Source organism: Pseudarthrobacter sp. C1 (assembly GCF_034720455.1).
GTDB lineage: Bacteria > Actinomycetota > Actinomycetes > Actinomycetales > Micrococcaceae > Arthrobacter.
In genome coordinates, this window is record NZ_JAYESK010000006.1 from 1 (window position 1) to 114,696 (window position 114,696).

The following is a 114,696-nucleotide window of genomic DNA, read 5'->3' on the forward strand; positions in this document are numbered from 1 at the left end:
GCGAGCGCAGCTCGCGCCGCGGCACCGAGGTGACGTCCACGCCGTCGAGCGTTATCCGCCCGGCATCCAGCTCGTAGAACCGCATCATCAGGTTCACCAGCGTGGTCTTGCCCGCCCCGGTGGGGCCCACAATCGCCACCGTCTGCCCCGGCTCCGCCACCAAAGACAGCCCGGAAATCAGCGGCTTGTCCGGCGAATACGAGAACGACACATCCTCGAATACCAGTCGCCCCCGCCCGAACGCCGGCCCGGTGGAAGGGGCCGGCTCCTCAGACTCCTCGTCCTCATCCAACAACGAGAACACCCGCTCCGCCGAGGCAACCCCCGACTGCAGCACGTTCGCCATGGACCCCAGCTGCGCCAGCGGCATGGTGAACTGCCGCGAGTACTGGATGAACGCCTGCACATCGCCCAGCTGCATCGCCCCGGACGCCACCTGCAGCCCGCCCACCACCGCGATCCCCACGTACACCAGGTTCCCGATGAACGTCATGGCCGGCATGATCAGCCCGGAAATGAACTGCGCCCCGAAGCTCGCCTCATACAGCTCCGCGTTCTTCTGCCGGAACCGCTCCTCCACCTCGCGCTGCCGGCCGAACACCTTCACCAGCGCATGCCCGGTGTACGTCTCCTCGATCTGCCCATTTAACTCACCTGTGTTCTTCCACTGGGCCACAAACAGCTTCTGCGAGCGCTTGGCAATCAGCGCCGTGATCCCCAGCGTCAGCGGAATGGTCACCAGCGCGATCAGCGCCAGCGTGGGCGAAAGGATCACCATCATCACCAGCACGCCCAGCACCGTCAGCACGGACGTGACCGCCTGGCTGATGGTCTGCTGCAGGCTCTGGGAGATGTTGTCCACGTCGTTGGTCACCCGGCTGAGCAGCTCGCCGCGCTGGATCGAGTCGAAATACCGCAGCGGCAGCCGGTGGATCTTCGCCTCGATCTCCCCGCGCAGCCCGAACACCGTCCGCTGCACCACCCCGTTCAGCACATACGCCTGCACCCACATAAACGCCGAGGACAGCACATACAGCACCAGCGCCCACGTCAGCACGTTCCCCAGCGCGGCAAAGTCAATCCCCTGCCCCGGCACCAGGTCCATGGCGCTGAGCATGTCCGCGCGCTGCCCCTCCCCGGACGCCCGCAGCTGCGCGATCAGCTGCTCCTTGCTCACCCCGGCCGGCAGCTCCCGGGACACCACCCCGGCAAAAATCAGGTTGGTGCCCTCCCCCAGCAGCCGCGGCCCGGTCACCGAGAGCGCCACCCCGGCCACCGCCGTCACGAACACCAGCAGCAGCCACGCCCGCTCCGGCTGGAGCTTGCCGAGCAGCCGTTTGGCCGACGGCCAGAAGTTCATCGCCTTCTCCGCCGGGACGTTCATCCCCGCGAACGGCCCGCCGCGCCCCGGCCCGCCCATCGGACGGGGAATGCGTACGACGGCGGCGCCGCCGGTCGCAGAGGCGGGTGCGGCTTTGGTGCCGGGTGCGGGAGAGGGCTGCCGGCTCATACCGTCTCCTCCGCCGCGAGCTGGGAGGAGACGATCTCGCGGTACGTCTCGGACGTCTCCAGCAGCTCACTGTGCGTTCCGCGCCCCACGATCCTGCCGCCGTCGAGCACTAGGATTTGGTCCGCGTCCACGATGCTGGAGACGCGCTGGGCGATAATCACCAGCGTGGCGCCGGCGGTGCTGCGCTTGAGGGCCTGGCGGAGGCGGGCGTCGGTGCCGGTGTCCAGCGAGGAGAACGAGTCGTCGAAGATGTACAGCTCGGGCCGCTTGACCAGGGCCCGGGCGATGGCCAGCCGCTGCCGCTGTCCGCCGGAGACGTTGGTGCCGCCCTGGCTGATGGGCGCGTCCAGGCCGCCCTCCATCCGCTCCACGAAGTCCTTGGCCTGGGCAATTTCCAGGGCGGTCCAGAGCTCGTCCTCGGTGGCGTCCGGCTTGCCGTAGAGCAGGTTGCTGCGCACGGTGCCGCTGAACAGGTAGGGCCGCTGCGGGACCAGGCCGATGTGCCCCCACAGCAGGTCCGGGTGCAGCTCGCGCACGTCCACGCCGTCCATCTTCACCGCCCCGCTGGTGGCGTCGAACAGCCGGGGCATGAGGTTCACCAGGGTGGTCTTGCCGGACCCGGTGCTGCCGATGATCGCCGTCGTCTGCCCTGCCCTGGCGGTGAAGCTGATGCCGGAGAGGACGGGCTGGTCGGCACCCGGGTAGGCGAATCCGACGTCGCGCATTTCCAGCTCGCCGCGGCGCACCTCGCTGCTCAGCGGGCGGGCAGGCGGGCGGACGCTGGACTCGGTGCGCAGCACCTCGCCGATCCGGTCCGCGGAGACGGCGGCGCGCGGGATCATCACGGCCATGAACGTGGCCATCATGACGGACATCAGGATCTGGATCAGGTAGCTCAGGAACGCGATGAGCGTGCCCACCTGCATGGAGCCGTCCTGGATGCGGAACGAGCCGAACCAGATCACGGCCACGCTGGAGACGTTCAGCACCAGCATTACCACCGGGAACGCGAGGGCCATGAGCCGGCCCGCGCGGAGGGCGGTGTCCGTGACGTCGTCGTTGGCCTGGGCGAAGCGCGCGGTCTCGATGTCCTCGCGGACGAACGCGCGGACCACGCGGATGCCGGTGAGCTGCTCGCGGAGGACGCGGTTCACGGTGTCGATCCGCTTCTGCATCTTGCGGAACAGCGGCACCATCCGGGCGGTAAGCAGGCCGACGGCGATGAGCAGCACCGGGACGGCGACGGCGATCAGCCAGGACAGCTGCACGTCCTGCCGCACGGCCATAATCACGCCGCCGATGCTGAGCATGGGCGCGGTGACCAGCATGGTGGCGGACATGAGGACCAGCTGCTGGACCTGCTGGACGTCGTTAGTGGATCTGGTGATGAGGCTGGGTGCGCCGAACTTGGTGACTTCCTGCTCGGAGAACTCCCCCACCCGTTTGAAGATCGCGCCCCGAAGGTCCCGGCCGACGCCCATGGCTGCCTTCGCCGCGAAGTACACGGCGATGACGGCGCAGACGATCTGCAGCAGGGTGATCGCCAGCATCACGCCGCCCAGGCTGAGAATGTAGCCGATGTTCGCTTTGGCCACGCCCTCGTCGATGATGTCCGCGTTCAGCGTAGGCAGGTACAGGGACGCGATGGACTGCGCCAGCTGGAAAACCACGACGGCGGCGAGCAGCGGCCGGTGCGGCCGCAGGTATTCAACAAGCAGCTTCCAGAGCATGGGCGGCTCCTGACACAGTGTCCACAAGAGGTGGTGCGAAGGTCAGTTTACGTCCGGAGGCTGGGAACAGGCCGTGCCGATGCAGGAGAATCCGGGCTGGTTCTCGGAGGGCGTATTTTGCTGATCCTGCAGGGAACATCAGGGCTTGCGTCTTGCCTCCCAGAATGCGCGTATTGCAAACCATCGTTATACGTTCTGTACATGACTGACCTCACTGATCTTGATCGCAGGCTGCTGTCTGCCCTCCGCGAGGACGGCCGGGAATCTGTGGCCAGCCTGTCGCGCAGGCTTGGAGTGGCGAGGGCTACCGTGAATAGCCGCCTTGAGCGCCTGCTCGCCTCTGGAACCATCGTGGGCTTTACGGCACGGGTCCGTGACGAAGTAGATCCACTGACAATTCGCGCCATCACGCTCATCGCGGTCGAGGGCAGGTCTGCCAACAACGTCATACGGGAGTTACGCGGTTTTCCGGAAATCCGCGCCTTGCACACCACCAACGGCGGCTGGGACCTCGTAGCGGAACTGGCCACCGAAAACCTCAGCGGCTTCGACGATGTCCTTGGCAGGATCCGTGCGGTCAATGGCGTGCTCAACAGTGAAACAAGCCTGCTGCTCAGTTCAGTGCTCAGGTAGGGGCCCCGAGCGGAGCGTTGAGTGCATGATCTTGCACAATGCCAGAAATGACCTGGCAAAATGCATAGGCATTTGACGAAAGGTACGCGCTTTGCTCATTGTGGCCGCTTATCGGCGCCGAATACCGTGAGGACACTAATGGTTCACACGGAAGAAGGAGCGCAATGACGCGTTTTGTGGATGTTCACAACATGGTTCGCTGGGTGGCCCGCACGGGAACGCAAACCATCATCTCGGAAATGATGGACTACCTTGAGGACGACTTCCGCCGCTGGGAATCCTTCGATAAGACTCCCCGGGTTGCCAGCCACACCCCGTTTGGCGTCATTGAACTCATGCCAACGAGCGACCACGAGACCTACGGTTTCAAATACGTCAATGGTCACCCCTCGAACCCCGCCCGCGGCTTCCAGACAGTAACCGCATTCGGAGTGCTGGCAGATGTCCACAACGGATACCCCACGTTCCTGACGGAGATGACGCTGCTGACAGCCCTGCGGACTGCAGCCACTTCCGGCATGGTTGGCAGAAGGCTTGCCCGCCCCGGCTCCTCTGTGATGGCCATGATCGGCACGGGCAGCCAGTCGGAGTTCCAGGCTTTGGCGTTCAAGGCAGCCCTCGGGATCACCACCCTCCGGGTCTGGGATACTGACCAGGCCGCCATGGCGAAGCTGCTGCGCAATGCGGCACCGCTGGGTTTCGATGTCCACATTGCGTCCTCTGCGGCCGACGCCGTCCAGGGTGCGGACGTCATCACCACGTGTACCGCGGACAAGGCCAACGCCACTGTCCTCAGCGCAGACATGATCTGCCCCGGCGTCCACATCAACGCCATCGGCGGGGACTGCCCGGGAAAGACCGAACTTGACGCCGCCATCCTGGAACTCGGCGAGGTGTTCGTGGAGTACACCCCGCAGACCCGGATAGAAGGCGAGATCCAGCAGATGCCGGCAGACTTTGCCGTGACCGAGTTCTGGCAGGTCCTGGCCGGAGGGGCTGCCGGGCGGTCAACGCCTGAGCAGGTCACCATCTTCGACTCTGTCGGCTTCGCCATCGAGGACTTCTCCGCCCTCCGCTATGTGCGGGATGCGGTCCAGGGATCCGACTTCTTCGAAGAGATCGACCTGGTCGCAAACCCGGAGGATCCCAAAGACCTCTTCGGCCTGGTGGGCGCGCTCTCCCCGGTCGGCTAGCCCGGCTAGTTCAGCTCGAGCACGTGCAAGCTTAGCCACAGCACCAGCGTGTCCTCAGGCTGGTCCAAATCCACGCCGAAGAGGTCCCGCAGGCGCTTGAGGCGGTACCGGAGCGTGTTCTGGTGCAGGGACAAGGCTGCCGCTGTCCTTGCGGAATCGCGTGAGCAGTCAAGGTAGGTTCTCAGCGTCAGGGCATATCCGGTGCCAAAATCGGCGTCGTACTCTTGGATTCTCCGGGCGGCAGCGGACAGAAGGTGCGGTGCCGCCCGGAACGCCGCGGCCAACTCCAGGAGCGTGAGGCGGCTGCGGACCTCCCCTGCGCTGGCGTACGTGCCCGGGAAACCGTCCGAGGCGAGCATCAGCAGGACAAGATCGGCGTCATGCCGTGAACGGCTGATGTCCGAGACGGCGTCGACGGCGGGACCCGCCGCCGCCCGCAGCTCAACTCCCAGCGATGCCCGGGAACGCTCATTGAGCCTTCGGGCAAGGGCTTCGATTGACCCCAGGGACGACGCAGCCGCCGCCGGGAATATTGCATAAATGGTAGAGCCCGCCTGCACGCATTGAGCGCCTTGGCCGTGGGCCTCGCACTGTGTGGTCACCAAGTCCGCAATCCTCACCAACGTAGTCTCGGCTGCCTGCCCGGGTTCAGCCTGAAAAGCGACGACCGCAAAAGGACCCGAATTCCGCAGCCCCAGCTGTTCGGCAACCAGGATGGCGTCGTCGCCTCCTTCGAGGAGCCGGCGCAGCAGCTCCGCGCGTTGCTGGCGTGCGAGATCATGGCTGCTGCGGGCGCGGAGCATGTGGAGCGCAGCAATGTCCGCGGCGCGTTCCAGGGCCTGTTCGGCTTCGCCATCCAGATCGCCATGGACATCAACAACCCAGATTGATCCCAGGGGCTCCTTGCCCGCCCGGACTGCTATCGCCATCCTGTCCATGGCGGGCCGGACGCCCTCGATCCGGACTGCCCCGGAGGACCGGAACACCGCCGCGTACTGGCCCGCGTTTTCGGGCAGGTAGGGCACCTGCCGGCCAAGGATTCCCCTGCGCCGGTCCTCATCGATCGGCTGGTCCTCAAGCGTGGAGTACGCCAACACCTGTTCCTGCAGGTTCTCGATGGTGGTAGCCCCTCCGACCATCGCCGCAATGGCGTTTGCCAACGCGAAAAGGTCCCCCACCCCCAGCGGTGAGATGGTGCTACCGGCATCTGCCGAGGCGTTGAGGGCAGAGTCCAGGAGTGCATTGAGATGCCGCCACCTCACGTCGTCGTCCACCACCAGGAGGGCGATGCCGGCTTCGTCCGCCACCGCTGCGAGGTGTCCGATGTCCTGGTGGAGCTTCTTGACCACCACTGCGGCAAAGCCGGCTTCCGCCGCATCCCGGACCACGCCTGCAGTGCCCGGGTCCGCGGGGTGCAGCCCGATCCCGAGCAAAATGCCCCCACGCAACCCTTCAAGCGGCACGAAGGGGTCATAGAGCGACGGACTCATCAGGGACAACCTGGGCGGCACCGCTCCTGAACCGAGCACCAGTCCGGTGTCCTCGAGCATCTTCAGCAGGTGGGGCAGGTGGATGCTGTCATTGTGATGAGTGGCCTCGGTCATAGGGCTAAAGCTTCACACCTATGGTGCTGGAACACAAGAAGAATCGATAACCTTCGTTGCCTGCACTGAAGCCGCCGCGTGCTGGCACAGCAGATAGTTGACGCATGTCACTTACTCTTGATGCCGGTCCGGCCGCACTTCAAGCCGCAGAATCAGCAACCGCAGCAGCGTCCAGGGCCGGTGTCCTGGTGGTGGACGAACACGACCGCGACCGCCTCCGGGACGTGGAAGCACTGCTCATTGCCATCTGGGGCATGTCACCGCACGGCGCACCTATCCCCTTCGACCTCCTGCGCAGCATTGCGCATGCCGGCTGCAATGTGTCCGCCGCTTACGACCACGCCGGGCAACTGTGCGGAGCGGCGGTGGGGATCGTCTCCCCCGGAGGGCGTTCCACCTACTCGCTGATTGCCGGCGTGCTTCCCGGCAGCGGCGACAAGGGCGTTGGCTTCGCCCTCAAACAACACCAGCGGGCTTGGTCACTGGCCCGGGGCATCGACACCATGACCTGGACCTTTGACCCGCTGGTCAGCCGCAATGCCCGCTTCAACCTGACCAAGCTGGGAGCGTACGCATCAGAGTATGCCTGCAACTTCTATGGCCAGATGGAGGACGAGATCAACGCCAACGACGAAAGCGACCGCCTCGTGGCGGTATGGCCGCTGGCCTCCCAGCGGAGCATGGATGCCGGGCGCGGAATCCATGCGGAGATCGAACTTCCACCTGACCACTCGTCTGCCGTCCTCGAATACGGCCCCGACTCGCTGCCTGTCCTCCTGGAATCGGGCGGAACGCTGTGGTGCCGCGCGCCGCGGGACATCGTGGCACTCCGCGGCTCGAACCCCGACGCCGCTGCCCGGTGGCGTGTACTCGTGCGGGAGATCTTCGAACCCGCTTTCGCTTCGGGGCGTCAAGCATCCGGCGTCACGCGAGACGGCTGGTACAAACTGACCGCGCCCGACCAGGCCTAGACCCACCCCCAAGAGGAGAACCCATGCGCATCACATCCCGTGCAGTAACGGCCCGGACGGCCGTCCTTGCCGCCGGCCTCGCGCTGGCGACAGGCCTGGCAGCCTGCTCGGCAGAGACAACACCTGCCAGCAATGCGAACGCCTTTTCGGGAGGCGCCGTGGACGCCGCAGCCGCCGCCGCTCTTCCCGAACGCTTCAAGAGCGCAGGCGTCATCAACGTCGCCTCCGACATTCCCTATCCACCCATGGAGATGTTCGACGAAAACCAGCAGCTCACGGGCCTGGACTACGATCTCGCCCAGGCCCTCGGAGCCAAGCTCGGGGTGCGGCTGGAGCTCCGGACCCAGGCGTTCGACAGCATCATTCCCTCCCTGCAATCGGGCAAGAACGACATCATCATGTCGGGGATGAACGACACCCCGGAGCGCCAGGAAACGCTGGATTTCGTGGACTACTTCCACGCAGGATTCTCGATCCTGGTCCCCGAAGGGAACCCCGGAAACATCACCACCGTCCTGGACCTGTGCGACAAAGACGTCGCCGTGCAGAAGGCCACCGTCCAGGCCGAAATCCTCCGCACCTATGATCAGCAGTGCCTGGACAAAGGGTCCCGGCCTATCAGGATCTCCGAACTCCCGCTGGAGACGGACGTCCAAACAGCCGTCCGGTCCGGAAAGGCCGCAGCCGACGTCGTTGATTCGGCGGTGGCAGCCTATGCCGCCACGACCGCCGGCGGCGGGAAGATCTTCGACCTCGTAAAAGACCCTGCCAACCCGGCCGGATACAACCCCGTCTACACCGGTATAGGTGTTCTCAAGAAGGACGCTGAGCTTTCGAAGGCGCTGCTGGCCGCCCTCCAGTCGGTCATCGCAGACGGCACCTACGATCGGATCCTGGCCAAATACAGCCTCTCCGACTACACGGTCAAGGAGACCGGGCTGAACCTGGGCGGTACCAAGCCATGAACACCGCCGTCACCACCCCTCGCCAGAAACCTGCCGGCCCCGGAACCGTGCCTGCCCATGGAAGCAGCCAGGACGACGTCGTAGCCGTTCCCCTCCGGCACCCCTGGCGCTGGGTGGGAGCTGCCCTCCTTGCCCTGGGCGCTGCCGCGCTGGCGGCATCACTGTGGACCAACCCGAACATCGACCACGGCACCATTGGCACCTATGTGTTCCATCCCCGGATCCTCGGGGGCGTGGGTCTGACGATTGTCCTCACCGTTGTATCCATGGTGGTGTCCACGGTTTTTGGCGTATTCCTCGCCGTGATGCGGCTGTCCACGAATCCAGTCATGAACGCCTTCGCCTGGTTCTACGTCTGGGTCTTCCGGGGCACTCCCCTGCTGATCCAAGTGGTCTTTTGGGGCTACCTGGGACTGCTGTATTCACAGATCTCGCTGGGCATTCCCTTCACGGACTTCACTGTCTTCTCCGTGGACACCAACACCCTGGTCCCGGCCTTCACTGCCGGACTCCTCGCCATGACCCTGAACCAGGCTGCCTATTCAGCGGAAATCATTCGCGGCGGGATGCTGTCCGTCGACACCGGCCAGCACGAAGCTGCATCCTCCCTGGGAATGTCCCCGGCCTTCACCCTGTTCCGTGTGGTCCTGCCCCAGGCCATGCGGGTCATCATCCCGCCAATGGGCAATGAGACGATCTCGATGCTCAAAAACACGTCTTTGCTCTCCGTTATCGCGGTGCTGGAGCTCTACACCGTGGCCACGCAGATCTCTTCCCAGAACCTGCGCCAGGTGGAACTCCTCATCGTTGTCAGTTGTTGGTACCTCTTCCTCACCTCGGCGCTGTCCGTTCCCCAGTACTACCTGGAACGCCACTACGGCAGGGGCAACGCCCGCCAGCAGGCTCCCACTCCCCTGGCCAGGATCAGGGCAGTGCTAGGTAAACAGCGGTCCCCCGGTACGGCAACGTCCCCCGGTTCGGCCCCGAAAGCATCGAAAGGACAACCGTCATGACCGAGGCACTGGCCTCCCCCAGGCGTACCGGCCACCGGCCGGCCGCACAGCCGCTCCTCGTGGCCAGCAACGTACGGAAGCACTATGGCGGCGTCGAGGTGCTGAAAGGCATCTCCCTGACGGTCAACACCGGCGAGGTCATGTGCCTCCTGGGTCCGTCCGGCTCAGGTAAATCCACCTTCCTCCGCTGCATCAACCACCTCGAACGGATCGACGGCGGCCGGATCTCCGTTGCGGGCGACCTGATTGGCTACGCGCAACGCCAGGACAAAATTTTCGAGATGAGACCCCGCGAGGTTGCCAAACAGCGCCGGGGCATCGGAATGGTCTTCCAGCGCTTCAACCTCTTTCCACACATGACCGCACTGGAGAACATCTGGGCCGCCCCGGTCGGCGTCAAAAGGGTGCCCAAGGCGGAGGCCGTCAAGCGCGGGATGGAACTGCTGGACAGGGTGGGACTGGCCCACCTGTCCAAGGCCTATCCGTCCCAGCTTTCAGGCGGGCAGCAGCAGCGGGTCGCCATCGCCCGCGCACTTGCCATGGATCCCCAGCTGCTCCTGTTCGATGAGCCAACCAGCGCCCTTGACCCGGAACTGGTGGGCGATGTCCTGGACGTCATGCGGACCCTGGCAGCGGACGGCATGACCATGATCGTTGTCACGCACGAGATCGGCTTCGCACGCGGCGCGGGCGACAGCGTGGTGTTCATGGACGGCGGCGTGGTGGTGGAGTCCGGCGCCCCCGAAGACGTGCTGGACAACCCGCAAAACCCAAGGACCATTTCCTTCCTCGAGAGCGTGATGTAGTCCCGCTTCCCACCGTCAGGACGGCACGCTTCCGTCCTTCCTCTTTGAACAGTGAGCCTGAATTGAAGATATCCCGCGCCACCATCACCCTGATCGATGTCCCCTTGCTGGAACCGTTCGTGGTGTCCTACGACAGCTACTCGTCAATGCCCAGCGTCATCCTCACCCTCGAAACAGACGACGGCCTGATCGGCTACGGCGAGAGTGTCCCGGACGGGCACATCACCGGGGAAACGCCCACGGGAACCGTCGAAGCGCTGCGAACGGAGTTGATTCCCGCAGTCCTGGGGCTGGATCCCCGCGATATCACAGCCGTCCACCAGCAGCTCAACAGGGCGCTCAAGGGCTGCGGAGCCGCAAAGGCCGCCGTCGACATTGCCTGTTGGGACCTGGCCGGCAAAGCAGCCAACCGCCCCATTTACAGCCTGCTCGGCGGGCGGCGCCCGGAGCAGCCCACGATCGCGAGGGTCATGAGCATCCTTGCCCCGGAGACCCTGGCCGAACAGGCAGTCCAGGCCCGGAGCCAGGGCTACCGCCACCTCAAGATGAAGCTCGGCGGCGGTGATGGCCTGGACATCGAACGCGTCCGGGCTGTCCGCGCAGCAATCGGCACGGACCTCGCGATCCGGGTGGACGCCAACCAGGGGTGGGCCGATCCCGCAACGGCACGAGAGATGATTGCTGCCTTGGAACCCTACGGAATCGACTGGGTGGAACAACCGCTCCACGCCGACGATATCGACGGTTTCAAGCTGCTGCGCCAGGCCACCGGCGCCCGCCTGATGGCCGACGAATCAGTGGTGGACGCCGCCGACCTGGGCCGATTCGTCAGGGACCGTTCAGTGGACATGGTCAACCTCAAGCTCATGAAGAGCGGCGGAATCACGCCCTGCCACCGGCTGGCCACCCAAGCCGAACTCGGCGGCCTCAAGGTCCAGATCGGTTCCATGCTGGAAACCAGCATCGCCTCGGCCGCCGGCTTCCATCTGGCCCTGTCCCATCCAAACATTGTCTCCACCGAACTCTCGGGACCCGTCAAGTTCGCCCGGGAACCCGGAAACCTTCAGTACGTCCTGCCCGAAGTCCAGATCGGCGAGGGCCCGGGGCTGGGGGTGGACGTGGACCTCGATGTCCTGGCCGACCTAACGGTCAGCGAGTGCGGGGTCACTGCGTGATCAATGAGGCAGCGCGCCGCCGTCTGCACGACATCTGGAACCACCTGCACGATCACCCGGAACCGAGCATGGAGGAGTTCGCCACCTCCGCGTACCTTGCCGGCCTGCTCGCGGAAGCGGGCCTCGAACCACGGAAATATTCCGACTTTCCCGGTTTCACCGTGGATGCCGGGGAGGGAGTTCCCAGGATAGGGCTCAGGGCAGATATGGATGCCTTGGTGCAGGAGGTGGACGGGAAACGGATTGCTGTGCATTCGTGCGGCCATGATGCCAACATGGCGATAGTCGCTTCCGTCATGCTCGAACTTGCGGAGCAGCCGGAGCCGCTCAACGGAGCCGTCCGTGCCATCTTCCAACCCGCGGAGGAGGCGGGCAACGGGGCGGAACTGGTGGCGTCACTTGGTGTCGCGGACGGGCTTGAGTATCTCTTTGGCGTGCACCTGCGCCCGCAGCAGGAACTCCCCGCTCCCTGCCTGGCGCCCGCCATCTCCCACGGGGCCTGCCTCTTCGCCAGCGGCACCATCACAGGTGAGGACCACCATGGGGCACGGCCCCACCTCGGAGCGAACGCCGTCGAACTTGCGCTTGAAATCTCGGCAGGGCTGCAGCGCATCAAGGTCGATCCGCAGATCCCGAGTTCCGCGAAAATGACAATGCTGCACGCCGGCGGAAGAAACCTCAACGTCATCCCCGGCAGCGGATGCTTCGGGGTGGACCTGCGCGCCCAAACCAACGAAGCCATGGCCACGCTGCGGACGGGGCTGGTGGAGGTGTGCCGATCGGTGGCGGCGAACAGCGGGGCGGAGATCCGCCTCGACTTCCGGGATGAGGTGCCTGCTGCAGTGATAGGGCACAAGGCCGAGGCCGTCCTGGCTTCGTCGGTCACGGCGACATTGGGCAGGGAGTACCTGCGTCCCAGGATCGTCACGTCAGGCTCGGACGACTTCCACTTCTACACCCGGCAGAACCCTGCGCTTCAGGCGGCCATGCTGGCCGTCGGGGCAAACGTCCAACCCGGACTCCACCACCCGGACATGACGTTCGACGGCGGTGCGATGGAACGCGCCGTGGATGTCCTTCTGGCGTCCTGCCGGCAGTCGCTGGCCCGGAGCGAATAGAAGGCAGGTCTAGTCATGCCGGCTGGTCATACCGGTACCAGCCCTGCCCGGTTTTCCGGCCGTAATTACCTTGTTCGTAGAGCTCCGCCAAGGCGGGGTGGGGCAGGTCCGCCGGGTCCTGCGTTTCCTCGAAGGTCGCTTGCCGGATCAGGTAGCTCACGTCAAGGCCCACCAGGTCCATCAGCTCAAACGGCCCCATGGGGTGGCCCAGCGCAGTCCTGGCTGCAGTGTCGATGTCGCTGACACTGGCGATGCCGTCCGCGTAAAGCCGGAGTGCCTCGTCCCGGATGGCGCCCATGAGTCTGTTGGCCACAAATCCGGGGATCTCGCGGTTGATAAGGACGGGCGATTTGCCCAATGAGCGCGCCAGATTCATGGTGGTGTCCACCGTGTCCGGAGATGTCTTGGCGTGGCGGACCACCTCAACACATTTCATGACCAGGGCCGGGTTGAAGAAATGCATGTTGCAGACCTGCTCCGGCCGCCCTGTCTCCTCGGCCACTTTCGAGGAGCCCAGCGTGGAGGAATTCGTGGCCAGGATGGCGTGCGTGGGGGCTGCCCGTCCCAGCGCCGCGAAGATGCTGCGCTTCACTTCGAGTTTCTCGGTGGCGGCCTCGATCACGAAGTCGGCATCCGCGGCGCCGGCCTCCAGCGAGCTGGTGAAGGTGAGCCGCGCCAGGGCGGCCCCGGCATCCTGTCGGCTCCGGCGCCCCTTGGCCACGCTGCTGTTCATCCGGTCGGTGAGCTGGCTCCGGGCGGCTGTCAGCATGTCTGCCGCGACATCCTGGATGGTGACCTGGTAGCCGGCCAGTGCGCACACCATGCCGATCTGTGAGCCCATGGCTCCGGCCCCGACCACCAAAATCCTGTTGACCTGCATGATTCTCCTGGTGCGCAACGTGACTTCCGGCGCCTAGCTCAGCGGAAAGCGGGAATCCCGGTGATGTGGTTACCCAGGATCAGGGTGTGGACCTCGTCGGTGCCTTCGTAGGTCCGGACAGACTCCAGGTTGTTGGCGTGGCGCAGGGGCGAATAGTCCAGGGTGATGCCGTTGCCGCCCAGGATGGCGCGGGCGTCGCGGCAGATCTTGATGGCTTCCCGGACGTTGTTGAGTTTGCCTACGGAGATCTGGACGGGTGCAAGGGTGCCGGCATCCTTGAGCCGGCCCGTGTGGATCGCCAGCAGGGTGCCCTTCTGGATTTCCAGCAGCATGTCCACCAACTTCTGCTGCGTGATCTGGTACGCAGCCAGCGGTTTATCGAACTGCATCCGCTCCAGCGAGTAGGCCAGCGCCTGCTCGTAGCTGTCCCGGGCCGCCCCCATGGCACCCCAGATAATGCCGTAGCGGGCTTCATTCAGGCAGGAGAACGGGCCGCGGAGGCCCGCGGCGCCCGGCAGCCTGGCGGTGTCGTCCACTGTGACGTTCTCAAGGGTGATATCGCACTGGATCGATGCCCGCATGGAGAGCTTTGGCTCTATGGGTGTGGCGGTGAAGCCGGGGGTATCGGTGGGAACCAGGAAACCGCGGACGCCGTCCTCCGTAGCGGCCCAAATGACGGCGATCTGCGCCACGGAGGCCAACCCGATCCACCGCTTCGCGCCGCTGATGACCCATTGGTTGCCGTCGCGGCGGGCGAAGGTCTGCATGCTGGAGGGATCCGAGCCTGCCGTGGGTTCGGTGAGGCCAAAGCAGCCGATGATCTCACCCTTCGCCATGCCGGGCAGGTAGCGGTTCTTCTGGTCCTCCGAACCCCATTTGTGGATGGCGGTCATCGCCAATGAGCCCTGGACCGAGACGAACGTCCGCAGCCCGGAGTCTCCGGCTTCCAGTTCCATCGCCGCCAAACCGTATTCGACGGCGGAACGGCCCGGGCAGCCGTAACCCTTCAGGTGCATTCCCAGGAGCCCCAGGGCACCCATCTCTTGGGAAATTTCCACCGGGAAGTGCGCAGCTTCATACCAGTCCTTGATGTTCGGCTTGATGCGCTCGTGCACGAACCGGCGGACGGTGTCCCGCAGCTTCAGTTCGTCACTGCTGAGCAGTCCCTGCAGGTCAAGCACGTCCGAGCGGACCTCGCCGGCAACGGCGGAAGCGGCCTGCAGTTCCGGTTCGGACAGGGTTTCTGGTGTGACGCTCATCTTTGATCCTCCGACTGTGACGGCCTAACGGCGTTGGTTTGCGTTCGCCCCGTTCACTGTGACAGCAATTTATGTTCCGATCCAATACCAAATGGCAGCACTATTGATTCGTTCGGAGCATTAGACGCTCAGTCAAGTTCGGGTGTCGGCAGCGCAATTTCAGAAAGCCTCAGAACCTCCCGGAGGGCGGGACTGGTGTTGTCCTTGCGCCAAATCATTCGCAGCAGGACAGGGTCCGCGGGGTCCTCCAGGGGCAGGAACAACACGCCCGGATAGTGGAGATTCTCCGCAACGGAAGAGACCGTCATCGCCACCCCGATTTCAGCGGCCACCAGTGAGACCAGCGTCAGTGAATCCGGGGCTACCTGCACAATTGAAGGCAGGAACCCGGCATCGCTGGCAAGCCTGAGGAGATGGTCGCGCAGGACCGCGCCGGGATCCGCGGGCAGGGTAACGAATGGCTCGCCGTCCAGGTCAGCCATCCGCACGGACGCCCGCCCGGCCAGTGGGTGGCCGGCGTGCACGGCGATGACGAGTTTTTCGTTGGCAATGACCCGGGAGTCGAGGGCTGCCGGGATGAAGTTCCACCGTCCCAGCCCGATTTCCATGGCGCCGTTGGCGACTTTGTCCAGGGCCGGGATGGCGAAATTCGAGCTGTACAGCTCGAAGTCGATGCCCGGGTGTGTTTTGCGGACCAGTTTTGCCAGCTTTCCGACCATGACGTGCGACGACGCTCCGGCGAAAGCGACCCTCACGCGCCCGGTCTCGCCCTTGCCGGCGTTGGCAACCATGGTCCTGGCCCGCCGGCAGGCATCGAGAATATCCGTCGCCGGCTGGACCAGGGCCTCGCCCGCCGGGGTGAGCCGCACAGAGCGGGTGCTGCGCTCAAAGAGGGGGGCGCCGAGCTCCCGTTCCAGGTTCTGGACTGCACGGCTGACCGGGGGCTGGGCCATGTGCAGCTGCTGGGCGGCCCGCCCGAAATGCAGCTCTTGGGCAACGGCCAGGAACGCGCGGATCTGCTGGATCTCCATAGCGGGCAATTATGCGTCAGGCACATAGAAGCGTCAAACGTCAGTGAGGCTTCCGCATCAATGCTGTTTTTCCACCAGGGGCTGCGCGGCGGCAAGAGCAGGGCCTTTGTTGCGCTTTGCGCATCAAAGGGGGCCGGAATACGTATTGGACGCGAAGTAATGGGTTTGCCACAGTGGGTGATGTGGAGCACAAACCGGAAGGCATGACATGAATCAAACTGACGCTGCATCAAGGCTGAACCAGGCTTTCGGCCGCTCCGGCAGCGGGCCGCTGAGCGGCGTGGTTGTTGCGGACTTCACCCGCGTCCTCGCCGGACCGTATTGCACCATGCTGTTGGCGGACATGGGAGCGACGGTGATTAAGGTCGAGAGCCCGCAGGGAGACGACACCCGCGGCTGGAAGCCGCCCGTCCGTGACGATGAAGCCACGTTCTATCTGTCCGTCAACCGCAACAAGCATTCGATTGTGCTCGACTTCAGGGACGAGTCAGATCTTGAAGTTGCCCGCGAACTCGCCGCAAGGGCAGATGTCCTCGTGGAGAACTTCAAGCCTGGCGGGCTGGAGCAGTTCAAGCTGGACTACGACAGCGTTTCCGCACTGAACCCGGATGTCATCTACGCGTCCATTACCGGTTTCGGCACCGCCGGGGGCGCGGGCTTGCCGGGCTACGATCTGTTGGTCCAGGCGGTGTCCGGGATGATGAGCCTCACCGGCGGGCAGGACACCGAACCATACCGTGCCGGACTGGCCATATTCGACGTGATCACCGGCCTGCACGCCAGCATCGGCATTCTTGGGGCACTCCACCACAAGGACAACACCGGCCAGGGGCAGCTTGTTGAGCTGAACCTGCTCTCGTCCGCCCTGTCCGGAATGGTCAACCAGTCGGCAGCCTATGTCACCGGCGGGCTGGTACCCACCCGCATGGGCAACGAGCACCCCAGCCTGTACCCCTATGAACCGATGCCTACAGGCGACGGAATGCTGATCGTCGTGGCAGGAAACAACGGCCAGTTCACCAAACTCTGTGATGCCCTGGGCATCCCCGAAGTTGCCGCAGACCCGCGCTTCGGCAACCCGCAGGAGCGCAACGCCAACCGTGAGGAGCTGCGGCCCATCCTCCAGGGGCGCCTGGCCGAGCGTTCCGCGGCTGAGTGGTTTGAGCACCTTTCCGGACTAGGCCTGCCCTGCGCGCCCATCCAGGACGTCAAGGGCGGCATTGAACTCGCCCGGAAACTGGGACTGGAACCGGTCGTTATGGCCGGAAACGGCGAACGCCGGATTCCCTCCGTGCGCCACCCGGTTGCCTTCTCGCAAACCCCGGTCAGTTATGAACTGGCCCCGCCGGAACTCAATGCCAGCTCCGATCTGGTCCGCACCTGGCTGGCCGCCAAGGAGGCGCGGCTCGTTGGCTGAGGAATTCCGCGCACAGGTGTACGTCCGCTGGTCCGACCAGGACGTCAACGGCCATGTAAACAATGCGCGCGTGGCAACCCTGCTGGAAGAGGCCCGGATTCAGTGGCGGCGCCACGCGGCCTCCGCAGCCGCGGCCGCCGAAACAACCACCCTGGTGGCGTCCCTGACGCTGCATTACCGCCGGCCCATCGAGTTCGGCCAGGACGTTGACGTGGACATCTGGGTGGCACGCATCGGGGACAGGTCCTACACCATGGCCTACGCCGGATACCAGGACGGGAACCTGGTCCTGGACGCCTCAACAGTCATGGTTTCCCTCGACGACGCGACCGGGAGGGCCCGGGCGCTCGACGCCAGGGAAAGAGACTACCTGGAGCGCTATCTGCACGCTGAAGTGCCGGTCTGAGCGGCACCCAAACAACAACCGGACAAACACTGCGGGCAACCCCGGCTGTCCAGAGACAAAGGAAAAACTGTGGTTACAGAAGAGATCAACAGCGACTACTTCATGGTCGATGACTTCCTCTCCGAAGACGAACGGATCATCCGGAAGAAGGTCCGTAATTTTGTCGAAACCGACCTTCTGCCGGTCATCAACGACTATTGGGACCGGGCGGAATTTCCGTTCGCCCTCGTCCCCAAGATCGCGGCGCTCGGCATCGTCGGCACAACCATCGAAGGCTACGGCTGCCCCGGCATGAGCCGCCTGGCGGCCGGAATGGTGGCCATGGAGATGGCACGGGGCGACGGCTCCATCAACACCTTCATCGGGGTCCAGTCCGGCCTGGCGATGGGCACCATCAATACGCTCGGCAGCGAGGAGCAGAAGCAGCGGTGGCTTCCCGGGATGGCCAGGCTGGAAAAGATCGGGGCCTTCGGACTCACCGAGCCGGACCATGGCTCGGACTCCGTGGGGCTGGAAACGAGCGCGCGCCGGGACGGTGACCACTACATCCTGAACGGCCGCAAACGCTGGATCGGCAACGCGAGCTTCGCCGACGTCGTCGTGCTCTGGGCCCGGGATGAAGCGGACGACAAGGTCAAGGCGTTCATTCTGGAAAAGAACGGCGACGGCAGCTACCCGGCGGGCTACCGGGCCGAGGTGATCACCGGCAAGATCGGCAAAAGGGCGATTCTGCAGCCCGACATCACCATTGAAAACCTGCGGATTCCGGCGGAGAACAAGCTCGCCGAGGCGAATTCCTTCCGCGATGTCACCCGTGTGCTCACCGCGACCCGCGGCGGTGCCTCCTGGGAATCAGTGGGCCACGGGATCGCCGCGTACGAGGCCGCAGTGAAATACGCGAAGGAACGCGTGCAGTTCGGCAAGCCCATTGCCAGTTATCAGCTGGTGCAGAACAAGCTCGCCAACATGCTGGCCGAGTTGACCGCCATGCAGCTGATTTGCTTTCGCCTGGCCGCACTCGCCGACCAAGGGAAAATGACCGGCCCTATGGCGTCACTGGCCAAGATGCACACGGCCCAGAAGGCGCGCTGGATCTGCCAGGAAGCCCGCGACATCCTGGGCGGCAACGGGCTGCTGCTGGAAAACCATGTAGCGCGCCACATGACTGATATGGAAGTCGTCCACACGTACGAGGGAACGGACTCCATCCAGTCGCTGCTGATCGGCCGCGATATCACCGGCATCTCCGCATTCTCCGGATGACGTCCTTCTTGCCAGGAACAAGCCAAACCAAACGAAGAACAAGCCAAGAGGGAGAGCCAATGAACAGGCTGAAGAACAAGACCGCCATCGTCACAGGCGGGGCACAGGGGATCGGCGCTGCCACCGCGCTCCGGCTGGCCGCGGAGGGCGCGACGGTTGCCATCCTGGACCTGAACGCCGAGCGGGCGGCGGCCACGGCCGCCGGGATCAGCTCAGACGCCGCCGTCGGGGCGGCCGGAGGTTCGGCAGTCAGTGCCGCCTGTGATGTCACGAGCGAGGAACAGGTTGCCGAGGTCTTCGGGCAGATCTTCGCCGACCACGGACGCATCGACATCCTGGTCAACAACGCCGGCATCACCCGGGACAACATGCTCTTCAAAATGGACCGTCCGGACTGGGATTCTGTCCTGGCCACCAACCTGACCAGCGCCTACCTTTGCGCCAAGGCAGCGCAGAAGTTCATGGTGCAGGCCCGGTACGGAAAGATTGTCAGCCTGAGCAGCCGCTCCGCGCTGGGCAACCGCGGGCAGGCTAACTATGCTGCCGCCAAGGCCGGGATCCAGGGACTCACCGCCACACTGGCACTGGAACTGGGTCCGTTCAACATCAACGTCAACGCGGTGGCGCCGGGCTACATCGCCACCGCCATGACCGCTGCGACAGCTGGACGGGTCGGCAGCACGCCGGAGGAGCACCAGAAATCCGTGGCCGAGCGCACCCCATTGGGCCGGGTCGGGGAACCGGAGGAAGTGGCCGCCGCCATTGCCTTCTTCGCCAGCGATGACTCCTCATATGTCTCCGGGCAGACGCTCTACATCAATGGAGGAGCACGTTGATGGCTGAAGCATTCCTGGTGGGCGGGGTGCGCACCCCGGTGGGGCGCTACGGCGGCTCACTGTCCGGGGTCCGTCCGGATGACCTGGCGGCACTCGTTCTCGGCGAAGCTGTTCGGCGGGCAGGAATCGAGGCTGCCGACGTCGATGAGGTGATCCTGGGCAACACCAACCAGGCGGGAGAGGACAACCGCAATGTGGCGCGGATGGCATCCCTGCTCGCAGGCTTCCCGGACAGTGTCCCGGGGATGACCGTGAACCGGCTTTGCGCCTCCGGGCTCAGCGCCATCATCATCGCATCGCAGATGATCAAGTCAGGTGCGGCGGATATCGTAGTGGCCGGCGGAGTGGAATCCATGTCCCGGGCCCCCTGGGTGCTGGCAAAGCCTGAGAAGGCATTCGGACGCCCGGGAGAAATCGCCGATACCTCCATTGGTTCGCGCTTCCTGAATCCGAAGTTCCACGAACGCCCCAAATCCACCTTTTCGATGCCAGAGACGGCAGAGGAGCTGGCGCGCGTGGACGGTATTTCCCGCGAGGACGCGGATGCCTTCGCGCTCCGTTCACATCAACGGGCCCTTGCGGCTGTGGATGAAGGCCGTTTCCTGGCGGAGATCGTTCCGGTGGAGACTAAGCGGGGAGCTGTCAAGGAGGACGAGGGTCCCCGACGTGAAACGACCCTCGAAGCGCTGGCGGGCCTGCGCTCGGTGGTGCACCCCGGCGGCGTGGTGACCGCGGGAAACTCCAGTTCACTCAATGACGGCGCCTCCGCCGTCGTTGTTGCCAGTAAAAATGCCGTCGAGCGGCTGAACCTTCACGCGCGGGCACGAATCGTCGACGGCGCCTCCGCGGGCGTGCCGCCGGAGATCATGGGCATCGGCCCGGTGCCGGCCACACTCAAGGTGCTTGGGCGGGCCGGCTGGTCACTCGATGACGTGGGGGCGATCGAGCTCAACGAGGCCTTCGCGGTGCAGGCACTGGCCTGCATGCGCAGGCTGGGAATGAACGAGGAGATCGTGAACCGGGACGGCGGCGCAATCGCGCTCGGCCACCCCCTTGGATCCTCCGGTGCCCGGATCGCCGTTACGCTGCTGGGCAGGATGGAGCGTGAAGGTGCGGCCAGGGGCCTGGCCACCATGTGCGTGGGGCTCGGGCAAGGTACCGCGATGCTCCTCGAAAGAGCCTGACCCCTTGTTTCCTTGCTGAAAACCGCGGAATAACGACGGCGAGGGGTGACCTCACAGCGCCGCTCCCCGCCGCGAATGCCCGACTGATTATTGATGCCTTAAGCACATCAATCGGTGCTCAATTTGGTATTGGATTCGAATTGAACACTCTGCGAGAGTGATCTAGCTAACACAAAGGCGATCAACACAATGTGCAAGACCAACCACCAACCCGAACGACAATGAGGTCCGTTTTGAAGAAGCGAAGCGCAATGCATTTGAAAGTCTCTGCAGGGCTTGTGGGGATCTCGCTGGCACTGGTGGGCTGCGGCGCCGGTGGAGCGGCCCGTGCCAATGACGGATCCGACTACCCGAAGAAGCCGGTGCGGTTCCTGGTCCCTTTCGCCGCGGGTGGCCCCTCCTCCATGACAGCACTCGCCTACGCATCCTGCCTCGAACGCAGCCTGGGAAAGCCCGTCGTGGTTGAAAACAAGCCCGGCGGCAGCGGCGGCATAGCCATGCAGGAGTTGGCCGGCGCCAAGCCGGACGGCCACACGCTCGGGCTCGGCACCAACGGCCCGCTGGTCATGAACCCCATCGTGAACAAATTAGGCTACAGCCTGGCTGACTTCACCTCGGTCGGAGTCATGGCCGAGATGCCCACCGTGCTCGTGGTCGGCGCCGACTCGCCGTTTGCCGATGCGAAGGAATTTTTCGCGGCGGCCAAGGCAAGTCCCGGGAAGCTCAGCGTCGCGGTTCCCGGGGCTACCACCTCCGCAGCGATCGAGCTGACGCGGTTGAAGTCCGACTACGGCATCGAGGTCACGGCGGTTCCGACCGCCGGCAACGCGGAAATGACCACGAATCTGCTCGGCGGCCATGTCGACGCACTGTTCATAACCGACCATTCCGACGTTGCAGCACGGATCGCGGACGGATCCTTCAAGCCGCTTGCCATCAGCAGCCCGGAACGCGCCGCCTGGTACTCCGAGGTTCCGACGCTGGCCGAAGTCGGCTTCAAGGATCTGGTCAACGCAGTTTCGGTGTTCGGCGTCGTCGGCCCGAAAGGCATGCCGGAGAACGTCGTCTCCAAGCTCGAAGGCGAACTCAAGACTTGCGCCGCTGATCCGGGCGTGGCCGAACAGGTCGGCGAACGGTTTGTGCCTGACGAATTCGCCGGTTCCAAAGAGCTGCACAGCGCATTCACTGCCATGCAGGACCTCTACCAACCCCTCCTGGGGAAGTAAATCAGCAAAGGCATGGATATGACGAAACCCGCTCTTGGCCCCGCAGAGGTGGACGATGCCCGTCCGGCGGCCGGACACCCCGACAGGCCCCGGCATCGGCTCCGCCGCCTGGTCCCCCTTCTCCTGGTCGCCGCCGGAGTATCGGCCGTGATCGGGTCATGGCAGCTCTCGCTGGGAGAGCTGAACAGCCCCGGTCCCGGGCTCTGGCCCTTTATCGTCTCCGTCGCGGTGACCATCGCGGCTGTGGTCCTCGTGCTGTTCCCGGACGCGGCGGTTCCCGAGTCCTGGACGCGGCGGACGGCCGCTATTGCGGGCGGAGTGGGCAGCCTGTGCGTGTTCGTGGTGCTTTTTGAAGCCATAGGCTTCCTGGTTCCGGCGTTTCTGATGCTTCTGCTCTGGCTCCGGGTTTTCGGCCGCGAGCCGTGGCGCTGGACCGTCCCTTTGGCCCTCGGAGGTGCCGTTGTGCTGCACGTGGTTTTCGCAGGCCTGCTTGGGGTGCCGTTTCCCGACGACATCGTAGTCACCAGCCTCTCCCCGATGATCGGATTCTGATATGGACGCCCTGAACAACCTGGGCCAGGGCTTCTCTGTAGCCTTTGACCCGATGAACCTGCTGTTCGTATTCGTCGGTGTGGTCATCGGAACTGCCATCGGCGTCCTGCCGGGGCTGGGCCCGACCGCCACCATCGCGCTCCTGCTGCCGATCACCTACACGATGGATCCGGTCGGCGCGGTGATCATGCTGGCCGGTATCTACTACGGCTCGATGTATGGCGGAACGATCACCTCGGTACTCCTGCGTCTTCCCGGCGAGGCCGCATCAGTGGTCACCACCTTTGACGGTTATCAGATGACCAAGCAGGGCAGGGCCGGAACGGCTCTCGGCATTTCCGCGGTCGGTTCCTTTATCGGCGGCACGGTAGCCATCATCGGCCTTACCTTCCTGGCTCCGTTGCTTGCCAAGGTGGCCGTCGCGGTGGGCCCGGCGGGCTACGTCGCCATCATGATCCTGGGCCTGTTCCTGGTGACCTCCCTCGGCAGCGGTTCAACGGTCAAGAGCCTGTTCATGGCAGGAGTCGGCCTCCTGCTCTCAACCGTGGGCCAGGACCCGGTTACCGGAACCGCACGCTTCACGTTCGGCCAGACGTCGCTGCTGGGCGGGTTGGATTTCGTCGCTATCGCCATGGGGCTTTTCGGTGTGGGAGAACTGCTCCATAGCCTCGAGCGGAGCGAAAAGGGCCAGGCCGTCACCGCCAAAATCAAGAACATCTGGCCCTCGCGCAAGGATTTCCGTGACTCCTCCGGTGCGATAGCCCGGGGCTCGGTGCTGGGCTTCTTCATCGGCGTCCTGCCCGGCGGCGGCGGCGTCATCTCATCGCTGGCATCCTATGCCATGGAGAAGCGCCGCGCGAAGGATCCCAGCCGGTTCGGAAAGGGTGCCATCGAAGGCGTCGCCGGTCCCGAGACAGCGAATAACGCCTCATCAACGTCGGCCTTCATTCCGCTGCTCGTCCTGGGCATCCCGTCCAACGTTGTCCTGGCCATGATCTACGGAGCGCTCCTGCTGCACGGGATCACACCGGGGCCGCAGCTGATCAACGAACATCCCAACGTTTTCTGGGGCGTCGTCGCGTCAATGTACATCGGCAACCTGATGCTCATCATCCTCAATATCCCGCTGGTTGGAGTCTTCATCCAGATGCTCCGGGTACGAACGGGGATCCTTTCGACCTTCGCCCTGCTGGTGGTCATGGTCGGCGTGTTCTCCATCAACAACAACCCGTTCGACATGTGGGTGGTGCTCGCGTTCGGGGTTCTCGGCTGGATCATGATCAAGGCTCACTTTGACCCAGGCCCCCTGGTGCTGGCTTTCATCCTGGGCCCGATCCTGGAGAAATCCTTCCGCCAGACGATGCTGATCTCCGAAGGAAGCTTCGGTATTTTCGCCTCGGACCCGGTGTCTGCGACCATCTTCATCCTGATCGGGCTGTTCATCGTCTACGGCTTCATCAGCCGCAGCCGGCGGCAGCGCAGGATGCGCCGCGCAGCCGCTGCAGGCCCGGAAGAGGGCAATACGCTCGTCCACGCCTCGGCCAGGCGCGAGGGGACTCCGGGTCCCGGCACCGAAGAATGATTCCGCGCCGCAGCGTCCATCCGTGAGCGCCATCGGTTTCGATTCGACCGAAAAACAATTCGACAGAAAGACAAGGGAGCACCTTGAAGAACGTCTTGCGCCTTCAAACGACCGCCGGGCTTGCCTTGGCATCGCTGGCATCCCTGACCGTAGCAGCGTGCGGTGTGGCCGGTTCCGCCGGCCCCGGGAATGCCGGATCCGACTATCCCGCGAAGCCGGTCACCATCCTTATGCCCTATGCCGCCGGCGGCCCCTCGGATCTTACCGCCCGTTCGGTTGCCGCCTGTTTGGGGAACAGCCTCGGCGAGGCCTTCGTCGTCGAAAACAAACCCGGCGGCAGCGGAGCCGTCGCAATGCAGGAGCTGGTGGGTTCTAAACCCGACGGCCAGACGCTGGCGCTCGGTACCACCGGCACGCTGGTCATGGCCCCTATGATCAACTCGCTGAGCTACAGTCTTGCGGACGTTGAACCCATAGGTGTCATGGCCGACAATCCGACCCTGATCGTTGTGGGAACAAACTCCCCCTACAAGGACGCAGCAGAGCTCTTCGAAGCGGCCAGGGCGGATCCTGGAGCAATCTCGATGGGTGTTCCTGGTGCTACGAGTCCCGCGGCCATTGAACTGCAGCGGCTGAAGAACGACTACGGGGTTGAGATCACCGCCGTGCCGGCCTCGGGTAACGCGGAGATGACCACCAATCTGCTGGGCGGGCATGTGGATGCACTTTTCATCAACGATCATCCTGATGTCCAGGCACGGATTACCGAGGGGTCTTTCCTTCCCGTTGCCGCCACCACGCCTGAACGGCTCGGCTGGCTCCCCGACGTACCGACGCTGGCCGAATCGGGGTTCCCGGACCTGGTGAATGCCACGTCAATCTACGGCCTGTTCGGTCCCCAGGGCATGCCGGACGCTGTTGTGTCCACCCTCGAACGCGAACTCGAAACCTGCCTTAGCGACCCCAAGGTCGTTGAGCAGATCGGAAAGAACTTTGTGCCGAAGGAATTCATTGGTGCCGAGGAGCTGGGCGCCAACTTTGCCCGGATCAAGGCACTCTACGAACCGATCCTCGGCCGGTGAGCCGGGTAACAATCGTCGTCCTAGTCAACGGGAGATTTTCATGGTGAGGGAACTGAATGGCCTGGCGGAGCTTGTGCCGCTGATTGGCTCAGAACTTGGTGTGAGCGGCTGGCACAGTGTCCAACAGGACCGGATTCAGGACTTTGCCGATGCCACCGGCGACCAGCAGTGGATCCACGTCGATCCGGAGAGGGCGGCCGGCGGCCCGTTTGGGCGTCCGGTTGCCCACGGCTACCTGACCCTGTCGATGATCCCATTCTTGGCACAAGAGGTGTACCGGGTCAATGGATTGAAGATGATCGTGAACTACGGGCTGAACAAGGTCCGGTTTCCGAGCCCGGTCCCGGTGGGTTCCCGGGTCCGGAGCCGCCTCACCCTCGTCTCCGTCACGCCGGCGGCCCAAGGCAGCCAGGTGGTGATCCGCCATGAGATTCAACTCGAGGGCGGGGCCCGGCCGGCCTGCGTGGCTGAAACAGTCTCCTTGATGGTCGGCTGAGGGGCCTCGGCAGGCCGGTGGACAAGAGAACATCCCTCAGCGAGGCCGTGGCGGAGCACATCCGGGACGGCCAGCTTGTGGCCATCGAGGGATTCGGGCACCTGGTTCCGGTGGCGGCTGCCCACGAAATAATCCGGCAGGGATTCCGTGACCTGACGCTGGCCCGGATGACCGGCGACGTGATGATTGACCAACTGCTGGCGGCCGGTTGCCTGAAGGGGGTCATCGGCTCCTTTGTCGGAAACAGTTCGGCAGGCTCGCTCCACGAGCTGCGCCGGCGGGTGGAGAACTCGGACCCGGTTCCGTTGGACCTTGAGGAATACAGCCACGGGGGCATGGTTTGCCGGTACCTTGCGGGTGCCTCGAAGCTTCCGTTTTATCCCATCAACTCCTACCGGGGCAGCGATCTCGTGGCACTGAACGGAAAGATACGGTCCGTCAAGGACCCGTACGGCGGGGAGGAAATCCACGTGGTCCCAGCGCTGAATCCCGACGTGACGATCATTCACGCGCAGCGGGCCGACCGGGCCGGCAACATCCAGGCGTGGGGCATTCTTGGCGTGCAGGCCGAAGCTGCCTTCGCCGCTAGGAGGGTCATTGTCACGGTCGAGGAAATAGTCGACGACGCCGTCATCCGCTCCGATCCGAACCGCACCATCGTTCCATCCCACGTAGTCGACGCAGTGGTCCACTGTCCGCGCGGAGCGCATCCTCATTCGGTCCAGGGCTACTATGACCGCGACGACGGGTTCAGCCGCCGTTGGTCCGAGCTCGCCCGCGATCCGCGGCGGCTTCGCGACTGGCTGCAGGAAAACATCCACGGCACCCGGGACCATGCGGAGTATATTGCCCGTCTCGGCCCGGACTACTGGGACCGCCTGCAGGTCGAGGCGGCATTCTCCGTTCCGGTCAACTACGGAGGCCGCAAATGAGCATCACGGAACGATCGGAAAAATCATCGACACGCGTATCCTGCCGCCAAACGGAATCTGCACAGCCGGAAGTGACCAGCAGCGAGCTTCTCACCACCCTGTCCGCCCGTGCGCTGGAAGGAAAGCATGTGGTGTTCGCCGGACACGGACTTCCCACCCTGGCAGTGTCCTTGGCGCAGCGGACGGTTTCTCCCGGCGTCGAAATAATCTATGAGTCAGGCGTGACCGGTGCGCAGCCGGCAGACCTGCCGCGCAGTATTTCGGATTCGGTCCTCGTCACCGGCGCGGCGGGGGTCCTGCCCATGGCGCAGCTGTTCAACTTCGTGCTGCAGGGACAGCGCGTGGACGTCGGATTCCTCGGTGCCGCCCAGGTGGACAGATACGGCAGCCTGAACTCCAGCCTGATCGGAAAGGACTGGGCGGCACCGGCCAGTAAGCTCCCAGGCTCCGGGGGCGCCATCGAGGCGATGGCCGGGGCCGGCGAAATCTTCGTCGTGATGCGCCGGCACAATCCCCGGTCCCTCGTGGCGGACCTCGATTTCTGCACCACGCCCGGACCGCGGCGGGCGGCGGCGGCCCGCGGCGGCGTGATGCCCGCGGGCCTGGGCGTGACCACCGTCATTACGGATCTGGGCATCATGACACGCCGGGGCATCGACGAAGAGCTTGTCCTTGCCGCTGTACATCCCGGCGTCGAGGTGGACGACGTCAGGGCAGCCACGGGGTGGGACCTGCAGGTCTCGAAGAACCTGGTCACCACGGTGCCGCCGACCGGCCGGGAACTGGCACTGCTGCGGGACGTGTTGGATCCGGAGCGGGTATACCTGCGATGAGTCCGGGTCCGGTATCCCCTCCGGATCGACAGGAATCACCGGCTTGGCCACTCCCCCACGCTGGCAGTGTGACGCTCTGCCATCAGATTGCCGGCGCCGTGTTCCTGATGCCCTGATCGATTCGGCCGACCTTCTTTGTTGATGCGGGGCGTTGCCGGGGCAGGAAGCTTGCCAGTACCGCAGCTGTAAGGGCTGCTGCCGCGGCAATCCAGAAGACGTGTTCGAAGGCTCGGAAGGATGGGTGCTCTGTTCCGTCAAGCGTCAGTGTGGTTGAGGCCAGCAGCACGGCCACGGCGGCGCTGCCGATGGTGGTTCCGATGACGCGCAGCACGGTGTTCAGCCCGTTGGCAGCGGCAGTGACGGTTACGGGGACAGATCCCATGATGAGGATCGGCATCGCCGCATAGGCGATGGCGTTGCCGATGCCTATGACAACGGCTCCCAGCATCACCATCCAGACTTCTTCGGTCAGGAAGAGGCGGCCAACGTAGCCGGCGGCAGAAACGAGGGAGCCCATAATGAGGGCGGTTTTGGCGCCGTAACGGCGGCTGCTGAGGGCGGATACGGGAGTGAAGAGCACCATTGCCAAGCCGATGGGAACCATGCAAAGTCCGGCAGCCATCACGCTCAGGCCGAAGCCGTATCCAGCCGCGCCAGGCATCTGCAACTGCTGGGTGGTGGAGAGCAGGTTGGAGTACATGGAGTAGCCCACGAGGACCGCCACCAGGTTCGTGATCAGCACGGGTCTCCGGGCCGAGGTCCGCAGGTCCAGCATTGGTTGACTGATCTTCAGTTCGAGCGGGACCCACAGGGCCAGGGCAACGACCGCGGTTAGTGCCGTTGTCAGCGTCGGTGCACTGGTCCAGCCCCAGGTACCGCCCTTGGACAAGGCAAGAAGTGCGGCGGTCAGGGCCGTCGAGAGCAGGATGGCCCCTCCGTAGTCGAACGTGCCCGGCGTGCGGACCCGGGATTCCGGCATGACCAGCGGCAATAGCGCGACCAGGACGATTCCGACTGCAGCGGCGCTCCAAAAAATTGACTGCCAGCCGAGGAACTCATACAGCACACCGGCCAGCGGAAGGCCCAGCGCGCTCCCGAAACCCAAGGTGGCGCTGATCATCGCGACGGCTGGACCCAGCTTCATGGCGGGGATCTCCTCGCGCAGGACGCTGATGCCCACGGGCACGAGGGCTGCGGCGGATCCCTGGAGCGCGCGGCCGGCGATCATGGCCGGAAAACCCAGATTCAGCGCCGCCAGTGCTGAGCCGATGGTCATCATGACCAGGCAGACGAGCATGATCCGGCGTTTGCCGAACATGTCTGCCAGACGGCTCAGCACCGGGGTGGCCACTGCGCTTGCGAGCAGTGTGGCGGTGAGGACCCAGGAGGCGTCCTCAACGGAGATCCCGAGCAAGCGCGGCAGGTCGGGCAGCAGGGGAACCACCGTAGCCTGCTGAAGCGTGACTGTCGTTCCGCACAGGCACAGCACCGGTACAAGGAGCCTGCCGGCAGCCTTGGGCTTCGATGCTCTGCCTTTCCCGCGTAGAGGCATTCCCTTGGCGATCAGCGGGCGGTGGGGCTGTGTTGCTTGTCGGCATGCTGGGCTGCCGGCGCCCCCTCACCCGGTCCTGAAGAGGCGGCGGGGAGTACTGCTGGGTCACCGCCGTCGGACGTGGCCTGCGGAGCTTGCTCCTCCGCCACCGGCACGTGCGGGGAAGCCTTGGCTCCGGCAAAGCGGCGCCGGAAGCCGCTGACGGCCTTGATGGCAATGACGGCGAGAATAAGGCTGAAAATGATTGCGGCGGCCGGGTCGGTGACAAAGATGTCGAGGCTGCCGCCGGAAATCAGCATGGACTGTCGGAAGGATTTTTCCAGGATAGGTCCGAGGACGAAGGCCAGGACCAGCGGGCCGGCGTCGAAACCTGTCTTGGACATGATCCACCCGAGGACGCCGAAGGCCAGCACAACCCACATGTCGAAGGAACTGTTGTTGATCGAGTAAACGCCGATCAACACGATCAGCAGGGAAAAAGCGACGAGGATGCCTTGGCGCACGCGCAGCATCTGGATGAAGATGCCCACGAGCGGAATGTTGAGGATGAGCAGCATCAGGTTGCCGATGTACATCGAAGCGATAACGCCCCAGAAGAGTCCGGAGTGATCGGTCATCAGCCGCGGACCCGGGGTGATGCCGTGCATCAGCAGGGCGCCGAAGATCATTGCCAGCACCACGTTGGAGGGAATGCCAAGCACCAGCAGCGGAATAAACGCCGTGGTCGAGGACGCGTTGTTCGCCGTTTCCGGTCCTGCGACACCTTCGATGGCACCCTTTCCGAACCGGCTGGGATCCTTCGCCCGGCGCTTCTCCAGCGCGTAGGAGGCCAGGGAGGAGATGACTCCGCCGCCGCCGGGAAGGATGCCGATGAAGAATCCGAGGACCGATCCTCGGCCGATGGCACCGGCAGAGTCCTTCATGTCCTTCCGCGAAGGCCAGATGTTTTTGATCTTGGCCTTGATGGCCTGGGCTTTTTCTGTCTGTTCGAGGGATCGCAGCAGTTCAGCGACGCCGAACAGGCCCATTGCCACGGCCACGAAGTCCAGGCCGCCCAGCAGCGGCGCCTGGCCGAATGTGAAACGCGCCGACCCGTTGACGGGATCCTGTCCGACCGTGGACAGGAGCAGGCCGACGGCGGCCATGCATACGCTTTTGATGGTGGATCCGGTGCCCAGGGACGTGACCAGGAACAGGCCCATGACCATGAGGGCAACAAAGCCGGCCGGACCCATCGACAGGGCGATCTTGCCCAGCGCGGGCGCCATGAACGTCAGGCCGATGACGGCCACGGTGCCGCCGATGAAAGAACCTATGGCGGAGATGCCCAGGGCCGCGCCGGCACGGCCCTGCTTGGTCATCTGGTAGCCGTCGAAGGTGGTCACCACCGAGGCTGCCTCGCCCGGCAGGCGCAGCAGCACGGAAGTGATGGTGCCCCCGTACATCGATCCGTAATAGATGCCGGCCAGCATGATGATCGAAGCGGTCGGATCCATGGTGTAGGTGATGGGCAGCAGCAGCGCAATTGTCGCCGTGGGGCCCAGGCCGGGCAGGACGCCGATGGCGGTTCCCACCACCACGCCGATCAGGACGAACAGCAGGTTCACCGGGTCTAAGGCCACCGAGAAGCCTTCACCGAGGTTGCTCAGGATATCCATGTGAGGGTCCGTTCTAGACGAAGGCGTCAAGCGCCAGGTCGGCGGGGAAGGGTACGCCGAGGAGCCGGTCGAAGATGACATAAAGCACTGCCGGGCCAGCCGCGGCGAAGACAGCCGTCCAGCGCCACGACTCCCGGCCGAACACCCGAAGCCACAACAGGAGCATCAGCACGGCCGGGATGAAGAAGCCCACCAGTTCGAAGAGCACTATGAACGCGGCAAGGCTCGCGATGCCGGCCATTACCGAAACGCTCCGGCGGCCCCAAGCCTCCAGCGGCTCATGTCCCGGCCACACGATCAGTGCCGCGGCGCTGAAGACGATGGCCAGCGAGATGGCGAACGGCCAGAGGCCAGGGGCAGGATTGTGCAGGGTGCCCAGCTTCAACTGCCATGACCCGGCCGCAGCCCCAAGGCCCAGTGCGAGCAGGACGAGCGGAGCGATTCTGCGCTGCCAGCGCAAGGCGCCGGTGCGGGGCCTTTCCGGTTCCCGGATTTCAGCGGCCGCTTCCACGGGAGTAGAAACCATGGGTTCACCCTTCTTCGTGCCGGCCGTCATAGGCCGGCGGTTGAGTCGTTGTTAGTTACTTCGCCAGGAGGGGCTCGTAGCGGGTGCGCATGTCGGCAAAAACCTGCTGGGTCGCTTCCGCATTTGAGAAGCTGTTCGGCACGAACCGGTCGCCGATCTGGCCGATGACTTCGGTGTCCTTGCTACAGGTTTCGACGCCGCTTTCGAGTTTCTCCGAAACCTGCTGCGGCAGGCCCTTGGGGGCGAAGAGCCCGTAGACCGAGGTGGTCTTGACGTCGAAGCCGGCCTCCTTGGCCGTGGGAGCGTCGGGGAAGGCCTCCGAGCGTGCTTCACCGGCAGCAGCGAGCGGGACGAGGGCGCCGTCTTTCACCTGGGCCTCAACGTCGAGGTAGTCGTTGACGAATCCGGCGTCGATGTGGCCGCCCAGCAGGTTGGTGATCAGTTCGGCGCTGCCGGAGGTGGGAACCAGTGCGAATTCGATGCCGCTCCCCTTCTGCAGGCGCTTGAGTTCAGTGGCCAGCGAGCTGGTGGCTCCCGGAACACCGATGGAGATCTTCCCGGGGTTGGCCTTGGCGGCGTCGAACAACTCCTGCAGGCTCTTGTACGGGGAGTCCTTTGGCACGGCGAAAAGGGTGGGGATGGCTGCCATGGTGCCCAGGGCCTGGAAATCGTCCTGGGAGTAGGCCAGGTCGTTGCTCATCGGGTTCAGGACCATAGGCCCGTTGGTGCTGAGCCCTACGGTGTAGCCGTCGGGTTTGGCGCCGGCCAGCTTTTGCATGGCCACTGCACCTGCTCCGCTGTCAAGGTTCTCCACCACGAAGGTGCCGCCCAGCAGCTTTCCGAGGCAGGCCCCGTAGGCACGCGCCGTTGTATCCGAAGGCCCTCCGGCGGCATAGGGCATGACGAACGTAATGGACTTGGTCGGGTAGTTTTCGGATGATGCCTTGGAGGCACCGGAGCAGGCCGTGACGGAAAGCGAAAGGCCGGCGACAGTGACGGCAGCGAAGAACACGCGAGTCTTGTTCAAGGTAACCTCTGGTGGTTTCGATCTGAAGTTGAGAGTGCACTCCGCAAGGAGTGCCCTCTCAGTAATACAGGATTGTGACCGGCGGCACAACCGCCTCCGGTGAAATAAATCATTCGTTGGGTGCTGCTGATTCGAGCCTGGAGACGCTCAGCGCCGCCCGGGGTTTCATGAAGGCGTCCCACAGCGGCCCGGTTGAGATCCACCGCAGCGGATCCATCAGGGCCAGGCTGCGCGGGACGAATACCTTGCGCCGCCGCGCGGCGATCGCGCCAACGAGAAGGTCGGCGCAGGTGTCCGTGCTGGACACCACGTTGAACGGCCACGGAAGGGAGCGGCTCTCTCCGGCCCGGCTTCCCGCCCCGGAAATCATGCCGGTGCTCACCCATGCCGGATGCGCGACGCCCACGTCAACGCCCTTATGGGCCAGTTCCAGCCGCAGCGCCCCGCCGAAGGCCTCCACGCCCGCCTTGGAGGCGGCATACGCGTTGGCCCGCGGAACATTCTTCAACGCGGCGGCCGAACTCATGAGCAGGTAGTAACCCCGGTTTGCGGTGATCTCCTCCAAGGTGGCCTTGACGGTCCTGATCACACCGCCGAGATTGACGTCGACGATCCGCAGCAGGTCCTCGGTGCTGGAAACGGCCACCGTGGAGGCACTGCCGATCCCGGCGCAGGCAAAGACGATGTCCAGCCGGCCGAAGTGCTCAACTGTCCGCCGGGCTGCGGCCTGCAGGGACATTTGGTCTGTCACATCCGCTGCCGTGGCCAGATGGCCCTCTCCCAGCGTGGAGACCAGCTGGTCCAGGGCTGGCTGGTCGCGGTCGACGAGGGATACGTGTGCTCCCGCGGCGGCCAGGCGCCGGGCCGTGGCCGCGGCGATACCGCCGGCACCGCCGGTAACCAGTACCACCTTGCCCCGCAGCCTGTCCGGCCCCCGCAATCGGTCCGCCCCGCTCCCGCCCGCCTCCGGAGGATTCAAGGATTGGAATCTCATCCCATGTACGACCCTCCGTTGACGTCAACCGTGACGCCCGTGACGAAGCCGTTTTCAACGGCGGCCAGGTACTGGACGGCCTGGGCAACGTCATCGGCGCTGCCCAGCCGGCCCACCGGGATGCGGCTGAGATAGTTCCGGTTGACTTCGTCGGAGACGCCGGCGGCCATGCCGGCGTCGATCCGCCCCGGGGCGATGGCGTTGACGGTGATACCGAACGGTGCCAGTTCCCGCGCGAAGGAACGGGTCAGGCCCAACAGGCCCGTCTTGGTCGCGGCATAGTGGACGCCGCCCAGCCTGCCGCCGTCGCGTCCTGCCAGGGAGGACATGTTGACGATCCTGCCGAATCCGGTGTTCTTCATGTGCGGTACCAGGGCCTGGATACCCAGGAACGGGCCCGTGAGGTTCACCGCCAGGACACTCATCCACTCATCCAAGGGGACTTCATCACCCGGGATCTTTTGTCCGTCCCGCTTCGGGGAGATGCCGGCGTTGTTGACCAGCACCGCAGGGGTTTCCGGGCTGGCCTCCACCGCCTCTGCGATCCGTTGCCAGTCGCCGGGCTCAGTGACGTCACAGTGCATCGTCTGCAGGGATCCGCCCTGCGGATCCAGGTCCGCCCGGAGGCCGGCCAGTGCGGAGTCTGATGCATCCACGGCGATCACCCGGTCCCCGCTGGCCAGGAATGACTCCACGATGCCGCGGCCGATGCCCCCGGCCGCGCCGGTGACGACGGCTGTTCGGTGGTGCTGCTGGTTGTTACTCATGCTTTCTCCGTTCCTCTTTGAACGGGAGGCGGCCTTCTTCTCGGCAGTCTCCCCGTGGGGCCGTTAGCGCACTCCGGCCAGGGCTTCTTCCCTGGCTTGGTCCGTGGATCCGGCCAGATAGGGTTCAGGGTCAAAGGGCGCGTTGACTTGGCGGAAGGTATAGGCCGGTTCCGGCCACAGTGTGGTCAGCCGCCCGTTGCGGTGGTCAACGTACCAGCTGCTGCAGCCGCCGTCGAGCCACACAGTGCCCTGGGCCAGCTGGTCCACACGGTCCATGAAGGCATCCTCCGCTTCCCTGCTCACCTCCAGCGCCGGCACAGCGGCCTGGTCGCGGAAGTTCACCGCGCCCATGATGTAGTCGATCTGGGCCTCGGCGATGTAGACGGCGGAGTTGTGGCCCAGCCCGGTGTTGGGCCCGTTGATGATCCACAGGTTCGGGAACCCATGCACGGCCGTGGTGGCGTAGGCCTGCATGCCGTTGGCCCAGCGTTCACTGAGCGGCTGGCCGTCGCGGCCGTAGATGCGGTAGGCAATGGGCAGGTCTGTCGCTTCAAAACCCGTGCAGGCGATGATGACATCCAGTTCGTGGCTGCCTCCGTCCCCGCCGATAACACGGTTGCCCTCCACACGCGTGACGCCGCCGGTTTCCAGGTGGACGTGCTCCTGCGTGAACGTCGGGTAGTAGTCGCTGGATTTCAGGACCCTCTTGCAGCCGAACGTGTAGTCCGGGGTTAGCTTCCGGCGCAGTTCCGGATCCTCAATCTGCCGGTGAAGATGGTCCAGGGCGACCTGCGCTGCAGCGGAGACCAGCGTCGGGGTGCCCCGGCGCTGGGCGTAGCGCTCCTCGTTGGACCAGAACATCTCCTCCCGCAGTTCCTGCATCACCTCGGGCATCTTTCGGAAAAGGCCTTTTTCCTCCTCGGTGTAGGCCCGGTCCGGTCGCGGCGTCACGTACGGGGCCGAGCGCTGGAACACAACGACCTCCCCGGCGATCTTTGCCACCTCGGGCAAGACCTGGATGGCCGTGGCTCCCGAGCCGACGATGCCCACCCGCTTGCCCGCCAGGTCAATCCCGTCATTCCACTGCGCTGAGTGGAACACTTCGCCGGAGAAATCGCTCAGTCCCTCGATGTCGGGCATCTTCGGCTCGGACAGATGCCCGACGGCGGTCACCAGGGTTTTGGCTGCAAACTCACCTTTGGGGGTGCTGACTTTCCACAGTGCTTCCGCCTCATCCCAGCGGGCATCGGTCAGTTCGGCGCCGAACACGATCCGTTCAAGGAGGTTCTCTTCCCGGGCAACGCTGCGCAGGTAACCGAGGATTTCCTCCTGGGGGGCGAACATCCGGGACCATTCAGGGTTGGGGCGGAAGGAAAACGAGTACAGCAGCGACGGCACATCGCAGGCCGCGCCGGGATAGTGGTTGTCGCGCCAGGTTCCGCCCACGTCTTCCGCCCGTTCGAGAATGATGAATGAGCGTTCGCCCTCGCGGGCCAGTTTTGCGCCCATGCCAAGGCCGCCAAAGCCTGTGCCGACGATGATGACGTCGACCGGCGAACCGGACGCCGGATAACCCATAGGGGTACTTTCCACTGTTCCTCCAATGTGCGTGTTGTTGCTTGCTGTTCCCGACGGGCTAGACAAAGAGTGTTTCCCGGATCCGGCCCGCAGGAGAAGCGGCGGGGTCCGTCACAAATTCGTTGATGAGCTGGAACAGCTGGGCCGGGCGCTCCTGCGGGACGGCGTGACCACTGTCGATGACCGCGTAGCGGGCGTTCGGAAGGCCTCCGAAGAGGAGCTGGGTCTGCCGGGCGGGCACCATCTGGTCGTGGGCGCCGGCAATGACCAGGGACGGAGCGGTGATCGCTGTAAGCCTGCCGCTCAGATCGGCGACGGCGTTGAGCCGCATCTGCCCGGCAATCCCCTCCGGGAAGGTCCGGGCATCAATCAGGGCCTGGATGTCAGCGTCGCCCCGGCCGGCAAGGAAAGGGTGTCCATAGGCTGTCCAGGTGACGAACTCGCGCAGGAGGTCCTGATCCGACTCGAAGAGCCGCTTCCAGATCCGGTTGCGAAGCCGCTGCTGGGCGTCGGCCCTGACCCAACCGGCCACCAGGGTCAGGCTTGACACGCTTTCGGGGCGGGAAGCGGCGAGGTCGGCCGCCACCAGTGCGCCCAGTGAGTAGCCGACCACATGGACCGGCTGAGCAGGAGCGCGGTGGTCGATGACGGCCGCAACCTGCCCTGACAATCCGTCGAGGGTCGGTTCCCCGGCAGGGCTCTGCAGGTCAACGGCCAGGACACGGTACCGGGCGGCAAGCATGGGAAAGAGGGTGCGGAAATGAGTCTTGGCGCTTCCGCCCGTTCCGTGGACCAGGACCACAGTGTCCCGGGAGTCCTCCGGTGCAAGCGTGTCGTGGAAAGGAACCGAAAGGCCCCCGACGTGGACGGCACCCTCGTTTGCATCTGGATGAATCTTCAATTCCAATCCCTTCGAATTTGACTGGCCGGTGCTGATAACGATGAGGGGATCCGATCGGGTGCAGGCAACGCGCAGTCACGCGATATTGAAAGTGCACTCCGTGCGGATTACACTCTCATAAAAGCATAAGAGTGATACGAAGCACAATCGTTGGAAGGGAAACAATGAAGATTACCGGCGCGGTCCTGGAGACCGTCGGCTCCCCCCGTCCGTACGCCCGGTCCCGCCCGCTTTCCGTTGCGGAGCTTGACCTCGCCGGGCCGGGACCGCAGGAAGTCCTGATACGGATGGAGGCTGCGGGTATCTGCCACTCGGACCTCTCCGTGGTCAACGGCGACCGCCCCCGTCCGCTGCCCATGCTGCTCGGCCACGAGGCCGCCGGTACGGTCGTCGCTGTCGGCGCGGATGTCGATGACCTTGAACCGGGCCAGCGGGTGGTCACGGTTTTCCTGCCGCGCTGCGAGGAGTGCCCCAACTGCCGCACCGGGGGCAAGCTGCCGTGCAGCGTCGGTACAGAATCGAACGGGGCCGGAACGCTGCCAGGGGGGTCCACCCGACTGACGCGTGCCGGCCAGCCTGTCCGTCACCACCTCGGAGTCTCCGGGTTCGCGACCCATGCCGTACTCAGCCGCCGCTCGGTTGTCCCGGTCGGAAGCGACGTGCCGCCGTCGGTCGCTGCACTTCTTGGGTGTGCGGTGCTGACTGGAGGCGGGGCCGTCATCAACGCGGGGAATCCCCAGGAGGGGCAGGACATCATGATCGTCGGCCTCGGAGGAGTCGGCATGGCAGCCCTGCTGACCGCCGTCGCAATCTCCTCAGCGTGGGCCGAAGCCGCCCGGATCATCGGCGTCGATGCGAACCCGGACAAACTGATCACAGCGCGGGAACTGGGGGCAACAGAAACGTACTCGCCTGCCGAGGCCGCGGACCTGGGCATCCGGGCCCACATCGTCATCGAGGCGGCCGGCCACCCCCGCGCCTTCGAAACCGCGGTGCAGGCCACGGCGCCCGGCGGCACCACGGTGACTGCCGGACTGCCGGCTGCGGGAGTGCTGTCATCCATTGAACCGTTGGGGATCACAGCCGAGGCCCGCACCATCGTCGGTTCCTACCTGGGCTCCGCAGTACCCGCCCGCGACATCCCGGTCTACGCCCAGATGTGGCGCGAAGGAAGGCTGCCGGTCGAAAAACTGGCTTCGTCGGTGATCACCCTGGACAACATCAACGAGGCGATGGATGAACTCGCCGATGGAAATGCCATCCGCCAGATCGTGATGTTCAATTGAGAGTTATCGGCACCAGAACTGAACCCCGGCAGCTGCGAACGGCCGCCCGGTACCCCACCGCTGATAGGAACGTTAATAAAGGATGAAGACGATGACTTCGGAGGCCTCCGCAAGTGGTGCTCCCGTCGGGCTGCGCGAGAAGGCCCGGATCGAGCGTTACCAGAACATCCGCGCTGCAGCAGAACAGCTCTTCAACGAGCGGGGCTACGAGCACACCACCACCAAGGAGGTGGCCGAGCTTGCCGGGGTCGGGGAGGCCACCCTCTTCCGTTACGTCAGCAACAAGCACGAACTGCTGCTCCTGGTTATCGGCGAGCGCATGGATACGACGCTCCAGGCCATCGAAGACGCGGACAAGGAACTGGCCGCCAATACTTCCACCGCGCGGGACTATGTGGAGCGGATCTACGCCATCTTCCGTGCACGCGCCCGGTTCTACGCAACCGACCCGGAGAACGTCACGAGCTACCTGCACCATGGCTTCAAGGCCGGAAGCCAGCTTGGGGCCCAGAGCATCTCCCAGGGCGACAGGGTTATCGCCCTGATCGCCGCCATCCTCGACGACGCCAGGAAAGCCGGATACCTCAGCGCCGACGTCGACTCACTGATCGTTGCGCAGAACTGCAACGGAACCTATATCCACGAGATCCTTCGCACCCCGGCGCGCGGATTCCGCCCGGAGGATCTCTGGGAGAAACTCCGCGAGCGCCTGCGCGTGCAGATCGAACCGCTTTTCCGGTTTTGAAAGATCCAGCGCCTGCCGGCAGGGCGTCCATCTGGGCCGAGAAGCAGGAGTCGCTGGACTGAGGTCGTCCAATCCGTTGTCCACCCCTAGAAAAAGCGTCCAGGGCTCGTGGTCCCGCAGGATGTGCTCCTAGCTTCCCTGTCACTGCGGGCTTTGTGGTCACAACCGCCGCCTACGCGATCCTGATGGCGGAAAGCGGCCTGGTCAGGCCCTCTGCAAATGCTGTTCGGTTACCGCGTTGACGTAACCGGCATCACTATTCTATTCTTGATGAAACGATTCAAGGGAAAGGGCTTTCCGAAACCCGGCACCTTCAAGGTCCCCGTCGACCGTCCGGAACACAACAGTTCCGGTTCCTTGCCAATGACGACGAAGGAATTCACCAGAATGAGCACCACCCCCGGGGAAACCCGTCCTATCCCGGAAGCCGGCGCTGGCCGGCGGGACCCGAAGAAGGCGGCGATGAGCGGCTGGATCGGGAGCGCACTCGAATACTACGACTTCGCGCTGTACTCGCTGGCAGCGACGCTCATCTTCCCCGCCATCTTCTTCCCCACCGAAAACCCGACCGTGGGGATCATCGCCTCGCTGGCCACCTATGCGGTGGGCTACGTCTCCCGTCCGGTAGGCGCCGTCGTACTGGGAGCATACGGTGACCGGCACGGCCGCAAGCAGGTGCTCGTCTTCGCCATGCTGCTGATGGGCTTCGCCACCTTCGCCGTCGGACTATTGCCCACGTACGGACAGGTGGGCATCCTGGCGCCAATAATGCTGGTGATCCTCCGCCTCATCCAGGGCTTCGCCGTCGCAGGAGAACTGGGCGGCGCCAGCGCGATGATCGTGGAGCACTCCCCCGACGCCAGGCGCGGCTTCTTCGCAAGCTTCAGCCTGCAGGGCACCCAGGTGGGCTCCATCCTGGCCACCGCCGTCCTGCTTCCCCTTGCAGCCATCCTGCCCGCCGACCAGTTCCAGGCCTGGGGCTGGCGGATCCCGTTCCTGCTCAGCGCCTTTGTGATCCTGGCGGGCTACGTCATCCGCCGCCGGGTGCAGGAGCCGCCGGCGTACGTGGCCCAGACCGAAACGGGCAAGGCCAGGCAGCGGTTCCCCCTCGTTGACCTGGTCCGCAGCTACCCGTGGGTCCTGGTCCGGTGCATCCTGATGACCTTCACCAACGTGATCGGCATGGCAACGCTCATCTTCGGTGTCTCCTACGCCACGCAGAAGGGCTACGGCAACGGCTTCTCCAGCAGCGACTTCCTGTGGGTCACGCTCGTGGCCAACATCGCCGCCGTCGTCACCATTCCGCTGTTCGGCGCGCTCTCGGACAAGATCGGCCGGCGGATGCTGATGGTGGCCGGCGGCGTCGGCGGTGGCGTGCTGGCCGGCGGATACCTGTGGGCCATCGAGCAGGGAAGCCTGGCACTGGTCTTCGTCTGCATCGTGATCGTCCAGGGCATCTTCTTCCAGATGTGGAACGCCACCTTTGCCACGTTCTTCCAGGAGCAGTTCCCCATGCGGATCCGCGTCACAGGGTTCGCCGTATCGCAGAACGTGGGCCTCATGATCGCATCGTTCTTCCCAAGCATCTTCACCGCCGTCGCTCCCCCGGGATCCGCCAACGTCCCCATGGTCATCGGGCTGACCACGCTGGGTATCTGCGCCGTCGCAGCGCTCGCTACCCTCCTGTCCCCCGACACCAAGGGCAAGTCGCTCGGCGACCTCGAGACCCGCAAGGACGAAATTGAGGCGCCAGAGCCCGCTCCTGCCCGTGAAAGCGTGGCGGCGGGGTAACGGATGCACCCTTGGGCGGGCTACCGCAAGTGGCACCCAAGGCCAAGCGGTCGACGGCGGGACTCCCCGCCGTCGACCGCTTTCGTTAAGAACGTCCTCGACGTCTTCAGGAGGAAACACTGCGGCTTACAGGGAAATTTGCCCAGCAGTCCGTCACACTTAGGAAGGCTATGGATTCTGGGGGATGCCGTCGTTGACTGCCGCCGCCCGGTCACCTGGGGCCGCATCATCATTCTCCGGAAGGCATCAACCATGACCCAGCAACACCCCGACGCGAACTCGGCGCCGCAGGAAAATTACGGCCCGCCTGTGCCCCCTCCTTACAACGGCGCCCAAGCTCCAACCCCGCCGCCCTTCCCCGGCCCGCAGTACTCAGGCCAGCCGCCCATGCCGCAGCCGCCGCAGTACTCAGGCCAGCCGCCCATGCCGCAGCCGCCCCAGTACTCAAGCCAGCCCCCTATGCCGCAGCCGCCGCAGTACTCAAGCCAACCGCCCATGCCCCAGCCGGGTTATGGTTACCCGCAGTCCAAGTCGAAGATCGCTGCAGGCCTGTTGGGCATATTTTTGGGTGGCCTGGGTATCCACCGCTTTTACCTTGGATATACAAAGATCGGCATCATCCAGCTCGTGCTCGCGATCGTCCTGAGTGTGCTGGGCTTGGGATTCCTCGCCTTGTGGGGCCTTATCGAGGGCATCATGATCCTCGCGGGCGCCGTCTACTTCCAGCGGGACGCCCACGGCGTTCCGCTCCGCAACTAGGCGAAGGAGACTGCACTTTGACTGAGATCATTCACGACAAGTATGAACAGCTCGAGCAAATCAGGGCCGGGCTCCTGCAGGGAGAAATCGTCTACGCCGTTTACGACTGCATCGGGGTCGGTACCGGCTTCGTGGGCATCACCAACATGCGCGTAATCCTCCAGGACAAGAGCTTCGTCGGAAACAAACTTGCCGTCGTGTCCGTGCCGTACAAGAACATCCGCTCCGTCTCGATGCTGTCCAACAAGTCGATGATGGGCAGGTTCGCGTCAACCTCCAGCATCGGAATCGACACGGGTGGCAGCATCAAGGAAGCGGACTTCCGCGGCGATGACAAAGCCAAGCACGCACATGACTTGATTCTCTGGAACATGCTGAACACGAAATAGCACTCAGCACGTAGAAGGGCGAACGGATGCTCCGGCCGCCCTTCTACGTCGAGGGAAGTGCCCGGATACCGGCGGCCCAGCCACCCATCGCGTTGTGGGGCAGGGCCGACCGGTTCCGGGGCCCTGACGGCGCCTCGACGTCCACTTTCATGCCGAGGCCGAGTCAAAGCCTTGTCGGCCTTGGCACAACGAACGTACTCTTATAGAGAACCAATAGTTCTCTAAACCGGGGCCCAATGGACCGCAAGCAGCGCCGCAATCCCGCAGTGTCCAACAGCCATTCGTGCGGCACTTCCGGGAATCCTGCCTGTGATGGTTCTGGGGGCCATTGGACCAACGGCCGCTCCGCCCCCCTCTGTCCCCAGGGAGTCCCGGATGCCTGAAAAATTCACCGGGATGCTCGCCGACTTCGGCGCCGCGGACCTGGCGTTGGCTGGCGGAAAGGGAGCCAATCTCGGTGAGCTCGTGCGCCACGGCTTCCCTGTTCCAGCGGGCTTTGTGGTCACAACCGCCGCCTACGCCACCCTGCTGGCAGAAACCGGCCTGGGCGCCGAACTGGAAGGGTTGCTCGAAGCCGAAAACGCCGGAGCACGGATCCGCGCGCTGTTCGCCGAATCCCACGTGCCGGCGTGCGTCACCGCTGATATTGCGGCGGCTTACGCCGCGCTGGGCGGCGGTCCGGTGGCCGTGCGTTCCAGTGCCACCGCCGAAGACCTGCCAGGAGCCGCCTTTGCCGGGCAACAGGACACTTTCCTGAACGTTGTCGGCGAGCAGGCAGTGACCCGTGCCGTGGTGGAATGTTGGGCTTCGCTGTGGACGGACCGCGCCATCGCCTACCGGCAGCGCCAGGGGATCAACGCGCGGGAAGTGTCGATTGCCGTCGTCGTGCAGGACATGGTGCCGGCGGACACCGCGGGAGTCCTGTTCAGCGCGAACCCGGTAACCGGCGAGCGCGGTGAAATCGTGGTCGATGCCAGCCCCGGCCTGGGCGAGGCCGTGGTTTCCGGACGCGTCACGCCGGAACACTACGTGCTGGACCGTTCGGGCCGGACAAAATCGTTCATCCCGGGCGCCCATGAGGTTGTGATCCGGGCCCTTGCCGGCGGGGGCACCCGGGAGAGCGCCGGCAAGGGCAGCCGGCAGGCTGCCCTCGGCACAGCGCAGTTGGCGGAACTGGCGCGGCTGGCAATACGTGCCCAGGATCATTTCGGCCGGCCGCAGGACATGGAATGGGCCATCGCCGGCGGGCGCCTGTACGTGCTCCAGTCGCGGCCGATGACCGCCCTGCCGCCGCAGCCACTACACCTGAACCCGTTCCAGCGCCTGATGGGTCCGTTCTTCCTGGAGATGTTCCAGGAACGTCCGTATCCCCTGGACGTGTCCGGCTGGATGCAGCGCGGCATTCTGGCCATGCTGCACGGCATGGCCGGAAGCGTCGGCGTCGTCTTCCCGTCGGTGAACGACTTGCTGCCGGAGGAGGACGGTGTGGTGGTCCGGCTGGTTCCTCCGGTGCCGCACCCTACACTTCGCACGCTCGGCGCACCCGTTTCCGTGGTGCGCCGGGCCCGCCGGTTCAATCCAACCCGGTGGACCCGGGACAGCAGGTTCGCCACATTCCTGGAGAACGTCCGGCGGCTCAACGCCCAGGACCCCCGGACCTTGGCCTGGCGAGGGGTGGTCGGGCTCGCGGAGGACGCCTTCGCCACGATGCGGGGGATCACCGAGCTGCGGATCTCGTACCTGCCGGGAGCTTTCCTTCCGCAGGCCAAGCTGCGCCTGATCCTCATGCTGCTGGGCAAGAGGCACCTTGGCCCGGCACTCATCGCCGGCGCGGAAACCCGCACCAGCCAGGCAAACCGTGCGCTGGAGGCCTTGGCCGACCAGGTCCGGTCCCAGGGCACGCTGGCCCGGGCCTTCACGGAACTGGAACCGGGCGAACTGCTTTCCCGGCTGGAGCACGATCCTGAATTCAAGGAGTTCCACGCACAATTCCAGGCATTCCTGGCAGAATACGGCCACCGTGAAACCGTCAGCGTGCTCTTGTCCAGTTCACCGACCTGGTCCGATGCCCCCGAAGTGGTTCTAGGCCTGGTCACCTCCATGATGGGAGAGCGGCGGCCGGCCGCAGACCAAACCGGCCAGGCCCTTGCGGAACTGAAACGTCATCCCGCCCTGCGGATCGCGGCCCTGCAGCGGCACCTGCTGTCCGCCGTCGACGCCGCAAAAGCCGGGACCGCCTTCCGCGAAGACAGCCACTTCTACGCCACCATGGTGCTGCCGCCGCTCCGGCGCGCGCTGTCCGAACTGGGCCGGCGGCTGTGCGATGCCGGGGTGCTGGCTGACGCGGCCGATGTCCAGCACCTGCGCTTTGAAGAACTGGCGGGAATGGACGACGGCGGCGCGCTGCCTGCCGCCGAGAGGGAACGCTACCGCCGGCTGGTGCTGGCCAGGGCCGCGAAACGCCGGGAACTGGAAGGCATTCCGCTGCTGGACACGGCAACGCTGTTCGCTCACATGCGTCCGGCGCCCGGAACTCTGGTGTCCGGCATGCCCGCCAGCCGCGGCCAGGCCACCGGGACGGTAAGGATCATTCGCGGGCCGGACGAATTCGGCCTGCTCCGCAGCGGCGAGGTCCTTGTCTGCCCCTACACCAACCCATCCTGGACTCCCCTGTTCCAGCGCGCAGCCGCCGTCGTGGTTGACGCCGGCGGGATCGCCTCCCATGCTGCCATCGTCGCCCGGGAATACGGGATCCCCGCCGTCATGGCCACCGGGTCGGGGACCCGTGACCTGCAGACCGGCCAGCTGGTCCTGGTGGACGGCACCCGCGGACAGGTCACGGCGGCTGCTGCGGAGCCGTCGTCGTGACCGCCGGAGCCGGTCCGGACCATCGAAAGCTGCCGCGCCGGCGCGGCGCGGTCCTGAACAACGCGATCTTCGATGCCGTCCTGGCAGAGATCGCCGAATCCGGATACTCTGCGCTGACTATGGACCGGGTAGCCGAACGCGCGCGCGCAAGCAAAGCCTCGCTCTACCGGCGCTGGCCCGGCCGCGCCGCCCTGGTACTGGACGCCGCCTACGCCTCGATGCATGGCCCGGACACCGTCCCGGACACCGGCAGCCTGCGGCTGGATACCCTGACCGTCATGCGGCAGGCTGCCCGGCTGCTGGAAGGGACCGTTGGACAGGCCGTTCGCGGAGTGTTGGGTGAGGCCTTGCAGAACCCCGAAGTTGCCGCAGAAGTCCGTGAGTTCACGCATGGAAACGCCAGCAGGATGATGCATGAGATCCTTGCCAGCGCCGTAAGACGGGGCGAATGCGATCCGGACCTCGTGACTGGCTTCAGGCTCGAGGCCGGTCCCGCCCTGCTGCGGCAACGGTTCATCTTCGGCTCCGGCCCCATCGAGGATGACTTCCTGGTGGGGATTGTGGACGAAGTGGTGCTGCCGCTGTTCGGCCTCGACCCGGGGCACACCCGGCGGGCACCTGAAACTGTAACTGAAGGAGAGCTGCGCCCGTGAAACCTTCCACCATTGTTTTCGACGTCAATGAAACCCTCTCGGACATGTCCCCCCTGGCAGGCAGGTTCGAAGAGGTAGGTGCACCGGCGTCCCTGGCCAAGCTGTGGTTTGCCACGCTGCTGCGCGACGGCTTTGCCCTCACCGCAGCCGGCGGCAACGGGTCTTTCGCCGAGATCGGTGCAGAGGCCCTGCGCGGCCTGTTCGCCGGCATGGACCTTGACAGGGATCCTGACGCTGCGGTGGAGCATGTGATGGCAGGACTGGCAGGGCTTGGCCTGCACCAGGACGTCCCGGAAGGAGTGAAGGCACTCAAAGCTGCGGGGTTCCGGCTGGCCACCTTGTCCAACGGCGCTACCGGGGTTGCCGAGAAACTGTTCAACGACGCCGGGATCAGGGACAGCTTTGAACTGCTGCTCTCCGTAGAGGACGCGCCGGCTTGGAAACCGGCACGGGCAGCCTACGGGTACGCCGCATCCACGTGCGGCGCAGCGCCCGATGAGCTGCTGCTGGTGGCCGTTCATCCCTGGGACATCCACGGGGCCGCGAAGGCCGGCCTCGGAACCGCATGGATCAACCGGTCCGGCGTCCAGTACCCCAAGTATTTCCAGGCTCCGGACTATACCGTGCCGGCGCTGGACAAGTTGGCTGCTGCCCTGGCCTGAGATGGGCCCGGAACGCAACGGGCGCCGTTGGCATGTCAGGCAAACCCGGAACCCAGCACGTGAATGCAGTCAGCCGCGCCCCGAGCAGACTGGACAATCTTCCCGCAGGAGACCCTCGACCGGCTCTGCCCTTAGGGCGGCTGCCGCGGCACTCCTGCGGCACCCAGGGACCGCCCGCCGCAGGGACTGTCCGCCCGCCGACGGACGTTCTTCAGGCTCCTCGCGGAGTGATCCTGGCGCAGCACTGCCCCGGGCTGTTGTTGGCCGCAACCCGTTCTTCCGGCTCGCCGCTGCCGGCCGCCGCCCCGCTGAGAAAGGCCCCGTTCATGGCACAGACGACACCGGGGTGCCCCTCCGAGAGGCGGTGGAAGGGGCAGTTGGGCAGCGTGAACCCGCCGCTGCCGTCGGGATTGGGACGGTAGCCGAAAGCGACGAGGAAGTCCTCCAGGCCCTGGCTGTCCGCGGCCAGCGACTTCCCCTTGGCATAGGCGGTGGCGAGGAGAACGTCACGCACCGGCTGGTTGTTTGCCGCCGCCTCGTCGATGGCCGCTGCCATCAGCTCCCCGGCGAGGTCGTAGTTCCTGTCCGGCACGGAAACGCCCACTTCACGGGCAATGGCCCGGTACACCTTCGAGGGGCGCCCTGACCCCGGCCCGGACTTTCCGGCGGGCTTGTGGAACTCCACGGCAAGCAGTCCGTCGGCCACCAGTCTGTCCAGGTGGAATGACACGGTACTCCGGGGAAGGTCCGTGGCGTCAGCGGCCTCGTCCCGGCTCAGCGCGGCAGGAGCAGCGAGCACCAGCTCGTACAACTGCCGCCGCTTTTCGTCCCCGAGGGAGGACAGCGCCACCACCCGGCGTGCCCACGGAAGCCTGGTCATGCCCGCACCTCTTTCTAAAAAGATTCCTCTTGTTTAAATCTACGGCACTTTCTAAAATCAAGATATCTACTTTTAGAAGGAGTCCATCATGACAACAAAAGCAGCCCACACGCCGGCGCAGGCACAGGACCTAAGAGGGGGACACCAGGCCTTCCTTTTGCTCCGCACGGTCTTCACGGTTGCACCTATCGTTTTTGGGCTGGACAAGTTCACCAACCTGCTGGTCGACTGGACGATCTACCTCGCCCCGGTGGCCACGTCCATCGTGCCCCTGCCCGCCCAGACCATCATGTATGTGGTGGGCGTCGTCGAGGTGATAGCCGGCATTGCCGTGGCTGTGCGGCCGCGGTTCGGTTCACTGCTCGTGGCGGTCTGGCTTCTCGGCATCATCGTCAACCTCCTGGTTCTCGGCGGCTTTTACGACGTGGCCTTGAGGGACTTCGGGCTCCTGGTCGGCGCACTGGCCCTGAACCGACTCTCCCCGGGGACAGGCATCTTCCGGTGAGCTGAAATGGACTGGCAACGGCGCTGGGCCCACTGGTGCAGGCCCGGCGTCGAGCCCACCCTTTCGAATACGATCTTGTGATGGCCCGCCTCATCGCTCCGGACGTTACTTACCACTCCTCCTGGCTGGAAGGAGCCGTTGAGTTCGACGGCGCCCGGCGTGACGGCGGAGGCGCAGAGGACTGGCCCCTGGAGCAACTCAAAAATCCCCAAGCTTTCGGCCGCTTCGTGGACGCGCTACTTAGAGACGCACTGCCGGAGACCCCGCGCAAGCCGGGGCATGTGCCCTGCACCTACCTGTGGATCGTTGAAGACGGCACGTTCCTTGGCTCACTCGCCATCAGGCACGAACTGACCGACTTCCTCCTCAACGAGGGCGGGCACATCGGCTACAGTGTCAGGCCCTCTGCACGGCGCCGCGGCCATGCAGCCAGGGCGCTGGCTGATGCCCTGCCGATCGCCCGGGAACTTGGAATCCAGCGGGTCCTCCTTACCTGCGATGAGGAAAACGCAGGCTCCCGGGCCACCATCGAAAAGAACGGCGGCATCTACGAGGACACCCGCAACGGCAAACGCCGCTACTGGATCGACACGGCGTAACCGGTCCGCGGAGGACAGGGCTGCGGTTGGAAGTCGCGATGCGCGTTCATGCTCCAGCGTTGGTCTGCGCTAATCCGAGGGCAGGGGGCTGGCCTGGATGATGATGTTGGTCCCCCACAGATCCTCGGTAAAGCAGGTAATCAGGACAAGCCTGCCCGGGACCCTGTCCCAGATCGCGCTGTCCCTCAGGGTGTCCTTGTACTCCGTGGTGATCTCATCGACGGTGAAGACCAGCGGCCCTTGCGCCGTGGATACGGTCAGCCGATCGCCCGGCTGCGCGCGTGAACTGATCCCGTTGAAGGGGGAAGGACGCCCCTCCCAGCTGTGCCCGACGATGTACGTGGTGTTGGTGGAGCCTGGACCAGGTGTGCCGTACGGGGTCAGCCAGTAAGCGTCCGGAGTAGGGGGAGGAACAAGGGAGCCAAGGCTCGCCTCCTGCTCCGTAAGAGAGAGCGGCAGGACGGCTTGGTCCATCTCCACCGCGGGGTAAGCGATGTGCACGGGCTGCGAGGCGGCAGCTTCCTGCAGTGGACCATGTTCCACCGAGGGGGACGGCGCCTCTGCGGCAGCCGACAGAGACGATTGCGGCAGGGCCTCTGGACTCAGGGTCTGCGCGGACCCGCCGCCCAGGATTGCCGCCGCTAAGCCTGCCGCCCCCACGAGGGAGAGGACGGCTTTCCGCCGCAAGCCCTTGGCCCTAACTGCTCCGACGCCTTCCGAGCACCCGCCTGGCTGCAAAGACGATGGCCGCGGTCACGGCAAGGGCCGCCATGACTATTCCGAGGGCCTCCTGACCTCCAACTGGGAGGCCCGCTGCCGTATCAATGTTCGTGCCCTGGTTCCGTCCCCCTGCACCAGTACCGGCCAGCGGGACAGCTGCTGCAGGCGCGGAGGAACTGGCGCCGTTGGCACCTGGCCCATTGCCCGCTGCTCCACCTGCTCCACCTGCGGTTGTCGGCGTCGGGCTGTCGACGGTTGTTGCAGTCGGCGTCGCTGTGGCGGACCCTGATGCTGTCTCCGTAGCAGTTGGTGTGCTGGTTGCCGTCGCAGTCGCAGTCGCAGTCTCAGTCGGGGAGGCCGTCTCCGTGGGCGTTGCCGTGGGCGTCGGTGTGCCCGAAATGGGCGGTGTGGTTGCGGCTGGCGTGCAAGCCGGGTTGGTGATCACGTTTGTGTCCAGGGAGACCTGACCGTTACGGGCGAGAACCCGGCCCTCCACAACGGCGTTGGTCTCCGCTGTTATGGAGGTGAGGGCAAGAATGGAACCTTTGAAACTCGATGCGGTACCCAGGGTGGCCGAACTGCCTACCTGCCAAAACACATTGCAGGCCTGGGCGCCGTTGGTGAGGATGACGCTGCTGGCTGACGCGGTGATCAAAGTCGACGCCACCTGGAACACGAAGACGGAGTTGGGGTTGCCCTGCCCGTCCAGGGTGAGCTGTCCGCTGAGGGCCAGCGAACTGGTGGACCTGTAGACACCTTCAGTCAACGTCATGCCCACAAGGTCCCCTGCAACGCTGGTGGTCAACGGCTGCCTTGCTGCGGCGTTATAGGCAGTGGTCAGGTCCGACTGCGCTTGCACCGCAACCGCATCTGCCGCATGGATGGCCCCCGCCGTAATCCCTGGCGGAAAGCCTGTGATTGCAGTCCCGGGGCTGACGCCCAGGTCCCCCTGGAGGGTGGATGGGCCGGTGTTGGTCACTGCGGAGCCGGCGAGCACGGAGTAGGAGGTGGCAGTGCCCAAACCCACCGGCGTGGCAGCGAAGGCGGGTGACTGCTGCCAAACCCAGGCGACCGCCAGGATAACAACTCCGGCTGCACCCCCTGCCATTGCTGTTTGCCGGCGCCGGGATGCCCCCGAGGTGTGTCGTTGTGACCCGCGTCGTTGCGCAGAGCAGTGTTGCATGGCAGTTCCTTCCCCCAGCGGGCAAACGCCCCAAAGCACTGCCTGACAAATTGTGAGGGAGCGATACCTGCGGACTCTACGCTTCAAACGGTGGTCCGCCTACGGTCTCCGCAAACTGCGGGAAGACCCCGGAGGAACCTGGGAACGGCCGGCGCGGTCCCTAGTCCCCATCGTGGCTGGTCAGGGCGGGCTCCCGCGCCACTCCCAGGCCCTTGAGGGCGCACCTGGAACCCAAAAGAATTATTCAAGTCCCTGGATGTGTCGCAGTTGCAGGGCATTTACGCCGAACGTTCCGTCCCTACCCCGCCGGCCGCAGCGACGTGATCATCCGCTTGATGTCCGCATACTCCGGCGTCCCCGCATACAGCTTCGCCTTCTCCAGGTACGGCAGCGACGGGTCGCCCGGCGTCAGGTTCAGCTCGGGGTTGTAGAACGCCCCGAACGTGGCGGCGTTGGGCGGCCAGTTGAAGAAGTGGAACATATAGCAGGCCGAGTCACCTTCGGGAAGGGGCGCGGTGGTGATGCCGTAGGCCGCTGCCGGGGTATCCGGCGGGCCTGCTGCGATGTCGTTGCCGCGGGTTTCGAAGGTGTACCGCGGAACGGTGCCGTATTGCGCCAGCTGCGGCATCTCCTGCGATTCAAGGACCGAGTAGGGGTACTTTTCGGTGCACGTGGAGCCGGTGGCCATGTTGGTGCGCAGCGTCGCCAGCAGCCGCCCATCCTCGCTGGTCACCTCGGCGAATGCCCCGCCGCCCTCGGCCAGCTCCCCCGCCGGGTCCTTGATGTTCCATGTGGAGGGCAGGTCGAACGCCAGGTCGCGGGCCGCCGTGGTGTAGGTGGTCCAGGAAGCCGACGGCGAGGCAACGGAGGGGCCACCGGAGGCACTCGGCGAAGGTGCCGCCGTCGTCGTTTGCGTGCGGGTTGTCGTGGCGCTTGCCGTTGCGGTAACGCCCGACGACGTCCCCTGCGGTTGGCTGGCTTGCCCGCCGCACGCGGTGAGCAGCGAAAGCGAAAGAAGTAGTGCCGCGCCGGGCCACGCTGACCGCTTCATGACATCTACGTCCCCTTCAATGCACCCTGCGGTGCGGGCTGCTTCGGCGACCGGACCGCAACGATGGTGAACACGAAGGCGATGACTGCCGTGACCACCAGCAGCATGAGGCCGATGAAGTAGCTGTTGTCCGCTGCGTTGTAGGTGGCTCCCATGACCAGCGGCGGGAAGTAGCCGCCCATTCCACCGGCCGCGCTGACAATGCCGCTGATGCTGCCCACCTTCCCCTGTGGCGCGAGCCTGCCCACCCAGGCAAACACGCCACCGGCGCCCAGGCCGAGCGATGCCGCCATGGCCACGAAGGTGAGGCCTGCCGGGATCTCGCCGTCGGGCCGCAGGTTCACGATGAAAGCCAGGACCGCGATGCCCGCCAGCGACGTGAGGACCACTGGCTTGGACCCGATTTTGTCCGCGGCTGCTCCCCCGATGGGCCGGAACAGGACCGCCGCCAGGGCGAAACCCGCAGTTCGGGTGCCTGCAGCAGTGGGATCGAACTGGTAGATATCCCGGAGGTACGTGGGCAAGTACGTGGCGAAGGAGACGAACCCGCCAAAGACGATGGCGTAGAGGAAACACAGCTTCCAGGTGACGGCGAGCCCGGCCGCGTCCTTGAGTTTCGGGATCACCGGCGCGGTGTTCCGCTTCCAGTCCGGGGACTCCTTCAGGTTGAACCAGATCACGGCCCCCATCACCACCAGCAGCCCGGCAATCAGCAGGTGCGTGGGCAGGTAGCCGATCCAGGTCACCAGGCGCGGGGTCAGGAAGGCCGCCAGCGCGGTCCCGCCCATCCCAGCGCCGAAAACGCCCGTCGCGAAGCCGCGCCGTGAGGGTTCGTACCAGGCGGAAACAAAGGGAATTCCGACGGCGAACACGGTACCTGCGATGCCCAGCAAGAGGCCGGCGCCCAGCACCACGGCGTAGGAACCGAGGGTGCCGCCGAGGGCCACCAGCAGGACGGGCGGGACACTGCCAAGCAGGACAACCGTGAACATGACCCGGCCGCCGAAGCGGTCCGTGAGGGCGCCCATCACGATCCGGCCCAGCGCTCCCACAAAAATGGGCATGGCTACCAGCACCGCTGTGGAGGTGGGGTCCAGTCCCATCCCCTGGGTGTAGCGCGCGCCCAGCGGCGCCACGATGTTCCACGCCCAGAAGGCGGTGACCGAGGCGGCAGTGGCCAGGGCCAGGTTCCGTCCCTTGCCCGGGTGGGAGGTTTCAGTGGGCTGGGCGGCTGCGGCCATTGTCTTCTCCTCTCACCGGTTCCGGGTGTCCCGGTCCTGGGTCCCGACGGCGGACCAGCCGCGCCGGGCGCTGGGGGCGTTGGGATTCTGCGCGGCCTTGCCGGCCGCCCCGGTTCCGGCCCTCCGGCCCGGGCGTCCACCGGCCGCAGCACCTGCCTTCACCCGGTCCCGCGAGCGGTACACGATGTACGGGCGGAAGAGGTAGTGGAACGGTGCAGTGAAGGCGTGGACCAGCCGGGTGAACGGCCAGATGATGAACAGCGCCATCCCCACCAGCGTGTGCAGGTGGAAGGAAAACGGCGCGGCGGCCATGGCTGCGATGTCCGGCTGGAAGATGAACAGCGAACGGAACCACGGAGCCACGGTTTCACGGTAGTTGTGCGCGTGCTCGCCCTCGAACACGCTGGCCAGCGTGGTCCACAGGCCGAACACGATGGCGGCAGTGAGGACCACGTACATGGTTTTATCGTTCTTGGTGGTGGCCATGAACACGGGCCCGGTGGTGCGGCGCCGGTAGATCAGCAGGACGATCCCGCCCAGGGTTCCCACGCCCGCGATCCCGCCCACGAACAGGGCGTTGAAGTGGTAGAAGTCCTGGCTCATCCCCACCGCCTCCGTCCAGGACATCGGGATAACCAGACCGAAGAAGTGCCCGGCGATCACGGCGAGCAGGCCGAAGTGGAACAGCGGCGAGGCGATCCGCAACAGCCTGGATTCGTAGAGCTGGGAGGACCGGGTGGTCCAGCCGAACTGGTCGTACTTGTACCGCCAGACCAGCCCGCCCGCCAGGACCACCACCATCACGTAGGGCAGGACACCCCACAGCACAGTGTCCAGGGCAGAGAGTTCGACGGCGGCTCCGGGCTGTGTTTCAAAAGGCAGCGTTTCAAAGGTCACCATGGTCAGGCCCCCTTCACGGGCAGCAGGCGCGGATCGTAGGGGTCAAGGCCAACCGCCTCGGTGGGTGGCCCGTAGCCCGCCATCCGCATCACGGCCTGTTCGTCGGCCGGCGACTTTCCGGGGAGCGTGGCGCAGATGGCCGCCAGGATCCTGGCGTGCGGCAGCTTGTCCCGCAGCAAGCCGAACTTCAGCATCTCCAGGCTGGGCCGGTACCGGATCAGCAGCTCCCGCCCCGCGGAGAAGTCCACCAGCGCCGTGTATTCCAGCACCATGGGCAGGTAGTCCGGCAGCTCTCCCTGGGTGTCCACCAAAATGTCGCTTTGCCGGTAGGCCTTCTTGAAGCTGCCCAGCACTTCGCCGCGGCGCCGGGTGTCCCCGTCCGTCCAGTAGCTCAGGTGCAGGGCGTGGCGACGGCTGAGGTCGAACTCCCGCACGTAGTGTGCCTGGCTCTCCATCAGCGGCGTGGATTCCAGTGCGTCCAGCACCTCCTGGAAGGGTTCGACGGCGGCCGGGAACTCCGCGAGTGCGGCGCGCATGAGCGGCACCTTGGCCAGGAGGTCCTCGTCCGGGTAGGACAGGCACCACGCACCGGCCATATACGCCACCTGGTCGCGGCGGCTCACGGCTGGTCCTCCGCCGCGGCCAACGTGCCCGGCTCCGGCCCCTTGTCCGGGAAAAGGCCCGGCGGTGCCCCCCGGCCGTCCCAGTTCAGCAGGTTCACCCTGCCCTTCAGGCTGGTTCCCGCTGATACCTCACCGCTGGTCTGCCGGTCGCGCAGGGCGTTGAACGTGTCCACCGCAACCGGCACCGGCCTGCCGCTCGCCTCACCGAACGGCGAGGAATCCTGCATGCCCGGGCCGCCGTCGAAATCCAGCGAGCAGCCCATCTCCTCCAGGTCGTGCGCCTGCTCCACGTGCGCCTTGGGGATGACGTACCGCTCGTCGTACTTGGCGATGGCCATCAGCCGGTACATCTCGTACATGGCCTGCCCGTCCATGCCCACGGCCTCGGCGATGGACTCGTCCGGATCGTTGCCCAGGCTGATGCCTCGCATGAACGCACGCATGGCCGCAAGCTTCTTCAGCACCGCGGTGACCCGGTCCGCGTCCCCGGCGGTGAAGAGCTCGGCGAGGTACTCCACCGGGATCCGCAGCGCATCTATGGCGCCGAACAGGTTGCCGTGGTCCTCGCCGTCGTGCCCTTGGTCCCGCAGCAGGTCCACCACCGGGGACAGCGGCGGCACGTACCAGACCATCGGCATGGTCCGGTACTCCGGGTGCAGCGGCAGCGCTACCTTGTAGACCTTGGCGAGGGCGTACACCGGCGAGCGCCGGGCGGCGTCGATCCAGTCCTCCGGGATGTCCTGCGCCCGGGCTTCGGCCTGGACGGCGGGATCGTTAGGGTCCAGCAGGACGTCCATCTGGGCGTCGTAGAGAGCCTTCGGGTCGGTGACGGACGCCGCCGCGGTGACCGCATCGGCGTCGTACAAAAACAGCCCCAGGTACCGCAGCCGGCCCACGCAGGTCTCCGAGCACACCGTGGGAATCCCCACCTCCACCCGGGGGTAGCAGAAGGTGCACTTCTCGGCCTTGCCGGTCTTGTGGTTGAAGTAGATCTTCTTGTACGGGCAGCCGGTGACGCACTGCCGCCAGCCGCGGCACTTGTCCTGGTCCACCAGCACAATCCCGTCCTCCACCCGCTTGTAGATGGCGCCGGAGGGGCAGGAGGCCATGCAGGACGGGTTCAGGCAGTGCTCGCAGATCCGCGGCAGGTAGAACATGAACGTCTGCTCGTACGCGAACTTGATCTTGTCCTCGGACTCCCGCCGGACCTTCTCCACCAGCGGGTCCAGGTGCCCGTTCTCCGCGGAGCCGCCCAGGTTGTCGTCCCAGTTGGCGGACCAGGTGACCTTGGTGTCCTCCCCGGTGATCAGGGATTTGGGCCGGGCCACCGGAAAGTCGTCGCCCAGGGGCGCGTCCACCAGGGTTTTATAGTCGTAGGTCCAGGGCTCGTAGTAGTCCTTGAGCTCGGGCTGGACCGGGCTGGCAAAGATGCCGAACATTTTCTTCACCCGGCCGCCGGCCTTGAGCACCAGCCTGCCCCGCTTGTTCAGCGCCCAGCCGCCGCGCCACTTGTCCTGGTCCTCGTACCTTCGGGGATACCCCTGCCCGGGGCGGGTTTCCACGTTGTTGAACCAGACGTACTCGGTGCCTGCCCGGTTGGTCCAGGCCTGCTTGCAGGTCACCGAACACGTGTGGCAGCCGATGCACTTGTCCAGGTTCATCACCATGCCCATTTGAGCCATGACCCGCATCAGTACTGCACCTCCTGTGAGCGGCGGCGGACCGTGGCCACCATGTCGCGCTGGTTTCCGGTGGGGCCGAGGTAGTTGAACGCGTACGCCAGTTGCGCGTAGCCCCCGATCAGGTGCGAGGGTTTCACCAGCAGCCGGGTGACGGAGTTGTGGATGCCGCCGCGCCGCCCGGTGGCCTCCGACTTCGGCACGTCGATGGTGCGCTCCTGGGCATGGTGCACGTACACCACACCGGCGGGCATCCGGTGGCTGACGATCGCCCGGGCCACCAGGACTCCGTTGATGTTCAGGCATTCCACCCAGTCGTTGTCCCTGACCTGGATGGAATCGGCGTCCGCCGGGCTCATCCACACCGTGGGCCCGCCGCGGGACAGCGAGAGCATCAGCAGGTTGTCCTGGTATTCGGAGTGGATGGACCACTTGGAGTGCGGCGTCAGGTACCGGACCACCACCTCCAGCTGCCCGTTCCGGCCGAGTTTGGGTTCGCCGAAGAGCCGGTGCATGTCCAGCGGCGGCCGGTAGATGGGAAGGGCTTCGCCGATGTCCGTGAGCCAGTCGTGGTCCAGGAAGAAGTGCATCCGGCCGGTGAGGGTGTGGAAGGGCTTGAGCCGTTCGATGTTGATGGTGAACGGGGCGTAGCGGCGTCCGCCGGTTTCCGAGCCGGACCATTCCGGCGAGGTGATCACGGGCACCGGGGCGGCCTGGGTCTGGGCGAAGGTGATGAACTTTTCCTCCGAGCCCTCGGCGAGGTCCGCCAGCTTCCTTCCGGTCCGGACTTCCAGGTCCTTGAAGCCCTGCACGGAAAGCATGCCGTTGGTGGTGCCGGAGAACGCCAGGATGGCCTCCGCCATTTTGGCATCGGTGTCCAGGGCCGGCCGGCCGTCCGCGGCGCCGCCGAGCATCACGCCGTTCGAGTGGCTGAGCCGGCTCAGCGGGCCGTCCAGTTTGTAGGTGACGTTCTTGACGGTGAAGCCCAGCTTGTCCGCCAGGGGCCCGACGGCGGCGAGCTTGTCCGCGATGGCCGTATAGTCCCGCTCCACCACGGAAAAGACGGGCATGTTCTGCCCGGGGACGGCGGGGATGTCCGGCTTCCGCCAGTCGCGGACCGTCCCGCCGGGCTGGGCCAGCTGGCCAGGGGTATCGTGCTGCAGCGGCACGCTCACCAGGTCGCGCCGGACGCCCAGATGGGTCCTGGCCAGCCGGGAGAACTCGCGGGCCAGCAGGTGGAAGGTGTCAAAGTCGGTCTTGGTTTCCCAGGGCGGGTCGATCGCCGGGGTGAACGCGTGGACGAACGGGTGCATGTCCGTGGAGGAGAGGTCGTGCTTTTCGTACCAGGTGGCGGCGGGAAACACGACGTCGGACAGCAGCGTGGTGGAGGTCATCCGGAAGTCGGCGGAGACCAGCAGGTCCAGCTTCCCTTCGGGCGCCTTCTCGTGCCATTTCACGTGCGTGGGTTTCAGCCCCTCCGCGTGGTCCTCGCCCAGGACGTTGTTGTGGGTGCCCAGCAGGTTCCGGAGGAAGTACTCGTTGCCCTTCGCCGAGGACCCGAAGAGGTTGGAGCGCCAAAGGACCAGGGTGCGCGGCCAGTTCTCCGGGGCATCCACGTCCTCGATGGCCGGGTTCAGGGTCCGGTTCTTCAGTGCGTCCGCGATGTAGCCGGGGGTGTCCTTCGCAGTGCCGGCGGCGACGGCGGCCTCCGCCTCGTCGGCGAGGTCCAGGGGATTGCGGTCGAACTGCGGGTAGAACGGCATCCAGCCAAGCCTTGCGGACTGGGCTATGGCGTCCGCGGTGTGCAGGCCGTCCAGGGCGCCGGTGGACAGCGGGGACTTCAGCGCGTCCGCGGAGTAGCCGTCCTGGCGCCACTGGTCCGTGTGCATGTACCAGTACCCGGTGCCGATCATGGTGCGCGGCGGCCGGGACCAGTCCAGGGCATTGGCCAGCGACACCCAGCCGGTGATGGGGCGGGTCTTTTCCTGCCCCACGTAGTGCGCCCAGCCGCCCCCGTTCCGGCCCATGCAGCCGGTCAGCATCACGAGGGCCAGCACCGCCCGGTAGGTGGTGTCGCCGTGGAACCACTGGCAGATCCCGGCGCCCATGATGATCATCGACCGGCCCCTGGACTGCTCGGCGTTCCGGGCGAACTCGCGGGCCACCCGGATGCAGGCCTGCGCGGGGACGGACGTGATCTCCTCCTGCCAGGCCGGGGTGTACGGGGTGGCGGCGTCGTCATACCCCGCGGCCCACTCTCCGGGCAGCCCTTCGCGGCCCACGCCGTACTGGGCGAGCATCAGGTCGAACACCGTGGTGGCCAGCTGGCCCTCCACCTCGATCACGGGCACCCCGCGCCGGAGCACGCTGCCGGTGCCGTCCGCCTGCTCGAAGCACGGCAGCAGGATCTCGGCGCTTTCACCCGAGACCTCCCGCAGGGACAGTGCGGGGTCCATCCCTTCAAGGTCCAGGTTCCATCTGCCCTCTCCGCTGCCGGAGTAGCGGAATCCCATGGAGCCGTTGGGGACGGCCGGTCGGCCGGCCTTCTTGTCGAACAGGACGGTGCGGAACGCCGCGTCCTCAGCCCCGGACTCCGCCGGGATGTCACGCGCGGTGAGGAATTTCGACGGCGTCAACGCGCCGTCGTCGCGCTTTTCCAGCCTGACCAGGAACGGCAGGTCCGTGTACTGCTTGACGTAGTCCGTGAAGAAGGGAACCTGCCGGTCCACGAAGAATTCCTTGAGCATCACGTGCCCCATGGCCATGGCCAGCGCGGCGTCGGTTCCAGCCTGGGCGGGGAGCCACTCGTCCGCGAACTTGGTGTTGTCCGCGTAGTCCGGGCTGACGGTGACCACCTTGGTGCCGCGGTACCGCACCTCGGCCATCCAGTGCGCGTCCGGGGTGCGGGTGACCGGAACGTTGGAGCCCCACATCATGAGGTAGCGGGCGTCCCACCAGTCGCCGGATTCGGGGACGTCGGTCTGGTCTCCGAACACCTGCGGGCTGGCCACGGGAAGGTCCGCGTACCAGTCGTAGAAGGAGGTCATCACCCCGCCGATGAGCTGGATGAAGCGGGTTCCCACCGCGTGCGAGACCATGGACATCGCGGGGATGGGCGAGAAGCCGGCGCAGCGGTCCGGGCCGTAGGTCTTGATGGTGTTCACGTGCGCCGCGGCCGCGATTTCGATGGCTTCCTGCCAGGACACCCGGACCAGCCCGCCCTTGCCCCGGGCCTGCTGGTAGCGGCGGCGCTTCTCCGGGTCGGCGGCGATCTCGGCGAACGCCAGCACCGGGTCTCCCAGCCGGGCCTTGGCCTCGCGGTACATCTCCACCAGCACGCCGCGGGCGTAGGGGAAACGGACCCGGGTGGGCGAGTACGTGTACCAGGAAAAGGCAGCCCCGCGGGGGCAGCCCCGCGGTTCATATTCGGGACTGTCGGGGCCCACGGAAGGGTAGTCGGTCTGCTGCGATTCCCAGGTGATGATGCCGTCCTTGACGTACACCTTCCAGGAGCAGGAGCCGGTGCAGTTCACCCCGTGGGTGGAGCGGACCACCTTGTCGTGGCTCCACCGGTCGCGGTAGAAGATATCCCCCTTGCGGCCACCCTCCCGGAAAACTGCCCTGCCGTCGTCGGTCTGGTCCCACTTCGTAAAGAACCTGCCCAGCTTCAGCATTGCATCCGATGCCGGCCCGTCCACCCCCGCGACAAAACGCTCCTCAGCCATGCTGCCACCGTAGGTGCGGCGCGGCTGGTCCAGTAGGGTCTTTCGACTGGTTGCAGCTGCTTGGTGGCAGGACTAGGCTCTGGTCGCCTGCCGGGCGCCTGCGCCGGAGCGCTTCCCGCCCTAGGCTGGACTTCGGACACACTGGACAGGAGGCTGCGGTGGCTGAGACGACGTTAGCCAAGGCGGGCGTGGCGGAGCTGATGGCCGAACTGGCCGGGCTCGAGGACCCGAGGGCGCGCGAGGTGAACGAGAGGCACGGGGATGACCACGGCGTGAACCTCAGCAAACTGCGTGCCATCGCCAAGCGGCTGAAAACCCAACAGGAACTTGCCGGTGACCTCTGGGCCACGGGCGATACCGCGGCGCGGCTGCTGGCGCTCCTGGTTTGCCGGCCGAAGGCGTTCGGGCGTGGCGAACTGGATGCGATGCTGCGGGAGGCGCGGGCGCCCAAGGTGCAGGACTGGCTGGTGAACTACGTGGTGAAGAAGAACCCGCACGCCGAGGAGCTGCGGGTGGCCTGGCTGTCCGATCCTGATCCGGTAGTAGCAAGTGCCGGCTGGGCGTTGACAAGCGAGCGCGTGGTGAAGGCGCCTGACGGCCTGGACCTTGAGGGGCTGCTGGACGTCATCGAGGCGGAGATGAAGGACTCCCCGGACCGGCTGCAGTGGGCCATGAACACCTGCCTGGCCCAGATCGGCATTGGGCACCCCGGGCTCAGGGCCCGCGCGCTGGAGATCGGCGAGCGCCTGGAGGTGCTCAAGGACTACCCCACTCCCCCGGGCTGCACCTCACCGTTCGCCCCCGCGTGGATCAACGAAATGGTGCGCCGGCAGGCGGGGCACTAAGGGCCGTCACCGGAAGTCGGCCGTTGATTCCTTCGCCACTTCCAGAAGCGTGGTTTGGAAGGCAATCTCGGCTGCGGCCCGCACCCTGTCGTGACGGTGCGCGAGCAGGACCCGCCTTGAGGGTGCGGTAGTGCCCAGGGAGACGATGCTGACCCCCGGGTGTTTGTTGACGACGGCGGTTCGAGGCGCCAAGGCGATGCCGAGCCCCACGCTGACCATCGCCTGGGCTTCCTGGTAGTCATTGGCGTGGAAGGCGATCCGGGGGGTGAAACCCGCGGCACGGGCGCTTCGTTGGAGCACCTCCACCACCGGGTGCGCTTCCTCGCGGACAATCCACTCCTCATCGGCAAGGTCCGCCATGTCAACCTGCTTGCGCCGGGCCAGCCGGTGGTCCTTTCCCACAACGAGGGCGGTTGCGTCCTCGAAAACCGTGGTGAGGGCAAAGTCCTCGGCGTTGATCCTGCTCCATTCGTAGTCCCAGAGGAGGGACATGCCCACCTGCCCGTTCTCCAGCATCTCGACCAAGTCCTCAAAGCGGCTGCTGCGCACATGCAGCTCAATGGCAGGGTACTGGCGTTTGAACTTGCTGATGACCAAGGGAAGAAACGAACCTCCCAGCGTGGGGAAGGTTCCCATGGTGAGGCTGCCCCTGTTCAGCCCGGCGATTTCGGCGAGGTCCGCTTCGGCGGCCGCCATCTGCCTGAGGATGCGGCGCGTGTGCGCCGCCAGGACGTGGCCGGCATCCGTCGGTACCATTCCGCGGGTCTGTCGCTGAAGAAGCGGCTGGCCGATCTCCGATTCCAGTCGCCGCAGCTGCTGGGACACGCCTGACGGCGAGTACACGTGCTTCTCGGCCGCTGCCGTGATGGATCCGAGCTCCACCACGTCCAGCAGCAGTTCCAGCCTTCGAACATTGAGCATCGGCACGGACTCCTTTGAAGTGTTGCTTACATCCCCTTAAGGATTTTAGCCTGCACCTTCATCCACAGCCGAACGGGGACGGGCCGCACGCCGTCGGAGTCAAGGAAAGGGCTGCCATGACCTTCGAAATGCCCGTCCAGCCGCCATTTGATTGAAGTAAAAGTGCAAGACCCTGCAAAAAATAGCGTTTGTAATTCAATGATGGGGCGGATCACACTAGGTCCTAGCCGAAAGGCGGAACGGCCCACAGCAGGGCCCAGGAAGGTGTGAAAGCAATCATGTTTAGAATCCCAGCAGCGTGGATGCGGGGCGGAACCAGTAAGTGCTGGGTGTTCGAATGGGACAACCTCCAAGTCCCCGGAAAGAGCGTTGACGAAGTCCTCCTTCGGCTGTTCGGCAGCCCGGACAACCGCCAGATTGACGGCGTGGGCGGGGGAACCTCCACGACCAGCAAGGCTGTGATCCTTTCCCGCTCAGCCAGCGCCGAGGCAGACGTTGACTACACCTTCGCCCAGGTGGCCGTCGAGGAGCACAGGGTTGACTGGGGAAGCAACTGCGGCAACTGCTCAGCGGTGGTGGCACCGTACGCAATCGATCGGGGCTGGGTTGATGCCGGCCAGGAAACGACATCCGTGCGGACGCTGAACACGAACACCGACCAGCTCATCCTGCAGAAGGTTTCCACCCCGGACGGCAGGCTCCAGGAGACCGGTACCCTCATGATTCCGGGCGTTCCGTTCCCGGGGCTGTCCGTGGGCATGGGTTTCTTCGATCCTGCAGGACGGACAACCGGGAAGCTCTTCCCGACCGGAGAGCCGGTGGAGAAGGTGACGTTCGACGGGCGGGAAATCCCTGCCACCCTGATTGATGCCGGTGCGCCGCTGATCATCCTGGAGGCTGCTTCCGTGGGACTCACCGGGAATGAGACAGCCGGGGAGATCGATGGCCAGGCTGAACTCCTCGTGCACCTGGACGACGTGCGGCGGGACGCAGCGGTTCGAATGGGCCTGGCCGCCACGAGGGCCGAAGCCGAGCGTGCGATTCCGAAGCTCGCGCTGGTGGCCCGGCCGTCCTCGGATGAGGGAGCCGACCTGGTGGTCCGGATGCTGTCAATGGGCAAGCTCCACCCGGCGCTGGCGATCACCGGAAGCGTCGCCCTGACTATGGCTGCACAGCATGAAGGCACCGTGGTGCGGGACCTGATCTCCACCGACGCTTCTTCCGGGCTCGCCATGCGGACTCCTGCGGGCCTCGTCCAAACCTGGGCCGAGACCCGCGACGGTGTCCCGGTTGTGGGCACCCTCCGAAGTGCCCGCCGCTTGGCCGATGCAGAACTGTTGCTGCCAGAGACCTGGTAAGCGCGCAACCACAACAATCTGCCCCTCGCGCGCTCCTGGAAGGCGCTGCGCCGAGATAGGCACCCGATCAAAAGGATCATCTCAATGACGAGCAACAAGTCATCCTTGGAACCACCCGGAACCGCTCCGCAAGAGGCACTTGCCGGGCAGTACGAAGAAGCGGACCTGCCAGAGCCGCCCAAGCATTCCCGGCGGACCATCCTTTCAGCCGTCGGCGCCTTCGCATTGCTGGGCACCGCCACCACGGTCCTCGGCGGAAGCCTGCTGAATCCGCCCTCCAGCACCGAGGACGGGGACTTCAGCGGCGAAACCCTGGAGTTCCTGATCCCCCTCGCGTCAGGCGGCGGAACCGATACCTGGGCACGTTTCATCGGCACCGAACTAACCAACTATGTTGCGGGCCGCCCCGGTTTTGCGCCCGTGAACGAGGCCGGCGGCGAAGGCATCCTGGGCACCAACAGGTTTGCCCGCTCGGCAAAGACAGACGGCACGGAAATCCTGGTGGGGACGGCATCGACCGTTGTCCCTTGGGTCCTGGGCCGCTCGGCCGTGAAGTATTCCTTCGAAGACCTCAAGCCCGTCGTCGTCAACGGCACCGGCGGGGTCATCTATGCCCGTGCCGAGGCCGGAGTGTCCGGTCTTCAGGACCTGATAAACCGGGATACGCCCCTGGAATTCGGCGGCATCAGCGCCACGGGCCTGGACATCACCACGCTTGTTGCCTTCGACCTGCTCGAAGCGGACGTGACAAGCACCTTCGGCTTTGAAGGCCGGGGACCGGTCAACCTGGCGCTCCAGCGCGGGGAAATCGACCTGGACTACCAGACCACCTCGGCCTACGGCTCAGCCGTTGCCGGCATCGCCAAGGAGGGCAAAGCCGTTGTGCTCATGTCCTTTGGCCAGCTGGACGGAGCAGGCAACGTTGTCCGGGACCCCAATTTCCCTGATGTACCCACGGTCGCCGAGGCCTACGAAACGCTCCACGGAAAGAAACCCGCGGGCGAGAAGTTCGAAGCGTACAAGACCCTGCTGGGACTGACCTACACCTACCAAAAAGGACTGTGGGTTCCGCAGGAGACACCCGAAAAAGCCTATGAGCTGCTCCGCAGTTCCAGCGAAAAGCTCGGGACCGACAAAGGCTTCCAGGAAAAAGCCGCCAAAGTCCTCGGCGGCTACCCCCTCGTCGCGGACACGGGCGTGGCAGACCGCGTCCGGGACGCCTACTCCGTCAGCAACTCCGTCCGGTCCTATGTCACAGGGCTGCTCGCGGACAAATACAACATCCACGTTGAATAAGGACCATCATGCTTGACTCCGCAATGGCAGCGCTGGCATCCCTCGCTGACCCCTCCCTCCTCATCATGCTCCTGATCGGCACCGTAGCCGGCCTCATCATGGGCCTCATCCCGGGGCTGGGCGGCACCGGCGCCGTCGCAATCCTCCTGCCCATCACTTTCGGCATGGAACCGCCCCAGGCGCTGGCCCTCCTGATTGGAGCCCTCGCCGTCGTCCATACTTCAGACACCGTTTCCGCCGTGCTGCTCGGCGCACCCGGATCCGCGTCTGCGAGTGTGACCATGCTGGACGGTTACTCCATGGCCAAGAAAGGACAGGCGGCCCGTGCCCTGACGCTGGCGTTCCTCTCGTCAATGGCCGGAGGCATCATCGGCGCAATCGGCCTGACCCTGGCGATACCGCTTGCCCGGCCTCTCGTGCTCTCCTTCGCCAGCCCGGAACTGTTCATGCTGACCGTCCTGGGCGTAGCCCTGGCCGCAGTCCTTTCGCGGGGAAACATCATCAAGGGTGTCTCCGCCGGACTCCTTGGCCTGGTCCTCGGCATGGTGGGAACCTCACCCACCACGGCCGAGGAACGCTTCACGTTCGGCAGCCTGTTCCTCGGCGACGGCCTGTCGCTCGTGGCCGTTGCCCTGGGAATCTTCGGCCTGGCCGAAATCGCATCACGTGCAAGCCAGCGGCGCGGACAAAGGGAAACAATAACCCTCGGCGGCGGCTGGGGCCAAGGCATCCGGGAATGGCTCAGCCACTGGACCCAGGTCATCCGCGGAGCGCTCATCGGCATCTGGGCCGGCGTCCTCCCCGGCGTCGGTGCCACCGCAGGAACCTGGCTGGCCTACGGTCAGGCCGTCGCCACCGCCAAGGACAAGCGCCAGTTCGGCAAGGGCGACCCGCGCGGAATCGTCGGCCCCGAAAGCGCCAACAACTCCGTGGAGGCCGGCGACCTGATCCCCACCCTTCTCTTCGGCATCCCCGGCGGCGTACCCTCCGCGATGCTCCTCGGAATGCTCCTCACATACGGCATCCAGCCCGGTCCTTCGATCATCACCGAGCACCTGGACCTGATGTACCTGATCGTCTGGTCCTTCGCCATCGCATCCATTCTCGGAGCGCTCTTCTGCTTCCTCAGCGTCAAGCAGCTGGCAAAGCTGACTAAGGTCCCCTTCGCCGTCCTGGCCGCGGGACTCGTGGCCGTTATGCTCCTCGGCTCATTCCAGGAGGGCGGCCAGCTGGGCGACCTCTGGGTGATGATCATTTTGGGCGTCTTTGGCTGGCTGCTGAAGTCCACCGGGTTCCCGCGGGCGCCCTTCCTCATCGGCTTCGTGTTGGCAATCCCGCTGGAACGCTATTACTTCCTCACAGACAGCCTGTACGAAGGCTTCGACTGGATGGCCCGGCCCGGTGTCCTGGTCTTCCTGGCGATCCTGGTCCTTCCGATGATGTGGGCCTTCGTCAAGTTCATCCGCGCCCGCCGCCAGACCAACCTCGACGACGGGCACAGGGATGAGCAGCCCGAGGACGACGAAGCGCCCCTGAAGAACTCGACCTGGTCCCTGGCAGCATCCGGCATCTTCGCCGTCGCGTTTGCCGCAGCCCTCATATCATCGGCGTCCTTCTCACCCGAGGCCAGGCTCGTCCCCCAGCTGGTGAGCATCGGCGGACTGGCCTTCTCCGGGATCCTCCTCTTCACCGAAATTCGGGCACGGGTCCGCACGAGGGCCGATCGGGCCGGCTGGACACTCGATGCAGGCTTCGCATTGAAAACCTTCGCATGGATGACCGGTTTCCTGGCACTCACCGCAGTATTCGGATACCTCGTGGCCGTGACGGTTTTCATTCCCGCGTTCCTGCTGGTGGTCGCAAGGGCCCGCCTCAAGGTCGCCGTCATCTATACAGGGGTGCTGTATGTCGTGCTCCTGGCGCTCCCCTCCCTGCTGCCGATCGACCTGCCGCAAGGCTGGCTCAACACCCTTGTCTAGCAGTCCCTACCCCCTAAACCATTGGAGAAAGACAAATGACGGTACTCGTGGCCTATGCGCCCGCCCCCGAAGGACGGGAAGCACTCACGGAGGGCATCAAGGAAGCGCACCTGCGAAAGTCGGATCTGCTGATTGTCAATGTGGGCCGGGGACACCATGACCTCGACGATCACGAGATCGCGGAACTGGAAGGCAAGCTGTCCGATGCCGGGCTTGCCCTCACTGTCGAATCCTCCGTTTTGGCCGACCCGGGAGATGCAGTGATCCAGATTGCGCAGGACCGCGACGTCGAAATGGTAGTCATCGGCCTGCGGCACCGCTCCATGGTGGGCAAACTCATTTTGGGAAGCACTGTTCAGCGGATCCTCCTGGACGCCACTTGCCCCGTGCTCGCCGTGCGGGCCGACAGGCTGTAAGTACAGGCACAACCTGCCGGACCCCCGTCCGGCGCGCGTGCCGCCGTCCACGCACTCCATCGCAACAGGAAGCCCGAGAGACGGGCGCGGAGGACGGCGCGCACGCACAGGAGGCAGGGCCATCTCCGGGCCCTGCCTCCCCTTATGTGGCCATCTTTTCCGATACGCCGGACGAAGGACAGCCACCATGAGGCTGCGCAGCCAACCGCAGGCCCGGTGAAAGCCGACACCCGGGACGGCTTATCCCGGGCACGGCCCGCCGCAGCCGTATCCTGCTGGTGGCGGCCGCAACCACAATCCTGGGCGCCCTCCCGCCGGGCAACACCATCTTCAGCCCGGCAGCCGCCACGGAACCGGAGCCTGCCATGACAGCTGTTCAGATCATCCCACTCGCCATCCTCGTGGTGATGTTTATCGTCGCCACGAAGTGGCCGCTGAACATCGGGGTGATGGGGCTGGTGGCGTCCTTCGGCGTCGGCTACTTCATGCTTGGAATGACCGACAGGGAGATCCTGGCGGAGTTCCCCGCCAGCATCGTCCTGACCATCATTGGGGTCACCTACTTCTTCAGCATGGCCCAGCGGAACGGCACGATCGACATCATTGTCCAGACGTGCGTGCGCCTCGTGAGGGGAAGGACCCTGCTGCTTCCCTGGGTGTTCTTTCTCATGGCTGCTGCACTGACGGCACTGGGAACCTTTTCCCCCGCCGCCGTCGCCCTGCTGGCCCCGGCCGCCATCGGCTTTGCCTACGAATCCCGCATCCATCCCGTGCTGATGGGCGCCTTCATCATCAATGGCGCCCATGCGGGAGGCTTTTCCCCGTTGTCCGTGGCCGGCGTCCTGGTGCACGGGATTGCAGCGGAAAACGGCTTTCCCATTTCCCAAGGCTCGCTTTTCGCCGCGAGCTTTGCCGTCAACCTCATCCTGTCAGTCCTGACCATCGTGCTGTTCGCCCTTACAGGCAGGCTTCGCGACAGTAAGGGTGGCCAGCACGCGGATGTTGATACGTCACCTTCCGGGCGCCCGCATGGCCAGCAGATCGTCACTCTGGCCTTGATCGTGGTGATGCTGGTGTGCACGCTGGGCTTCCGCATGCCCATCGGTTTTGTTGCCCTTTCCGCCGGCCTCCTCCTGGCACTGATCAACATCAAGGAACACCAGACCTTCATCGGCGGCATCTCGTGGTCCACTGTCCTGCTGGTGGCGGGCATGATCACCTATGTCTCCCTGCTCCAGCACGTGGGAGTGATTGATACCCTCGCCGGGCATGCCCTGGCATTGGGCGCGCCGCTGGTCATTGCCCTCGTCCTTTGTTATGTCATCGGCGTTGGCTCGGCCTTTGCCTCCTCAACAGCTTTGCTGACTGCGTTCATCCCGTTGGCGGGCCCGCTGCTGGCCACCAGTTCCCTGAGCGCCTCCGGTACGGTCGCCGCCCTGGCCATCGCCGCCACAGTGGTTGATGTGTCCCCCTTCTCCACGGACGGTGCGCTGATCGTTGCCAACGCACGGGAGGATGACCGGCAGCGCGTATACCGCCAACTGATGGCCTACGCCGGCGCGGTGGTGCTGGCCGGCCCGCTGCTGGCCTGGGCCTTGCTGGTACCGATGGGCATCGTGTGAGCGGTCCGGGCGCCTCGCAGAATGGCGGAACCCCCGCGCGAGTCTAGCTCCAGCGCGGGGGCTCCCTTGCTTCCGTGTTGGGGAACGTGGAAACAGACAGCAATCTATCCGGTGATAGCTTCCGCCAAAGTCCAATTCGGCAGATCACCGCGAATATTGATCGAACCTTGAGCAGAACCTGAGAGTGCCCTTGGATCGAACTGCCTCTGATGCCCTACGTCCAGTCCGACGAGAAATCCAGCGGCGGCCACCACCGCGTCCGCGTGTGGACAGCGAACCTGCGTCCGGTGACCTCGGTGGGGTTGATCCGAACCAGGTGCTCCTTGAGGCCTGGTTCCCAAGGTTCACGGTCCGGGTCCGCAAGCTCCAGGGGCAAGACGCCGTCTTCCACGGGCTCGGGAATGCCTTTGACCACCACGCTCCACACCTCGGTGCTGTACGCGTTCAGCCCGTCCGTCTCCAGCGCCACAGCGGCCCCTGCGAGCAAGGAGCGCAACTTGGTGCCAGGGGCAGTCCGAAAATAGAGTGCCTCTTCTGCCGTCACGATGTTCACCGGAAAAATCTCGGGGGCGGTCCCGTTGATGACCGCCAGCCTGCCGATGTATGAGGAGCGCAGGTACTTCCAGCACTCCGCTTCAGTGAGGACCTCGGTGTTCGATCCCGGCTGTGTCATGCCCATGGACATGATCCTAGACTTGCCCGGCAGCCTGGCGCAGCTCCATGTGTTCCTTCAGCGCCATCCAGGTGGCCTGTTCCCGGCGGTTGCCCACGGCCCTCACCAGGGGTCCGAGAAGCCGCAGCGGGCCGTGCGGCTCCAGCCTCCAGACCCAGCGGAGCCTGCAGTGGTTTCCTTGCGGGGCGAAAGTCAGTCCGCCGGTGATGTCCAGGCCGGCAGTCCGGCTGTGCGATTTCAGCGAACGGGGACGGTTGAACCCCGTGCATTCGATGGTCACGCGGGTGCGGCGCCGCCCCTTCATGACGGCGGCGTACCGGGTCCCGAGCCCAACGGGCCCGGGCGTGAGCTTCTCCACCTGCATCATGCGTGGGTTGTAGAGGGGCTCGTTGGTTTCGTCCGCCACGAAATCGAAGACTGCCTCGATCGGGGCGGCGATCACTATTTCTCCGATGATCGGCTTCATCGTTCCCTCCAAGGCCGCCGTCCGCAGGACCCGCGGCACGGGCCCTGCGAACAGCTTTGACTCAACCTGGCAGGAGCGGAAGTGCCGAAGGTCCCTCAGCCCTGGGGGGCCAGCTGCCTGCTTTCAGCAAGCCTGATCCAGGTGTCCACCACGGTGTCCGGGTTGAGGGAGACGGACTCGATGCCCTGGTCAACCAGCCACTCCGCCAGGTCGGGGTGGTCGCTGGGGCCCTGGCCACAGATACCGACGTACTTGCCGCGCTCCCTGCAGGCCCGAATTGCCATTGCCAACAGCTTCTTCACGGCAGGATCGCGCTCATCGAAGCCCCCGGCCACCACCGCCGAATCCCGGTCAAGGCCCAGGGTCAGCTGGGTCATGTCGTTGGAGCCGATGGAGAAACCGTCGAAGTAGTCCAGGAACTCGTCCGCCAGCAGCGCGTTGGACGGCAGTTCGCACATCATGATGACCTCGAGGCCATTTTCGCCGCGCCGCAGCCCGTTCTCCGCGAGGAGGTCGATAACGCCGCGGGCCTCGTCCAGGGTCCGCACGAAGGGGATCATGAGCTTGACGTTGGTCAGGCCCATCTCGTTGCGGACGAAGGACAGCGCCTCGCACTCGAGGTCGAAGCAGTCCCGGAACGAGGGATCGAGGTAGCGTGAGGCGCCGCGGAAACCGAGCATCGGGTTTTCTTCGTGCGGTTCGTAGGCGGGCCCGCCGATGAGGTTGGCATACTCGTTGGACTTGAAATCGGACATGCGCACGATGACCGGCTCAGGCGCGAAGGCGGCGGCGATGGTGGCCACACCCTCGGCCAGGCGCTTGATGTAGTAGTCGCGCGGGCTGTCATAGGCGGCGATCCGTTCCCGGATTTCATCAGCCACGTCCGGCGCCTGGTCCTCAAGGTTCAGCAAGGCTTTGGGGTGGATGCCGATCTGGCGGTTGATGATGAACTCGAGGCGGGCAAGGCCCACGCCGTGGTTGGGCAGCTGGGCAAAGGTAAACGCCTGTTCCGGCGTTCCCACGTTCATCATCACTTTCACCGGCGCCTCGGGCAGTTGGGTGATCCCGGTTTCCTCGACCGTGAAGTCCAGCAGCCCCTTGTAGATGACCCCGGTCTCTCCGTCGGCGCAGGAAACAGTGACCTCGACGCCGTCGGACAGCGCATCAGTTGCGTGGCCGGTTCCCACAACCGCGGGGATCCCCAGCTCGCGGGCGATGATGGCGGCATGGCAGGTCCGCCCGCCGCGGTTTGTGACGATGGCGGAGGCGCGCTTCATGATCGGTTCCCAGTCGGGATCGGTCATGTCCGCGACGAGGACGTCGCCCGTCTGGAATGCCGCCATCTGGTCGAGTGCGGTGAGGATGCGGACGCTGCCGGCGCCGATGCGCTGGCCAATGGCACGGCCTTCCGCCAGGACCGGGCCGGTTTCGTTGAGGCGGAAGCGGGTCTGGCTGCCGGGGGCACGGCGGGACTGCACGGTTTCCGGGCGTGCCTGCAGGATGTACAGGCCGCCGTCAATGCCGTCCTTGCCCCATTCAATGTCCATGGGCCGGCCGTAGTGCTTCTCGATGGCGACGGCGTGCCGGGCGAGCTGCTCGACGTCGTCGTCGCTGAGGCTGAAGCGCGAGCGCAGGGAAGCCTCCACCGGCACGAAGTCGATGGTGCGGCCCACTTCCTGGCTGTTCGTGTACGTCATCTGGAGGGCTTTTTCGCCCAGGCCGCGCTTGAGGATGGCGGGGCGGCCGGCCGCCAGGGCCGGCTTGTACACGTAGAACTCGTCCGGGTTCACGGCACCCTGGACGACGGCTTCGCCCAGGCCGTAGGAGGAGGTGACAAAAACGGCGTCCTGGAAGCCTGATTCGGTGTCCATGGTGAACATGACACCGGAGGACCCGACGTCGGAGCGCACCATCCGCTGGACGCCGGCCGAAAGTGCCACGTCGGCGTGCTCGAACTTGTGGTGGACGCGGTAGGCGATGGCCCGGTCGTTGTACAGGGACGCGAAGACGTCCTTGATGGCCTGCAGGATGTTCTCGATGCTGCGGACGTTCAGGAAGGTTTCCTGCTGCCCGGCGAAGGAGGCGTCGGGCAGATCTTCGGCGGTCGCACTGGACCGCACCGCCCAGGAGAGGTCCGCGGAGCCGCCGTGCTTCTCGACCAGCTGCTGGTAGGAGTTCCGGATCTGTTCTTCGAAGTCCGGGAGGAAAGGCGTCCCGCGCACCAGGGACCGGATCTCCTGGCCTGCTGCGGCCAAGGCCGTCACATCATCAGTATCCAGGCCCACCAACCGGTCGGCGATCTTCTGGTCCAGGCCGGAGTCTGCCAGGAAGCGGCGGTAGGCGTCAGCGGTGGTGGCGAAACCGTCCGGCACCTGTACGCCGGCGGAGGTCAGGTTCTGCACCATTTCGCCGAGGGAGGCATTCTTGCCGCCCACCCGGTCCAGGTCCTTGAGCCCGAGTTCGGAGAACCACAGGATGTCTGTTGTCATAGTTGCTGCTCCTTTGCAGAGGGTCGCGCACCTACCCGCATCCGCGCACGGCGGACGCGCGTAGGTGCGCACAGTTCCTGTCCACAGTGTCAGGTCTCCAAAAGTCCTGCCACATGACGTGCGCCACACTGGACTTGTGAAACTTTTCCCTAATGCTTGAGGTTCATCTTCTGGAGGATGGTCGCCGCCATTTCCTCAACGGACACGCTGGCCGAATTCAGGTACGGAATCCCGTAGGACTCGTACAGGCGCTCCGCGCTGCGCAGCTCGAACCCGCATTGGCGCAGGGAAGCGTAGGGTGAGCCGCGCCGCCGTTCGGTGCGGACCTGGCTGAGCCGCAGCGGATTCGTGGTCAGGCCGAAACACTTCGAAACAAAGGGCCTCAGCGGTTTCGGCAGTCCTTCCCGCTCAAAGTCCTCGTCCACCAGGGGAAAGTTGGCGGCGAAGATCCCGTGCTGCAGGGCCAGGTACATGGTGGTGGGGGTCTTGCCGCACCGGGAGGGGGCCACCAGGATGACCTGTACCTTCTCCAATGCGCGCAGGCTCTGGCCGTCGTCGTGCTCCATGGCGTACTCCACCGCGGCCATCCTTGACTGGTAACGGGCAGCGTTCCCCAGCCCGTGCGCCCTGCCCGGTTCCCCGCTGGCCGGCGTGCCGAGCCCCTGTTCCAGGACTCCAATATGGGTTCCGATGAGGTCCACGACGATGCCCTGGCAGGTGCCAAGGATCTGCCGTATTTCGCCGTTGACCGCCGTGGAAAAGACAATGGGCTGCAGGCCCTTGGCAGCGAGGCCGTCGATGGTCTCGACGACGGAACGCGCCTGCCCCGCGTTGGTGATGAACGGGATTGTTACGCGGTCGAAATTGTTCACGGGGAACTGCGTCAGCAGGGTATTGCCGAGCGTTTCCGCAGTGATGCCGGTGCTGTCCGAGAGAAAGTAGACGGGACGGAGATCGCCGCTGTTCATGGTGCTTTTCGGACTTCCACGGCGGCGGGAAGTATGAGCCGCGGGTCATGGCGGTAGAACGTCATGGGATGCCTTTCGTTCAGCGACGGCGGGGAACGGGTCCGGGCGGTGATGACATCGAGTTTACGGGGGCGGTGGACCCCTCGGCTCCGCGGGCGGTTACGTGCCCTGCCCCGCCGGGCGGATGATCCGGCGCCGGGTGGCAGCCGCGATGGCCGCCGTCCGGTTGTCCACGCCGAGTTTCCCGTAGATGTGGACCAGGTGCGTCTTGACCGTCGCCTCCGAGATGAAGACCTGTTTGGCAATGGCGCGGTTGGAAAGCCCGGTGGCCAACAGCTCCAGCAGCTGGACTTCGCGCGGGGTGAGGGAGGTGGCCGGGTTGGTGATCCGCTTCATGAGCAGGGCCGCCGCCCGCGGTGCAAGGACGGTTTCCCCCGCTGCGGCCGCGAACACGGCCTGCCGGATCTGTTCCGGCGGCGCGTCCTTGAGCATGTAACCGCTGGCCCCTGCCTCCACGGCGGCCAGGATGTCCGCGTCCGTGTCGTAGGTGGTGAGGATCAGGACGGGCGGCGGCACCGCCAGCCTCCGGATTTCGGCGGTGGCCGCTACCCCGTCCATGCCGGCCCCCATCTGCAGGTCCATGAGGACAAGGTCCACTCCTTCGCCCAGGACCGTGAGCCGCGCCAGTTCCTTCAGCGCAGCCGTGCCGTCGGCCGCTTCCGCAGCGACGGAGATGCCCTCAAACTCTGTGAGCATGGCCCTCAGGCCGGCCCGGACCACCGGATGGTCATCGACCAGCAGGACCCGCACGCTACTCATCGGCGCCTCCCACGGAGGTGTCATCGAGCGGCAGCCGGATGGCCACCACCGCCCCTTCCCCCGGCGCCGCCTCCAGTTCCAGCGACCCGTGGAGTGAATTAACCCGTTGCTGCAGCGAGCGCAGGCCGAAGCCGCTGCCGTCCGCACCGCCGTCGTGCGCTGCACGGACAGCAAGGGACGGGTCAAAGCCGATGCCGTCGTCGTAAATGTCCATGGTCACCTCAGTGCCCAGGAAGGTGAGGGTGACGACGGCGGTGCTGGCGCGGGCGTGGTCGCGGACGTTGGCGAGGCTGGCCTGGGCGGCACGGAGCAGGGTGACCCGGTACGGCTGCGGCAGTTCGACGGGGTCGCCGTCCACTTCCAGCCGGCAGCGGAGAGGCATCCCGCGGGCGGCGGCACCCGATTCAGTGTTCTCGCAAAGCCGGCGCAGGGCCTCCACCAGTGTTGTTTCGTGCAGTTGCGGCGAGGACAGGCCGCGGACAAAGCTGCGCGCTTCGGCCAGGTTGTCGGCAGCCGTCTGCTGCATGAGGGCCACCCGGGATGCGGCAGTGCCCCGGTCCCCGTCAGCCAGCGACTTTTCCGCCGCGCGGGCAAGCAGGACGATGCTGGAAAGGCCCTGCGCCAGCGTGTCATGGATCTCCCGGGCCAGCCGCTCCCGCTCCGCCAGCACCCCGGCCTCGTGCTGGGATGCTGCCAGTTCCTGCCGGGTCCGGCGCAGCTCGTCCGCGGCCCGCCGCTGGTTCTCGGCTTCACGGTAGAGGGCGACGTAGGCAAGGCCGGTGATGACGGCGAAGACGGCGCCAAACAGCGGCCCGACGACGGCTGCCACGTGCGGAACCGGCTCACCGCTGGCGGACCACTGGGAGGCAATGACCGCCGCTGTCATCAGCGCAATGGTCAGCAGCGCGGCGGGCCGGGGCAGCAGGTGGACGTGCAGGAAAAACAGCGGGAAAGCCAGCCAGGCGAACTCGGCGCTTCCCATCAGCAGGAGGGCCCACAGTGCCGTCACCGCGGCCAGCCACTGGATGCCGTGACGCCGGGGGTCGAAGGTGGTCCGGCCTGCGGCAAAGCGGTGTTCCAGGACAGTCCCGGTGAGGTAAACGCCGGCCAGGAGAAGGGCAACTCCGGCCCACAGAAGCGGGAAGGATCCCGCGGATCCCGGTGCAAGCAGCCGGACCACGCCCACCACCAGCAAGGTTGCGAACCCGGTGTGCAGCGCCACCCTCAGCACCCGCAGGATCGCTTCGGATGACGCCGATTCGACGGCGCTCAGCGGGTCCCGCGGCACACCCTCCCCGGGTGCGCTGACAGGGGGCAGTGGCGGCGCGGCGGGCATTTCACCAGCTTATGCCGGGCTGGCCGGCGACGCGTCAATCAAAAGGTTGACGCCCGGTTCCACCATTCCTCCTCCGCGGCTCAACTGGCTGCACGATTGCCCGGGAGCCGCCGCGCGGGACAGTGGATTGGGACCTCCTTCCACAGATCCCTCCCTGCAACTCCCTACCGAGAGAAGAACAACGTGTTCCTCGCACTCCGCGACATCCGTTTCGCCAAGGGCCGGTTCGCCATGATGGGCGGCGTGGTGGCCCTGATCACCCTGCTGCTGGTCATGCTGTCCGGCCTGACTGCCGGGCTGGCCGAGCAGTCCACTTCCGCGATTGGCAAGCTGGGTGCTGCTGCCGGTTCGCCGGTGGACACGGTGGTGTTCGGCGCACCCGGTTCCAGTGTTCCCACGGCCTCCTACACCGACAGCTCAGTCACCGCCGCCCAGGTGGACACCTGGAAGCACCAGCCGGGTGTTGGCTCCGCCGAACCGCTGGGCATCACCCAAACCCGCGCCCAGGGTGCTGCCGCCGGCTCGGGCACGGCCAATGTGGCCGTCTTTGGTGTCGCTCCCGGAAGCGGGCTGGCGCCGTCCGACGTGTCAGCCGGCACTGCGGTGGTGGGCGCTTCGGTGGCGGAGGCGCTGTCCCTCAGGCAGGGCGACGCGCTGGACATCGGCGGCGTGGAACTTTCCGTCAGCGCCGTCGTCGAGGACCAGTGGTACGCCCACACGAGTGTTGTGTGGACGGCGCTTCCAGCGTGGACCGCGCTGGCACACGTGTCCGACGGCGGGCAGCAGGCCACCGTCGTCGCCGTCACCCATGCGGACGGCGCCGCCCCCGATGAAGCCGCAGCCAACGCCGCGGCCAACACAGTGAGCGCCTCACGGACCGGCTCGTTCCAGGCGCTGGGCTCGTTCAAGAGCGAGAACGGCTCCCTGACCCTGATGCAGGCTTTCCTGTACGGCATCTCGTCCCTGGTGATCGTGGCGTTCCTGACGGTATGGACCATCCAGCGGACCCGGGACATTGCCGTCCTGAAGGCCATGGGCGCCCCCGGCTCCTACATCCTTCGGGACGCCATCACCCAGGCCGCACTTGTCCTGGTGGCGGGGGCGGGCGCCGGCGGAATCCTGGGTGTTGCCGCCGGGCTCCTTGCCGCCCAGGCTGCCCCGTTCCTGCTCACGGCAGCCACCACGCTGGTGCCCGTCGTCGGAATTATTGCCCTGGGACTCGCCGGCGCGGCCCTCGCGGTGCGGCGCGTCACCACCATCGATCCCCTCCTCGCCCTCGGCGGGAACTAGAAAGGACAAACCATGAACACCATGCAGTTTCCTGCCTCCGGGCCCGCTCCCCTGAGCCTGGCCGACGTCACCCTCGAATACCCGGACGGCGGCGGAACAACAACGGCCCTGGACCGGGTCAGCCTCACCGTGCAGGCGGGGCAGCTGGTCTCCCTGGTGGGGCCGTCGGGGTCCGGCAAATCAAGCCTGCTGGCCACCGCCGCCACCCTGGTCCGGCCCACCCGGGGACAGGTGACCATCGACGGCACCGATACCGCCGGGCTCAGGGACAGGGACCTTACCGCCCTGCGGCGCGGCAAGGTGGGCATCATCTTCCAGCAGCCCAACCTGCTCCCCTCCCTGACGGCCGCCGAACAGCTCATCATCAGCGACCATTTGCGGGGAAGGCCCGCCAAAGCGGCCGGCAGGAAAGCCGCCGAACTCCTGGACGTGGTCGGACTGTCCGCGAGCGCCGGCAAATTGCCGCACCAGCTTTCCGGCGGCCAGCGCCAGCGGGTGAACATCGCCCGGGCACTGATGGGGAACCCGCAAGTCCTGCTGGTGGACGAGCCGACGGCAGCCCTGGACCACGAACGCAGCACATCGATCATCCGGCTCCTGCGCGAGGTCACCTCGGAATTCAACGTGGCCACGGTGATGGTCACCCACGACACCGAATTCGTGCCGCTGACCGACGTTGTGGCCACCATGCGGGACGGCGTCCTCACGGCCCCGGTCCTGACGGGCGCCTGAGAACATGCAGGGGCGCGTACCCCGGCAGCCGCGTCCCGCCGTCGCCCTATTCTCCGAGGTGGTGGATCGTGAAGGCGGCGAGGAACCCCAGGGAGGCTGTTAATCCGGTGAGGTTGTGGTGCTCCTCGAAGGCCTCCGGGATCATGGTGTCCGCCAGCATGGCCAGGATGCCGCCGGCGGCCACCGCGGTGATGAACGCCACCACTGCGCCGGGAGCGTTTTCCAGCGCGACGTAGCCAATAAGCGAGGCCACCCCGCACAGCACGGCGATGCCGCCCCACAGTCCGAAGACATAGCGGGCACTGCGTCCGGCCTTCTTCATGCCGGCACTTCCGGAGAGGCCCTCGGGGACGTTGGAGATGAAGACGGCGGCCATCATGGCCGGGCTGACGGCTCCGCCTGCCAGCATGCCCACGCCCAGGACCACGGATTCCGGGACGCCGTCCAGGAGGGCACCGAAGGCAATGGCGGTGCCGCTGCCGGGATTTTCCGCCTCGGACGGCTGCTGGTTCCCGGAGCGTTTCCGGTGCTTGGCTCCGGCCCGGGACAGCGTCATGTTGGCTGCGACATACACCACGGAGCCTGCCAGGAAGCCGGCCACCGTGGGCCACAGCCCGCCACCCTGCACGGCCTCGTCCACCAGTTCGAAGGCCAGGGCCGAGATGAGCACGCCTGCCCCGAAGGACATGACGGAGGAGACCAGCTTGGCCGGCAGGTTCCAGCGCCAGGACAACGCCGCCCCCAGGACCAGCGCCCCTCCGGCGGCCGTGCCCCATAACAAAGCCTGCAACCACAGCGGCATGTGCACCACTTCCCGCTCCCCCCGCGGGAGCCGTCCGACCCAGTGAAGCCGGTTCCGGGTCCGGAAGCCGTGCTCGCTGAGACAGCCAGAGTAGTGGAACCGGCCGCGGCACCAAGAATTGATGGGATCTTGAGTTAAACCTTGCTGCCCGTTGACGTTTGGGGTCCACGCTGGAGCCATAGCATCAACCAGCTTGTGGGGAGAGCAGGAAGCCATGGGAGACCAAACAGCTTTTGACGGCGACGTCATTGCCGTAGGAGGCGTCCTCACGGATCAGCATCCGGTGGACTTCCGCACACTGGGGCTTGCCGGCTGCATTGACCGGCTCACCGGCCCCCTCCGCCAGCACGGGACCGCGGTCCGCTGGGATACTCCGCACTGGGGCATCGAGATTCCGGCGGACTGCGCGTCCCTCCTCTACCAGTCGGCCCGCGAGGCCCTGAGCAACGCCTATAAATACTCGGACGCGTCCCGCCTGACCGTCCAGCTCGCCGCCGTGGACCACGGGATCCGCCTGGTGGTGTCCGACGACGGCACGGGCTTTGACAGCGAGCTCGCCACCTGCGGGCGGCACCACGGCTACGGACTGCGGCTCATGGCGGTGGCCGTGCACGAAGCGGGCGGCTCGTTGGATATCCGCTCCAGTCCGGGGCACGGCACCAGCGTCACGGTGACGCTGCCGCTCGATTAAAGACTCGGATGCCCGCCGTACTGGGACAGCGGGCATCCGTAATCATTGGCGCGTCACTGGCTCGGGGCCGCCTACCTGGTGAGCTTCTCCTCATCCAGTTCAAGGTCGCCGATGTGGCCGGGCGCGTTCGCGGCCAGGACGCGGGCAACGAAGGCGCTGTACTCCTCCATGTAGTGGCGCAGGAACTTGGCGGTCCCCTCGTCCTTGACCTCGCCGCCCTCACCGAACACGGCAGCGCTGTAGTGGATGTAGGCTTCCGGGGCGTTCAGCTGCGGGGCGTCCAGGAAGCTGAGGACGCTGCGGAACGAGGACTGCATCACCGCAGTGCCGATGCTGCCCACGGACGCTCCAATGATGCCGGTGGGCTTGCGCGCGAATGAGTTGGTCCCCCAGGGCCGGGAGCCCCAGTCGATGGCGTTCTTGAGGGCCCCGGGGATGGAACGGTTGTATTCGGGGGACACAAAAAGGATTCCGTCCGAGGCTTCGATGGCCTCCTTGAGGGCGCGGCCTTCGGGCGGAAAGTCGGCGTCGTAGTCGTAGCTGTACAGGGGTAGGTCCCTGATGGGAATCTCGGTGAACTCCAGCTCCTCCGGAGCCAGTTTGATCAAAGCCTGGGAGAGGACCCGGTTGATGGAGCCGGTGGCGAGGCTCCCCACGAAATATCCGATTTTGAACGGTGCCATGAGTGTTCCTTCCAAGGGCCGGTCAGCGCCGGCCGTCCATGTTTTTTTGGAAAAGGTGCCGCCGCGGCTGGACGGCGCGTGATGCCCACTGCCCCACCAGTCCAGCACAGAAGTCCGGGAGCTTCCAGAGCGGGAAGCACGCCCTTTCGACTGGTGGGTGCCCCTTGCGGTCCGCCTGCTCCGGAGCTATTTTTGAAACGAATCAGAAAACGGTTTCCCACGGCACCATCACACGACGAATTGGATGACATGACGGACAGCACCCCCATCAGATGGCTCGACGGCGAGGCGCCTGCACAGCTCAGCGGCGGAACCACCTGGGGAATGCCGTTTGCCCGCGGCTCCGTCCCCGCCGCAGCGGCCCTTTCGGTCACGGACGCCAGTGGGGATCCGGTCGCCGCCCAGTCCTGGCCCCTGGCCACCTGGCCGGACGGTTCCCTCAAGTGGGCCGGCATCGCGCTTCCCGCCACGGACTCGCCGTCGGCGGCTTACCTCGTAAGGTCCGACGGCGGCGGCGCACCCCGCGAAGGCAACCTCCCGCCGTCGGACGTCACCAACGTCGCTAGCGGCGCCAACGTCACCGTCACGGAAACCGCTGACACCCTCACTGTGGACACCGGCACTCTCCGGATGGTGCTCAACCGCAGCGGCTCCACCCTGTTCAGCAGCCTCACCCGCAACGGCGCCGACGTGGCACGGGACGCCCGCCTGGTCAGCCTCGTGCAGGACGCCATATCCGAGGGTGCCGGCACCTTCAGCCGGGAAGCCTTCACCGGCGAGGTCACCGAAGTCACGCTTGAACAAAGCGGACCCGTCCGCGCCGTGGTGCGGCTGGAGGGGCACCACCGGCCTGACGCTCCCGGAAGCAGCCGCCGGGAGTGGCTCCCGTTCGTGGTCCGGTTCTACTTCCATGCCAACGCCCGCAGCGTCCGGATGGTCCACTCCTTTATCTGGGACGGCGACGCGGAGCGGGATTTCCTCGCCGGGCTTGGCGTCCGGTTCAGCGTGCCGCTGGAGTCCGGACTCCATGACCGCCACGTCCGGATGGCAGGGGCCGACGGCGGCTTCCTCACCGAAGGGGTCCGCGGCCTGACCGGCCTGCGGCGGGACCCCGGCGAGGACGTCCGCCGGGCGCAGGTGGAGGGCAGGCCCACCCCGCCGCCCGCGACATGGAACCCGGAGGTGTCGGACCGGCTGCATTTGATCCCGGCGTGGAACGACTTTACGCTCAGCCAGCTCAGCGCCGACGGCTTCGAGCTGCGCAAGCGCACTGCGACCGGCCACGCCTGGGTGGACATCGCCGGCGGAACAAGGTCGGCCGGTTTCTGCTCGCTGAGCGACTCCCGGGGCGGTTTCGGTGTGGGCATCAAGGACTTCTGGCAGTCGCACCCCGGCCAGCTGGACATCCGGAACGCCACCACTGATGAAGCCACGCTGACCGCGTGGCTGTACTCCCCCGAGGCCCGGCCGATGGACCTGCGCTTTTACCACGACGGCCTGGGCCAGGACACCTTCGAGGAACAGCTCGAGGGGCTCGAAATCACGTACGAGGACTACGAGCCGGGATTCGGCAATCCCACGGGAATTGCCCGGACGCATGAGTTGACCCTGTTTGCGTACGAGGGCACGCCGTCAACGGACAGCCTGGCGGCCGATGCCCTGGCCGCCTCCACCCCGGCCCTGCTCCAGGCCACTCCGGAGTACTTGCACTCCGCGGGCGTCTTCGGCGACTGGGCTCCGGTGGACCGCAGCACTCCTGCCCGCGCGGAGCTTGAGGCCCACCTGGACTTCCTCTTCGATTTCTACGCCGGCCAGGTGGAGCAGCGCCGCTGGTACGGGTTCTGGAACTACGGCGATGTGATGCACACCTACGACTTTGACCGGCACGTATGGCGGTATGACGTGGGCGGCTACGCGTGGGACAACTCCGAGCTCTCCCCCGACCTCTGGCTCTGGTACTCCTACCTGCGCTCCGGCCGGGCGGACATTTTCCGGTTCGCCGAGGCCATGACCCGGCACACCGGGGAGGTGGACGTCTACCACCTGGGGCAGTGGCGCGGCCTCGGCTCCCGGCACAACGTCCAGCACTGGGGCTGCAGCGCCAAGCAGCTCCGCATCAGCACGCCTGCCTACCGCCGCTTCTACTACTACCTGACCGCGGACGAACGCACCGGGGACCTGCTCACCGAACTGGTGGACAGCGACCGGAACTTCCTGGGCCTGGATCCCGTGCGCAAGGTCCGGCCCGACGCCGACAGCTACCGGCCGGACCGCGGCGCCCTGGGGGTGGGGCTCGGCACGGACTGGGGCTCGCTCGCCGCCACCTGGCTTACGGACTGGGAACGCACGGGCAACCCCCGTTCCCGGGACCGCCTCCTGGGCACCATGGCGGACATCGGCGCCCTCAAGTACGGCTTCCTCACCGGCGAGGCGCTGTATGACCTGGACAGGGGCCGGTTCGACACCGGCCGCGAGCTGATCCAGGTCTCCCACCTCAGTGCCGTGTTCGGCCTGGTGGAGATCTGCAGCGAACTGGTGGACCTGGTCCCCGATCCGGACTTCGAGCGGGCGTGGCTGCAGTACTGCCGGCTCTTCCTGGCCACGAAGGAGGAACAGGTGGAAGCCGTGGGCCAGCCGCTTGAGGGCATCTACCTTACCCAGGCGCACAGTCGGCTGACCGCCTATGCTGCAGCCCGGCTGGACGACCCCGAACTCGCTGCGCGGGCCTGGGCGAGCTTTGCCGAAGGAGGCGAACACCTCAACCATGGGTCGGCGTTCACGCTTCGGAAGATCGAGCCGCCGCACGTGCTTGTGCCCGTGGACGAGGCACCCACAGTCTCCACCAACGACGCCTCCCAGTTCGGCCTGGCGGTGATCCAGAACCTTTCGCTGATCGGCAGGCACCTCCCCGGCTGACCCCCGCCCCCACGCACAACCGCCCCACCACCCATCCCAACTAGGTAGCGCCAAGTGTCGTTTTGAAGCTCCAAAACGACACTTGGCGCTACCTAGTTGGGGGTCTGGGAGGGGTGGTGGGGAGCCTGCAGGCGGAGCAGACTTATAGCTACTGATGACCTCAGTTACTTCATGGAATTCGGTTCAGTCGAAGGAGACGTGATGAGCACGAAAGTGGAGAAACGGATTGTGGTCGATGTACCGGTCAGCACCGCCTACAACCAGTGGACCCAGTTCGAGGAGTTTCCCCGCTTCATGGGTGGCGTGGACAGCGTGACCCGCCTCGGCAATGACCGACTCAAGTGGGTGGCCCACATCGGCGGGGTACGGCGGCACTGGGAAGCCAAGATCCTTGAGCAACTTCCCGGCCGGCGGGTGGCCTGGGCCGCGACTGAAGGCGTCACCAACTCCGGCGCCGTCGATTTCAGAGACGCCGGCAATAACCGGACCGAGCTCACGCTGACCCTGGAGTACAAGCCGGCCGGGGTAGTGGAAAGGGTGGGCAGCCTGCTGCATGTGGTGGGCCGCCAGGCGGAACACGACCTGAAGGATTTCAAGGCATACATCGAACACCGGGGCCGTGCCGCCCAGACCGGAACCACCGCGCCGGCCGGAACGACCACGCAGGCCGACGCCAAGGCGGCGGCCGAGCAGCCGCCCTACAACCGCTTCGCCCACCCGTTCGACCAGACCGGCGGCCTGGTGGACCTCGAGGGCGAGTCGGATGAGACGGCCGAGGGTGAAAGCCACAGTTCCGCTGAACGCCGGACCCGCCGCAGCGGGGGTAACCTCCCGCCGATCGATGGGAGCATGGGCCAGCACTGAACCCGTCCCTTCCCAACTAAGTAGCGCCAAGTGTCGTTTTGGAGCCTCAAAACGACACTTAGCGCTACCTAGTTGGGGGAGTTGCTCTGGAAACCGGGCCACCCAAAAGGTATGTTGGTAAGCATGCTGATGATTTTTACCGACTTGTCAGCTTCCGGTGACACAGCGAAGGAGACGTTATGAGCACGAAGGTGGAAAAACGCATTCTGGTGAACGTACCGGTAAGCACTGCTTACAACCAGTGGACCCAGTTCGAGGAGTTCCCGCACTTCATGGGCGGCGTCAAGAGCGTGAAGCAGCTCAGTGACGACCGGCTCGAGTGGGTGGCCGAGATCGCCGGCATCCGCCGGCAGTGGGAAGCCAGGATCCTGGAGCAGGTCCCGGACCGCAAGGTGGCCTGGGCAGCTACCGACGGTGCCACGAACGCCGGGGCAGTCGAGTTCGAGGACGTCGGCGGCGGCCAGACCTCCCTGCAGCTGACGCTCGAATATGAGCCCGAAGGAATCATCGAAAAGGTGGGCGACAAGCTCAACGTTGTGGACCGCCAGGCCGAGGCGGACCTCAAGCGGTTCAAGGAATTCATCGAGGATGAGGGCTACGCCAGCGGAGCCTGGCGCGGCCGTGTGAGCTCCGGGGCGCCAGTCGGCACGCCCGGCGTGGAAGACGCCGCGGGATCGCTGGGCGATTCCGGCAAGGCCGGAGTGTCCGGCAAGGTGGCCGCGGGCGTGGGCGTCGCAGCGGCAGCGGGCGCAGCAGCCGCAATGGCCGGTTCAAAGAAGGACACGGCCGAGGGTGCGGACGTAACGGTCACCCCGGTGGACTCCGGGGAGCCTGTCACGGTCACGCCGATTCCAACGGACACAACAACCACGGAGGCGCCAACCGCTGCCGGCACGGTTTCGGGCACGACGGCGGCCGCAGGCTCCACCGGTTCGGTCGCCGACCTGGGCGATGACAGGATCGGCCACGCCTTCGACCAGACCAACGGCCTCGTGGACACCACCGGGGAGTCGGACGAGACGGTTGAGGGCGAGAACCTGAGCGCGGGCGAACGGCGCGGGGATGAGCGCCGGCCCGACGGCGGCCTGCCGCCCGTTGGCGGCAACCTCGGCCAGCACTAACACGGTGTAGCCGCAGCGCAACAGTGAGCGCCGCCCGCCTCCTTCCGGAGGCGGGCGGCGTTTTGCCCTGCCGGTGCCGGGTACTACTTCTCCGTGCCCGCGTACATCACGGCGGGCGCTGCCGGAGCCTCCATACCCTCGCCGATGAAGAAGCTCGGGTGCGGCGGCTGGTTGTAGCCGACCGTCTCGCGGGCCACCCCGGTCCGGTACATCGGATCGTGCATCAGGGTGCGGAGCCGGACCCCGGTGGGCGAGGTGGTGGTGTAGATCCGCAGCTCAGTGCTGTCCGACGACGGGAAGGCCAGTTCCTCGCGCCAGTCACCCAGGAGGTCCGCCTGGAGCGACGGGTTGCCCTTCGTGTGGTTGTTGGTCCGGGCGCCGGTGGCCGTGAGCAGCCTGTCGCTGGACCCGGCCTCCCAGTTCCACTTCGAAATGGTGGGCACGCCCATGCCGGCAGTGGCGTCGAAGTCGTGGTCCACGATCTCGCGGAGGAGGTCCCCGTCCCACCAGGCCATGAAGTTGGCTGCCGGGATCTTCTCGGCGATCAGTTCGCCCTTCGCTGACATGAGCTGGCCGCGCGGCGAGTTCCAGGACGCATCGCCGCCAACGGCCCAGCTTTCCGAGCCGGGGAACCGGGGGTCGATGTCGCCGGTGGCGCCGCGGCCGGTGTCCTTGACGGCGGGAATGCTCCAGAGCACTTCACCGGTGCCCGCGTCGCGGAAGGTGGCGCCGCGGTTACCGCTGGCTGACATGCTCTCGTGCACGGCGAACGTTTCCAACCCCGGCCGCGAGGGGTCAAGGTCCCCCGTGTGGATGGCGTCGCCATGGCCCAGTCTGGAGTTGTAAAGGGGCGTGCCGTCGTCGTCAATGGTCATGGAGCCGAAGACGAATTCGTCCTTGCCATCCTGGTCCACGTCAGCCACGGAGAGGTTGTGGTTACCCTGGCCCCCGTACTGGGCTCCGGCAATGTCCGAGTCGAAGGTCCAGCGCTTGACCAGCTTGCCGTCCACGAGGTCGTAGGTGACCAGGACCGTGCGCGTGTAGTAGCCGCGGCTGAACATCAGGGACGGCTTTTCGCCGTCGAGGTAGGCGACGCCGGCCAGGAAGCGGTCCACGCGGTTGCCGTAGCCGTCGCCCCAGGCGGAGACGCTGCCGCGCGGCGGATCGTAGGCAACGGTGTCCATGATGGTGCCGGTGGCGCCGTTGAACACGGTGAGGAATTCCGGCCCGGACAGGACATAGCCGGCGCTGTTCCGGTGGTCCGCTGCGGGGTCCCCGATCACGGTTCCGGCCGCGTCCGTGGTGCCGTCCGCAGTCTTGAAGGCCACTTCGCCTTTGCCGTCGCCGTCGAAGTCGTAGGCCAGCATCTGGGTGTAGTGGGCGCCGGCACGGATGTTGCGTCCCAGGTCGATGCGCCACATCCTGGTGCCGTCCATCTTGTAGGCGTCCACGTACACATTCCCGGTGAAGCCGGACTTGGAGTTGTCCTGGGCGTTGGACGGGTTCCAGAGCTGGATGATTTCGTAGGTGCCGTCGCCGTCCAGGTCCGCCACACTCGAGTCATTGGCGGAGTAGGTGTACGGCTTGCCGTCCTTGCTGACGCCGTCGGCGGGCTTGTCCAGCTTGATGGCCAGGTAGTTTTCGGCCAGCGGCGTGACTTCGGCGCTGAGCTTGTCCTGCCCGCTGCCGTTGCCCACCGTCATGATGACGTACCTGGAAGCCGCCGTGCCGGCCGGATCAACATAGGTGGTGGTGTTGCGGATGGGCTCGTCGGTGAGCTGGACGCCGTCGCGGATCACATGGAAGCCCACACTGTCCTGGTCCAGGCCAAGCATGCGCCAGCCCAGCGTGACGCCCTGGTCCGTGAGCACGGCGACGGGCGCCCGGTCCAGGTTCTCCACCTGGCGCTTCAGTTCAGTCTTGCCGGACTGACCGGGTGCGGTATTGGGGTTGGCCTGCGCCAGCGGCACGCCGGTGAGCGCCAGGGCGGCGGCCGTGAGCGATGCCGCCGCGGCTTGGGGGGCCGCTTTCCAGGCGCGGCCCGCACGGGTTGAAGGGGAACGTTTCGAGGGATAAGCCAAAAGTACATCTCCTTTGATGCGGCGGCAGCTGAGTCTGCCGCACGACAGTTTGGAACGTTTCATTGCAGGCCAAAATCCACCATTCACGAAGGGAGGGCGAGGTTTGTGAGCTGGTAGAAAGCGTTTTCTGCCCTTAACTTCTATCAGCGCTTTACAAGCCCGGTCAAGGCCTCGACGGGAGCAAATGGGAGATATTGTTCCGTTGAGTTCAGTTCGCGCCGGCCTCGCCGCGCGGCCGGCCCGCTGCCGCCTGCAGGAGCGGCAGCGTCCTGGCGGGCATGACCTCCACCAGGGACATGGCCGTGCTTGTGCGTACGACGCCGGCAATCGCCAGCATGCTGCGGGTGACCCTATGGAGGTCGGCCGGGTCCTTCGCGGCAACTTTCGCGAGCAGGTCGGCATCGCCGGTGGTGGCGTGCATCTCGATGATTTCCGGGATGGTGCGCAGTGCCGCCATGGCCTCATCGCTGGCGGACTGGCTGATGGAGATCGAGATGAAGGCGATCAGCGGCAGCCCGAGGGCGCCGGTGCGGACGCGCTGGCTGAACGGGGCCAGGCTGCCGTCGTTGACCAGGCGCCGGAGCCGCGCGTGCACGGTGTTGCGGGCCACGCCCAACGTCCGCGACAGGGACAGGACCGTCGCCTGCGGGTCTGCGTCCATGGCCAGGAGGATTTCGGCGTCCAAGGCATCGATGAGGTGCATGGTGAGCATTTTGTCATATTGCCCCTCCTTCAGCGCCCGTTTCTGTCCTGCCTGGTTAGCCTGTGTTGCGCAAATGCCCCGCGCTGCCCCACGATGCCTTCATGGCCACCATCCTTCCCCAGGCACCGGCACCAGAGGTGCGTTCCGCCGTCGCAAACCTCCCCGCGTACGTTGCCGGGAGGAGTGCAGAAACGGCCCTGACTGCCGCCCTCGCTTCGAACGAGAGCCACTTCGATCCCCTGCCCTCGGTCGTCGAGGTGATCTCTGCCGAGGCGGGCAGGATCCACCGGTACCCCAGCATGGGCGCCGTGGACGTCCGTGACGCGATCGCGCGCCACCTCTCCGTGTCCGCGGATGAGGTTGCTGCCGGGCCGGGAAGTTCCGGGGTGCTGCAGCAGATCATTTCCGCGCTATGTGGCCACGGCGACGAGGTGGTTTTCGCGTGGCGTTCCTTTGAGGCCTACCCCATCCTGGTGACGGTGGCCGGCGCCGTGCCTGTCCCCGTCCCACTCCGCGACGACGAGCACCACGACCTTCCCGCCATGGCCGCTGCCGTCACCGCGCGGACGCGTCTGGTCATCCTCTGTTCCCCCAACAACCCCACCGGCGTGTCCATCCCGGCGGACGCGCTGGAGGAATTCCTCGGAGCCGTGCCGCCGCACGTCCTGGTGGTGCTGGACGAGGCCTACATCGAATTCCAACGGGGCCCCGGCTTGGATTCCCTGGAACTCTACCGCCGGCACCCGAACCTGTGTGTCCTGCGGACCTTCTCGAAAGCCTACGGACTGGCCGGGCTGCGGATTGGCTACGCCATCGCCCGCCCGGCCGTGGCTGAGGGGCTGCGGCGCACCGCCATTCCATTCGGCGTCAACCGCATGGCGCAGGCCGCCGCGGTGGCGTCGCTGGAGGCGCAGGTTGAGATCCGGGAAAGGACCGATGCGGTGGCGGAGGAGCGCACCCGGGTTGTTTCCTCCTTGCGCCAGTCCGGCTGGACTGTCCCGGACAGCCAGGCCAATTTCTACTGGCTGCGGGCATCTGACGGGCTGCGGGAACAGATCCTTGCAGCGCTTTCCGACGCCGACATCCTTGCGCGGGGATACGCGGGCGACGGCGTCCGGGTCACCTTGGCGGACAGGGAAACGAACAACCGGGTGCTCGCCGTGCTCGCGGACCGCGGGCGGTTTGCCGTCCAGTGAGCACGCCAACCGCGACACCCGAAACCACCACCGCCCCAACCACACCGGACGCGGGGACGGCGGCACCCAGCCCCGTGCCGCCGTCGGCCGTCCGCCATTCCGCCGTCGAAGATGTCCTGGGCATCCTCACGGGTGCCTTCGCCGCCTCGCTGGGACTGTTCCTGCTCAAGTCCAGCGAGGCCGTCACGGGCGGCACGGCGGGCCTGGCCCTGCTGCTCAGCTACTCCCTCCCGGCTTCTTTCGGCGTCATCTTCATGGCGGTGAACGCGCCGTTCTTTGCCCTGGCGGTCTGGAAGAAGGGCTGGAACTTTGCCCTCCGGACCGGGGCCGCCATTGGGCTGGTCTCGGCCATGTCCGGCCTGCACCCGCGGGCCCTCGGTGCCCTGCACATCGACCCGGTGTACGGGGTGCTGGGCGGCAATCTGCTCGCCGGCGTCGGCCTGCTGATCCTGTTCCGGCACCAGTCCAGCCTGGGCGGCTTCAGCATCCTGGCCCTGCTGCTGCAGGAGAAGCTGAAGTGGCGCGCCGGGTACGTCCAAATGGTGCTGGACGTGGCAATCGTCCTGGCCGCGCTGGCCGTGGTGGCTCCCCTGATGGTGCTGCTCTCCGCCGCCGGAGCCGTCCTCCTGAACTTCATCCTCGCCCTGAACCACCGCCCGGGACGCTACCTGGGAAAGTGACCGCCGGTCCGCCGATTTATTCCCGGACCAGCCCTGAAATATCTTCGCGCAAGCCGCTGTTGCCCGGGACATGACAACAATCGGAATCATCGGTGCAGGACTTATTGGAAGCCAGATTGCCCGGAAGGCGGTGGAGCTGGGCTACGACGTAGTCATCAGCAACTCCCGCGGCCCTGAAACGCTGGCCGGACTGGTGGCGGAACTCGGCCCGAACGCCCGGGCCGCAACGCCTGCGGAGGCGGCGGCCGGCGATTTCGCCGTCGTCGCCGTTCCGCTGAAGAACTACAGGGACGTCCCGGCTGAACCGCTGGCCGGCAAGATCGTGATCGACGCCAACAACTACTACTGGGAACGGGACGGACGCATCCCGGCCCTGGACAACGGCGAGGCCACCACGTCCGGGCTGCTCCAGGAACACCTGCGCGACTCGAAGGTGGCCAAGGGCTTCAACCACATTATGGCCGCCGAGATCACCACGGACGGGAAGCCTTCCGCAGCCGGGGACCGGCGCGCCCTGGCAACGGCCAGCGACCATCCGGAGGCCGCCGAACTGGTCACCCGCCTTTATGACGAGTTCGGCTTCGATACCGTGAACATCGGCCTCCTGGAGGACAGCTGGCGCGTGGAGCGGGACCGCCCCGCGTACGTTGTCCGGCAGGACGCCGCCGAGCTGAAGGAAAACCTGGGCAAGGCGACCCGGACCCCCTGACGGCACGCAAGACCCGCAAACTGGCTGGCAGCAAACGTCGCGAAATCGTGTTTTGGCGACGCTAACTGCCAGCCAGTCGGGAAGCTAGTCCCGCGCGGGGACGAGGACTACCTCGAACTCGGTTGCGGGCTGGCCGAACTTCGCGTTCACGGCTGCGAGGGTGTTGCCGAACTTGGCAATCGTGGTGGGGACGTTGAAGGCGGGGCTGGTGATGACGTCCCCTACAACCCCGGACGAAAGGTCACTGGCGAGCTTGATCCTGCTGATCCGGTTCTTCTGGTTCTGGACTGCCCACAGCTGGCGGCCTTGGACCAGGATGCCGTCCACGTTGGGCACATCAAAGCCCCCAATCCGGGCTGTAGCGGCGGTCCCTGAATCCACGCCGTCAGGGTCCACGGTGAACAGCGCCCCAAATGCCGAGTGCGCCAGGATCAGGGTCTTGCCGCCGTTGACGGCGGCGATGCCGTTGGGTCCGAAGCCGGTCCAAGGGTCCGCCGCAGGTCCCGTCAAGGTGACCGTTTCCACCTCCCCCAGCCCGCCGTCCTTGTCCACCGGCAGGAAGTACAGCTCCGCCGCGAACGAGTTGGTGAACCATGCGCCGTCCTTGGTCAGGGTGACGTCGTTGATGAACGCGTCCTGCCCGGCAGCCAGGTGGACCACGCCGACCGTGTCGCCTGTGTCCGTGCTGTAAACGTAGGCGTCACCGGTACCGCCGCCGGCAACAAAGAGGAGGTCGTGCGTGACGTCCGCCTTCATGCCGATTGCCGCCCTGCCGTCCGGCGCGTCGATAAACAGTCCGGCAGTGTCGTCGCGGATGTCGCCGCGGTAGATGTCTCCGTTGAGGCGGTCACCGGCATAGAAGGTGGTGCCCTCACCGGCTGCTATGCCTTCGGTGCCTGTCGCCCCCTCCAACACAATTACGCCGTCCCCGGAGGGCGGTGAGGCAGTTGCCGGTACTGCGGCGGGAACGATCAGGGCTACCAATGCAAAAACTCCGACGGCGGCACGGCGTTGTACGGTTCGGCGCATGATGCTTCCTTGGTTTTGGGCTCTTGCGCGGGGCCGATCTGCGGCAGCTCCGCACGATGGTGTTGCCAGTCTAGGCACCTGCAGGGAACCCGCCAAGACATCGGGGCCCCCGTTCTGCTTACAATCGAAACCTCAATCAACTACTGAGGGACCGATGAAGAAACTCGCCACAGCCCTGATCGCCGCCGGCCTCGTTGTCTCCGCAACGGCCTGCACCGCCTCGAACCAGCTCACCACCGCGGAAACCTGCGAGCGGATCCAGTCCGTTGTGTCGAACCCGGCCAACAACGCCGGCAAGACCGGCATGAACCGCCTGGCCAACCAGATCCGTCCGATCCACGCCGTCGCCTCGGACGACCTCAAGGGTGCCCTTGCATCCATCCTCGCGTACACGGATGAGCAGGCCAAGGAAACGCCGGACGAGGCAAAGCTTGGCGAGCTCCAGTCCGGCTACGAGGAAGCCGGCGCCACCTACAGCCAGTTCTGCAGCTGATTCCCGGCCGATTCCGGATGGCTTGCCGCGCGCTTTCCGCCGGGTCCGGTCACGTGAGGGTGGCCGGATCCGTGTTGGCGCCGCACAGGATGACCGCCACGCGTTCGCCCACGCCCGGGAGGTAGGCGCCGGACGTCAGCGCGGCATAAGCGGCAGCGGCGCCGTGTTCCACGATGATCCGGTAGTCCTCCCACAGCTTTTGGCGGGCTTCGATGATGTCGGCGTCGGACACCAGGACGCTTTCGACGCCGGCGCGGACCGCCACGGAGAAGCCGATGTCGCCGATGCGGCGGGCACCGAGGGAATCCGCCGCCACGCCTGATACCGGGACGTCAACAGGCGCTCCGGCGGCCAACGCTGAGTGCAGCGTCGGTGCCGTCTCCGGCTCCACCGCCACCACTTTGGCCCGGCCCTCGACTGCCGCCGCGATTCCCGCCATCAGGCCGCCGCCGCCCACGGCAACCAGGACGGTATCCAGCCCGCCCACCTGGTCCAGGAGCTCGAGCCCTACCGTTCCGGCTCCGGCGGCTATTTCGGGCTGGTCATAGGCGTGGCAGTAAACCGCCCCGGTTTCCCTGGCGTGCTTGACGGCCGCCTGGTACGCCTCCGCGTACTCCGCCCCGCCCTGCACCACTGCCGCGCCGATGGCCTTGAGTTTGCGGACCTTCACTGCGGGCGCGGCGGCGGGGACGAACACGGCAGCGGGGACGCCCAGCTGTGCGGCTGCGTAGGCGTTGGCCAGTCCGGCGTTGCCGCCGGAGGCCACCACGATGCCGACATCCGGCTTAAGCTCGCCGCGTTCCCTGGCAGCCAAGACCCTGTTGAGGGCGCCACGGGCCTTGAACGTTCCGGTGTGCTGCATATATTCGCATTTGAACCACACCGGGCCGGGGAAGACTTTAGGGTCGCTTTCGAGGACAGGCGTTATGCGGGTGAGGCCGGAGATCCTTCGTGCTGCCTGTTCCACGTCGGCACGGGTAATCATTGCTGCGCTTAGACCTCGTCGTCCCAGGTTCCCGGCTCCTGCAGGGCATCCTCGGGCTTGTGTTCCCGGGGCGGTTCGCCGCTGCCCGTGTAGGACGCCGGCACGGTTCCTGCAGCATGTGCCTGCTGCTCTTCCCGGATGTTGCCGGCACCGGGCAGTTCCGGGTGCTGGCCGCCCTGCGGGGCCTGCTTGGCTGCGCTGGCTTCCCCGGCTTCGTCCGGATCTCCCGGGCCCCGAAGGTCTGCGGTGTTCTGCGGCTCGTCGTTGCTAGCAGTCATGGTTCTGCCTTTCGCTTGGGAACTGCGGTGTTTGGCGGGGATATACCCGTACCGCTCTCCACCCTACGGGCTGGCCTCTTCGGGCCGCCGGAAGCTGTGAGATGGCGCCCATAACCTGTGAATTGCGACTCCGCCGGGACTTCCGGAGCGTACCCTGCGTTAACACGATGGCGAAAGGAGGCCACATGATCATTGTCCTGACCGGGATTGACGGTTCGGGAAAGTCCACGGCCGCCCAAGCCCTGGTGTCAGCCGTTGCGGCTGAAGGCGGCCGCGTACTGCTGCTCAACAACCACGCAGGCCGGCGCAGCATGTCCGTCCTGGCCGCGAAGCTTGGGATCCGCCCGCCCAGCCGTGTGGCGGACGCCGTGGAAACCACGTTCAGGGTGTGGAACGTGTTGGTGAACCACCTGCGTGCCAGCCGCTTTGACGGCCTGGTGGTGATGGACCGGCACCTGTATTGCCAGCTGGCCCTCCGGGAAACGAAAGGACTGGGACGCGGCCGCCTACTCCCCTGGCTGCTGGATAAGCTTCCCGCTCCCGAGGCTGTCGTGCATCTTGAGGTGGACCCGCTCCTGGCGCACCACCGTATCGTCTCCCGCGGTACCGACTCCGAGACGCTGGACGACCTGGTTGCCTTCGACCGCGGGTACCGCCAGCTGCCGGAATTCACCGGCTTCCTGAAGGTTGACGCGTCGGTGCCCGCCCCGGAGCTGGCGCAGCGCCTGGCGGGCGTCATCCGCCAACTGACGCCCTCGACGGCGGCAGCCCAGCCGGCGCTCCACGGTGACTAGCGCTCCACGGTGACTGGCGCCGCACGGACAAAGGGCGGGCGGACCCACAGTCCGCCCGCCCTCCCCAAAAGGCAGCCCTGGCGCGACAACGCCTTAGCGCGATGAAGTCGGCGACGCCGAGGACGTCGCGCTGCCCGTCGACTCGCTCTTCGTTGCCGTAGGTGAGGCCGAACCGCCCGGCGAGGACGTACTGGTGGAACGGGACGTGCTGGTGGACGTCGGGCTGGAAGTCCCGCTGCCGCCGTCGGCCTTCTTCAGCACCTGGTTGATGAGGTCCTCCAGCTCCTTCCGGTCCGGGTCGCCGAGGTTGGCGCCGCTCTTGGTGGCAACCACCAGCAGCCGCCCCTGGGCAGCGGAGACCTGCATCAGCTTCTGCTGGTTTTCGCCGCTGCGGGTGCTCATCGTGGCGAAGGTCTTCTCGGCGTCAGTCTCTGCCTTCACCTCCTCGCTGGTGACCTCGTACTTTTGTCCCAGCGCCTCTACGGAGAACTTGGCACACTTGTCCATCTTGCCGCTGATGTCACTGAGCACCTTCACGGCGTCCGGCCCCTCGCTGCCTGACTGGGCGGACAGGCTGCGGGGCTGGTCCCCCTCAGAAAGCGCCACGGCCACGTCGCCGCTTTCCACCTTGTCCAGCAGCCCGGCCGTGGCGATGTCCTTGCAGTCTGCAGGATCCACGTTTGCGGTGCTCAGGAGCAGGCTGGCGATGTTTCCGCCCTGGTCCACCTGTTCCTTGGAATACAGCTTCAGCTCATTGCCGTCGTCATCAGTCAAGCCGGAGATCAGGTCGCGGAGCTCATCCTCGCTGTAAACCTTCGCCTCAGCCGTAGCGGACGCCGAAGCCGTCTCCGAAGCCGATGGGCTGGCAGCACCACCACCGCCGCCGCCCGTACAACCGGCCAACGCAATCATCGCTGCTGTCAACACTCCAAGCGCAGGTACTTTTCGCATCAGGTACAACCCCTTACAAGAAATAGAAAGCATGCTTAGTGTTCCTAGCCTAAGGGATTCAAACCTCCGCGGGAAATATCCGGCACAAGTCCGGCAGGTCGCCGGGCCAAAGGATCCGCCGGCCAGGCGTCCATATGGAATAATCCGTTTCAGTGGTCCTTACCGGACCGCTCCACGGATCGGAGGGGGCACACGTGCCAGCCACAGCACCACCAGCGGGCAGCGCTGCGCCAGCCGGCCCGGGCATCAACAACTCCCAGGTCCCCAAGCATGAGCAGCTGCGCCTGATCATCCTGAAGCTGGCCAAGGACGAACTGGAACCGGGCGCCCGCCTGCCCAGCGAGCGTACCCTCATGGACACCTACGGCGTCAGCAGGATTACCGTCCGGGCCGCCATCGGCCGCCTGGTCAACGAAGGGCACCTGGTCCGGGTCCCGGCGAAGGGCACCTATGTGGCGGACTCTCCCGTGCAGTCCACCCTGCACCTGGCCTCCTTCACACAGGAGATGGAAGCCATGGGCCACGTTCCCAGCACCGTCGTGCTTGTGGCCGAGGCCGCCGCAGCCCCGGATGACACCGCGGAAGCGCTGAGCCTGGAGCCAGGGTCGGAAGCGATCCACCTCCGGCGCCTCCGGTTGGCGGATGGCCGGCCAGTAAGCGTTGATGACGCCTGGTACAACCCGGAGCACGCGGCGGGGCTGCTGGATATCGACCTGACGGGGTCCGTCTACAAGGCGCTGGCAGCGCAGTTCGGCCACCAAATCGACAGGGCACGGCAAAGCGTGCGGTCCGAGGGCGCGCCGGCGGACGTCGGGGCGCTCCTCGGCACGGGAACCGGGGCGCCGGTACTGGCATTCGACCGCGTCTCGTATTCAGGCCACTTGGCTATTGAGCATTCGCGGTCCTGGTACCGTTCCGACCGCTACTCCCTCACCATGGAAGTTCGGCTCTAGCCGCCGTCCGGCCCGGGCCAATAGACACTTCGGGCGCTGTTAGTCCATCCGGAACAGGCCGGAACCGGCGGCCACCCCGCCGGACACGACGAGGGTTGCGGTGTCCGGCTTGGAGTCAAGCACGACGACGGGACTCACCAGCGAATACCCCGCAGCAAGGGCGGCGGCGGGGTCCACATGCATGACAGGGTCACCGGCGCCGACGGTGTCCCCCTGGGCTATGAGCAGCTTGAAGCCTTCGCCCTTGAGCTTGACGGTATCGATGCCCACGTGGGTCAGCACGCCGCGCCCTGACGACTCAACCACCACAAAGGCGTGGGGCAGGAGCTTTACCACCTTCCCCGACACCGGGGACACGACGTCGAACGCTTCCCCGGCCGGCGGCTCGACCGCCGCACCCGCGCCCACCATCTGGCCCGCGAAGACCGGATCCGGAACCTCGGCCAGGGGAACAACCGTGCCGCCAATGGGCGCGTGGACAACAAGCGACGGCATCAGAGCAGGTCCTCGATGTCTTCGGCAAGCATGTCGGCCTCGGGTCCCACAATGACCTGGACGGCCGTGCCGGCGGTCAGCACCCCGTGCGCTCCGGCAGCCTTCAAGGATGCCTCATTGACCAGGGAGGAATCCTTGACTTCCGTGCGGAGGCGCGTGATGCACGCCTCGACCTCCACGATGTTGCCGGCTCCGCCCAGGCCTTCAATGATTTGTTGTGCTTTGGACATGGCTGCCCTTTCTGACGGTGCCCACGGGGGCACTTCTTCAGCACCGGGCCGGCGGCCCAGGTGCGACCAGTCACGGCTTGTCCCGCCGGACATTTGGATAACCGCGGGGTTTTCCTCATGCCTTGACAGGGTCCGTGGGATGAATCACACTGAACTGGTCATAACCAGACAGTACCGGCTGTGACCCCCACTCCACAAGCCCCCATCCGAACCCGCAGAGGTGCAATCATGCCAACATCCGAGACCGCCGCACTGGCTCCAGAGAAAAAGCCGAACAGGGCTTTTGCCACCCTTCAGCGGCTGGGCCGCTGCCTGATGCTGCCCATCGCCGTCCTCCCCGCCGCCGGCCTCCTCCTGCGCATCGGCCAGGCCGACCTGCTCGGCGCCATTCCCGGATTCGAAGGCGGCGCCGCCGTCATTTCGGCCGCCGGCAACGCCGTCTTCACGTGGCTGCCGCTCATCTTCGCTGTGGGCATCGCCATCGGCTGGGCCAAGAAGGCGGACGGATCCACCGCGCTGGCAGCAGTGGTGGGCTACATGGTGATCGACGGCGTCTTCAAGGCAATGTCGCCGCTGGTCCTGGCCGGCCAGGTTGATCCTTCCGGCAAGCAATCGGTGATCAACTACGGTGTGCTGGCCGGCATTGTGGTGGGCCTGTTTTCCGCCACCTTGTGGCAGCGGTTCTACCGCACCAAACTGCCCGACTTCCTGGGCTTCTTCAGCGGCCGCCGCCTGGTGCCCATCCTGACATCCGTCGCCAGCCTGGTTGCCGGCGTCTGCCTCGCGCTGGTGTACCCCATCTTCAACTCCGGCCTGTCAGCGGCAGGGCAGGCTGTCGCCGGAAACCCCGAGCTCGGCGGCGGCATCTATGGCTTCGCCAACCGCATGCTCCTCCCGGCAGGCCTGCACCACATCCTCAACTCCGGGCTTTGGTTCCTTATTGGCGACTACACCGACGCCTCCGGTCAGCTGGTCCGCGGCGACCTGAACCGCTTCTTCGCGGGCGACCCCGCCGCCGGCGCCTTCATGGCCGGGTTCTTCCCCATCATGATGTTCGGCCTGCCGGCAGCCGCCCTGGCCATCTGGCGCCACGCAAAGCCCAGCCAGAAGAAGGTGGTGGGCGGCATCATGCTCTCCACAGCCCTGACCGCGTTCTTCACCGGCATCACCGAACCGCTTGAGTACTCCTTCATGTTCGTCGCCTTCCCGCTCTACATCGTGCACGCGGCCCTGACCGGCACGTCCATGGCCTTGGTGAATGCGCTGGACATCCACCATGGCTTCACCTTCTCGGCAGGCCTGATCGACTTCGTCCTCAACTTCGGCAAGGCGCAAAACGGGTGGCTGCTTATCCCCATCGGCCTGGGCTACGCGGCGATCTACTATTTCCTCTTCTCCTTCGTGATCAAACGCTGGAACCTCCGCACCCCGGGCCGCGAGGACGACGAGATCACCATAGAAACCGACGCCGCCAAGTAGGCCGGCATCCTGTCCTTGGCACCAGCAACCGAAAGCACCCTAACCGCATGGAAATCGTTATCCTCCGCACCCCCGCCGACGTGGCCCGCACGGCCGCGGACGCCATCGAGCAGCAGGTCCTCAGCGGCCCGTCAGTGCTCGGCCTGGCCACCGGGTCAACGCCCCTCGGCACGTACCGCGAGCTCACCCGTCGGCACCGGAACGGCGGGCTGAGCTTTGCCGGGGCGCAAGCCTTCCTCCTTGATGAGTATGTTGGCCTGCCCGGCACGCACCCGCAGTCCTACCACTCGGTGATCCGGCGGGAGTTCGTGGACAGTGTGGACTTCCCGGCAGGGACGGTGCACGGCCTGGATGGCGTGGCGGAGGATCTCGACGCCGAGGCCGCACGGTATGAGGCGGCCATTGCAGCATCGGGTGGAGTGGACATCCAAATCCTGGGCATCGGCTCGGACGGCCATGTGGGCTTCAACGAACCGATGTCCTCGCTGGCCTCCCGGACCAGGATCAAGACCCTCACCCAGCAGACCCGGCAGGACAACGCCCGCTTCTTTACGGATCCCGCGGCGGTTCCGGACCATGTGCTGACCCAGGGCCTGGGCACCATCCTGGAGGCGCGGCACCTGCTGCTTCTTGCGATGGGTGAAGCCAAGGCCGGGGCCGTCGCGGCAGCAGTGGAAGGTCCCGTGGCGGCGCTATGCCCTGCGTCCGCGCTCCAGCTCCATCCGCACGTCACGGTCCTGGTGGACGAGGCTGCTGCGTCCATGCTGGCGCACCGGGCGTACTACCAGGACACCTTTGGGCGGAAGCCCGCCTGGCAGGGTCTCTGAGAATGGCACGGTCCCTGAGCCGGGCGGGACTGCCGCTACTTGAGCTGGCGGTGGAAGACGCCGCGGGGGTGCGGCTCGCAGCGTCTGTGGGCGCCGCGCGGGTTGAGCTCTGCGCCGCACTCGCGGAAACGGACGGCATCACGCCAAGCATCGGCACCGTGACGCAGGCGTGCCTGGTGGGCCTTCCGGTCCATGTGCTCGTCCGGCCGCGGCCCGGCGGCTTCGTGTACACGGCTGAGGAGCTTGACGTACTTGAGCGCGATGTGGCGGCGGTGCTGGACGCCGGTGCCGCGGGCGTCGTCGTAGGAGTGTTGGCGGCCGACGGCGGCCCGGACGTTCCGGCATTTCAGCGCCTTGCCGGGGTGGCCCGCCGCCGCCACCCCGCTGCAGAGATGACCTTCCACCGGGCATTCGATACTGCCCTCGCTGCGGGCCTGGACCCTGCTGATGCATTGGCCCGTCTGGAACGGGCCGGCGCCAACCGGGTCCTCACCAGCGGCGGAAGCCCTGACTGCGCCACCGGGCTGCCCATGCTGGCGCATTTGGTTCAGCTGGGACGGGACCATGCCCCGTCGGTACAGATCATGGCCGGGGGCGGAGTACGGCTGGAACACATGTCCGGGCTGGTCCACAGCGGTGTCCACGCCATCCACACCTCGGCGCGGGGGGTAGACCCCTCCACAGGGTCAAGGGCCCGTGCCGCGGATCCCTCACTTGCTGCCGGGATGGCAGCTGCTCTTCGAAAGGCTGCATGATGGGCAGTGAACTGATTCTTCGCGGCCGCCTCGTCTCCGCAACCATGGACATCGCGGACGGCTTGGTAGCGGTCGACGGCGGACGGGTCACCTATGCCGGGCCGGCGTCGCAATTTCCCGGGCAAGGCTGGCCGGGCGAACCACAGCCCCGCCGCATCCTGCTGCCCGGGCTGGTGGACCTGCACTGCCACGGGGCCCACGGCTCGGACTTCTCCGAAGGTTCGGCGGCGGGTGCCCGTTCAGCAGCCCGCTACCTGCACAGCCGCGGAACCACCACGCTGCTGGCCAGCCTGGTCACCGCTGCCCCTGCTGATCTGCTCCGGAACGTGAAGGTGCTGCGGGCCTTGGCCGAAGAGGGGCTGGTTGCGGGCACGCACCTGGAAGGTCCCTTCCTCTCGGCCGGGCAGTGCGGCGCGCACGATCCTGGGCTGCTGTTGGAACCCGATGCAGCGTTGATGGCCCGGCTGTTGGAGGCGGCGGGCGCTTCCCTGGTTTCCATGACGCTGGCGGCCGAACTGCCGGGCGCCTCCACGCTGGTCGACCTGCTGACGGCGCGTGGAATCATCCCCTCCCTGGGCCACACCGCCGCGGACAGCCAGACGGCCTCCGCATTCCTGGAACGGGCGGCTGAAGGGCTCGCGGTGCCGGCCAATACCACCGGCCGGATCCGGCCCACCGTCACGCACCTCTTCAATGCAATGCCCAGCCTGCACCACCGCTCCCCCGGTCCGGTGTCCGCCAGCCTGGGTGCGGCCCATGCCGGCAACGCCGTCGTGGAACTGATTGCCGACGACGTCCACCTGGCTCCGGAGACGGTCAAAATGGTGTTCGAACTGGTGGGCGCGGCAAACATCGCGCTGGTCACGGACTCCATGGCGGCAACGGGCCTGCACGATGGCCAGTACCGGCTGGGCACCCTTGCGGTGACGGTTGACGGAGGCGTGGCCCGGACGGATGGCAATGGCGCGATCGCCGGTGGTACGGCAACGATGCTCGACGTTCTGCGGTCCACCGTGGCGGCTGGCGTCACCCTGCAGGAAGCAACGACGGCGGCCACCGCAGTTCCTGCGTCCGTCCTGGGATTCTCAGCACAGGCAGGCGACCTCCGCGAAGGCATGCCGGCCGACGTCGTTGTCGTTGACCGGGACCTGCGTCTTGAGGGAGTGCTGCGGCGGGGCGAGTGGGTCACACCGCCGGGGTAGCGCTGTTCGGTTGTCCGGCCGTTGAATGTCAGACCCCACTGCCAAGATGGATTCATGGAAAGCAACCCGGTGGCGGAGGCGGAGGCGGCAGTAGACGCATCTGTGGCTGCTTTTGCGGCGGTGCTTAATGGCAGCGGTACCGCTGTTTCCGGTACGCCTGGTTCCGGTCTTGCTGGCGGGGCTGATGACGATCCGTTGCAGCGGGTTGCTGATGCGGCGTTGGATGTCCTGGGTGGGGTGGCGCGGTCGGAAGCGAAGTTGGCGGCGGTGAAGGCAGTGGCCGCGACGGCCCTTGCCGGGGCGACGAAGGCGATGAATCCTCCGCCCGGGTCCCCTCACGAGGCCACGGCGCAGGACCGGAGCCTGGTGGCGGAGGTCGGGTGTGCGCTGGCCATCGGTGACCGGGCCGCCGGTGCTTTGCTGGCTGAAGCCCATGCCTTGACCGCGTCGCTGCCCCGGACCCTGGCAGCCCTGCAGGGCGGGACGATTTCCTGGGCGCATGCCCGGACCATGGTGGACCAGACCGTCGGCCTTGGCCCGGCCGGGGCGGCGGCCCTGGAGGCCCATTTCCTGGACCCGGACGCCCCGGGGGCGGTCCGCGGGTGCCCGGTGGGGGAGATGCCCGCGTACCGGTTCAGGGCCAAGGCCCGGGGGTGGCGGGAGCGGCACCATCCGGAGAGCCTGGCGAAGCGGCACGCCAAGTCCCTGGCGGATAGACGCGTGGAGTACTGGCCGGATAACGATGCGATGGCCTGGGTGGCCGCCTACCTGCCCGCGGACCAGGCGTCCGCAATCTGGAACCGGCTGACCGCCATTTCCCGGGGACTGCAGGGCCCGGACGAGGCCCGCACCCTGACCCAGCTCAGGGCCGACAATCTCGCCGAGGCGCTCCTGAGCAGCGGGAACATCTCCCCGGTTACCGGACACAGCGAGGCAACCAGTGCCGGGCACGGTGAGGCGGGCAGGTCCTGCGGCGGGGAGGTGGCAGGTCCCGGCCCGTCGTCGTCGATTCGGCCGCAGGTGCTGGTCACCGTGCCAGTGTTCGCCCTGCTCGGCCTGACGGACGAGCCGGCGGTGCTGGACGGGTACGGCCCCATCCCGCCCTCCATGGCCCGGGACCTCGTCGCCGACGGGGCGGATTCGTTCCACCGGGTGCTGGTGGACCCGCGGGACGGCGCGCCGCTGGAAATCGGCCGCACCAGCTACCGGGTGACCAAAGCCATGCGGAACTGGCTCAGGCTGCGGGACGGAAAATGCCCCTTCCCCGGCTGCAGCAACCCCTCCCTCGACAACGAAGCCGACCACCTCCTCGCCTGGCACACCGGCGGCACCACAGGAGTCTCGAACCTCGGACAGCCCTGCCCGAAACACCACAAACTCCGCCACACCAGCGGCTGGAAACCCACCCCCGCCACCAAAACCGCACCACCCGGCTGGACCTCACCCACCGGCCGCCACTACACAAGCGAACACCAGGACTGGGAACCACCCCACTGGCCGGACGTGCCGGCGCGGCCAAAACCGAAGGAGCAGCACACCGGGCAAACGCCTGGCCTGCAGCCGTATCCATCCATGACCACTACTTATGGCTGCCCTGCCGGAGACCTCCCTTACGTGGAACCTCCTCCCGAGGAACCTGTGGGTGACAACCTGCTGGACCCGGACGATCTGCCGGCGGACGACCCCTTATGGGAGGACTTCTATGCCTTGCCGGCCGTTTGGGCCCGCGACCCTTTAAGGGCCGGCTACCCGGCGCTGACCTAGCCGGCACCACATGCCCGCCGCAGACCCGGCCAAATACAGACCCGGCCAAATAGACGGTGCCAAGTACGCGGGCGGGACACCGCCCTGCCCCTGCGGCCGGGCGCATGCCCGGCTAAGGCCTCAGGCGAGCGCGCCTACTCAGCCCCCGGCAGGCACACTTCCACGAGGCCGTCGCTCACACGGGTCTCGAACAGTGGCTGCCGTGCCGTTGCGGGGCCAGCCTGGACTTCTCCCGTACGGAGCGAGAAGGTGCTTCCGTGCCAGGGGCAGACGACGCACGGGTCGCCGCTGCCATCACCACCGCCAGAAGCCCCGCCAGCCTGAACCGCCCCGGCCTGAAGCCTGCCGCCCTTCAGCTTGCCTTCGTGAAGCGGCCCGGAAAGGTGGCTGCAGACATCGGACAGAACGCGCACATCTTCTGCCTCCCGGTAGACAAGCAACGGGATTTCGGCAACAACAACCTTGTGGAGCTTGCCGTCCGGCAGTTCCGCCAGCGGTGCCAGGGGCTGCCAGCCGCTCGGGAAGCGGTGCGGGATCTCCTCGCTGTGGTTAACGCCGGCCGCCTGCCGGTAGGTCAGGTGGCCACCCAGGAAACCGCCCGCACCCACCACGGCAAGGCCCAGGTAAGCGAGCACCTTGCCGCTTCCCCGGCCGCCCCGGGCACGTGCAACCAACGAGGCAAGGTATAGGCCCGTTGCGGTGATGTTGGCGGCAGCGTGAACCAGCCCTACCCGCTGCTGCTGGGGGTGCAGCTGGCTCCAATCGGTAAAACCTGCGACGGCGGAGGGCACAGCGGTGCCGGTTCCCATTCCGATCAGGACTGCGGCAGCCCGATCATTACCGGGGAAAGCATCCAGTACAGCGGCCGATATCCAGGCCCCGAGCGGCACCTGGACCGCCAGCGGATGCACGGGGTGCCCTATGGGAACGCCATGGAGGACGTCGCGTGCCCACTTCGGGCGGATAACCCGCTTCACCACCTTTCGGACCTTCTTGGCCACAGGATCCAGCCACTCGGCATCCTCCAGGCGGGTAACAAGTTCCAATGCAGGCAGCGGTCTCATGCGTCTCCCTTACCCCTTTGCTCCGTGTCCAGCCGTTGCCCGGAAGCTTACTTGCTGGGGCGGGCGGGGCACAGGGCAATGGGGCGCGGAAGGCTAACGGAGTGGAGAACCAAGCACCGTGAACTGGTGGCCGCCCATTTCGCCGGACAGCAGGGGCATGGCCTCGGTTATGGCAGCCTGCACGCTGTCCAGTTCCAGCGAAGCCCGGTGGGCCTCCGGCGATTCCCACAGTTCACATACGAACACCGTGTCCGGCGCGGCATCGTTGATGCCGACCTCATACAGCAGGCAGCCTGCCTCCTTCAGCCCGGCCATGGGCCGGACCAGGATGGAAACGACGGCGTCACGCTGGCCGGGTTTGGTCTCGAGGGTTCCCACATTCGCAAAGGTCATAGGGACAGTGTGCAGGACGGGCACGACAGAACGCGGCGCTACCGCGCCCTCGCAGGGGACGTCTCCACGGGCAGGGTTTCCGCCGGCCGGGACGGTTCTGCTTCGGGCGCCACTGCGGGGCCACCCGGCACTTTGCTGCTGGCTGGCTCCGTCGCTGCCTCCGCCGTCGTAATGCCACCGGCAAAGGCGATGTCACCGGCAAAGGCGCGAAGCATGGCGGCACGGTCGAACTGGCCCTCCCACTTTGCCACCACAAAAGTGGCAACGCAGTTCCCCAGCAGGTTCACCACTACGCGCATGGAGTCCATCAACCGGTCCGCGCCAAGGAGCAGCGCGACGCCGGCCACCGGGAAGATCCCCAGCGCACCCGCGGTGGCGGAGAGCGCCAGGAACGCCGAACCGGGTACGCCGGCCATTCCTTTGGACGTAAGCATGAGGACCCCAAGGGCGGCAAGTTGCTGGCCCAGGTCCAGGTTGTAGCCAAAGGCCTGCGCCAGGAACAGCAGCGAGATGGAAAGGTAAAGCGCGGCGCCGTCCAGGTTGAAGGAGTAGCCGGTGGGGACCACCAGGCCGGTGGTGGCGCGGGAACAGCCGGCGTTGGTCAGCTTGGTCATGATGCGTGGCATCACGGACTCGGTGGACGCGGTGCCCAGCGCCAGGAGGAATTCCTCCCGGGTGTACTTCATGAACTGCCACAGCGGCACCCGCGGATACGCCCACGCCACCACGAACAGCAGCCCGATGAACACGATTGCCGCGCCATAGCAGGCTGCGATCAGCAGCGCATAGGTGCCCAGCGAGCCCAGGCCGTATTGTCCGATGATGAAGGCCATGGCGCCGAAGGCTCCCACGGGAGCCACCCGCATCACCCAGCCCATGATCTTGAAGAACAGTTCCAGCACCGTTTCCATCAGGGTGATGACCGGCAGGCAGCGTTCACGGCCGACGACGACGATCGCCGCACCGAAGAACACCGCGAAGCACAGGACCTGCAGCAGGCTGTTGCCGGCAAAGGCGCCCACCACGCTCGTGGGAATGATTCCCAGGATAAAGGCGCCGGCGTCCTTGGGCGGGGCGGTGGCGGTTTTCGCGTTGAGGGCGTCCTGGGAGAGCGACGCCGGATCGATGTTCAGGCCCGCGCCGGGCTGGACAAGGTTCCCCACAACGAGGCCGAAGACCAGGGCGAACAGCGTGGCTGCCGTGAAATAGGCCAGCGCCTTCACCCCGACGCGGCCTACGGCCTTGACGTCGCTGACTGCCGCGATGCCGGTGACGATCACCAGGAAGATCAGCGGCGCGATGATCATCTTGATCAACTGGATGAAGCCGTCACCCAGGGGGCGAAGCGCCGCGCCGGTGTCAGGCCAGAAGTGGCCGATCAGGACGCCGGCGACGACGGCAACCAGGATCTGGAAGAAGAGGGACTTGTAGAGCGGCTGCCTGGGCGCCCCGGTTGGCGGTTGCAGGGAGGGTGCTGCGTCGGCGGTGAAGTTCATGCCAGTGCCTGTTCGTTGAAGGACGGACGGCACACGGGATGCCGCAGGGTCACGAGCAACGCTAGGGAATGCATGTTTCCGGAAAGATAAATCCGTAATGCGGAATTATTAAACCGACGGGGTCCGTCGGGGCGAAATGAGCCGGCAACTTATGTGACATGACAGCGCCACGGGGGAGTGAAAGTATCCCCTTGTCTCAGCTGCACGGGCTGCACCCCAGCCCCGAAGAAACGGAGCATCATGCCACTCACTCCCCCCACCGACGCCGAACTGGACACCATGATCCGGGCCCGCCTCGCCTCGCTCGGCATCGACCTGAACCAGCTCCCCGCCGGAACCGCCAGCGACCCGGAGACGGGAAGCCCGGGACAGGCGTCGGTCCTGGCCAGCCTGCGCTCCTTCATGCGCACCACAGTCGCTGAACTCGGCGCCTACCAGGTGCCTTTCGCCGGCCCGGCAGGCAATGCGGACCCTGCACTCTTGTCCCAGCAGGCGGCCCCTCCGGCCCTGTACCCCTCGATTGACACTGCACGGAGGACGGCATGAACCCGGTGGAAAGCTCGACCAGCCAGCCCATGGACCGCACCATCGACCGCCGGTCATTCGTCAACAGGTTTGCCGTGCTGGCTGCGGCCACCTCGTTGGGCGCGGCGGCGCTTCCCGCTGTTGCCCATGCGGCGCCCTCGGCAACAGTGCCCGCAGGCATCAACCCGGACGCCTACGGCGACGTCCGGCCCGAGGCCCTCACCGACATCACCGAACTGACCATCGCGGAAGCAGCAAGCCTCATCCGGCAGGGCCGGCTCAGTGCGGAACTCCTGGTGGAGGCCTACCTCGACCGGATCGGCGCCTTTGATGCGGGCTACCAGGCTTTCAACCTCGTGGCCGCCGACGACGCCCTTGCCAGCGCCCGCGCCCTGGCCGGCGCGGCGTACAAGGGTCCCCTGCACGGTATTCCCCTGGCCATCAAGGACAACTACTACACCCGCGCTTATCCCACGACGGCGAACTCCTACATCTTCAAGGACTTTGTTCCCCCTTTTGACGCAACGGCGGTCTCCAGGCTGGCGAATGCCGGCGGCATCGTCCTTGGCAAGACCCAGATGGGGCCGCTCGCCACCACCAGGGCCACCACGCCGGACGGCCGCATCACCACCGTCAATGCGTGGACGCCGGGGAATCCGCAGACGAATCCCGGCGGGTCCTCGTCCGGCTCAGCCACGGCTGTGGCCGCACGGATGGCGGCGTCCAGCGTCGGAACCCAAACCGGCGGTTCCATCACCGCGCCCTCCAACGCCCAGAACCTCACCGGGCTCAAACCCACCATGGGCCGGGTCTCGCTGTACGGCATCATCCCCCTGAGCTATACCCGCGACCACCCTGGCCCCCTCGCCAGGGATGCCAAGGACGCGGCAATCATGTTGAGCACCATGGCCGGCGAGGATCCCAACGATCCGCGGACACTGGGGCTTCCACCGGTTCCGGACCTGATCCAGGCCGCCACCCCGGTGAAGCGCGGCAACAAGGTGGCCATGCGCTGGGGGACCCGCGTGGGCGTCATCCCGGACTTCACCGCAGGCTCATCGGAAACAGCGGCCGCACGCCGGGCCTTCCTGGACAAGCTCGCCGGCATTGAAGGCATCCAGGTGGTCGACGTGCGGTTGCCGGAGGACTGGGACACCCTCACCAGCACGGCCTTCAACAACGTCCGGCTGCCGGAACGCAGCGAGCCCTTCCTGCCGGTGCTGCGCAAGGACCTGCGCAGCTTCGGGGTGTCGGTAACCGGCTGGCTGCAGGGCTCCATGCTCGGCGCGAACGAGTATGTGCTGGGCCAGCGTGCCAAGGTCCTGCTGCTGGAACGCGTGCTGGACAACCTGTTCGAGCAGTGCGACGTGGTGCTGCAGACCAGCCCCAACCCGTTCGATGCCATCGGCCTGCCGGAACTCGCCCTGCCCATCGGCTTCGACTCCGCGGGCGTTCCCATCGGCACCATCCTCGGCGGCCAGCCCTTCGCCGAGGACCGGCTCCTTGCCGTGGCTGCGGCGTACCAGGCCGTGACGGACTGGCACCTGCGGCGCCCGGCGAACCCTGCCGGGGACTCCCCCGAGCCGATCTCCGTTGATCCGTCCAAGTCCCGGAAGCCCTTCAGCAAGAGCGCCCGCGGCAAGGTTGCGGCCGCGCCCGTTCCACCGGGCCGGGGCCGTCTCGAGGCGCACGAGGTGGCCGAGCTGTCCCAGTAGCAGCCCCGGAAGCCCCCGGTCCGCCCCCTTCCAGGAGGCGGGCCGGGACGTCCACGGCTCAGTCCGCAGCCGGCAGTCCTCCGGCCTCCACCACCACCGCGCCGCTCGACGTCGTATCCTCCTTCAGCATCCAGCCGACCCGTTTGACGGTCCGCAGCATCACCACGCTCTCCACCAGTTCGATGTCCGGGACCTTCTGCTGCAGTGCCAGTTCGGCGTTCATCACGTCCGCCAGGGACTGCAGCCACATGATGATCACGAAATTGGTGGGGCCTGTGGTGGAGGCGCTGAGCCGGACGTTGCTGATGGTACGGATTTCGGCGGCGGCAGCCTCATGGCGGCCGGCCGGAACGTTCGCGAACCATTGGCAGGTCACCGGGTAGGAAGAGTAGGCCTGCGCAATTTCGCACCGGAACAGCAGGATGCCGCTGGCCAGCACGCGGTTCAGCTGCCGCTGCACTGTGGCCGGGTGGCGCCCCAGCCCCCGCGCGATGTCAGCCGCCGTGGCGCGTCCGTCCCGCGCGAGGTACGGCAACAGGTCCAGGTGGCTCGCCGGCAGTTCACCCTGCGGGTCCGGCCGCCGCGTCCCCGCACCGGCCGAAGCACCCAGCGTCCTCAGGGTAGCCAGCTGGGTCCGGTCCAGGACGTTCAGGCGCCACTCGTCCGCGCTGGTGTGAAGCCGTGTACAAAGCGCCGTCTGGTACTTGGTGAGCCCCTCAACGGTCTTCAGCCGGGCAACAACCCGGCTGCTGAACTCGTCCAACGATTTCGTGATGACGGTCAGCATCAGGTCCCGGTTGCTGGCCGCCTCCTCGACGGTGACGATCTCCGGCACGGCCGCCAGTTGCGCCGTGACACTGTCACGCAGATGCATCTCGCAGTCCACCGCAACGAACGCCAGGAGCATCTGCTGCGGATCCCCCACCAGGTGGGCGGTGACCCACGCTGCCCCGCTTGATGCCAGCCGCTCCCACCGGGCAGCAAGCGTGGTGGCGTGGACGCCCAGCACCTTTGACGCATCCGCCCAGCCGAGCCGCGGGGAGGACTGCAGTACCTGGATGAGCGCCAGGTCGTCTTCGCTGAGTTCCACAGATCACCCCTTGTTTCTTCTGCACGAATCCTGCAGAGAGGCCGTACTTGCAGCATATTTCCAGCGGTTTCGGAGGATGTGAACTGCGCCACTCCAGAATAGTCCACAGACCCGGAACGCCAATGCGAGGAGTGACAAGTGCCCGTAACCGAAGATGCGCAGGAACTGCAGGGGGACCTCATCCGCCTCCGCCAGGACCTGCACAGGCACCCGGAAATCGGGCTGCACCTTCCCCGGACCCAGGACAAGGTCCTCCAGGCCCTGGACGGACTTCCCTTCGAGATCACCCTGGGCAAGGACACCACCTCCGTCACCGCGGTGCTTCGCGGCGGCGGCATCGCTGCAGCGGAAAGCACCACGACGCACCGGCCCGCGGTCCTCCTCCGCGCGGACATGGACGGCCTCCCGGTGCAGGAAAAGACCGGCGTCGAATTCTCATCCCGGACGGACGGCGCCATGCACGCCTGCGGCCACGACCTGCACACCTCGATGCTCGCCGGGGCCGCAACGCTCCTCGCCGAGAGGCAGCACCAGCTGCAGGGCGACGTCGTCCTCATGTTCCAGCCCGGCGAAGAAGGCTGCGACGGAGCCAGCTACATGATCCGCGAAGGCGTCCTGGACGCCGCCGGCACCCGGGTCCAGGCGGCCTACGGGATGCACGTGTTTTCCTCCCTCGAGCCCCACGGCACGTTTTGCACAAAGTCCGGCGTGATGCTCAGCTCCTCGGACGGGCTTGAGGTCACGGTACTCGGCGCCGGCGGCCACGGCTCGGCCCCGCACTCCGCGAAGGATCCCGTCACCGTGGCGGCCGAAATGGTCACGGCCCTCCAGGTCATGGTGACCCGGCAGTTCAACATGTTCGATCCCGTGGTGCTCTCGGTGGGCGTGCTCCATGCCGGCACCAAGCGGAACGTCATTCCCGAAACGGCGCGCATCGAGGCGACGGTCCGGACCTTCTCCGAGGAATCCCGCCTGAAGATGAAGGAGGCCGTGCCGCGCCTGCTGCAAGGAATCGCTGCCGCGCACGGGGTGGAAGTCCACGTCGACTACCAGGAGGAATACCCCCTCACCATCACCAACGAGGACGAAACCCACACGGCGGAAAAAGTCATCGCAGGGCTCTTCGGCGAGCGCCGCCTCTCCCGCTGGGCCACTCCGCTGAGCGGCTCCGAGGACTTCTCCCGCGTGCTGGCCGAGGTGCCGGGCACCTTCGTCGGCCTCAGCGCCGTCGCCCCCGGCGGCGATCCGGCCACCTCACCGTTCAACCACTCGCCTTACGCAACGTTCGACGACGGCGTGCTGGCTGACGGGGCAGCGCTTTACACCGAACTCGCCACCTCGCGCCTGGCGACGCTGGCAGCGGCGTCCTAGCCGCCGTCGGCCTCCCCCATCCCTATCCCCGCCATCCTCCCCAATCCTCAGGAAGTAACCATGTCCATCGCAGTAAGCAAGCAGCAGACTGGACGCGTGTCCACCGCTAAAACCATCGTCGGGACCGGCATCGGCAATGCCGTGGAATGGTACGACTGGGCCATTTACGCCACGTTCACGCCCTTCATCGCCAGCCAGCTCTTCAGCAAAGCCGATCCCGCGTCGGCCGTGCTGTCCACGCTGGCGATCTTCGCCGTCGGCTTCGTCGCACGGCCCTTCGGCGGCTTCCTCTTCGGCTGGATTGGCGACAGGGTGGGCCGAAAGACGTCCATGACGCTCGCCGTCGGACTCGCTTCACTGGGCAGCCTGATGATCGGCATCGCGCCGACGTTCGCCAGCGTCGGCGCCTGGGCCTCGCTCATGCTGCTGGTGGCCCGCCTGGTCCAGGGCCTGGCGCACGGCGGCGAGCTGCCGTCGTCGCAAACCTACCTCTCGGAAATGGCACCCAAGGAGCACCGCGGGTTCTGGGCAACCCTGATCTACACCTCCGGAACCGTGGGCATTCTGTTCGGCACCCTGCTGGGCGCCGTCCTGAACATGACGCTGACCACCGAGGCCATGAACGCCTGGGGCTGGCGGATTCCGTTCCTCCTGGGCGCGGCGATGGGCCTGTACGCGCTGATCATGCGGTCACGGCTGCACGAGACCGATGCCTTCGAAGGCGAGTCCGTCGCCGAAAAGCGCGCTCCGATCTGGCCCCAGATCGTCCGCCACCGCAAGCAGGCGCTGCAGGTCATCGGCCTCACCGTGGGCCTCACGGTGATCTACTACATCTGGGGCGTCGTGGCGCCGAGCTACGCCACCACCGCCCTGAAAATCGACCGCGGCGAGGCGCTGTGGGCCGGCGTGGTCGCCAACATCGTGTTCATCGCCGCACTTCCCTTCTGGGGCAAGCTGTCCGACCGCATCGGACGCAAGAAGGTCCTGTGGTCCGGCGCGATCGGCGGCGGGGTACTCCACTTCCCCATGACCTGGCTGCTGAAGGACTCTGCGTGGCAGCTGGCGGTGAGCATGTCCGTGATGCTGATCTTCATCGCCGCGAGCGCCGCCATTGTCCCGGCCGTCTACGCCGAGCTGTTCCCGACGTCGATCCGCACCGTGGGCGTCGGCGTCCCGTACTCCATCTGCGTGGCAGCCTTCGGCGGAACGGCCCCGTACCTGCAGCAGTGGCTGGGAACCACCTTGGGCGTCCCGCAGGTGTTCAACGTGTACGCGGTGGTCCTGCTGGCCATCAGCGCCGCGTTCGTCTTCACGATTCCCGAGACGAAGGGCAAGGACCTGACCCACTAGGAAGCTGGGGCCGCCCGCCCCGGCGCACCACCAGTCCCCTGCCGCTCGCAAGAGCGGCAGGGGACTTTTTGGTGCCGTGCTAGATCCTGGCGTGCATCCCGAAGCTGCGGGGGCGGCCGAACGAGGCCGCACCCAGGAATTCGACGGCGACGAACGGCTCGTCGCCCACCACCCATTCATCGTGTCCGGGAGGCAGCGCATAGGTGTCATGGGCGTGAATCGTTGACCGTCCGCCGTCGGCCGTTTCCACCTCCAGTTGCCCCGATACGCAATAGCCGAGGTGGTGGTGCTCGCAGTAGGGGGTCAACTCGGAGGGCCTTGCAGAGTCGGACCACCGCCAGCCCGGCGCGAGGATCAGGCGCGCCACCGAGTAGTCGTCAACGGTGACAAGGTCGAATTCCGCCTTGTCCGGGCAACGCTTCGAGTCCGGTGAATCCAAGGACTTGACTGCCAGTTCCCTGATGAAATTTGCCGTCATGAGGTCACAGCCTATGAGTGGTGTGGAAAACGCCCGGCGCGGACCAGGCATGGAATGGATACCGACGAGCGGCGAAGTTGTATTGAGACCATGTAGCGGCGTGCGCCCCTGCCCCGGCGCCCACCCCTCCACCGGACCGTGCCGATGTATCTCTAACCGTAGCCCTGCAGCACCTGAAGTCAATGGGAAATTTCCTCCCCCCTCCCAAACCGGCCCGCCTTGACTCCGGCGCCCATCCTTCCCTAGACTTTTCATAAAGCAGAATCTAAATTCCACAAAGCGAAAACTTGAAGCAAGCCCGCCGCAAAGGAAGATAGATCAAAGCCCTCCCTGGAAGGACCTACGATGACGTACACAGTGAACTGCTCCATCCTCCTTACTGAACTGCCCCTGCTCGAGCGCCCAGCGGCAGCCAAGGCAGCCGGCTTTGACGCTGTCGAGTTCTGGTGGCCCTTCGAGTCCTCAGTTCCCTCCGACACCCAGGTCACCGAATTCGAGAACGCCATCAAGGACGCCGGCGTCCAGCTCACGGGCCTGAACTTCAACGCCGGCAACATGCCGGGCGGGGACCGCGGCCTGGTGTCCTGGACGGGACGCGAGTCAGAGTTCAAGGACAACATCGAGGTTGTTGCCGGCATCGGCGGGCGCCTGGGCTGCAAGGCCTTCAACGCCCTCTACGGGAACCGGCAGGACGGCTCCACCCCCAAGGAGCAGGACGAACTCGCGGTCAGGAACCTGGCGGCAGCGGCAGAAGGCGTCGCCCACATCGGCGGCACCGTCCTCCTGGAACCCGTCAGCGGCGCACCCAAATACCCGCTCCTCACCGCTGATGACGCACTCAAGGTCATCGCCCGCGTGAAGGCGGAGGCCGGCGTCGAAAACATCAAGCTCCTCGCCGACTTCTACCACCTCGCAGTCAACGGGGACGACGTCGAGTCCGTCATCGAAAACCATGCCAAGGACTTCGGCCACATCCAGATCGCCGACAACCCCGGCCGCGGCGCCCCGGGAACGGGCACGCTCCCGCTGGGCCAATGGATCGCCCGCAGCCGCGAACTCGGCTACACGGGCTACATCGGACTCGAATACAAGGAACCGCAGGAAACAGCCTTCAGCTGGGCCATCCGCGAACACGCCTCCCGCTAGTCCACCCGCCCCACCCAACTGAGTAGCGCCAAGTGTCGTTTTGAGCCCTCATAACGACACTTAGCGCTACCTAGTTGGGCCGGGCATCCCCACCGGCACCTCCGGCACCACACAGACTTCAGGAAAGAGAACCATCATGAGCAACGTTGCAGTCATCGGACTCGGAATCATGGGCCTGCCCATGGCCATCAACCTGGTCAAGGCCGGCCACACCGTCACCGGCTTCAACCGCAGCCAGGACAAGATCGACAAGCTGGTCTCCGAAGGCGGCAAGGGCGCCACGAGCATCGCGGACGCCGTCAAGGACGCCGACGTCGTCATCACCATGGTGCCGGACTCCCCCGACGTTGAGGGTGTTGTCAGCGGCCCCGACGGCGTCTTCGCCAACGCCAAGCAGGGCACCCTCTGGATCGACGCCTCCAGCATCCGCCCGGACGTCGCCAAGCGTTTGGCCGAGGATGCAGTCGCCGCAGGCATCCGCCCGCTCGACGCCCCGGTCTCCGGCGGCGAACAGGGCGCCATCGACGCCGCACTCTCCATCATGGTGGGCGGCGACGCAGCCGACTTCGAGGCAGCACAGGACGTCCTCAACGCCGTCGGCAAGACCATCGTCCACGTCGGCCCCGCAGGCTCCGGCCAGACCGTCAAGGCAGCCAACCAGCTGATCGTCGCCGTCAACATCGAGGTCCTGGCCGAAGCCATCGCCTTCCTCGAGGCCTACGGCGTGGACACCGACGCCGCCCTCAAGGTCCTCGGCGGCGGCCTGGCCGGCTCCAAGGTCCTGGACCAGAAGGGCCAGAAGATGCTGGACCGCAACTTCGACCCCGGCTTCCGCCTGGCCCTGCACCACAAGGACCTCGGCATCGTCACCTCCGCCGCCCGCGAAGCCAACGTCGCCGTCCCCCTCGGCGCCGTCGTCGCACAGCTCGTCGCCGCCACCGTCAACCAGGGCGACGGCGGCCTCGACCACTCAGGCCTCTTCAAGCAGGTCCTCCAGCTCAGCGGCCGGAAGTAACGCACCAGCGCCACAGGCGCCTAAGAAACACCAGCAGGGGACCCGCCGTCGTCCATGAAAACGACGGCGGCTCCCTCAGCACACCCAAAAACAGACTTTTCAAGCTTTCAAGGAGCACCCCATGAGCAAGATGCGTACCGTTGATGCAGCGGTGGCCATTCTGGAAAAGGAAGGCGCCATCGAGGCGTTCGGCCTGCCAGGCGCCGCAATCAACCCCTTCTATTCCGCAATGCGCGCCCACGGCGGGATCCGCCACACCCTGGCCCGCCACGTCGAAGGCGCAAGCCACATGGCGGACGGTTACAGCCGCGCCAAGGACGGCAACATCGGCATCTGCATCGGCACCTCCGGCCCTGCCGGCACCGACATGATCACCGGCCTGTACGCCGCCTGGGCCGACTCCATCCCGATGCTCTGCATCACCGGCCAGGCCCCCGTGGCCAAGCTGCACAAGGAAGACTTCCAGGCCGTGGACATCGAGTCCATCGCCAAGCCCGTGACCAAGATGGCCATGACCATCCTGGAGCCCGGCCAGGTTCCCGGCGCCTTCCAGAAGGCCTTCCAGCTGATGCGCTCCGGCCGCCCCGGCCCGGTGCTGCTGGACCTGCCGATCGACGTGCAGATGGCCGAGATCGAGTTCGACATCGACACCTACGAGCCCCTCCCCGTCGAAAAGCCCAAGGCCTCCCGCAAGCAGCTCGAAAAGGCCCTGGACATGCTGACCGCGGCCAAGCACCCGCTGATCGTGGCCGGCGGCGGCATCATCAACGCCGGCGCCTCCGCCCAGCTGGTTGAGCTGGCCGAGATCCTGGACGTCCCCGTCATCCCCACGCTGATGGGCTGGGGCACCATCCCGGACGACCACCGGCTGATGGCCGGCATGGTGGGCCTGCAGACCTCCCACCGCTACGGCAACGAGAACTACCTGCAGAGCGACTTCGTGATCGGCATCGGCAACCGCTGGGCCAACCGCCACACCGGCGGACTGGACACCTACACGGCCGGCCGCAAGTTCGTGCACATCGACATCGAGCCCACGCAGATCGGCCGCGTGTTCTCCCCGGACCTGGGCATCGCGTCCGACGCCGGCGCCGCGCTGGCAGGGCTGGTCGAGCTCGCCAAAGAGCGCAAGGCGGCAGGGTCCCTGCCGGACTACAGCGCCTGGGTTGCCGAGTGCCAGGACCGCAAGGCCTCCCTGCACCGCAAGACGCACTTCGAGAACATCCCCATCAAGCCGCAGCGCGTGTACGAGGAGATGAACAAGTCCTTCGGCCGCGACACCATCTACGTGTCCACCATCGGCCTGTCGCAGATCGCCGGCGCGCAGATGCTGCACGTGTTCGGACCGCGCAAGTGGATCAACGCCGGCCAGGCGGGCCCGCTGGGCTGGACCGCCCCGGCAGCGCTTGGCGTGGTCCGCGGCAAGCCGGATGAGACCGTGGTGGCCTTGTCCGGCGACTACGACTTCCAGTTCATGATCGAGGAACTGGCCGTGGGTGCGCAGTTCAACCTGCCGTACATCCACGTGGTGGTGAACAACTCCTACCTGGGCCTGATCCGCCAGTCGCAACGCGGCTTCAGCATGGAGCAGAACGTGTCCCTGGCCTTCGAGAACATCAACAGCACCCACCTGTCCGAGGAAACCCGCGGCTACGGCGTGGACCACCTCAAGGTGGCCGAGGGCCTGGGCTGCAAGGCCGTGCGCGTGGAGGACCCCAACGATCTCGCCGCCGCGTTCGACAAGGCCAAGGCCCTCATGGGCGAGTTCCAGGTTCCTGTCGTGGTGGAAGTGATCCTGGAAAAGGTCACCAATATCTCCATGGGGCTGGAAATCAACGCCATCAACGAGTTCGAGGAACTGGCAGAATCGGCAGCAGACGCCCCCACCGCCATCCTGGCTCTTCAGGGCTAGAACGAGAAAGACAGACACTGCCATGCGCATCGTCATTGCCCCGGATAAATTCAAGGGCTCCCTGTCCGCCCCGGAAGTCTGCAGCCACCTGGAAAAGGGGCTTCAGGCCGCGGCCGGCGGGAACCTTGAGGTGGCCCGGATTCCAGTAGCCGACGGCGGCGAAGGGACCCTGGACGCCGCGGTCGGCTCAGGCTTCACCCGCCGCAGCGCCGTGGTGGCCGGGCCCTCCGGCGAACCGGTCACGGCCGAGTTCGCGGTCCGGGGCAATGAGGCAGTCATCGAGATGGCGGC

At 65.9% G+C, this 114,696-nt stretch carries 106 protein-coding genes (1 of these 106 only partly in view); 61 read left to right on the forward strand and 45 right to left on the reverse strand.

Features of this window, described 5'->3' with window-relative positions:
• Together U7114_RS11540 and U7114_RS11545 are read right to left on the reverse strand one after the other, a co-directional pair.
• Positions 1-1,510, reverse strand: a 1,510-nt coding sequence (locus tag U7114_RS11540; RefSeq protein ID WP_323057420.1) for an ABC transporter ATP-binding protein, incomplete at its 3' end; no start/stop codon positions are given.
• Entirely contained in the window at positions 1,507-3,240 is a 1,734-nt protein-coding gene (locus U7114_RS11545) for an ABC transporter ATP-binding protein (protein ID WP_323057421.1), read from the reverse strand. The genes U7114_RS11540 and U7114_RS11545, both read right to left, overlap by 4 nt.
• A 201-nt stretch (positions 3,241-3,441) precedes the next feature.
• Between U7114_RS11545 and U7114_RS11550 the strand changes: the two genes are divergently transcribed.
• Both U7114_RS11550 and U7114_RS11555 read left to right on the forward strand, forming a co-directional pair.
• Positions 3,442-3,873, forward strand: a complete 432-nt coding sequence (locus U7114_RS11550; RefSeq protein ID WP_311216728.1) for an Lrp/AsnC family transcriptional regulator — start codon at positions 3,442-3,444, stop codon at positions 3,871-3,873.
• Between the two features lie 164 nt (positions 3,874-4,037).
• Entirely contained in the window at positions 4,038-5,066 is a 1,029-nt protein-coding gene (locus tag U7114_RS11555; RefSeq protein ID WP_321214513.1) for an ornithine cyclodeaminase, read from the forward strand.
• A gap of 5 nt (positions 5,067-5,071) precedes the next feature.
• Here U7114_RS11555 and U7114_RS11560 read toward each other — a convergent pair whose 3' ends face one another.
• On the reverse strand, positions 5,072-6,670 hold the full coding sequence (locus tag U7114_RS11560; protein WP_323057422.1) for a helix-turn-helix domain-containing protein: 1,599 nt from the start codon (positions 6,668-6,670) through the stop codon (positions 5,072-5,074).
• Between the two features lie 104 nt (positions 6,671-6,774).
• Between U7114_RS11560 and U7114_RS11565 the strand changes: the two genes are divergently transcribed.
• The 6 genes from U7114_RS11565 (at position 6,775) to U7114_RS11590 (ending at position 12,718) form a co-directional block, all read left to right on the forward strand.
• Positions 6,775-7,641 (forward strand): hypothetical protein, encoded by an 867-nt coding sequence (locus U7114_RS11565; protein WP_323057423.1) that lies wholly within the window; start codon positions 6,775-6,777, stop codon positions 7,639-7,641.
• A 23-nt stretch (positions 7,642-7,664) separates the two neighbouring features.
• Positions 7,665-8,606, forward strand: coding sequence for an ABC transporter substrate-binding protein (locus tag U7114_RS11570; RefSeq protein ID WP_157240829.1), 942 nt, complete (start codon positions 7,665-7,667; stop codon positions 8,604-8,606).
• Positions 8,603-9,619, forward strand: coding sequence for an amino acid ABC transporter permease (locus tag U7114_RS11575; RefSeq protein WP_323057424.1), 1,017 nt, complete (start codon positions 8,603-8,605; stop codon positions 9,617-9,619). The genes U7114_RS11570 and U7114_RS11575 overlap by 4 nt, the downstream gene beginning before the upstream one ends.
• Positions 9,616-10,425, forward strand: coding sequence for an amino acid ABC transporter ATP-binding protein (locus U7114_RS11580; RefSeq protein WP_157240825.1), 810 nt, complete (start codon positions 9,616-9,618; stop codon positions 10,423-10,425). The genes U7114_RS11575 and U7114_RS11580 overlap by 4 nt, the downstream gene beginning before the upstream one ends.
• Positions 10,426-10,487: 62 nt before the next feature.
• Positions 10,488-11,600, forward strand: coding sequence for a mandelate racemase/muconate lactonizing enzyme family protein (locus U7114_RS11585; protein ID WP_157240823.1), 1,113 nt, complete (start codon positions 10,488-10,490; stop codon positions 11,598-11,600).
• Positions 11,597-12,718, forward strand: a complete 1,122-nt coding sequence (locus U7114_RS11590; RefSeq protein WP_323057425.1) for an amidohydrolase — start codon at positions 11,597-11,599, stop codon at positions 12,716-12,718. The genes U7114_RS11585 and U7114_RS11590 overlap by 4 nt, the downstream gene beginning before the upstream one ends.
• 13 nt (positions 12,719-12,731) lie before the next feature.
• Here U7114_RS11590 and U7114_RS11595 read toward each other — a convergent pair whose 3' ends face one another.
• From U7114_RS11595 to U7114_RS11605, 3 genes are all read right to left on the reverse strand, one after another.
• Positions 12,732-13,598: a 3-hydroxyacyl-CoA dehydrogenase family protein gene (locus U7114_RS11595; protein ID WP_323057426.1), complete on the reverse strand. Its 867-nt coding sequence runs from the start codon at positions 13,596-13,598 to the stop codon at positions 12,732-12,734.
• A gap of 38 nt (positions 13,599-13,636) precedes the next feature.
• Entirely contained in the window at positions 13,637-14,857 is a 1,221-nt protein-coding gene (locus U7114_RS11600) for an acyl-CoA dehydrogenase family protein (protein WP_323057427.1), read from the reverse strand.
• Between the two features lie 128 nt (positions 14,858-14,985).
• Positions 14,986-15,888: a LysR family transcriptional regulator gene (locus U7114_RS11605; protein WP_157240816.1), complete on the reverse strand. Its 903-nt coding sequence runs from the start codon at positions 15,886-15,888 to the stop codon at positions 14,986-14,988.
• A 208-nt stretch (positions 15,889-16,096) separates the two neighbouring features.
• Between U7114_RS11605 and U7114_RS11610 the strand changes: the two genes are divergently transcribed.
• From U7114_RS11610 to U7114_RS11665, 12 genes are all read left to right on the forward strand, one after another.
• A complete protein-coding gene (locus U7114_RS11610; RefSeq protein WP_323057428.1) occupies positions 16,097-17,305 on the forward strand; it encodes a CoA transferase in 1,209 nt (402 codons plus the stop codon).
• Positions 17,298-17,711 carry a thioesterase family protein gene (locus tag U7114_RS11615; RefSeq protein WP_323057429.1) on the forward strand — a complete coding sequence of 138 codons (414 nt, stop codon included), beginning with the start codon at positions 17,298-17,300 and terminating at the stop codon, positions 17,709-17,711. Before U7114_RS11610 ends, U7114_RS11615 begins: the two co-directional genes overlap by 8 nt.
• Positions 17,712-17,813: 102 nt before the next feature.
• Positions 17,814-18,974 carry an acyl-CoA dehydrogenase family protein gene (locus U7114_RS11620; RefSeq protein ID WP_416235553.1) on the forward strand — a complete coding sequence of 387 codons (1,161 nt, stop codon included), beginning with the start codon at positions 17,814-17,816 and terminating at the stop codon, positions 18,972-18,974.
• Between the two features lie 59 nt (positions 18,975-19,033).
• The gene (fabG, locus tag U7114_RS11625) at positions 19,034-19,810 is read left to right on the forward strand and encodes a 3-oxoacyl-ACP reductase FabG (RefSeq protein ID WP_157240810.1); all 777 of its coding nucleotides are present in this window, start codon (positions 19,034-19,036) and stop codon (positions 19,808-19,810) included.
• Positions 19,810-20,994 (forward strand): thiolase family protein, encoded by a 1,185-nt coding sequence (locus tag U7114_RS11630; protein ID WP_157240808.1) that lies wholly within the window; start codon positions 19,810-19,812, stop codon positions 20,992-20,994. The genes fabG and U7114_RS11630 overlap by 1 nt, the downstream gene beginning before the upstream one ends.
• Positions 20,995-21,245: 251 nt before the next feature.
• Entirely contained in the window at positions 21,246-22,220 is a 975-nt protein-coding gene (locus tag U7114_RS11635; protein ID WP_323057431.1) for a tripartite tricarboxylate transporter substrate binding protein, read from the forward strand.
• A gap of 18 nt (positions 22,221-22,238) precedes the next feature.
• Positions 22,239-22,772: a tripartite tricarboxylate transporter TctB family protein gene (locus tag U7114_RS11640; protein WP_323057432.1), complete on the forward strand. Its 534-nt coding sequence runs from the start codon at positions 22,239-22,241 to the stop codon at positions 22,770-22,772.
• A gap of 1 nt (position 22,773) precedes the next feature.
• Positions 22,774-24,354, forward strand: coding sequence for a tripartite tricarboxylate transporter permease (locus U7114_RS11645; protein WP_323057433.1), 1,581 nt, complete (start codon positions 22,774-22,776; stop codon positions 24,352-24,354).
• An 83-nt stretch (positions 24,355-24,437) separates the two neighbouring features.
• The gene (locus U7114_RS11650) at positions 24,438-25,436 is read left to right on the forward strand and encodes a tripartite tricarboxylate transporter substrate binding protein (protein WP_197432462.1); all 999 of its coding nucleotides are present in this window, start codon (positions 24,438-24,440) and stop codon (positions 25,434-25,436) included.
• Positions 25,437-25,476: 40 nt separating this feature from the next.
• A complete protein-coding gene (locus U7114_RS11655; protein ID WP_157240801.1) occupies positions 25,477-25,932 on the forward strand; it encodes a MaoC family dehydratase in 456 nt (151 codons plus the stop codon).
• Positions 25,933-25,949: 17 nt separating this feature from the next.
• The gene (locus tag U7114_RS11660) at positions 25,950-26,864 is read left to right on the forward strand and encodes a CoA transferase subunit A (protein WP_323057434.1); all 915 of its coding nucleotides are present in this window, start codon (positions 25,950-25,952) and stop codon (positions 26,862-26,864) included.
• Positions 26,865-26,935: 71 nt separating this feature from the next.
• Complete coding sequence (locus U7114_RS11665) at positions 26,936-27,697, forward strand: CoA-transferase subunit beta (RefSeq protein WP_323057435.1); 762 nt, start codon at positions 26,936-26,938, stop codon at positions 27,695-27,697.
• Positions 27,698-27,779: 82 nt separating this feature from the next.
• On the opposite strand, the gene U7114_RS11670 is transcribed toward U7114_RS11665, so the two are convergent.
• From U7114_RS11670 to U7114_RS11705, 8 genes are all read right to left on the reverse strand, one after another.
• Entirely contained in the window at positions 27,780-29,249 is a 1,470-nt protein-coding gene (locus U7114_RS11670; protein ID WP_323057436.1) for an MFS transporter, read from the reverse strand.
• Between the two features lie 11 nt (positions 29,250-29,260).
• On the reverse strand, positions 29,261-30,907 hold the full coding sequence (locus U7114_RS11675) for a tripartite tricarboxylate transporter permease (protein ID WP_323057437.1): 1,647 nt from the start codon (positions 30,905-30,907) through the stop codon (positions 29,261-29,263).
• Positions 30,908-30,920: 13 nt separating this feature from the next.
• Complete coding sequence (locus U7114_RS11680; protein WP_197432461.1) at positions 30,921-31,433, reverse strand: tripartite tricarboxylate transporter TctB family protein; 513 nt, start codon at positions 31,431-31,433, stop codon at positions 30,921-30,923.
• A 55-nt stretch (positions 31,434-31,488) separates the two neighbouring features.
• The gene (locus U7114_RS11685; RefSeq protein WP_323057438.1) at positions 31,489-32,460 is read right to left on the reverse strand and encodes a tripartite tricarboxylate transporter substrate binding protein; all 972 of its coding nucleotides are present in this window, start codon (positions 32,458-32,460) and stop codon (positions 31,489-31,491) included.
• Positions 32,461-32,569: 109 nt separating this feature from the next.
• Positions 32,570-33,439 carry an SDR family NAD(P)-dependent oxidoreductase gene (locus U7114_RS11690; protein WP_323057439.1) on the reverse strand — a complete coding sequence of 290 codons (870 nt, stop codon included), beginning with the start codon at positions 33,437-33,439 and terminating at the stop codon, positions 32,570-32,572.
• 11 nt (positions 33,440-33,450) lie between these two features.
• Entirely contained in the window at positions 33,451-34,221 is a 771-nt protein-coding gene (locus U7114_RS11695; protein ID WP_323057440.1) for an SDR family NAD(P)-dependent oxidoreductase, read from the reverse strand.
• Positions 34,222-34,284: 63 nt separating this feature from the next.
• Positions 34,285-35,814 (reverse strand): NAD(P)/FAD-dependent oxidoreductase, encoded by a 1,530-nt coding sequence (locus U7114_RS11700; RefSeq protein WP_323057441.1) that lies wholly within the window; start codon positions 35,812-35,814, stop codon positions 34,285-34,287.
• 43 nt (positions 35,815-35,857) lie between these two features.
• Positions 35,858-36,700 carry an alpha/beta fold hydrolase gene (locus U7114_RS11705; protein ID WP_323057442.1) on the reverse strand — a complete coding sequence of 281 codons (843 nt, stop codon included), beginning with the start codon at positions 36,698-36,700 and terminating at the stop codon, positions 35,858-35,860.
• Between the two features lie 164 nt (positions 36,701-36,864).
• Here U7114_RS11705 and U7114_RS11710 point away from each other — a divergent pair, with 164 nt between their 5' ends.
• The 8 genes from U7114_RS11710 to U7114_RS11745 all read left to right on the forward strand — a co-directional run bounded on the left by U7114_RS11710 (position 36,865) and on the right by U7114_RS11745 (position 45,853).
• Positions 36,865-37,986: an alcohol dehydrogenase catalytic domain-containing protein gene (locus tag U7114_RS11710; protein ID WP_323057443.1), complete on the forward strand. Its 1,122-nt coding sequence runs from the start codon at positions 36,865-36,867 to the stop codon at positions 37,984-37,986.
• Positions 37,987-38,077: 91 nt separating this feature from the next.
• Complete coding sequence (locus U7114_RS11715; protein ID WP_197432458.1) at positions 38,078-38,731, forward strand: TetR/AcrR family transcriptional regulator; 654 nt, start codon at positions 38,078-38,080, stop codon at positions 38,729-38,731.
• A 387-nt stretch (positions 38,732-39,118) separates the two neighbouring features.
• Positions 39,119-40,522 (forward strand): MFS transporter, encoded by a 1,404-nt coding sequence (locus tag U7114_RS11720; RefSeq protein ID WP_323057444.1) that lies wholly within the window; start codon positions 39,119-39,121, stop codon positions 40,520-40,522.
• A 252-nt stretch (positions 40,523-40,774) separates the two neighbouring features.
• Positions 40,775-41,281, forward strand: coding sequence for a TM2 domain-containing protein (locus U7114_RS11725; protein WP_323057445.1), 507 nt, complete (start codon positions 40,775-40,777; stop codon positions 41,279-41,281).
• A gap of 17 nt (positions 41,282-41,298) precedes the next feature.
• Positions 41,299-41,670: a PH domain-containing protein gene (locus U7114_RS11730; RefSeq protein ID WP_104999181.1), complete on the forward strand. Its 372-nt coding sequence runs from the start codon at positions 41,299-41,301 to the stop codon at positions 41,668-41,670.
• Positions 41,671-42,045: 375 nt separating this feature from the next.
• Complete coding sequence (locus tag U7114_RS11735) at positions 42,046-44,538, forward strand: PEP/pyruvate-binding domain-containing protein (protein WP_323057446.1); 2,493 nt, start codon at positions 42,046-42,048, stop codon at positions 44,536-44,538.
• Entirely contained in the window at positions 44,535-45,191 is a 657-nt protein-coding gene (locus U7114_RS11740) for a TetR/AcrR family transcriptional regulator (protein WP_323057447.1), read from the forward strand. Before U7114_RS11735 ends, U7114_RS11740 begins: the two co-directional genes overlap by 4 nt.
• The gene (locus U7114_RS11745; protein ID WP_321214544.1) at positions 45,188-45,853 is read left to right on the forward strand and encodes a haloacid dehalogenase type II; all 666 of its coding nucleotides are present in this window, start codon (positions 45,188-45,190) and stop codon (positions 45,851-45,853) included. Before U7114_RS11740 ends, U7114_RS11745 begins: the two co-directional genes overlap by 4 nt.
• A gap of 211 nt (positions 45,854-46,064) precedes the next feature.
• On the opposite strand, the gene U7114_RS11750 is transcribed toward U7114_RS11745, so the two are convergent.
• On the reverse strand, positions 46,065-46,733 hold the full coding sequence (locus U7114_RS11750) for a helix-turn-helix transcriptional regulator (RefSeq protein WP_323057448.1): 669 nt from the start codon (positions 46,731-46,733) through the stop codon (positions 46,065-46,067).
• Between the two features lie 88 nt (positions 46,734-46,821).
• On the opposite strand from U7114_RS11750, the gene U7114_RS11755 reads away from it, so the two are divergent.
• On the forward strand, positions 46,822-47,238 hold the full coding sequence (locus U7114_RS11755; RefSeq protein ID WP_321214546.1) for a hypothetical protein: 417 nt from the start codon (positions 46,822-46,824) through the stop codon (positions 47,236-47,238).
• Between the two features lie 80 nt (positions 47,239-47,318).
• Entirely contained in the window at positions 47,319-47,837 is a 519-nt protein-coding gene (locus U7114_RS11760; protein WP_323057449.1) for a GNAT family N-acetyltransferase, read from the forward strand.
• A gap of 69 nt (positions 47,838-47,906) precedes the next feature.
• Here the strand turns inward: U7114_RS11760 and U7114_RS11765 are convergent, their stop codons facing one another.
• The 8 genes from U7114_RS11765 to U7114_RS11800 form a co-directional block, all read right to left on the reverse strand.
• Positions 47,907-48,524, reverse strand: a complete 618-nt coding sequence (locus tag U7114_RS11765; protein ID WP_323057450.1) for a class F sortase — start codon at positions 48,522-48,524, stop codon at positions 47,907-47,909.
• A gap of 10 nt (positions 48,525-48,534) precedes the next feature.
• Positions 48,535-49,665: an ice-binding family protein gene (locus tag U7114_RS11770; RefSeq protein ID WP_323057451.1), complete on the reverse strand. Its 1,131-nt coding sequence runs from the start codon at positions 49,663-49,665 to the stop codon at positions 48,535-48,537.
• A gap of 373 nt (positions 49,666-50,038) precedes the next feature.
• Entirely contained in the window at positions 50,039-50,791 is a 753-nt protein-coding gene (locus U7114_RS11775; RefSeq protein ID WP_323057452.1) for a hypothetical protein, read from the reverse strand.
• Between the two features lie 5 nt (positions 50,792-50,796).
• Complete coding sequence (locus U7114_RS11780; RefSeq protein WP_323057453.1) at positions 50,797-52,032, reverse strand: MFS transporter; 1,236 nt, start codon at positions 52,030-52,032, stop codon at positions 50,797-50,799.
• Between the two features lie 12 nt (positions 52,033-52,044).
• On the reverse strand, positions 52,045-52,932 hold the full coding sequence (gene narI, locus U7114_RS11785; RefSeq protein ID WP_323057454.1) for a respiratory nitrate reductase subunit gamma: 888 nt from the start codon (positions 52,930-52,932) through the stop codon (positions 52,045-52,047).
• Positions 52,933-52,934: 2 nt separating this feature from the next.
• Positions 52,935-53,555, reverse strand: a complete 621-nt coding sequence (gene narJ, locus U7114_RS11790) for a nitrate reductase molybdenum cofactor assembly chaperone (protein ID WP_323057455.1) — start codon at positions 53,553-53,555, stop codon at positions 52,935-52,937.
• On the reverse strand, positions 53,552-55,246 hold the full coding sequence (gene narH / locus U7114_RS11795) for a nitrate reductase subunit beta (RefSeq protein WP_323057456.1): 1,695 nt from the start codon (positions 55,244-55,246) through the stop codon (positions 53,552-53,554). Before narH ends, narJ begins: the two co-directional genes overlap by 4 nt.
• Complete coding sequence (locus tag U7114_RS11800) at positions 55,246-58,959, reverse strand: nitrate reductase subunit alpha (protein WP_323057457.1); 3,714 nt, start codon at positions 58,957-58,959, stop codon at positions 55,246-55,248. Before U7114_RS11800 ends, narH begins: the two co-directional genes overlap by 1 nt.
• A 200-nt stretch (positions 58,960-59,159) precedes the next feature.
• Here U7114_RS11800 and U7114_RS11805 point away from each other — a divergent pair, with 200 nt between their 5' ends.
• Positions 59,160-59,804 carry a DNA alkylation repair protein gene (locus U7114_RS11805; protein WP_416235554.1) on the forward strand — a complete coding sequence of 215 codons (645 nt, stop codon included), beginning with the start codon at positions 59,160-59,162 and terminating at the stop codon, positions 59,802-59,804.
• A 6-nt stretch (positions 59,805-59,810) separates the two neighbouring features.
• Here U7114_RS11805 and U7114_RS11810 read toward each other — a convergent pair whose 3' ends face one another.
• On the reverse strand, positions 59,811-60,725 hold the full coding sequence (locus tag U7114_RS11810) for a LysR family transcriptional regulator (RefSeq protein WP_157240757.1): 915 nt from the start codon (positions 60,723-60,725) through the stop codon (positions 59,811-59,813).
• 278 nt (positions 60,726-61,003) lie between these two features.
• Between U7114_RS11810 and U7114_RS11815 the strand changes: the two genes are divergently transcribed.
• From U7114_RS11815 to U7114_RS11835, 5 genes are all read left to right on the forward strand, one after another.
• Positions 61,004-62,083, forward strand: a complete 1,080-nt coding sequence (locus U7114_RS11815; RefSeq protein WP_157240755.1) for a PrpF domain-containing protein — start codon at positions 61,004-61,006, stop codon at positions 62,081-62,083.
• Positions 62,084-62,167: 84 nt separating this feature from the next.
• Positions 62,168-63,379, forward strand: a complete 1,212-nt coding sequence (locus U7114_RS11820) for a hypothetical protein (RefSeq protein WP_321214555.1) — start codon at positions 62,168-62,170, stop codon at positions 63,377-63,379.
• Between the two features lie 8 nt (positions 63,380-63,387).
• On the forward strand, positions 63,388-65,358 hold the full coding sequence (locus U7114_RS11825; RefSeq protein ID WP_321214556.1) for a tripartite tricarboxylate transporter permease: 1,971 nt from the start codon (positions 63,388-63,390) through the stop codon (positions 65,356-65,358).
• Positions 65,359-65,393: 35 nt separating this feature from the next.
• The gene (locus U7114_RS11830) at positions 65,394-65,774 is read left to right on the forward strand and encodes a universal stress protein (protein WP_157240749.1); all 381 of its coding nucleotides are present in this window, start codon (positions 65,394-65,396) and stop codon (positions 65,772-65,774) included.
• 365 nt (positions 65,775-66,139) lie between these two features.
• On the forward strand, positions 66,140-67,396 hold the full coding sequence (locus tag U7114_RS11835; RefSeq protein ID WP_231755048.1) for an SLC13 family permease: 1,257 nt from the start codon (positions 66,140-66,142) through the stop codon (positions 67,394-67,396).
• Between the two features lie 214 nt (positions 67,397-67,610).
• Here the strand turns inward: U7114_RS11835 and U7114_RS11840 are convergent, their stop codons facing one another.
• From U7114_RS11840 to U7114_RS11865, 6 genes are all read right to left on the reverse strand, one after another.
• Positions 67,611-68,075: a pyridoxamine 5'-phosphate oxidase family protein gene (locus U7114_RS11840; protein WP_323057459.1), complete on the reverse strand. Its 465-nt coding sequence runs from the start codon at positions 68,073-68,075 to the stop codon at positions 67,611-67,613.
• A 10-nt stretch (positions 68,076-68,085) separates the two neighbouring features.
• Positions 68,086-68,535, reverse strand: a complete 450-nt coding sequence (locus U7114_RS11845) for an SRPBCC family protein (protein WP_323057460.1) — start codon at positions 68,533-68,535, stop codon at positions 68,086-68,088.
• 95 nt (positions 68,536-68,630) lie between these two features.
• A complete protein-coding gene (gene ppsA, locus U7114_RS11850; protein ID WP_323057461.1) occupies positions 68,631-71,024 on the reverse strand; it encodes a phosphoenolpyruvate synthase in 2,394 nt (797 codons plus the stop codon).
• Positions 71,025-71,173: 149 nt separating this feature from the next.
• Positions 71,174-71,992 carry a pyruvate, water dikinase regulatory protein gene (locus U7114_RS11855; RefSeq protein ID WP_323057462.1) on the reverse strand — a complete coding sequence of 273 codons (819 nt, stop codon included), beginning with the start codon at positions 71,990-71,992 and terminating at the stop codon, positions 71,174-71,176.
• A 159-nt stretch (positions 71,993-72,151) separates the two neighbouring features.
• On the reverse strand, positions 72,152-72,811 hold the full coding sequence (locus U7114_RS11860; RefSeq protein ID WP_323057463.1) for a response regulator transcription factor: 660 nt from the start codon (positions 72,809-72,811) through the stop codon (positions 72,152-72,154).
• A complete protein-coding gene (locus tag U7114_RS11865) occupies positions 72,804-74,147 on the reverse strand; it encodes a sensor histidine kinase (protein ID WP_157240731.1) in 1,344 nt (447 codons plus the stop codon). Before U7114_RS11865 ends, U7114_RS11860 begins: the two co-directional genes overlap by 8 nt.
• Positions 74,148-74,330: 183 nt before the next feature.
• Here U7114_RS11865 and U7114_RS11870 point away from each other — a divergent pair, with 183 nt between their 5' ends.
• Together U7114_RS11870 and U7114_RS11875 are read left to right on the forward strand one after the other, a co-directional pair.
• The gene (locus U7114_RS11870; protein WP_323057464.1) at positions 74,331-75,437 is read left to right on the forward strand and encodes an FtsX-like permease family protein; all 1,107 of its coding nucleotides are present in this window, start codon (positions 74,331-74,333) and stop codon (positions 75,435-75,437) included.
• 12 nt (positions 75,438-75,449) lie between these two features.
• On the forward strand, positions 75,450-76,169 hold the full coding sequence (locus U7114_RS11875; RefSeq protein ID WP_323057465.1) for an ABC transporter ATP-binding protein: 720 nt from the start codon (positions 75,450-75,452) through the stop codon (positions 76,167-76,169).
• A 46-nt stretch (positions 76,170-76,215) separates the two neighbouring features.
• Here U7114_RS11875 and U7114_RS11880 read toward each other — a convergent pair whose 3' ends face one another.
• Positions 76,216-76,971, reverse strand: a complete 756-nt coding sequence (locus U7114_RS11880) for a ZIP family zinc transporter (RefSeq protein WP_323057466.1) — start codon at positions 76,969-76,971, stop codon at positions 76,216-76,218.
• A 214-nt stretch (positions 76,972-77,185) separates the two neighbouring features.
• Here U7114_RS11880 and U7114_RS11885 point away from each other — a divergent pair, with 214 nt between their 5' ends.
• Positions 77,186-77,662, forward strand: a complete 477-nt coding sequence (locus U7114_RS11885; RefSeq protein ID WP_157240727.1) for a sensor histidine kinase — start codon at positions 77,186-77,188, stop codon at positions 77,660-77,662.
• Between the two features lie 71 nt (positions 77,663-77,733).
• Here the strand turns inward: U7114_RS11885 and U7114_RS11890 are convergent, their stop codons facing one another.
• A complete protein-coding gene (locus U7114_RS11890; RefSeq protein WP_157240725.1) occupies positions 77,734-78,345 on the reverse strand; it encodes an NADPH-dependent FMN reductase in 612 nt (203 codons plus the stop codon).
• A 249-nt stretch (positions 78,346-78,594) separates the two neighbouring features.
• Between U7114_RS11890 and U7114_RS11895 the strand changes: the two genes are divergently transcribed.
• The 3 genes from U7114_RS11895 to U7114_RS11905 all read left to right on the forward strand — a co-directional run bounded on the left by U7114_RS11895 (position 78,595) and on the right by U7114_RS11905 (position 83,246).
• Positions 78,595-81,261, forward strand: coding sequence for a Tat pathway signal sequence domain protein (locus U7114_RS11895; protein ID WP_323057467.1), 2,667 nt, complete (start codon positions 78,595-78,597; stop codon positions 81,259-81,261).
• 201 nt (positions 81,262-81,462) lie between these two features.
• The gene (locus U7114_RS11900; protein ID WP_323057468.1) at positions 81,463-82,125 is read left to right on the forward strand and encodes an SRPBCC family protein; all 663 of its coding nucleotides are present in this window, start codon (positions 81,463-81,465) and stop codon (positions 82,123-82,125) included.
• Positions 82,126-82,304: 179 nt separating this feature from the next.
• Positions 82,305-83,246 (forward strand): SRPBCC family protein, encoded by a 942-nt coding sequence (locus U7114_RS11905; protein ID WP_323057469.1) that lies wholly within the window; start codon positions 82,305-82,307, stop codon positions 83,244-83,246.
• An 83-nt stretch (positions 83,247-83,329) separates the two neighbouring features.
• On the opposite strand, the gene U7114_RS11910 is transcribed toward U7114_RS11905, so the two are convergent.
• The gene (locus tag U7114_RS11910; protein WP_323057470.1) at positions 83,330-85,327 is read right to left on the reverse strand and encodes a rhamnogalacturonan lyase; all 1,998 of its coding nucleotides are present in this window, start codon (positions 85,325-85,327) and stop codon (positions 83,330-83,332) included.
• A 208-nt stretch (positions 85,328-85,535) separates the two neighbouring features.
• Complete coding sequence (locus tag U7114_RS11915; protein ID WP_323057471.1) at positions 85,536-86,039, reverse strand: Lrp/AsnC family transcriptional regulator; 504 nt, start codon at positions 86,037-86,039, stop codon at positions 85,536-85,538.
• A gap of 92 nt (positions 86,040-86,131) precedes the next feature.
• On the opposite strand from U7114_RS11915, the gene hisC reads away from it, so the two are divergent.
• The 3 genes from hisC (at position 86,132) to U7114_RS11930 (ending at position 88,615) form a co-directional block, all read left to right on the forward strand.
• A complete protein-coding gene (gene hisC, locus U7114_RS11920) occupies positions 86,132-87,226 on the forward strand; it encodes a histidinol-phosphate transaminase (protein ID WP_323057472.1) in 1,095 nt (364 codons plus the stop codon).
• Positions 87,223-87,906, forward strand: a complete 684-nt coding sequence (locus tag U7114_RS11925) for a YitT family protein (protein ID WP_416235552.1) — start codon at positions 87,223-87,225, stop codon at positions 87,904-87,906. The genes hisC and U7114_RS11925 overlap by 4 nt, the downstream gene beginning before the upstream one ends.
• 70 nt (positions 87,907-87,976) lie before the next feature.
• Entirely contained in the window at positions 87,977-88,615 is a 639-nt protein-coding gene (locus tag U7114_RS11930) for an NADPH-dependent F420 reductase (protein WP_323057473.1), read from the forward strand.
• A gap of 84 nt (positions 88,616-88,699) precedes the next feature.
• Here the strand turns inward: U7114_RS11930 and U7114_RS11935 are convergent, their stop codons facing one another.
• Positions 88,700-89,644 (reverse strand): hypothetical protein, encoded by a 945-nt coding sequence (locus U7114_RS11935; protein ID WP_323057474.1) that lies wholly within the window; start codon positions 89,642-89,644, stop codon positions 88,700-88,702.
• A gap of 154 nt (positions 89,645-89,798) precedes the next feature.
• Between U7114_RS11935 and U7114_RS11940 the strand changes: the two genes are divergently transcribed.
• Positions 89,799-90,137 carry a hypothetical protein gene (locus tag U7114_RS11940; RefSeq protein ID WP_157240708.1) on the forward strand — a complete coding sequence of 113 codons (339 nt, stop codon included), beginning with the start codon at positions 89,799-89,801 and terminating at the stop codon, positions 90,135-90,137.
• Between the two features lie 49 nt (positions 90,138-90,186).
• Here U7114_RS11940 and U7114_RS11945 read toward each other — a convergent pair whose 3' ends face one another.
• Both U7114_RS11945 and U7114_RS11950 read right to left on the reverse strand, forming a co-directional pair.
• Positions 90,187-91,122 (reverse strand): threonine/serine dehydratase, encoded by a 936-nt coding sequence (locus U7114_RS11945; protein WP_323057475.1) that lies wholly within the window; start codon positions 91,120-91,122, stop codon positions 90,187-90,189.
• A gap of 8 nt (positions 91,123-91,130) precedes the next feature.
• The gene (locus U7114_RS11950) at positions 91,131-91,400 is read right to left on the reverse strand and encodes a hypothetical protein (RefSeq protein ID WP_157240704.1); all 270 of its coding nucleotides are present in this window, start codon (positions 91,398-91,400) and stop codon (positions 91,131-91,133) included.
• A 185-nt stretch (positions 91,401-91,585) separates the two neighbouring features.
• Here U7114_RS11950 and U7114_RS11955 point away from each other — a divergent pair, with 185 nt between their 5' ends.
• Positions 91,586-92,194 (forward strand): thymidylate kinase, encoded by a 609-nt coding sequence (locus U7114_RS11955; RefSeq protein WP_323057476.1) that lies wholly within the window; start codon positions 91,586-91,588, stop codon positions 92,192-92,194.
• Between the two features lie 93 nt (positions 92,195-92,287).
• On the opposite strand, the gene U7114_RS11960 is transcribed toward U7114_RS11955, so the two are convergent.
• Positions 92,288-93,145 (reverse strand): hypothetical protein, encoded by an 858-nt coding sequence (locus U7114_RS11960; protein WP_323057477.1) that lies wholly within the window; start codon positions 93,143-93,145, stop codon positions 92,288-92,290.
• A gap of 194 nt (positions 93,146-93,339) precedes the next feature.
• Between U7114_RS11960 and U7114_RS11965 the strand changes: the two genes are divergently transcribed.
• Positions 93,340-94,098 carry a GntR family transcriptional regulator gene (locus U7114_RS11965; protein WP_323057478.1) on the forward strand — a complete coding sequence of 253 codons (759 nt, stop codon included), beginning with the start codon at positions 93,340-93,342 and terminating at the stop codon, positions 94,096-94,098.
• Positions 94,099-94,137: 39 nt separating this feature from the next.
• Here the strand turns inward: U7114_RS11965 and U7114_RS11970 are convergent, their stop codons facing one another.
• Both U7114_RS11970 and U7114_RS11975 read right to left on the reverse strand, forming a co-directional pair.
• Entirely contained in the window at positions 94,138-94,593 is a 456-nt protein-coding gene (locus U7114_RS11970) for a PTS sugar transporter subunit IIA (protein WP_157240701.1), read from the reverse strand.
• Positions 94,593-94,823: a glucose PTS transporter subunit EIIB gene (locus tag U7114_RS11975; RefSeq protein WP_157240699.1), complete on the reverse strand. Its 231-nt coding sequence runs from the start codon at positions 94,821-94,823 to the stop codon at positions 94,593-94,595. Before U7114_RS11975 ends, U7114_RS11970 begins: the two co-directional genes overlap by 1 nt.
• Positions 94,824-95,051: 228 nt before the next feature.
• On the opposite strand from U7114_RS11975, the gene U7114_RS11980 reads away from it, so the two are divergent.
• From U7114_RS11980 to U7114_RS12000, 5 genes are read left to right on the forward strand one after another with little or no spacing between them, the layout of a single operon-like run.
• Positions 95,052-96,302, forward strand: a complete 1,251-nt coding sequence (locus U7114_RS11980) for a PTS transporter subunit EIIC (RefSeq protein WP_157240697.1) — start codon at positions 95,052-95,054, stop codon at positions 96,300-96,302.
• A gap of 47 nt (positions 96,303-96,349) precedes the next feature.
• Complete coding sequence (gene nagB, locus U7114_RS11985) at positions 96,350-97,129, forward strand: glucosamine-6-phosphate deaminase (protein WP_321214578.1); 780 nt, start codon at positions 96,350-96,352, stop codon at positions 97,127-97,129.
• Between the two features lie 2 nt (positions 97,130-97,131).
• Positions 97,132-97,884, forward strand: a complete 753-nt coding sequence (locus tag U7114_RS11990; RefSeq protein WP_321214579.1) for a copper homeostasis protein CutC — start codon at positions 97,132-97,134, stop codon at positions 97,882-97,884.
• A complete protein-coding gene (locus tag U7114_RS11995; RefSeq protein WP_323057479.1) occupies positions 97,884-99,086 on the forward strand; it encodes an N-acetylglucosamine-6-phosphate deacetylase in 1,203 nt (400 codons plus the stop codon). The genes U7114_RS11990 and U7114_RS11995 overlap by 1 nt, the downstream gene beginning before the upstream one ends.
• 54 nt (positions 99,087-99,140) lie before the next feature.
• Complete coding sequence (locus U7114_RS12000; protein WP_323057480.1) at positions 99,141-100,850, forward strand: HNH endonuclease signature motif containing protein; 1,710 nt, start codon at positions 99,141-99,143, stop codon at positions 100,848-100,850.
• Positions 100,851-100,984: 134 nt separating this feature from the next.
• Here U7114_RS12000 and U7114_RS12005 read toward each other — a convergent pair whose 3' ends face one another.
• The 3 genes from U7114_RS12005 to U7114_RS12015 form a co-directional block, all read right to left on the reverse strand.
• Positions 100,985-101,914 (reverse strand): Rieske 2Fe-2S domain-containing protein, encoded by a 930-nt coding sequence (locus U7114_RS12005; protein WP_323057481.1) that lies wholly within the window; start codon positions 101,912-101,914, stop codon positions 100,985-100,987.
• Between the two features lie 93 nt (positions 101,915-102,007).
• On the reverse strand, positions 102,008-102,307 hold the full coding sequence (locus U7114_RS12010) for a putative quinol monooxygenase (protein ID WP_157240688.1): 300 nt from the start codon (positions 102,305-102,307) through the stop codon (positions 102,008-102,010).
• A 38-nt stretch (positions 102,308-102,345) separates the two neighbouring features.
• On the reverse strand, positions 102,346-103,803 hold the full coding sequence (locus tag U7114_RS12015) for a cation:dicarboxylate symporter family transporter (protein WP_323057482.1): 1,458 nt from the start codon (positions 103,801-103,803) through the stop codon (positions 102,346-102,348).
• A gap of 240 nt (positions 103,804-104,043) precedes the next feature.
• Between U7114_RS12015 and U7114_RS12020 the strand changes: the two genes are divergently transcribed.
• Together U7114_RS12020 and U7114_RS12025 are read left to right on the forward strand one after the other, a co-directional pair.
• A complete protein-coding gene (locus U7114_RS12020; protein ID WP_323057483.1) occupies positions 104,044-104,349 on the forward strand; it encodes a hypothetical protein in 306 nt (101 codons plus the stop codon).
• Positions 104,346-106,043 (forward strand): amidase, encoded by a 1,698-nt coding sequence (locus U7114_RS12025; protein WP_323057484.1) that lies wholly within the window; start codon positions 104,346-104,348, stop codon positions 106,041-106,043. The genes U7114_RS12020 and U7114_RS12025 overlap by 4 nt, the downstream gene beginning before the upstream one ends.
• Before the next feature lie 58 nt (positions 106,044-106,101).
• On the opposite strand, the gene U7114_RS12030 is transcribed toward U7114_RS12025, so the two are convergent.
• Entirely contained in the window at positions 106,102-107,133 is a 1,032-nt protein-coding gene (locus U7114_RS12030; RefSeq protein WP_323057485.1) for an Lrp/AsnC family transcriptional regulator, read from the reverse strand.
• 138 nt (positions 107,134-107,271) lie between these two features.
• Between U7114_RS12030 and U7114_RS12035 the strand changes: the two genes are divergently transcribed.
• Together U7114_RS12035 and U7114_RS12040 are read left to right on the forward strand one after the other, a co-directional pair.
• On the forward strand, positions 107,272-108,504 hold the full coding sequence (locus U7114_RS12035) for a M20 family metallopeptidase (protein ID WP_323057486.1): 1,233 nt from the start codon (positions 107,272-107,274) through the stop codon (positions 108,502-108,504).
• Positions 108,505-108,564: 60 nt separating this feature from the next.
• Positions 108,565-109,854 (forward strand): MFS transporter, encoded by a 1,290-nt coding sequence (locus tag U7114_RS12040; protein WP_157240682.1) that lies wholly within the window; start codon positions 108,565-108,567, stop codon positions 109,852-109,854.
• Positions 109,855-109,933: 79 nt separating this feature from the next.
• On the opposite strand, the gene U7114_RS12045 is transcribed toward U7114_RS12040, so the two are convergent.
• The gene (locus tag U7114_RS12045; RefSeq protein ID WP_323057487.1) at positions 109,934-110,332 is read right to left on the reverse strand and encodes a cupin domain-containing protein; all 399 of its coding nucleotides are present in this window, start codon (positions 110,330-110,332) and stop codon (positions 109,934-109,936) included.
• Positions 110,333-110,677: 345 nt separating this feature from the next.
• On the opposite strand from U7114_RS12045, the gene U7114_RS12050 reads away from it, so the two are divergent.
• From U7114_RS12050 to U7114_RS12065, 4 genes are all read left to right on the forward strand, one after another.
• Entirely contained in the window at positions 110,678-111,478 is an 801-nt protein-coding gene (locus U7114_RS12050; RefSeq protein WP_157240678.1) for a hydroxypyruvate isomerase family protein, read from the forward strand.
• 85 nt (positions 111,479-111,563) lie between these two features.
• Positions 111,564-112,493: a 2-hydroxy-3-oxopropionate reductase gene (locus U7114_RS12055; RefSeq protein WP_323057567.1), complete on the forward strand. Its 930-nt coding sequence runs from the start codon at positions 111,564-111,566 to the stop codon at positions 112,491-112,493.
• Positions 112,494-112,614: 121 nt separating this feature from the next.
• Complete coding sequence (gene gcl / locus U7114_RS12060) at positions 112,615-114,405, forward strand: glyoxylate carboligase (protein ID WP_157240674.1); 1,791 nt, start codon at positions 112,615-112,617, stop codon at positions 114,403-114,405.
• A 22-nt stretch (positions 114,406-114,427) separates the two neighbouring features.
• A protein-coding gene (locus tag U7114_RS12065) for a glycerate kinase (protein WP_323057488.1) crosses the window boundary here: on the forward strand, positions 114,428-114,696 show its 5' end (the start). Its footprint extends 931 nt past the window's final position; the window shows 269 of its 1,200 coding nt (coding positions 1-269); the start codon lies at positions 114,428-114,430; its stop codon lies beyond the right edge, outside the window.

Coding starts and splice junctions, on each gene's coding strand:
- U7114_RS11545 (WP_323057421.1), bottom strand. CDS start 3,240: ATGCTCTGGAAGCTGCTTGTTGAATACCTGCGGCCGCACCGGCCGCTG.
- U7114_RS11550 (WP_311216728.1), top strand. CDS start 3,442: ATGACTGACCTCACTGATCTTGATCGCAGGCTGCTGTCTGCCCTCCGC.
- U7114_RS11555 (WP_321214513.1), top strand. CDS start 4,038: ATGACGCGTTTTGTGGATGTTCACAACATGGTTCGCTGGGTGGCCCGC.
- U7114_RS11560 (WP_323057422.1), bottom strand. CDS start 6,670: ATGACCGAGGCCACTCATCACAATGACAGCATCCACCTGCCCCACCTG.
- U7114_RS11565 (WP_323057423.1), top strand. CDS start 6,775: ATGTCACTTACTCTTGATGCCGGTCCGGCCGCACTTCAAGCCGCAGAA.
- U7114_RS11570 (WP_157240829.1), top strand. CDS start 7,665: ATGCGCATCACATCCCGTGCAGTAACGGCCCGGACGGCCGTCCTTGCC.
- U7114_RS11575 (WP_323057424.1), top strand. CDS start 8,603: ATGAACACCGCCGTCACCACCCCTCGCCAGAAACCTGCCGGCCCCGGA.
- U7114_RS11580 (WP_157240825.1), top strand. CDS start 9,616: ATGACCGAGGCACTGGCCTCCCCCAGGCGTACCGGCCACCGGCCGGCC.
- U7114_RS11595 (WP_323057426.1), bottom strand. CDS start 13,598: ATGCAGGTCAACAGGATTTTGGTGGTCGGGGCCGGAGCCATGGGCTCA.
- U7114_RS11600 (WP_323057427.1), bottom strand. CDS start 14,857: ATGAGCGTCACACCAGAAACCCTGTCCGAACCGGAACTGCAGGCCGCT.
- U7114_RS11605 (WP_157240816.1), bottom strand. CDS start 15,888: ATGGAGATCCAGCAGATCCGCGCGTTCCTGGCCGTTGCCCAAGAGCTG.
- U7114_RS11610 (WP_323057428.1), top strand. CDS start 16,097: ATGAATCAAACTGACGCTGCATCAAGGCTGAACCAGGCTTTCGGCCGC.
- U7114_RS11620 (WP_416235553.1), top strand. CDS start 17,814: ATGGTCGATGACTTCCTCTCCGAAGACGAACGGATCATCCGGAAGAAG.
- fabG (WP_157240810.1), top strand. CDS start 19,034: ATGAACAGGCTGAAGAACAAGACCGCCATCGTCACAGGCGGGGCACAG.
- U7114_RS11630 (WP_157240808.1), top strand. CDS start 19,810: ATGGCTGAAGCATTCCTGGTGGGCGGGGTGCGCACCCCGGTGGGGCGC.
- U7114_RS11635 (WP_323057431.1), top strand. CDS start 21,246: ATGCATTTGAAAGTCTCTGCAGGGCTTGTGGGGATCTCGCTGGCACTG.
- U7114_RS11640 (WP_323057432.1), top strand. CDS start 22,239: ATGACGAAACCCGCTCTTGGCCCCGCAGAGGTGGACGATGCCCGTCCG.
- U7114_RS11645 (WP_323057433.1), top strand. CDS start 22,774: ATGGACGCCCTGAACAACCTGGGCCAGGGCTTCTCTGTAGCCTTTGAC.
- U7114_RS11655 (WP_157240801.1), top strand. CDS start 25,477: ATGGTGAGGGAACTGAATGGCCTGGCGGAGCTTGTGCCGCTGATTGGC.
- U7114_RS11670 (WP_323057436.1), bottom strand. CDS start 29,249: ATGCCTCTACGCGGGAAAGGCAGAGCATCGAAGCCCAAGGCTGCCGGC.
- U7114_RS11675 (WP_323057437.1), bottom strand. CDS start 30,907: ATGGATATCCTGAGCAACCTCGGTGAAGGCTTCTCGGTGGCCTTAGAC.
- U7114_RS11680 (WP_197432461.1), bottom strand. CDS start 31,433: ATGGTTTCTACTCCCGTGGAAGCGGCCGCTGAAATCCGGGAACCGGAA.
- U7114_RS11695 (WP_323057440.1), bottom strand. CDS start 34,221: ATGAGTAACAACCAGCAGCACCACCGAACAGCCGTCGTCACCGGCGCG.
- U7114_RS11710 (WP_323057443.1), top strand. CDS start 36,865: ATGAAGATTACCGGCGCGGTCCTGGAGACCGTCGGCTCCCCCCGTCCG.
- U7114_RS11715 (WP_197432458.1), top strand. CDS start 38,078: ATGACTTCGGAGGCCTCCGCAAGTGGTGCTCCCGTCGGGCTGCGCGAG.
- U7114_RS11720 (WP_323057444.1), top strand. CDS start 39,119: ATGAGCACCACCCCCGGGGAAACCCGTCCTATCCCGGAAGCCGGCGCT.
- U7114_RS11725 (WP_323057445.1), top strand. CDS start 40,775: ATGACCCAGCAACACCCCGACGCGAACTCGGCGCCGCAGGAAAATTAC.
- U7114_RS11735 (WP_323057446.1), top strand. CDS start 42,046: ATGCCTGAAAAATTCACCGGGATGCTCGCCGACTTCGGCGCCGCGGAC.
- U7114_RS11750 (WP_323057448.1), bottom strand. CDS start 46,733: ATGACCAGGCTTCCGTGGGCACGCCGGGTGGTGGCGCTGTCCTCCCTC.
- U7114_RS11755 (WP_321214546.1), top strand. CDS start 46,822: ATGACAACAAAAGCAGCCCACACGCCGGCGCAGGCACAGGACCTAAGA.
- U7114_RS11760 (WP_323057449.1), top strand. CDS start 47,319: ATGGCCCGCCTCATCGCTCCGGACGTTACTTACCACTCCTCCTGGCTG.
- U7114_RS11770 (WP_323057451.1), bottom strand. CDS start 49,665: ATGGCAGGGGGTGCAGCCGGAGTTGTTATCCTGGCGGTCGCCTGGGTT.
- U7114_RS11775 (WP_323057452.1), bottom strand. CDS start 50,791: ATGAAGCGGTCAGCGTGGCCCGGCGCGGCACTACTTCTTTCGCTTTCG.
- U7114_RS11780 (WP_323057453.1), bottom strand. CDS start 52,032: ATGGCCGCAGCCGCCCAGCCCACTGAAACCTCCCACCCGGGCAAGGGA.
- narI (WP_323057454.1), bottom strand. CDS start 52,932: ATGGTGACCTTTGAAACGCTGCCTTTTGAAACACAGCCCGGAGCCGCC.
- narH (WP_323057456.1), bottom strand. CDS start 55,246: ATGCGGGTCATGGCTCAAATGGGCATGGTGATGAACCTGGACAAGTGC.
- U7114_RS11800 (WP_323057457.1), bottom strand. CDS start 58,959: ATGGCTGAGGAGCGTTTTGTCGCGGGGGTGGACGGGCCGGCATCGGAT.
- U7114_RS11805 (WP_416235554.1), top strand. CDS start 59,160: ATGGCCGAACTGGCCGGGCTCGAGGACCCGAGGGCGCGCGAGGTGAAC.
- U7114_RS11810 (WP_157240757.1), bottom strand. CDS start 60,725: ATGCTCAATGTTCGAAGGCTGGAACTGCTGCTGGACGTGGTGGAGCTC.
- U7114_RS11815 (WP_157240755.1), top strand. CDS start 61,004: ATGTTTAGAATCCCAGCAGCGTGGATGCGGGGCGGAACCAGTAAGTGC.
- U7114_RS11820 (WP_321214555.1), top strand. CDS start 62,168: ATGACGAGCAACAAGTCATCCTTGGAACCACCCGGAACCGCTCCGCAA.
- U7114_RS11825 (WP_321214556.1), top strand. CDS start 63,388: ATGCTTGACTCCGCAATGGCAGCGCTGGCATCCCTCGCTGACCCCTCC.
- U7114_RS11830 (WP_157240749.1), top strand. CDS start 65,394: ATGACGGTACTCGTGGCCTATGCGCCCGCCCCCGAAGGACGGGAAGCA.
- U7114_RS11835 (WP_231755048.1), top strand. CDS start 66,140: ATGACAGCTGTTCAGATCATCCCACTCGCCATCCTCGTGGTGATGTTT.
- U7114_RS11840 (WP_323057459.1), bottom strand. CDS start 68,075: ATGGGCATGACACAGCCGGGATCGAACACCGAGGTCCTCACTGAAGCG.
- U7114_RS11845 (WP_323057460.1), bottom strand. CDS start 68,535: ATGAAGCCGATCATCGGAGAAATAGTGATCGCCGCCCCGATCGAGGCA.
- ppsA (WP_323057461.1), bottom strand. CDS start 71,024: ATGACAACAGACATCCTGTGGTTCTCCGAACTCGGGCTCAAGGACCTG.
- U7114_RS11855 (WP_323057462.1), bottom strand. CDS start 71,992: ATGAACAGCGGCGATCTCCGTCCCGTCTACTTTCTCTCGGACAGCACC.
- U7114_RS11860 (WP_323057463.1), bottom strand. CDS start 72,811: ATGAGTAGCGTGCGGGTCCTGCTGGTCGATGACCATCCGGTGGTCCGG.
- U7114_RS11865 (WP_157240731.1), bottom strand. CDS start 74,147: ATGCCCGCCGCGCCGCCACTGCCCCCTGTCAGCGCACCCGGGGAGGGT.
- U7114_RS11875 (WP_323057465.1), top strand. CDS start 75,450: ATGAACACCATGCAGTTTCCTGCCTCCGGGCCCGCTCCCCTGAGCCTG.
- U7114_RS11880 (WP_323057466.1), bottom strand. CDS start 76,971: ATGCCGCTGTGGTTGCAGGCTTTGTTATGGGGCACGGCCGCCGGAGGG.
- U7114_RS11885 (WP_157240727.1), top strand. CDS start 77,186: ATGGGAGACCAAACAGCTTTTGACGGCGACGTCATTGCCGTAGGAGGC.
- U7114_RS11890 (WP_157240725.1), bottom strand. CDS start 78,345: ATGGCACCGTTCAAAATCGGATATTTCGTGGGGAGCCTCGCCACCGGC.
- U7114_RS11895 (WP_323057467.1), top strand. CDS start 78,595: ATGACGGACAGCACCCCCATCAGATGGCTCGACGGCGAGGCGCCTGCA.
- U7114_RS11900 (WP_323057468.1), top strand. CDS start 81,463: ATGAGCACGAAAGTGGAGAAACGGATTGTGGTCGATGTACCGGTCAGC.
- U7114_RS11905 (WP_323057469.1), top strand. CDS start 82,305: ATGAGCACGAAGGTGGAAAAACGCATTCTGGTGAACGTACCGGTAAGC.
- U7114_RS11915 (WP_323057471.1), bottom strand. CDS start 86,039: ATGCTCACCATGCACCTCATCGATGCCTTGGACGCCGAAATCCTCCTG.
- hisC (WP_323057472.1), top strand. CDS start 86,132: ATGGCCACCATCCTTCCCCAGGCACCGGCACCAGAGGTGCGTTCCGCC.
- U7114_RS11930 (WP_323057473.1), top strand. CDS start 87,977: ATGACAACAATCGGAATCATCGGTGCAGGACTTATTGGAAGCCAGATT.
- U7114_RS11935 (WP_323057474.1), bottom strand. CDS start 89,644: ATGCGCCGAACCGTACAACGCCGTGCCGCCGTCGGAGTTTTTGCATTG.
- U7114_RS11940 (WP_157240708.1), top strand. CDS start 89,799: ATGAAGAAACTCGCCACAGCCCTGATCGCCGCCGGCCTCGTTGTCTCC.
- U7114_RS11945 (WP_323057475.1), bottom strand. CDS start 91,122: ATGATTACCCGTGCCGACGTGGAACAGGCAGCACGAAGGATCTCCGGC.
- U7114_RS11950 (WP_157240704.1), bottom strand. CDS start 91,400: ATGACTGCTAGCAACGACGAGCCGCAGAACACCGCAGACCTTCGGGGC.
- U7114_RS11955 (WP_323057476.1), top strand. CDS start 91,586: ATGATCATTGTCCTGACCGGGATTGACGGTTCGGGAAAGTCCACGGCC.
- U7114_RS11960 (WP_323057477.1), bottom strand. CDS start 93,145: ATGCGAAAAGTACCTGCGCTTGGAGTGTTGACAGCAGCGATGATTGCG.
- U7114_RS11970 (WP_157240701.1), bottom strand. CDS start 94,593: ATGCCGTCGCTTGTTGTCCACGCGCCCATTGGCGGCACGGTTGTTCCC.
- U7114_RS11975 (WP_157240699.1), bottom strand. CDS start 94,823: ATGTCCAAAGCACAACAAATCATTGAAGGCCTGGGCGGAGCCGGCAAC.
- U7114_RS11980 (WP_157240697.1), top strand. CDS start 95,052: ATGCCAACATCCGAGACCGCCGCACTGGCTCCAGAGAAAAAGCCGAAC.
- nagB (WP_321214578.1), top strand. CDS start 96,350: ATGGAAATCGTTATCCTCCGCACCCCCGCCGACGTGGCCCGCACGGCC.
- U7114_RS11990 (WP_321214579.1), top strand. CDS start 97,132: ATGGCACGGTCCCTGAGCCGGGCGGGACTGCCGCTACTTGAGCTGGCG.
- U7114_RS11995 (WP_323057479.1), top strand. CDS start 97,884: ATGGGCAGTGAACTGATTCTTCGCGGCCGCCTCGTCTCCGCAACCATG.
- U7114_RS12000 (WP_323057480.1), top strand. CDS start 99,141: ATGGAAAGCAACCCGGTGGCGGAGGCGGAGGCGGCAGTAGACGCATCT.
- U7114_RS12005 (WP_323057481.1), bottom strand. CDS start 101,914: ATGAGACCGCTGCCTGCATTGGAACTTGTTACCCGCCTGGAGGATGCC.
- U7114_RS12010 (WP_157240688.1), bottom strand. CDS start 102,307: ATGACCTTTGCGAATGTGGGAACCCTCGAGACCAAACCCGGCCAGCGT.
- U7114_RS12015 (WP_323057482.1), bottom strand. CDS start 103,803: ATGAACTTCACCGCCGACGCAGCACCCTCCCTGCAACCGCCAACCGGG.
- U7114_RS12020 (WP_323057483.1), top strand. CDS start 104,044: ATGCCACTCACTCCCCCCACCGACGCCGAACTGGACACCATGATCCGG.
- U7114_RS12025 (WP_323057484.1), top strand. CDS start 104,346: ATGAACCCGGTGGAAAGCTCGACCAGCCAGCCCATGGACCGCACCATC.
- U7114_RS12040 (WP_157240682.1), top strand. CDS start 108,565: ATGTCCATCGCAGTAAGCAAGCAGCAGACTGGACGCGTGTCCACCGCT.
- U7114_RS12045 (WP_323057487.1), bottom strand. CDS start 110,332: ATGACGGCAAATTTCATCAGGGAACTGGCAGTCAAGTCCTTGGATTCA.
- U7114_RS12050 (WP_157240678.1), top strand. CDS start 110,678: ATGACGTACACAGTGAACTGCTCCATCCTCCTTACTGAACTGCCCCTG.
- gcl (WP_157240674.1), top strand. CDS start 112,615: ATGAGCAAGATGCGTACCGTTGATGCAGCGGTGGCCATTCTGGAAAAG.